A 113,671-nucleotide genomic window follows, 5' to 3' on the forward strand; every position below is an offset into this window, starting at 1 on the left:
CCCGCGCAGTCGCCGTCGCCGCGAACATGGCCAAAGCCAGATGGGCCACCGTGCGCCGCAACATCATCAACACACCAGCCCGAATCGCGGCCACCGGCCGCAGGCTCGTCCTGCACCTGCCCACCGGCTGGCCCTGGGCCGAGCACTGGCAACACCTGCACGCCACCGCGATCACCAGCAGCGGCTGACACCTCGACCTCGACCCGACGACCAGGACCACAGTGGAAGAACCGGACAGACCGGCAATCCAGCCACGCCCACACACCGGGTCCCGTCTAGCGCCACTCGAATCAGCAAGCAGAGTTTGCCGTCGGTGAATCAGGGCTGAATGGGGAAGGTCCTGCTGCTCGGTCCGCAAGAGCGCGGAACGTCAACCGCACAACTGCCGAAGTGCGGGCATGGTGTGGTCAGATCCAGATGAGCGTCGCGCTAGCGGCGATGATGGCGATGATGGCCAACACGATCGCGGCATTGCCCATGTCCCGACTGCGCTCGTGGCCGCGCGAGATCACGCCCAGCGGCAGCGCGATTACCGCGGCGAGGTAGGCCAGGGGGCTGTAGAAGTAGGTCACCGAAAGGGCGGCACTCAGTATCGCCACGCCCAGGGCCAGGGCGCCGAGCGGGCGAATGTCAGGTTCCGTGGTTTCCTCGGTCGCAGCGTAGTTCCGCACCATGCGGGCCACGTCCGCACATGCTGAGGTCAGCGCCCTTCTGACAGGCTCGCCCCGTGAACGAACGGGCCAACTACGAGCACCTGGTCCGCGCTCTGAGCGAGTGGACCTCTGCAACCGAGGTGGCGCCGGGCCGCATCGAAGTCTCGATCCCCGATGGCACGGGATTCAGGACCCTGAGCCCGGCACGCGCGGATGGTTCGCCTACAACCGCGACGGCAGTCCCGGCGAACGGTTTGCGGACTTCGTCGAACCCGCCGAAGAGGGCTGAGACGACCGCATTGTCTGAGGCTCCGCAGGACGGGGCAAGGGCCGACTGGCGGGCGCCAGCCCTACGGCCGGAACGGGAACCCGTAGCCGAAGAACACGACCGGCTCGCGCTCCTGGTCGTCGTCCCGGGTGATCGACCCGAGCCATTCGTCGAGCGTGGTGTCGAGCCGGGTGAGCAGGTCGGCGAGCTCCGCCGGCGTGGCCCGTGTGTTCACCTCGGTGGAGAACGCCGCTCGACGCCACGTCTCCGGACAGCGGTCCCGCCGGGCGGCCCAGGCCCGGAGCATCTCGCCCTGGTGACGCACCGCGAGTCGCTCGGCGCCGCGGGCCCGATGCTGGTCCGCGGGCGCGTCGAAGTCCTCCAGCGACCAGCTCCACGTCTTGTCGACGAGTCGCCACCACGAGGTCCGACCGTCCGTGGCCAGCTCCGGGGCGGGCTCGACGAAGCCCGCCTTCTCGAGCGCGCGCAGGTGGTGGCTGACGCTGCCGACGGCGGCGCCGACCTCACGCGCGAGCGTGCTGACCGTGCACGGTCCCCGGGCGGCGAGCAGGTCCACGAGGCGCCGTCGTAGGGGCTCGCGGAAGGCGATGAGCTCGCTCATGCTGGAGCTGGTGGAGTTCGTGGCTTCTGTCATGAGGCGACCGTAGGAACGACGAGCCCGAGGGGCAAGGGCTCTTGTACGTCTCGCCTCCACCTCGCCGCCTTCCACCCGTAGGGGCGAGCCGGAGATGGGTCGCGGACTCCCATACTCGAGGACATGTTGTGTGCGAGCAGGTGCCGATCGATGCTGGATGACTGAGCGCCAGGACGTCCTGCTCACCTTCCACCGCGACCCGGTCCCCGTGCTCGACCTGGTGCACGCCGTCCTCCACGCCGTCCCCGCGACCGCGGGGCCGCTCGAGCCCCTGGGTCACGGCCTGACCGACGGTGTGCCGCAGCCGGGCGCGGGGGAGACCATGGAGCGCTGGGAGGTCCTGGCCACCCTCGGCGCCCACGACCTCCAGGTGGCCCGGGCCGCGGAGCCGCACCTCGACGCGCTGGCGATCCTCGACGAGGCGGGCCGCAGCGACCTGACCGGGCCGGAGCTGCGCTGGGGTGTCTTCGCGGCCGAAGGGCCGGGCCTACGACTCACCGCGGAGCAGCACGACGACGACACCTGGACCCTCTCCGGCACCAAGCCCTGGTGCTCCTTGGGCTCCCAGCTCGAGCGGGCCCTCGTGACGGCCTGGGTCGACGAGGAGCGCCGCGGGATGTTCGCCGTCGACCTCACCGACCCCCGTGTCACCCCGGCAGGGACCGGACAGTCCTGGGCGCCGAGCGGCCTCCGCGACATTCCCAGCGGATCCCTCGCCTTCGACGCCGTCGACGCCCGGCCCGTCGGCGACCCCGGCTGGTACCTCCGCCGCGACGGCTTCGGCTGGGGCGGCATCGGCGTGGCCGCCGTCTGGTACGGCGGCGCGGTGGCCGTCCACCGACGGATGCTCCGGCAGGCCGGTGGCCGGGCTCTCGACCAGGTCGGGCTCGCGCACCTCGGGGCAGCCGACGCGTGCCTGCACGGCGCGCGTGCGGTCCTCGCGGAGTCGGCCGCCGCCGTCGACGCCGGACTCGTGACGGGTCCGGCCGGCCGGGTCGCCGCACTGCGCGTCCGCCAGGTCGTGGCGGACGCCGTCGAAGCGGTCCTGCTCCACGCCGCCCATGCCCTGGGACCGGCGCCGCTGGTGGAGGCCGAGCACGCGCGCCGGGTCGCCGACCTGCAGCTCTACGTCCGCCAGCACCACGCCGAGCGCGACGCCGCTGCCCTTGGCCGTGCCCTCACGGAGCCCACGGAGGCGACCCGATGACCGACTTCACCCACGACACCCCGGGCACCCGCGCGAAGGAGTGGCAGACCCACGACCGCTGGCAGACGCTGGAGCCCGTCGACCCGTGGCGCGACGCCCCGGATCGCGTCGTCGTCCTTGCCGCCCACCCCGACGACGAGTCGCTCGGTGCGGGCGGGCTCATGGCCGAGGCCGCCCGGCGCGGCCTCCAGGTCGACCTGCTGCTGCTCACCGACGGCGAGGGCAGCCACCCCGGCTCGCCGACCCACCCACCCGAGCTCCTCGCCCGCCGCCGCCGTACCGAGGGCGCCGCCGCCGCCCGTGCCCTCGGCGTCACCGGCGACGTCGTGCGTCTGGGCCTGCCCGACGGGGACGTCGCCACCCACCACGCCTCCGTCGTACGACGGGTGGTCGCGGTTCTCGGGGACGCGCGCCGCACGCTCCTGGTCGCGCCCTGGCGCGGCGACGGCCACCCCGACCACGAGGCCGCCGGACACGTGGCGGCCGCGGTGGCAGTGCGCACGGGTGCGCGCTTGGTGGAGTACCCCGTCTGGTTCTGGCACTGGGGCACGCCCGATGCTGCTCCGTGGGACCTCCTCGGAGCCGTGCGACTCGACGAGGACGCGAGGACCCGCAAGGAGCAGGCGATCGCGGCGCACGTCACCCAGGTGCAGCGGCTCTCCGAGCTGCCCGGCGACGAGGTGCTGCTCGGCGAGGACCTGCTGGAGCACTTCACGGGTGACGTCGAGGTCTTCGTGACCCAGCCCGCGACCGACCCCGCCCTGGACGAGCTGCACGTGCGCGACGCGGACCCGTGGGGCACCGAGGTGCGGTGGTACGAGCAGCGCAAGCGTGACCTGACGCTGGCGGCGCTGCCCCGCCCGACCTACGGCCGCGCGCTCGAGGTCGGCTGCTCGAGGGGGTCCCTCACCCGGGCCCTCGCCGCGCGCTCCGAGCACGTGCTGGCCCTCGACTCCTCTCCGCGGGCGGTGGAGCTGGCTCGGGCAGCGCTCGCCGACCTCGCGACCGTCGAGGTCCGCCAGGCGCAGGTGCCCGGTGAGTGGCCGGCGGGGGAGTTCGACCTCGTGGTCGTCTCCGAGGTCGCCTACTTCCTCAGCCCCGTGGCGCTCGAGGACCTCGTGGAGCGGATCCGCGCCTGCCTCACCCCCGACGGGACAGTGGTGCTCGCGCACTGGCGGCACCCGGTCGAGGGCTGGCCCCTGGACGGGCCGCACGCCCACGACGTCGTGCGCGCGGCCGACCTGCGTCCCGAGCTCGGCTCCTACTCCGACCGTGACGTGGAGATCGTCGTCCTCGGCGTGGAGGCCACGTTGCCGGACCCCACGGGATGAATCCCGTCACGACGGGCGCCGTCACCCAGGTCCAGGTGGTGATCCCGGCGCGCGACGAGGAGGCTCGGCTCGGGGCCTGCCTGCGCTCGGTGGAGCAGGCGGTCCAGCGGGTGCGCTCCGGCAGGCCGGGGCTCCGCGTCGGGGTCACCGTCGTGCTCGACCGGTGCACCGACGCCTCAGCGGTCGTCGCGAGCCGCTTCGCCGTGGACGTCGTCGAGTCCCACTGGGGCAACGTCGGCGCGGCGCGGCGCGCCGGGATCGAGCAGATCGACAGGCCGGGAGCCGACGCGCCCGCCAGGGTCTGGGTCGCCTGCACGGACGCCGACACCGTCGTGCCCGAAACCTGGTTGCTCGACCAGGTCCTCCAGGCGGAGGCCGGGGTCCGGCTGGTCGTCGGTGCCGTCGTGCCCGACCCGGCCGACGGCGACGCGGCCGTCGCGGGGCTGTGGCGCGATCGGCACCGCGGCTCGCACGCCGGCGACCACGTCCACGGAGCCAACCTCGGCTTCCGGCTCGACGTCTACCACGCGGTCGGTGGCTTCCGCGCGCTCGCCGAGCACGAGGACGTGGCCCTGGTGCGGGCGTTGCAGGCGCACGGCGTACGCCAGGGTGTCGCGCCCACCGTCGTCACCTCGGCCCGGCTGGCGGGACGCACACCCGGCGGTTTCGCGGGCTACCTGCGCGACCTCGACGCGGTGCTGCGCGTGGAGGCGTAAGCCTTGCCTGACTGGAGGCTGGCGCTGCTGGACGACAGGCACGTGTCGGATCCCACGTCAGGGTGATGGTGGATGATGCGTGGACAGCCGCGACCGGGGTACTGGGCCGCGGACGAATCGTCGACGAGGACGAGTCACCCCTTCCAAGCTGACTGATCATCGGAGGCACCGTGCACGACTCCTGGCCTGGCCACGCCTATCCCCTGGGAGCGACGTACGACGGCTCCGGCACCAACTTCGCCCTCTTCAGCGAAGTGGCCGACCGGGTCGAGCTGTGTCTCTTCGAGGAAGACGGCACCGAGACCCGCGTCGAGGTCAGCGAGGTCGACGCCTACGTCTGGCACTGCTACCTCCCGCACGTGCAGCCCGGCCAGCGCTACGGCTACCGCGTGCACGGTCCCTGGGATCCCGCGAAGGGCCTGCGCTGCAACCCCGCCAAGCTCCTGCTCGACCCGTACGCGAAGGCCACGACGCGCGAGATCGACTGGGACAACAGCCTCTTCGGTTACGACTTCGGCGACCCCGACTCGCGCAACGACGAGGACTCCGCGCCGCACATGACCTTCGGCGTCGTCATCAACCCGTTCTTCGACTGGGAGGGCGACCGGCGGCTCAACTATCCCCTCAACGAGACGGTCGTCTACGAAGCCCACGTCAAGGGCATGACCCAGCTGCACCCCGACCTGCCCGAGGACATCCGCGGCACCTACGCCGGACTGGCCCACCCGGCCATCACCGACCACCTCAAGCGTCTCGGCGTGACGGCGATCGAGCTGATGCCCGTCCACCAGTTCATCCAGGACAGCACGCTGCTCGAGAAGGGCCTGCGCAACTACTGGGGCTACAACACCCTCGGCTTCTTCGCCCCGCACGCCGAGTACGCCGGGACGGAGCAGGTCGGCCAGCAGGTGCAGGAGTTCAAGTCCATGGTCAAGGCCATGCACGCTGCCGGCATCGAGGTCATCCTCGACGTGGTCTACAACCACACCGCCGAGGGCAACCACATGGGCCCGACGCTGAGCTTCAAGGGCATCGACAACCCGGCCTACTACCGGCTGATGGAGGACGAGCCGCAGTACTACATGGACTACACCGGCACCGGCAACAGCCTCAATGTCCGGCACCCGCACTCGCTCCAGCTGATCATGGACTCACTGCGTTACTGGGTCAGCGAGATGCACGTCGACGGTTTCCGCTTCGACCTCGCCTCCGCGCTCGCGCGCGAGTTCTATGACGTCGACCGGCTCGCGACGTTCTTCGAGCTCGTGCAGCAGGACCCGGTCGTGAGCCAGGTCAAGCTGATCGCGGAGCCGTGGGACGTCGGCCCCGGTGGCTACCAGGTCGGCGGCTTCCCGCCGCAGTGGACCGAGTGGAACGGCGCCTACCGCGACGTCGTGCGCGACTTCTGGCGTGGCGAGCCGTCCCTGGGCGAGTTCGCCTCGCGCCTGGCCGGCTCCGCCGACCTCTACGAGCACTCCGGTCGGCGCCCGGTCGCGAGCATCAACTTCGTGACCGCCCACGACGGCTTCACGCTGGCCGACCTCGTGTCCTACAGCGAGAAGCACAACGAGGCCAACGGGGAGGACAGCAACGACGGCGAGAGCCACAACCGCTCGTGGAACCACGGCGTCGAGGGGCCGACCGACGACCCTGAGATCCGCACCTTCCGGGCCCGCGAGCAACGCAACATCCTCGCGACCCTGCTGCTGAGCCAGGGTGTGCCGATGCTGTTGCACGGCGACGAGATGGGCCGCACCCAGCACGGCAACAACAACACCTACGCCCAGGACTCCGAGATCGCCTGGATGCACTGGGACGACGCGGACAGGCCGCTCGTCGAGTTCACCGCCGCGCTGATCAAGCTGCGCATGGACCACCCGACGTTCCGCCGCAAGCGCTTCTTCACCGGCAACAGCGTCCGCACCGAGATCCCCGGCGGGGACGGCGACCGGCTCAACGACATCGTGTGGCTGCACCTCGACGGTCGCCCGATGGAGGACGACGACTGGAGCGGTGGCAACCAGGCCATCGGGATGTACCTCAACGGCCACGGCATCGCCGGCAAGGACGCCCGCGGCGGCGAGATCATCGACGACCACTTCCTGCTCTACTTCAACGCCGATGGCCAGACCGAGCTCACGCTGCCCCCGGAGGAGTACGCCGCCGCCTGGGACGTCGTGGTCGACACCGCCGGGGGAGTCGACACCAAGACGCCCTACGCCGCGGGAGCCACGTTGCCCCTCGAGCACCGCAGCCTGGTCGTGCTGCGCGAGTACGCCGAGCCCGAGGCGGAGCCGGACCACTCGGTCGCCGCGTCGCTCGCGGCCCAGGCCGACCGGGGCTGACGCGCGATGGCTGCGAGGGCTCCCCGCAACACCTACCGCTTCCAGGTCACGGCCGACTTCGACCTGCACGAGGCCGCCCGTCGGCTGCCCTACCTGCACGACCTCGGCGTCGACTGGGTCTACCTCTCGCCGCTGCTGTCGGCGGAGCCCGGCAGCGACCACGGTTACGACGTCGTCTCGCACGCGGGCATCGACCCGACCCGCGGCGGTGCCGAGGGCCTCGCCGCCTTGTCGGCCGAGGCTCGGCGCCTCGGCATGGGCGTGCTGGTCGACATCGTGCCCAACCACGTCGGGGTCGCGAGCCCGGTCGAGAACGCGTGGTGGTGGGACCTGCTCACCCACGGGCGGCAGTCGCGCTACGCCGACGCGTTCGACGTCGACTGGGACTTCGGGGGCGGCCGGGTCCGGATCCCCGTCGTGGGCGACGACGACGAGGGCTCCATCCGGGTCGTCGACGGCGAGCAGGGGCCGCTGTTGGGCTACCACGACCACCGCTTCCCGCTGGCACCCGGCACGAGCCGCCACGACGAGCAGCACTACGAGCTGGTCTCCTGGCGCAGCGCCGACGACCAGCTCAACTACCGTCGCTTCTTCGCGGTCAACACCCTCGCGGCGGTGCGGGTCGAGGACCGGGCGGTCTTCGAGGAGAGCCACGCCGAGATCCGCCGCTGGTTCGACGAGGGCCTCGTCGACGGCCTGCGCGTGGACCATCCCGACGGGTTGCGCGACCCCCGCGGCTACCTCGACGACCTGGCCGGGCTCACCGGTGGCGCCTACGTCCTGGTCGAGAAGATCCTGGAGGAGGGGGAGGACCTGCCGCGCTCCTGGGCGACGGCCGGCACCACGGGCTACGACGCGCTCGGTCTCGTGGAGCGGGTCCTGGTGGACCCCGCCGGCCAGATCGCGCTCGACGAGCTTGAGACCCGCCTGCGGGGCCACGAGGTCGACTGGGCCGGGCTGATCCACGACACCAAGCGCGCGATCGCCGACGGCATCCTGCGCTCGGAAGTACGACGGATCGTGCGCGAGCTCCCCGCCGGGACGCGGGCGGCGGCCGAGGTCGGCGAGCTCGAGGACGGTGTGGCGGAGCTGCTGGCGTGCTTCCCGGTCTACCGCTCCTACCTGCCCGACGAGCAGCACCACCTCGACCGGGCCTTCACCATCGCCCGCACGCACCGGCCCGACCTCGCCGCCGTGCTCGGCGTGCTCGCTCCGGTCCTGAAGGACGCCGACGGCGACGCCGCCCTGCGTTTCCAGCAGACCAGCGGCATGGTGATGGCCAAGGGTGTGGAGGACACCGCGTTCTACCGCTTCTCGCGGCTCACCTCCCTCAACGAGGTCGGCGGCGACCCCAGCGTCTTCTCGGTGACGACCGAGCAGTGGCACGCGCACATGGCGCAGCGGCAGACCGTGTGGCCCGACGCGATGACCACGCTGTCGACGCACGACACCAAGCGCGGAGAGGACGTCCGCGCCCGCATCACCGCCCTGGCGGAGATGCCCACGATCTGGGGGGACGCGCTCGACCGGCTGCTCGAGCTGGCGCCGGCGCCCGACGCCGGCTTCGCCTCGCTGCTCTGGCAGGCCGTGCTCGGCGCCTGGCCGGCATCGCGCGAGCGGCTTCACGCCTATGCCGAGAAGGCGATGCGCGAGGCGGGCGACCGCACGACGTGGACCGCACCCGACCAGGACTACGAGGAGGCCGTGCACCGGCTGGTCGACGCGGCGTTCGACTCCGAGGATGTCGCCGGGGTCCTCGACGAGCTGCTCGGCCACGTCGTCGCCCCGGGATGGGTCAACGCGCTGTCGGCCAAGCTGCTCGCGATCACGATGCCGGGCGTGCCCGACGTCTACCAGGGCAGCGAGCTGTGGGAGCAGAGCCTGGTCGACCCCGACAACCGTCGCCCCGTCGACTACGACCTGCGTCGCGACCTGCTCAGCGGGGTGGAGACGTCCTCGCTCCCGCCGGCCCTGTCGACCTCGGTCGACTCCGTGGGGCTCGACAAGCTGCTGGTCACCTCACGGGCGCTGGGCCTGCGCCGCGACCGACCGGACCTCTTCGGCTCCTACACGCCCGTGGCTGCCAGCGGGCCTCTCGCCGACCACGTGCTGGCCTTCGACCGCGGGGGAGCGATCACGGTCGTGACGCGCCTGCCGTTCGGCCTCGAGTCCCAGGGTGGCTGGGGCAGCACGACGCTGGCGCTGCCCGAGGGGCGGTGGCGCGACGTGCTGACCCTGCGACGCATTACCTCCGGCAGCCTGGCGAGCATGCTCTCGCCGCTGCCCGTGGCGTTGCTGGTCCGGGAGGACGCATGAGGAGCCGTTTCGACGTCTGGGCCCCACGGCCCTCGCGCGTGCGTCTGGCCGTCGCCGACGAGGTCGTCGAGATGACCCAGCGCGATAGCGGCTGGTGGACCCCCACCGAGCCCGTGCCCGACGGGGAGGTCGACTACGGCTACCTCCTCGACGACGACGAAACCCCGCGCCCCGACCCGCGCTCCCGGCGCCAGCCCTCCGGCGTACACGAACGGTCGCGCACCTACGACCCGTCCTGCTTCGCCTGGACCGACGACGCCTGGACCGGGCGCCAGCTCGCCGGGTCGGTGATCTACGAGCTCCACATCGGCACGTTCACCCCCGAGGGCACCTTTGACGCCGCGCTCGGCAAGCTCGACCACCTGCGCTCGATCGGCGTCGACCTCGTCGAGGTCATGCCCGTCAACGCCGTCAACGGCACCCACAACTGGGGCTACGACGGCGTCCTGTGGTCGGCGGTCACCGAGTCCTACGGCGGTCCCGAGGGCTACCAGCGCTTCGTCGACGGCTGTCACGCCGCCGGCCTGGGGGTCATCCAGGACGTCGTCTACAACCACCTCGGACCCTCCGGCAACTACCTCCCGCTCTTCGGCCCCTACCTCAAGACCGGTGCCAACACCTGGGGCGACCTGGTCAACCTCGACGAGGAAGGTTCTGCGGAGGTCCGGCGGCTGATCCTCGACAACGTCCGGCTGTGGCTGCACGACTACCACGTCGACGGGTTGCGCCTCGACGCCGTGCACGCGCTCGCCGACTCCTCCCCGACCCACCTGCTCGAGGAGATGGCGATCGAGGTGGCGTCCCTGTCCGCGCACCAGCGCCGCCCCCTCACCCTGATCGCGGAGTCGGACCTCAACGACCCGGTGATGGTGACCCCGCGCGAGGCCGGCGGTCTCGGTCTCGACGCCCAGTGGAGCGACGACTTCCACCATGCGGTGCACGTGGCGCTGACCGGGGAGACCGCGGGCTACTACGCCGACTTCGAGTCGCTCGACGCGCTGGCCAAGGTCTTCGAGCGCGGCTTCTTCCACGACGGCACCTACTCCTCCTTCCGCGAGCGCGACCACGGCGTGCCGATCGACACGACCGCGATGGGCACCTGGCGCCTGGTGGTCTGCACCCAGAACCACGACCAGATCGGCAACCGGGCAGTCGGCGACCGGATCAGCGAGGTCCTGGACGACGACCAGCTCGCCTGCGCGGCCCTGCTGACACTGGCCGGGCCGTTCACCCCGATGCTCTTCCAGGGCGAGGAGTGGGCGGCCGCCGAGCCGTTCCAGTTCTTCACCTCCCACCCGGAGCCCGAGCTGGCCAAGGCCACCGCCGAGGGGCGCATCAGGGAGTTCGAGAAGATGGGATGGGACCCTGCGGTGGTTCCCGACCCCCAGGACCCCGCCACCTTCGTGCGGTCCAAGCTCGACTGGTCCCAGCTCGAGATCGGTCGACACGCGCGCATCCTGGCGGTCTACCGACGCCTCGCCGAGCTGCGTCGCACGCTGCCGGAGCTGACCGACCCGTCCTTCGCCCTCACCTCCACCCGGGTCGACGAGACCGCCCGCACGTTCGTCCTCGAGCGCGGCTCGGTCACCGTCGCGGTCAACCTGGGCGAGGCACCGGCCTCGCTCGAGGTCCGGGCCGGGGAGCTGCTCTTCGAGACCGAGGCGGGTGCCTCGCTGAGTGGCACCACCCTGTTGCTGCCGGCACACGCCGGCGCCCTGGTGCGCGCAGCCTCGTCCTCCTAGTCTCACGTCCGTGGATGCCGACAGGGTCGCCGACGAGTTCGGGCTCGGGCGCGTCCGGCAGCTGTCACCGGGGCCGGTCGCCCGCGGCAAGCAGGGCGTCGTGTGGCGGCTCGAGACCTCCGAGGGCCGCTGGGCGGTCAAGGTCGCCCACGCAGCGGTCGATGAGGTCCAGGTCGCCGCGGCCGCTGCCTTCGCCGACGCCGCTGCCGCCGCCGGCGTGCCGACCCCAGCCGTTCGGCGTACGACGTGGGGAGCGGTGTGCTCCTCCGGCACCAGCGTCACCGCGTGGCTCGACCTGCTGCCGCCCGACCTGGCGCTGGACCCGGAGCTGGTGGGCGCCTTGGTGGCCGGCATCCACCGGGTCGCCCCACCGGCAAGCGGACCCGTCGACGGCTGGTACGTCGAACCGGTCGGTGCCGCTGCTTGGGGCGACGTGGTCTCACGGCTGGTCGGCGACGGCGCACCGTTCGCTCGAGAGCTGGCCGCGCTCCGCGACGAGCTGGTCGCCCTGGAGTCGTGGCTCGAGCCACCGACGGACCTCGTCACCTGCCACCGCGACCTCTGGGCCGACAACGTGCTGCCGACCATCGACGGGGGAGCCTGCGTCATCGACTGGGAGGGCTGCGGGCCGGCGAGCCGCGACCAGGAGCTGGCGTGCGTGCTCTTCGAGTTCGGCCGCAGCGACCCGGGCCGCGCGCGTGCGCTCGTCGCCGCCTACGAGGGCGCCGGCGGCCCGGGGCGGGTGACCGGGCGCGGTGACTTCTCGATGCTCGTCTCACAGCTCGGCCACATCACCGAGCTCGGTTGCCGTGACTGGCTCGTGCCCAACGACCGGTCCCCGACCCGCGCCGACGCCGAGGCCTGGGTGCGCGAGACGCTCGACGACCCGCACTCGCGGGTGGTGCTCGACGGTCTGCTCGCCGCCGTCCACCCCTGACCGGCGTACGACCTGCACCATCGCGCCGAGTCGAGAGCGATGGTGGAGATCGGCGGCTAGACCGTGCCGGCCGCAAACGTGTCGCACGCCTCGAGCGAGCCCTGCTCGAAGCCGATGCCGAACCAGGCCTGGCGCTGCGCGGCCGACCCGTGCGTCCACGACTCCCGGGTGACCTGACCCTGGGTCTGCTCCTGGATCCGGTCGTCGCCGACCGAGGCGGCCGCCTCCAGCGCCAGGTCGATGTCCTGCTGCGTCAACGACGAGAAGAGTGCCACCCCGGACGCGTCCTCGGTGTCGCTGGCGGCCCGTGCCCACATCCCGGCGTAGCAGTCGGCCTGCAGCTCGAGGCGTACGGCGTCGCTCTGCGGGCCCTGCTGGGTGCGGACCTGGCCCATGGCGCCGAGCAGGTTCTGGATGTGGTGGCCGTACTCGTGGGCGAGCACGTAGGCCTCCACGAAGCCACCGTCGGGACCGCCGAGCTGCTCCTCCAGCACCTGGTCGAAGAAGCCGGAGTCGAGATAGATCGTGGTGTCGCCGGGGCAGTAGAACGGACCGACGTCGGAGCTGGCGTCGCCACACCCCGTGCCGATGGAGCCGGTGAAGGTCACCAGGCCCTTCTCGGGCTCGAAGCGGCTGCCCAGCTCCTCGCTCCAGTAGTCGAAGAGCGAGTTCTCCACCGCCACGCGTGCGCAGTCGGCGCTGGAGTTGGCGTCCTCGCCGGTCTCGCACTGGCTGTAGCGGCCGGTGTCGGTGAACCGGCTGCTGTCCAGCCCGCCGGCGCCCGGTCCGCCGCCGCTGCCGCCCCCGCCCAGGATGTCGATCCCGGCCGCGCGGCCGATCACGAACAGGATGACCAGGAGCACCACGCCCCCGATGCCGCCACCACCGATGCCTCCCGGGATCGGCAGCCGGGAGCCGCCGGACCGGCTGCCGCTGCTGCGACCTGCGTCACGTGTGCGCGAGGTGTCCAGGCGTGCCTTGGGGTTGAAACGCATCGGGAGGCCTCTCGTGGGGGGTGCAGGCGGGGACCGTGGACAGGTACCCCGTTCAGCGGACCTACACTAGTGACCCTCATGATCACCGCCCACCAGCTCGAGGTCCGTGCCGGCGCGCGTCTGCTCATGGACGATGTCAGCTTCCGCGTCGCCGCGGGCGACAAGGTGGGGCTGGTGGGGCGCAACGGCTCCGGCAAGACCACCCTCACCAAGATCCTCTCCGGCGAGGCCCTGCCCGCCTCCGGCTCGGTCACGTCCACCGGCGACGTGGGCTACCTCCCGCAGGACCCGCGCATCGGCGACCCCGAGGTCCTCGCCCGTGACCGGATCCTGTCCGCTCGGGGCCTCGACGACGTCGTACGCCGCCTGCGCGAGTCCGAGGACCAGATGGGCAGCGACGACCCGGAGGTCGCCGACCGCGCGATGAAGCGCTGGACGCGGGCCGACTCCGAGCTGCACGCCGGGGGTGGCTATGCCGCCGAGTCGGAGGCTGCCACCATCGCGGCCAGCCTCGGCATCCAGGAGCGCATCCTCGGCCAGCAGCTCAAGACCCTCTCCGGTGGGCAGCGCCGGCGCGTCGAGCTCGCCCGCATCCTCTTCTCCGGTGCCGAGATCCTGATCCTCGACGAGCCGACCAACCACCTCGACGCCGACTCGATCGTGTGGCTGCGCGACTTCCTCAAGTCCCACAGGGGCGGGTTCATCGTGATCAGCCACGACAACGCGCTGCTCGAGGAGACCGTCAACAAGGTCCTCCACCTCGATGCCAACCGCACCACCATGGACGTCTACAACATGAGCTGGAAGAACTACCTCACCCAGCGCGAGACCGACGAGAAGCGGCGCAAGCGCGAGCGCGCCAACGCCGAGACCAAGGCCAAGACGCTCACCGACCAGGCCAACAAGATGCGCGCCAAGGCCTCCAAGGCCCAGGCTGCGCAGTCGATGCTCAAGCGCGCCGAGAAGATGATGTCGGGCCTCGAGGGGGAGCGCGCCGCCGACAAGGTCGCGCGGATCAAGTTCCCCGCGCCCGCCGCGTGCGGCAAGACCCCGCTCATGGCCGAGGAGCTGTCCAAGTCCTACGGATCGCTCGAGGTCTTCACCGATGTCGACCTCGCCATCGACAAGGGCTCCAGGGTGGTCATCCTGGGTCTCAACGGGGCCGGCAAGACCACGATGCTGCGGATCCTGGCCGGGGTCGACCAGTCCGACACCGGTCGGGTGATCCCAGGACACGGGCTCAAGGTCGGCTACTACGCCCAGGAGCACGAGACGCTCGACACCGACCGCACCGTCCTGGAGAACATGCAGTCCGCGGCCCCGCAGCTGACCGACACCGAGGCCCGCTCCGTGCTCGGGTCCTTCCTCTTCTCCGGAGACGACGCCAACAAGCCGGCCGCCGTGCTCTCCGGTGGTGAGAAGACCCGTCTGGCGTTGGCCAGCCTGGTCGTCTCCAGCGCCAACGTGCTCCTGCTCGACGAGCCCACCAACAACCTCGACCCCGCGTCACGTGAAGAGGTGCTGGCCGCGATCCGCACCTACGAGGGGGCGATCATCCTGGTCACGCACGACGAGGGCGCCGTCCGCGCGCTCGAGCCGGACCGGGTCCTCCTGCTGCCCGACGGCGACGAGGACCTCTGGAACGACGACTACGCCGACCTGGTCTCGCTGGCCTGAGTCGCCCCGGGGGTCCCTGGCGTCCCTGGGCCGCGTCGTACGACGGCTGCCGGGTGGACCGGGACCAGGGGTGCGACCAGGGCGGTGTCGGCGGTCCTTCCTAGACTCTGAGCATGACCCCTCACGACCTGGCCGCTGCCGGCCTGCGCCTCGACGTCGTCGGCACGGTGGCCACCGTCACCCTCGACCGTCCCGAGGTCCGCAACGCCCAGACCCCGGCCATGTGGCGCGCTCTCGGCTCACTCGGGTCGACGTTGCCCGACGACGTGCGCGTGGTGATCATCCGCGGTGAGGGAGCGACGTTCTCCGCCGGGCTCGACCGGACCCTGATGGACCCGGCGACCGCGCCCGAGGGCGTCGAGTCGGTCGGCGACCTGTTCGCCATGACCGACGAGGACATGGCGGCCACGATCGACGTCTACCAGCAGGGCTTCACCTGGCTGCGCGACCCGCGCTTCGTCTCGATCGCGGTCGTGCGGGGCTATGCCGTCGGCGCCGGCTTCCAGCTCGCGCTCTCCTGCGACCTGCGCGTGCTCGCCGACGACGCCCAGCTCTGCATGAAGGAGTCGGCGCTCGGACTGGTCCCCGACCTCACGGGAACAAAACCCCTCGTCGAGAGTGTTGGCTACGCACGGGCACTCGAGATCTGCGTGACCGCTCGGATGGTCGGAGCCGCCGAGGCCGTCGAGATCGGCCTCGCCCTGACCGCTGTCCCCGGCGAGGCGCTGGACGCCACGGTCGCCGATCTCGTCGCCGCCCTGACCGCCCCCATGCCGGGAGCGGTCTCCGAGACCAAGTCACTGCTCCTCGGAGCAGCCGAGCGCAGCCTCGAGGAGCAGCGTCGCCTGGAGCGAGTCGCCCAGGTCCGCCGCTTCCGCGAAGTCGCCCAGTTCCTGGCCCGCTGATGACCTCACGGCCGGGGGAGTAGGAGCCATGGTGTCCGGGATGTCCCCAGGCAACGGCGCTGTGTGGCGCAACCTCCGCACCGACAGGAGCGTCGTCAACAACCGCATCGAGGGCAAGACCGTCCGTCGGATCCTGACCTTCGCACGCCCTCACCGGCGCCTCATCACCGCATTCCTTACCCTCACGGTGATCGATGCAGCGATGGTCGCCGTGATGCCGCTGCTGGTCCAGAAGATCATCGACGACGGCATCCTGGCCGGTGACCGCGGCCTGGTCACCATGCTCGCCCTGGCCATGGCCGGCGTGGGAGTCCTCACCGCAGCGCTGGCCATCCTCGGCGGCTGGTTCTCCTCACGCATCGGTGAGAGCTTGATCTACGACCTCCGCACGCAGGTCTTCGCCCACGTCCAGCGCCAGTCGCTGGCGTTCTTCACCCGCACGCAGACCGGCGCCCTGGTCAGTCGTCTCAACAACGACGTGATCGGTGCCCAGCGTGCCTTCACCTCGACCCTGTCGAGCACCGTCTCCAACTCGATCTCCGTGGTCGTGGTCGGGGTCCTGATGCTGGTCCTGAGCTGGCAGGTCACCCTGCTGTGCCTCGCCCTCTTCCCGATCCTGTTCTTCGTCTCGCGCTGGGTCGGAGGCCGCCTCGCCGGGCTCACGCGGCGCCAGATGGACTGCAACGCCGACCTCGGCAACGTGATGACCGAGCGTTTCAACGTCGGCGGCGCGATGCTGCTCAAGCTCTTCGGCCGACGCGCCGACGAGGACATCCTCTTCGAGTCCAAGGCCGCCAACGTGCGCGACCTCGGCATCCGGATCTCCTTGATCACCCGGGTCTTCGGCGCGGCGATGCTGCTCGTGCCCGCGCTCGCGACCGCCCTGGTCTACGGCGTCGGCGGCAGCCTGGCCATCGACAAGACCCTGACGCTCGGCACCCTGCTGGCCCTGGCCACCCTGTTGCTGCGCCTGCTCGGGCCGCTCCAGGGCCTCTCCAACGTCCGCATCGACGTGATGACCGCGCTGGTCAGCTTCGAGCGGGTCTTCGAGGTCCTCGACCTGCCCTCCCAGATCCAGCAGAAGCACGGCGCCGTGGTGCTGCCTGCGAGCGCCGGCCGCCTGGAGTTCGAGCACGTCTCGTTCACCTACCCCCAGGCCTCCGAGATCTCCCTGGGTTCCCTGGAGTCGGTGGCCCGCACCGAGTCGCGTGACAACGAGCAGGTCCTCACCGACGTCGGCTTCGTGGCCGAAGCAGGGCAGATGATCGCGCTGGTCGGCCCCTCGGGTGCCGGCAAGACCACGATGACCCACCTCGTCGCCCGGCTCTACGACGTCGGCAGCGGCGCTGTGCGCGTCGGCGGGCACGACGTACGCGACGTGACGCTGGACTCCCTCGAGGACGTCGTCGGCTACGTCACCCAGGACGCCCACATGTTCCACGACACGATCCGCGCCAACCTGGTCTACGCCCGGCCCGACGCCACCGAGGAGCAGATCTGGTCGGCCCTCCAGGCGGCCCAGATCGCCGGCCTCGTGCGCAGCCTGCCCGATGGGCTCGACACGGTCGTCGGCGACCGCGGCTATCGCCTCTCCGGCGGCGAGCGTCAACGCCTGGCGATCGGCAGGCTGCTCCTCAAGGCGCCCTCGATCGTCGTCCTCGACGAGGCGACCGCCCACCTCGACAGCGAGTCGGAGGCCGCCGTGCAGCGCGCCCTCGACGCGGCGCTCGAGGGGCGCACGTCCCTGGTGATCGCCCACCGGCTCTCCACGGTCCGCAACGCCGACCAGATCCTGGTGCTCGACCGGGGCCAGATCGTCGAGTTCGGCACCCACACCGAGCTGCTGGCGCGCGGCGGGCTCTACACCGACCTCTACCGCACCCAGTTCGCCCAGGACACGTCCGCGGACCTGCCCGCCTGAGCCCAGTCGGCGCGATGTGACACCGGGGCGGGGGAGACTCTCACCACGACGGCCAGCCTCGACGACCCGCGGGTGTGCGGTCGGGTCTGGACGCGCGAGGAGACGTTGCTCGGGTTCGTCGGCTTCGTCGGTGACGTCGGGGACCAGGACTGATCCTGCGTCAGGCTCCCGACGAGCTCTCCGCGGCCTTGCGCTCGGTGGCCTCCGCGGCCTCCGCGGCCTCCGCGGCCTCCGCGGCCTCCCGGGCCTCCTGTTCCCGCCGCGCGCGCACGTAGGGGTGGTTGCTCTGGCGGACCTTCTTGGTCTTGACCTTGTGCTCCTCGACCCGCACGGGAGTGCCGCCGCGGCCGGCGGTGCGCCACTCGTCGTACATCAGGTAGAAGAACCCGAAGATCGCCAGCACGCCGAAGAACCACCACTGGAGGCCGTAGAAGAAGTGCGGTCCGTTGTCGAGCTCGGGCAGCTCCACCGGAGCCAGGGAGGTCGCGGGAGCGGGGTCCTCGGACTCCAGGTCCACGAAGCCGCCGTAGACCTCGCGTTCCAGGGCCTCGCCGATGGCGGTGCTGTTGACGGCGCGCGTCGACTGATCGGTGACCAGCGTCGAGTCACCGGTGCCGTCGACCCGCAGCCAGCCGTTGATCGTGACCTGGCCTGGCGGGGGAGACGGCACGTCGGCGGGCGTGGCTCCCTGGTTCTCCGTCTGCAGCCACCCGCGGTCGACCAGCACGGAGGTTCCCGACGAGGTCACCAGGGGGACGACGACGTCGATGCCGGCGACGCCGTCACGGGTGCGGTAGCGGACGATCACGGTGTCCTCGACGGCATAGGTGCCGGTCGCCGTCACCCGGCTCCACTCGTCGTCCTCGGAGACGCCCCTCCCGGTGCGCATCACGTCGCCGGCAGGGGTGGGTGGGCCGTCCTCGTTGGCCCGCACGATCGCGTTGCGGTCCTTGCGGTCCGCGAGCCGGTCGAACTGCCATCCGCCCAGCCACCAGGTCGCGTAGGCGACCACGACGATGGCAGCGGCGAAGAGGGCCCAGCGTCGGCTCAGCAGGAATCGGAACGAACGCACGACACCGAGAATAGGTCCCGCCCCTAGACTCGGGGTCATGCAGGTGCTGAAGCTCGGTGACAGGTACGGCCGCGTGGCCACGGATCTCCGTGTGTCCCTCACGGACCGCTGCAACCTTCGTTGCTCCTACTGCATGCCCGCGGAGGGGCTCGACTGGCTGCCCCAGGACGAGACCCTGACCGACGACGAGCTGGTCCGGTTGATCCGGATCGGAGTCGAGCGCCTCGGCATCCAGGAGCTCCGCTTCACCGGCGGCGAGCCGCTCGTCCGTCGCGGCCTCCCCGACCTCGTACGCCGAGTGCGGGAGATCGACGCGGGCATCGACATGTCGATGACGACCAACGCGCTCGGCCTGGCGCGCACTGCCCAGGCGCTGGCCGACGCGGGCCTCAACCGGGTCAACGTCAGCCTCGACACCGTGCGCGCCGACACCTTCCACGCCATCACCCGCCGCGACCGCCTCGACGACGTCATCGCCGGGCTGGCGGCGGCCGAGGCCGCAGGACTGGGCCCGGTCAAGGTCAACGCGGTGCTCATGCGCGGGCTCAACGACGACCAGGCGCCCGAGCTGCTGCGCTGGTGCCTCGACCGCGGCTACGAGCTGCGCTTCATCGAGCAGATGCCCCTCGACGCCCAGCACGGCTGGCAGCGCGACGGCATGGTCACCGCCGACGAGATCTTCGCCCATCTCGAGCGGGAGTTCACGCTCACGCCTGCCTCCGAGCCCCGCGGGTCGGCCCCGGCCGAGCTGTTCGTCGTCGACGGCGGCCCGGCCACTGTCGGCGTCATCGCTTCGGTCACACGCCCGTTCTGCGGTGACTGCGACCGCGTGCGGCTCACGGCCGACGGCCAGATCCGCAACTGCCTCTTCGCCCGGCACGAGTCAGACCTCCGCGCTGCGCTGCGTGACGGCACCTCCGACGCCGACATCGCTGAGCGCTGGGTCACCGCGGTCGCTGGCAAGGCGGCCGGTCACGGCATCGACGACGAGGGCTTCCTGCAGCCCGACCGTCCGATGTCTGCCATCGGCGGCTGACTCCGGGGCTAGGCGTGCGGCACGACGTCCTTGAGGAACCGGCGCGCGGTGAGGAAGTCCGAGAGCGACGTCTTGTGCTCGTCGCACGCGAGCCAGGTCTTGCGGCGTTCGGGGGTGTGCAGCTTCGGGTTGTTCCACAGCAGCTGCCACGTGGCAGCTGCCCGACAATCCTTGGCGGAGCAGACGTCGGGTTCCATGACCCCAGTTCTAGCGCAGGGCCACGGCCGGCTCGGGCGGCGGGTCAGTCGCGAGGACCGGCCGGCAGCTCGGCGTAGCGCCCGGGGGCGCCACGCAGCTCGAAGGAGTCGGTGCGCGTCGTCGCCGCGTTGGCCAGCACGACCGCGATGTAGGGCAGGATGATGGCCCCCGCGATGAGGAAGGGCCACAGCCAGTCGACGCCGCTGAGGGCGGCGATGACTGCCCCGACGAAGCACGCCGAGCGCAGGCTCATCGACCACAGGTAGCGCTTCTGCCGGGCCGCGATGTCCTTCTCCCGACTGGTCGAGGCGGTGGTGATGCGGATTGCCTCGCTGTCGTCCTTGCCTCGCCGTGCCATGGCTTCATCGTACGTCGGTACCGGTAGCCTCCTCCAGTCCGCAGATCACCACTGAGAGGCATTCCACATGACCAACCGCACCTACCGCGTGACCGAGATCGTCGGCACTTCTCCCGAGGGGATCGACGCCGCCGTTCGCAACGGTGTCGAGCGCGCGGCGAAGACGCTTCGCCACCTCGACTGGTTCGAGGTCACCCAGGTGCGCGGTCAGGTCAAGGACGGCCAGGTCGAGCACTTCCAGGTCGGCATCAAGGTCGGCTTCCGCCTCGAGGACGACTGAACCGCCTCGGACCGACCCCAAAGAGGTAGCCGCTCATTTGGGGCTACCCCGGGGTAATCGCTAGCGTCGATGAACGTGAGCGAAACCACCCCCCACGAGCCCCGGTCGGTGTTGGTCACCGGCGGCAACCGCGGCATCGGCCGTGCCATCGCCGAGGCATTCCTGGCCCAGGGCGACAAGGTCGCCGTGACGACGCGCAGCGGCGGGGCACCCGAGGGGGCCCTCGACGTGCGCTGCGACGTCACCGATGCGGCCGCCGTCGAGGCGGCCTTCGCTGAGGTCGAGGCCGCGCACGGCCCTGTCGAGGTCCTCGTCGCCAACGCCGGCATCACCGCCGACACGCTGGTGCTGCGGATGTCGGAGGAGCAGTGGTCCTCAGTCATCGACACCAACCTCACCGGGTCCTTCCGCCTGGCCAAGCGCGCCACCAAGGGCATGCTGCGCATGCGCAGGGGCCGCATCATCTTCATCTCCTCGGTCGTCGGGCTGCTCGGCTCGGCCGGCCAGGTCAACTACGCGGCGTCCAAGGCCGGCCTGGTCGGCATGGCGCGGTCGCTGGCTCGCGAGCTCGGCTCACGCTCGATCACGGCCAACGTGGTCTCGCCGGGCTTCGTGGAGACCGACATGACCGACGTGCTCACCGACGAGCAGCGAGCGGCGATCAAGACACAGGTGCCGTTGGGCCGCTACGCGGCGCCCGAGGAGGTCGCCGCTGCGGTGACCTGGCTCGCCGGCCCCGGCGGCGCCTACGTGACCGGCGCGGTGATCCCCGTCGACGGCGGACTAGGAATGGGGCACTGACATGAGCGACACCACGAGCATCAACCCGAACGGCATCCTCGCCGGCAAGCGGATCCTGGTCGCGGGCGTGACCATGGACTCCTCCATCGGCTTCGCGACCGCCAAGGTCGCCCAGGAGCAGGGCGCCGAGGTGCTCATCTCCAACTTCGGGCGCGCGTTGGGAATCACCCGGCGCATCGCCAAGCGGCTCCCGGTCACCCCGCCGGTCATCGAGCTCGACGTCACCGACGCCGACCACCTCGCGGCCCTGCCCGACGCCGTGCGCGAGCACGTCGACGGCCTCGACGGTGTCGTGCACTCGATCGCCTACGGCAACCCTGCGACGCTGCTCGGTGGCAAGTTCATGGGCGGCCCCTGGGAGGACGTCGCGCAGGCGGTGCAGGTCTCGGCCTACTCGCTGATGTCGCTGGCGCAGGCAGCACGGCCCCTGATGAGCCCGGGCGGCTCGGTCGTCGGCCTGACCTTCGACGCGACCGTCGCCTGGCCGGCCTACGACTGGATGGGCGTGGCCAAGGCCGGGCTCGAGTCGTGCAGCCGCTACCTCGCGCGCGACCTCGGTCCCGAGGGCATCCGGGTCAACCTCGTCTCTGCCGGACCGTTGCGGACCCTGGCCGCCAAGGCGATCCCCGGCTTCTCCGACCTCGAGGACATGTGGGCCACCCGTGCCCCCCTCGGGTGGGACAACGCCGACTACGCACCGACGGCCAAGGCGGTCTGCGCGTTGCTCTCGGACTTCTTCCCGGCGACCAGCGGCGAGATCATCCACGTCGACGGCGGCTTCCACGCGATGGGCGCCTGACCCCTCCCGACGCCTCGATGTGGCCCACGCGGGCGCCAGCGATAGCGTTCCACGGTGACTTCACTCGTCGAGCTCCGGGTCCTCGAGGGGCCCAACCTCTACTTCCCGCGGGCCGCCATCAAGCTGACCCTGGACGTCAGCGGGCTGGCAGCGGCGTCGGACGCCACGGCGCTGCGCTTCGCGACCCGCATCGGGCTCAAGAACGCCCGGCCCGGTTCGCCGGAGTCCGGCTTCCGGCAGCGCTTCGCCCTGCGTGCGGTCGCCCGACTGGTGCGCGCCGTCGCAGGTGAGGGCGGGACCCCGCGCCTCGCCGTACGGGTGCGGCCCACGAGCGACCAGCACCAGATCGTGGTCGCCTTCCCATGGGCCCACCGGGAGCGGGCCCAGGAGATGGGCCGCGCGATCGGGGACGTCCTCGACTCGCTGCTGAGCACCGACATCGAGGCCGCCGTCGGGCTGGCCGCCGAGCGCGTCGCCGCCGCCGAGCACGGCGACAAGCCCCACACGATCACTCCGAAGGTGCCGGTCGTCGCGGTAACCGGCACCAACGGCAAGACCACGACGTCGCGGATGATCGCCCACATCGGTCGCGCCGACGGCCGCCTGGTCGGCTGGTCCAACACCGACGGCATCTACATCGACGGCGAGATGGTCGAGTCGGGGGACTACTCCGGGCCGAGCGGCGCCGGACGCGTCCTCGCCCACCCGCAGGTGCAGCTCGCGGTCACCGAGACCGCCCGCGGCGGCATCCTGCTCAAGGGGATCGGCGTGACCCACAACGACGTCTCGGTCGTCACCAACGTCTCCGCCGACCACCTGGGCCAGCAGGGCATCGACACGGTCGACCAGCTCGCCGAGGTCAAGGCCGTCGTGCCGCGCATCACCCGCAAGAGCGGCTGGGCCGTCCTCAACGGCGACGACCCGCGCGTCTACGACATGCGCAACGTCATCAAGGCCAAGCCGTGGGTCTTCAGTCGCGACGCGGACTCGCCCGCGATCCGCGAGACGCTCAACGCCGGTGGTCGCGCGACGACCGTGATCGACGGCTGGGTGTCGGTGCTGACGCCCAAGTCGGACCCCGACCCGATGATCGAGCTGGTCGACGTGCCCATGACGCTCGCCGGCCTCTCACGCTTCAACGTCGAGAACACGCTGGCGGCCGTCTCCGCCTCCTTGGCGATCGGCATCTCGCGCGACGTCGTGATCGAGGGGCTGCGCACCTTCCTGCCCGACGCGGAGCACAACCCCGGGCGGATGAACTTCTTCTCGATGGGCGAGGTCTCGGTCGTCATGGACCTGGCCCACAACGAAGCCGGCCTCGAGGCCCTGATGGAGATCATGAACGGCGTACGACGCCCGGGGGCGCGCCTGCTGCTCGGCCTCGGCGTCGTGGGGGACCGCACGGACGACCTCATCGAGAAGCTCGGCGAGATCGCGGCGCGGGACAGCGACGTGGTGGCGATCGGGCACAAGGAGCACTACCTGCGCGGACGCACGACCGAGGAGCTCGAGGAGCTCATGCGTGCCGGCGCCGAGCGGGTCGGGGTGACCGGCGTGCCGGCGTACCCGACCGAGGTCGCCGTGCTCGCTGCGCTGGTCGGCCAGGCGCTGCCAGGCGACGTGGTCGGCCTGATGTGCCACGCGGAGCGCCAGGAGTGCTACGACTGGATCGCCGAGCACGGCGGAGTCCCCGACGCACCGGAGACCCTGGCAGCGAAGGTCAGGGCCGCTGCCGAGCAGGCCTGAGAGCCGAGTCGGCGCAATGTCGCAACCGTGCAACATCGCGCCGACTCGGCCCACGGATCAGGTGTCGCCGCGGTCGACCAGGTGGCCGGGCTCGCGCAGGTCCACGTCGCCCTCGACGACCAGGGCGCTGAGGCCGTCGACGGTGCGTGTCTCGTGCGGCTCGCCGCGCTCCCAGACCGCCGCCTGGCCCGGCCCGATGGAGACCGGCTCCCCGTCGGCACCGGAGACCGTCGCGTCGCCGTCGAGGACCACCATGAGCTGGGTCGCCACCGCGGGGTGAGCGCCGATCAGTCCTCCGGGCTTGAGCTCGACCATCACGAGGGCGGCATCGGCGGTGATGCCGAGCGCGGACACCGAGAAGCGCTTGCTCCCGTGGTTGTCGATCGTCTGCCGCGGCAGCGCGCCCAGCCGGATGATCCGCACCGGCTCAGGAGTCGCTGACAGGTGGGTCGTAGTCGGGGTCGGCAGCCGGTGCGTCGGGGTTGACGCCCGAGCCGGCCTGGGCCTGGTGACCGAAGCTCTCCAGCTCAGCCATCACCTGCTGGTGCTTGTCGACGCAGAGCACGAGCAGGTCGCCACGGTTGGTGCGCGCCATCGCGTGGCGGACCGCCTCGATCTCGTCGAGCACCTCCTCGACCTGCTTGCAGCGGCTGCCCTCGGCCATGGCACGTCGTACGCCCTCGATCACGAAGCCCGCCACCTCGCCGCGCTCGCGACCCCGGAGGCTGACGTCCTCGCGGACGATGAGCACGTCGAAGTGCTGCGCCGCGATCGACCCGAGCTCGCGCATGTCTTCGTCGCGACGGTCGCCGGCGGTCGCGATGATGCCGATCCGGGAGGGGCGCGCCAGGTCGTGGGTGCCGGACATCGAGTCGCCGATGCGGTCCACGAAGTCGCCGAGCATCTTCATGCCGGGCGCGTTGTGGCAGTAGTCGACGATGACGTTGACGCCGTTGACGTCGACCTCGTTGAGACGACCGGGGGAGAGGTAGTAGTTGGTGGAGAACGTGCGCAGGCCCTGACGGATGTCGTGGAGCGGCGCACCGGCCGCGAACGCCGCAGCGGCCGCCGCGAGCGTGTTCTGCACGTTCATCCGCGCCTTGCCACCGAACGTCGCGGGCAGCAGGTGGGTCCAGGCCAGCTGCATCTCGCGCGGGCCGTGCTTGACCACGATCATCTCGCCGCGTTCGGAGGGGTTGAGGACCAGCGCCTTGCCGCCGCGGCGGCAGTGGGCATCGATCATGTCGCGGGTCTCCGTGCCGGGCTCCTCCATCGAGAACCACACCACCGACCCGGAGCAGCGGCGGCGCATGTCGCGCACCAGCGGGTCGTCCGCGTTGAGCACGGCGTGCCCGTCGCGCGGGACGGCCTCGACGAGGACCGCCTTGACGTCGGCGAGCTGCTCGACGGTGTCGATGCCGCCCAGGCCGAGGTGGTCGGGCTGCACGTTGAGGACCACGGCCACGTCGTTGCGTTCGTAGCCCAGGCCCTCGCGCAGGATGCCCCCGCGGGCGACCTCGAAGACCGCGAAGTCGACGCGCGGGTTCTGCAGGACCATCCGCGCGGAGCGCGGGCCCGACGCGTCGGAGCGGATCAGCAGGCGCTCGTCGATGACGACGCCGTCGGTCGAGGTCATGCCGACCTTGCGGCCCATGCCCTTGAAGATGTGGCTGATCATCCGCGACGTGGTGGTCTTGCCGTTGGTGCCGGTCACGGCGACGATCGGGATGCGGCTGGTCGCACCCGGCGGGAAGAGCATGTCGACGACCGGCTTGGCGATGAACTGCGGCTCACCGATGGTCGGGTGCGTGTGCATCCGGAATCCGGGGGCGGCGTTGATCTCGCAGATCGCGCCTCCGGTCTCGCGCACGGGCTCGGTGATGTCGGGGCAGATGAAGTCGATGCCGGCGATGTCGAGGCCGACCATGCGGGCGGCCTCCTCGGCGATCTCGACGTTCTCAGGGTGCGCCTCGAAGGTGCGGTCGATGGAGATGCCACCGGTCGACATGTTGCCGGTCAGCGCGAGCTTGACCATCTGGCCGTCGGGCGGGACATCGGTCATCGCGAAGCCCTGCTCACGCACGAGCTCGATCGCCGCGTCGTCGACCTTGATCCGGGTGAGGACCTTCTCGTGGCCGACACCACGGCGCGGGTCGGCGTTGGCGGTGTCGACGAGCTGCTCGACGGTGCGGGTGCCGTCACCGGTGACCGACGCGGGCACGCGCTCGGCGATCGCGGCGACCTTGCCGTCGATGATCAGGCAGCGGTAGTCCTTGCCGATGATCAGCGACTCCACCACGATGACGCCGCGGCGCGACTGCTCCTCGGCGATCGGGAACGCCTCGCGCACCTCCTGCTCGTTCTGCAGGTCGAGGCACACTCCGCGGCCGTGGTTGCCGTCGAGCGGCTTGATCACGACGGGATAGCCGATGCGCTCGGCGGCTCGCACGGCCTGGTCCGCGGAGCGCACGGTGTCCTGCTTGGGGACCGGGAGGCCGGCGGCGCCGAGGAGCCGCGTGGTGAGGTCCTTGTCGGAGGCGATGTCGACGGCGATGGCCGAGGTGTTGGACGTCATCGTCGCGCGGATGCGCTTGGCGTGGACACCCTGGCCGAGCTGGACCAGGGAGTGCTGGTTGAGCCGGATCCACGGGATGTCGCGAGAGACGGCCTCGTCCAGGATCGCCTGGGTGGAGGGACCGAACGCCGTGCGCTCGGCGCGCAGGATGAAGCGTTCCAGCTCGTCGTCCCAGTCGAATTCCGGGTCGGCCTGCACGAGGTGGTTGACCAGGCGTACGGCGAGGCGCGCGGCCGCCAGCCCGACCTGCTCGTCGGCGTAGCCGAAGATGACGTTGTAGTGCCCCTTCTGACCTCTGACCTGGCGGGTCTTTCCGCGGCGGATGTCGTGGCCGACGACCTGCTGGAGCGCCAATGCGGCGTGCTCGGCGACGTGTCCGAGCCAGGTGCCCTCGTTGAGGCGCTCGACGAAGCCGCCACGTTTGCCGCGCGAGCAGGAGTGCTCCCGCAGGCCCGGCAGCATCTGCAGGATGTTGTCGGTGAACCCGGGGATCGTGTTGGTCGGGAAGTCCTCGAGCGAGCCGAGGTCGACCACCAGGTGGATCGCCTTGTCGTAGGACCAGATGTTGGCGCCGCGATAGACCCGCGTGTCGAGGATCGCGAGGTCGGGCGTGGGGCGTTCGGTCATGAGGTGACTCCGTCCGGGGCTGCAGCGGGCGTGCTCTTCTTGCGGGTGCGGGCCAGTCGTCGCCTCAGCACCGTTGGTGAGGCGTCGGCCGCCGCGATGTCGCGTGCCATCTGACGCAGGTCGTGGCTGGCCTCGGCGAACGACGCGGCCTCCTCGATGGCCACCCGACGGTCGGGCGGCACCAGGGTGCGGGTCGTCAGGTCGAACACCGCGCCCTCGGGCAGCGTGTGGAGCACGATGCCGGAGGCGAGGATCGGGTTGGAGCGCTTGGCCTCGTAGGCGTTGGTCGTGATCCGGGCCGGGTCGAAGATCGTCACCGATCCGCGACCGACCACGCGCAGGAGGGCGTGGGGCGCGCCGTCGTAGCCCTCGGCGACATCGGGGTCGTCGGGCGCGTGCACGACGCGCTGCTCGACGATCGCGGCGGTGTCCTCGTCGACACCGATCCCCAGGAGCTGGGGCGACTGGGAGACGATCATCAACAGCCGACCGTAGCGGTTGCGCTGGTCGAAGTGCTGGTCGATGACCGACGAGTCGAGCAGCCCGAGCCCGGCGGCGACCTGCGTCATCCGCTGCTTGGGCGTCGAGCCAGGTCCACCGAACGCGACCATGTGGCTGGACTGGATGCTCGCACCGGCCGACGTGCCGGCGACGACGACCCCGCGCTCGTGGGCGTCGAGGATCGCGTCGCCGAGCGGCGTGCCGCAGATGATCGCCGAGAGCTTGAGCTGGTTGCCGCCGGTCATGAAGATGCCGGTTGCCGCGCGCAGGGAAGCGACGAGGGTCTGGTCGTGGGCGTCGTCGCGCGTCTCCGGACGGATGGCGATCACGTCACCGGCACCCTCGCGGCGGAAGAGCGCGTCGTAGACCTCGATGACCTCGATGCCGAGCGACGACGCGGTCGGGACCACCGCGATCCGGGCATCCTCACCGCCCGCGGCGGCCACGAACTCCCTCAGGATCGTCCGCTTGCGGAGCTTGTCCTCGGCGCCGCCGATGATCATGAGGGGTCCCTTGGGCATGGCGATCACCCTAGGGTGTGATCATGGTTGCAGACATGCCCGGATCCCCCCGGACCCTCGTCGTGATGCGTCACGCCAAGGCGGAACAGGCCGGTCCAACCGACTTCGAGCGCGAGCTCGCCGAGCGTGGCCGACAAGACGGCGCTGCGGCCGGCGGGTGGCTCGCGGCGCGCGGGATCCTCCCCGACGTGGCGCTCGTCTCGGCCGCCACGCGCGCCCGGCAGACCTTCACCTCGGTCGCCCAGGGCGCGCAGTGGACCCTCGAGCCGACCCTGGACCGCGGTCTCTACGCCGCCGACCCCGACACCGCCCTCGACCTGGTGCGCTCGCTCGGCGACGACGTGTCCACCGTGGTCGTCATCGGCCACAACCCCACGATGGCCTACCTCGCCACCATTCTCGACGACGGCGAGGGGGACGCCGCGGTCGGCATGACCGGCGCGTTCCCCACCAGCGCCGTCGCGGTCTTCACCTACGACGGCACCTGGGGCGACCTCGCCGGCGGCGGCGCCCGCGTCACGGCCTACCACGTCGGCCGTGCCTGACCGGACGTCGTAGGCCTCAGACGGGGGGAGCGGGGGTGACGATGCCGGCCTCGGCGTCGGCCATCTCGATCTCCTCACGCGAGATGCCGAGGAGGTAGACGATCGCGTCGAGGTAGGGCACGTTGACCGAGGTGTCGGCCGCCTCCTGCACGATCGGTCGTGCGTTGTAGGCGATGCCGAGACCGGCAGCGTTGAGCATGTCGACGTCGTTGGCCCCGTCGCCGATCGCGATGACGGCGGACTCGGGCACGCCCACCTTCGCAGCAAACTCGCGCAGCGCCTGGGCCTTGCCGGCCCGGTCGACGACGGACCCCACGATCTCGCCGGTGATAGTGCCGTCGACGATCTCGAGCACGTTGGCGCGGGCGTAGTGGATGCCCAGGTCCTCGGCCAGGCGGTCGGTGATCTGGCTGAAGCCACCCGAGACGATCGCGAAGCGGTAGCCGAGGCGGCGCAGCGTGCGCACCATGGTGCGAGCGCCCGGGGTGATGACGATGTCGCCGTAGACCGTGTCGAGGGCGGCAGCGTCGAGCCCGGCGAGCAGCCGGACGCGCTGGCGCAGCGACTCCTCGAAGTCGATCTCGCCGCGCATGGCCGACTCGGTGATGCGGGCGACCTCAGGCTCGCAGCCCGCGTGGGCGGCGAGCATCTCGATCACCTCGCCCTGGATCAGGGTGGAGTCGACATCGAGGACGATCAGCCGCATCCCGCGGCGCAGCAGGTTGGCGGGCTGCACGGCGACATCGACGGACTGGGCGGCCGCCTCCAGCGCGAGCAGGGCCCGCAGCTGCACGGGGTCGGCGCCGGAGACGTGCAGGTCGATGGCGGTGACCGGATAGCGCGCCATCCGCTCGATGCGGTCGATGTTGCCGCCGCAGTCGGCGATCCGACCGGCGATCGCGGCCATCGCCGAGGCCTTCAGGGGGGTGCCGATGATCGTGACGTGCGACCGGCCCTCACGCCGCGCCTTGTTGTCCCCGGAGCCGCGGTCGATCTCGACGGTCATGTCGAGGGCGGCAGCGGTCTCCTCGACTGCGGACTTCAGCTTCTTCCAGTCACGGGGAGCTGTGACGAGCACCCCGAGGATCAGGCGGCGGCGAAGGAGGATCTGCTCGATGTCGACGACCTCGACCCCGGCGAGGGCCAGGGTGGCGAAGATCGAGGAGGTCACCCCGGGCCGGTCCTTGCCGGTGAGGGTGATCAGCAGCGTCTCGGGCTTCGACTTCGGCACGCTCATGGTGCTGGTGAGGTTATCGCCCGCAGGTGGATGGTCGCAGGCCCCGTCCATGCCGGCGCCTGAGCCGCCCGGCTACGCCCGGCGGACAGGTGCGCATCTGGTCCCGCAGCTCGGCCCGCAGCTCAGCCCGGAGGCCAGCCCTCGGGCGAGAACGCCGCGACCAGCGCCCGTCGCCCGGCTCGCTCGAGCGGCACGAGGGCCGCCCGGCGCTGCTCGATCTCCACGACGCTCAGTGCCCCGCCGTCGTCCTCGAGCGCTATCTCCACGATCTCCAGCGCCTGCTGACCTCGCGCGGCCAGGTCGATGCACCGGTCCGGCACGCCCGGGGGAGCGACGTACGTCGTGCGGTGCCGCAGGTTCAGCAGCCGATCGGCCACCTCGGGGCGCCACTTCGCGACCTCGAGTGCGGCCAAGTCCTCGGAGGCGTGGAGCAGTGCCGCGCGCAGTGCGCGGTCGGCCTCGCCGACGTCGGGCACCTGGCGAGGTGCGGCCAGGTGCGCCACCCACTCGTACGCCGGCCCGACGGCGCGCGGGGTCAGGCCGATGCCCGCTCCCACGGCGACCACCCCCTCACCGACCTCCAGGGCAGCCCGGTTGAACTCTGCCGGTCCGCCGAGGCCCACCAGGTCGCCCTCCGCGGGGAAGGTCGCGCCGAACGCGTGGGCACCGAGTGCCCGCAGCCGGGCCAGCGCGCCGAGGATCGAGTCGCCGTCGACGCCGTCGATCCCGGAGACGACGTGGGCGACGCTGTCCTCCAGGACGGCATCGAGGAGCTGGTCGGCGACCACGTGCCCCCGCAGCCACGCGGTGCCCCACCAGGCGACGCGGGCCGACACGGCGAGAGGAGTGGTCACGACGGTCGAGGATAGCCGCGGGACCGGCAACGGCCCTGGATAGGGTGAGCGGCATGGGAGCAGTGCTGGAGTTCGCGGACGTCACGGTTCGTCGGGGCGAGGCCACCCTGCTGGATGAGGTCTCCTGGACCGTCGAGGAGGACGAGCGCTGGGTCGTGCTCGGCCCCAACGGAGCGGGCAAGACGACCCTGCTGCAGGTCGCGTCCGCGCAGGTGCACCCGACGTCCGGGGTGGCTGGCATCCTCGACGAGGTGCTCGGCACGGTCGACGTCTTCGAGCTGCGCCCCCGCATCGGCCTCACCAGCGCGGCCCTCGCCGAGCGGATCCCGCGCGGCGAGCGCGTCCACGACGTCGTCGTGTCGGCCTCCTACGGCGTCGTCGGACGCTGGCGTGAGGACTACGACACCCTCGACCACGACCGTGCGGCGAGCCTGCTGACCGAGCTCGGCGTCAGCAGCCTCACCGATCGCACCTTCGGCACCCTGAGCGAGGGCGAGCGCAAGCGCGTGCAGATCGCCCGGGCTCTCATGGCCGACCCCGAGCTGCTGCTGCTCGACGAGCCGGCCGCCGGGCTGGACCTCGGCGGTCGCGAGGACCTCGTCTCGACGCTCTCGGTGCTGGCCATGGACGCCGACTCCCCGGCCACCGTGCTGGTCTCCCACCACGTCGAGGAGATCCCGCCCGGCTTCAGCCACGCGCTGCTGCTGCGCCAAGGGGCCGTCGTCGCCGCGGGCCTGCTCGACGACGTCCTCACCGAGGCCAACCTCGCCGCGACGTTCGGCATGCCGTTGACCATCCGCCAGGAGGACGGCCGCTGGTCGGCGCGTCGACAGACGCGTCACCGATAGGGTTCCACCATGGACTGGATCTTGGACAACCTGTGGCAGGCCTGGCTGGGCCTGGCCATCGTCCTGGGTGTGGCCGAGATGTTCAGCCTCGACCTGGTGCTGATCATGGTCGCCGTCGGTGCCGTGGCCGGCATGACGACCGCGCTCCTGGGGGCACCGTTCGTGCTCCAGGCCGTGGTGGCAGCCGGTGCCTCCGTCGCCATGCTGGCCCTGGTGCGACCGCCGATCGCCAAGCGCTTCCACGGCGGCCCCGAGCTCAGCCTCGGCCACGGCAAGCTGGTCGGCCAGCGTGCGATCGTCACCCAGACCATCACCGGTCTCGAGGTCGGGCGCATCAAGATCGGCGGCGAGATCTGGACCGCGGCGCCCTACGACGAGCACCTCACGCTGGTGCCGGGCCAGAGCGTCGAGGTCCTCGCGATCAAGGGCGCCACCGCCTACGTCCACCCGGTCGGCGTCATCGAGTCCTAGCCCGTAGGCTCGCCGGACCTCCCACCCTCAGAGGAGACAGTCGTGATCTACCTGATCCTGCTCGGTCTGCTGTTCCTGTTCGTCATCGTGCTGCTCGCCAAGACGGTGCGGATCGTGCCCCAGGCACGCGCCGGCATCGTGGAGCGCTTCGGCAAATACAAGGAGACCCTGTCCGCGGGCCTCAACGTCGTGGTGCCGTTCATCGACAAGGTGCGCTACCTCATCGACCTGCGCGAGCAGGTCGTGAGCTTCCCGCCGCAGCCGGTGATCACCCAGGACAACCTGGTGGTCTCCATCGACACCGTCATCTACTTCCAGGTCACCGACCCGATCGCGGCGACCTACGAGATCGCCAACTACATCCAGGCCGTCGAGCAGCTCACCATGACCACGCTGCGCAACATCGTCGGTGGCATGGACCTCGAAGGCACCCTGACCAGCCGCGACGAGATCAACACCCGGCTGCGCGGAGTGCTGGACGAGGCGACCGGCAAGTGGGGCATCCGCGTCAACCGTGTCGAGCTCAAGGGCATCGACCCGCCGCCCTCCATCAAGGACTCGATGGAGAAGCAGATGCGCGCCGACCGTGACAAGCGTGCGCAGATCCTGACCGCCGAAGGTGGTCGCCAGGCGGCGATCCTCACGGCCGAGGGTGAGAAGCAGGCCTCCATCCTCTCCGCCGAGGGTGACCGCGAGTCGCTGATCCTGCGCGCCCAGGCCGACCGGGAGTCGTCCATCCTGCGGGCCCAGGGTGAGGGCCAGGCCATCCAGACCGTCTTCCAGGCGATCCACGACGGCAACCCCGACCAGTCGCTGCTGGCCTACCAATACCTCACGATGATGCCCAAGCTCGCCGAGGGCAGCTCCAACAAACTGTGGATCGTGCCCAGCGAGATCGGCAAGGCGCTCGAGGGTCTCGGCTCCACGATGTCGGAGATGGCCGGCATCCCCAAGGAGAACGCGGGCCCCCGCAACCGGGTCGACATGGGCAGCATGGAGCCGGCCAAGCTCGCCGGCAGCGGTGCGCTCGCCGAGTCCGAGCGGGGGAAGACCAGCAAGGCCGTCGAGGACGCCATCGCGGAGGCCAAGGCGGCTGCCAACCCGGGCAAACCCGTCGTGCCACCGACGCCTGCTGCGCCCACCGCTCCACCCGTTCCACCCGCTGGGCCGCCCGCCGACATCGCGGACGAGCCGGGCACACCACCCGCTCAACCCTGACCTGACGGGTGTCGTTCTTCGAGGCGGCCGCGATCCTGCTCGCCGGGATCGCGGCCGGTGGCATCAACACGATCGTCGGGTCCGGGACCCTGATCACCTTCCCGACGCTGCTCGCCTTCGGCATCCCACCGGTGACGGCCAACGTCTCCAACAACATCGGGCTGGTGCCGGGTTCCGTCACGGGAGCCATCGGCTACCGCCGGGAGCTGGCGGGCCAGCGCAGCCGCATCCTGCGACTGGTCTCGGCCTCGCTCGTGGGCGGTCTCACCGGGGCGATGCTCCTGCTGGTCCTGCCCGACGGGGCGTTCGCGGCGATCGTGCCGGTGCTCATCCTGCTCGGCGTCGCGCTGGTGATCTTCCAGCCGCGCCTCTCGCGATGGGTGGCCGGGCGCGCGCTGGAGCGTGGCACGCACGAGCGTGACGCGGCCTGGTGGGTCTGGCCCGCCGTCTTGTTGACCGGGGTCTACGGCGGCTACTTCGGCGCCGCCCAGGGCGTGCTGCTCATGGCGGTGCTGGGCATCGGCATCGACGACTCCCTCCAACGCCTCAACGGCGCCAAGAACGTCCTCGCGGCCGTCGTCAACGGCGTCGCCGGGTTGCTGTTCGTCTTCGTCGCCGACGTCGACTGGCGCGTCGTCGGCCTGATCGGCGTCGGCGCCGTCATCGGTGGCGTCCTCGGCGCCCGCGTCGGTCGCCGCCTGCCGCAGCCGGTGCTGCGGGCCTTCATCGTCGTGGTCGGACTGGCCGCTCTCGCGGTCTTCGTGCTCGACTGATCACGCGGCCGCTCACCGAACCCCCAATGCCGAGTGCCGAGTCGGCGCGATGTCGCAATGCCTGCAACATCGCGCCGACTCGGCGTACGACGTCGGGTCAGGAGGTGAGTGCGAGCTTCTTCTTGGCGCGTCGGCGTCCGTCCCTGAGGCCGAGGAACCCGGCGATGACTGCACCGGAGGCCACGGCGACCAGACCGAAGCCGATCTCCTTGGGGATCTGGCCCGCCTGGATCCCGGCGTACGCCGTGCCGGCGTCGGTGCCGTCGACGAGCGCGCCGACGAGCACCAGGTTGCGCCGGGCGCTGCCGGTGGCGAGCAGGGTGACCGCGCCCAACGCGATCTCCCGGGAGCCGAACCACTGCGTCAGCAGCGGTGAGGGGGTCTGGCCCATCGTCATGGCGACGAGGTCGGGCTTGGCGAGCGAGGCGACGCCCACGGCGATGCGGCCCAGGGCGAGTCCGGTCACAGGGTTCATGGGGGTCAACCTAGCGTCTGCCCGGTGATGCCGGGGCGAGGACCGGGTCGTGTGTCGTGCACCGCGCCCGGACAAGCTCGGCGGCACACGACCTGCAGCAGGGAGACCAGATCGTCACAGCAGCGTGCGCGACGGCGGAGCGACGTACGTCGTGAGCCAACGCCCGATCTCGTCGTAGACGCGGGCGCGGGGCCCGGGCCGCGACAGCACGACGTCGTGCCGGGCGCCGGGGATCGCGATGTAGGTGACGTGGCGACCGAGCGCGGTCGACCAGCGCCGGATCTGCTCCACGTCGAGCACGATGTCGGTGGTGTGGACATCCTCGCCCATCACCATCGGTTGCGAGGATCGGTCGGAGGAGAGCACGAGCACGGGGCAGCGCACGTCGAGACCCTTCTGCAGCTCGGCATGCCCGTGGCGCACCGCGCGCAGCCAGCCGGCGTAGACGGCGAAGGACATCAGCGGCTTCCACTGCAGGTCGAAGTCCCACTCGCCCTCGTGGTGGTGGTGCAGGCTGCGACCGTAGAGGCCGGTGACGTTGCGCCGGATCTGGCGCATCGGTTGCCGGGCGCCGACCTGCTTGATCAGCGGCGTGCCGATCACCCGCGTGGCAGCCCCACCCTGCAGGTCCAGCCACGGCGAGTTGAGCACCAGCGCCGCGAGGCCTCGCGGTCGCACCCGGTTGAGCCACAGCGGCAGGACCAGTCCGCCGGTCGAGTGTGCGGAGGCCACGACCTGGCTGTGACCGTCACGCTCGGTGATCCGTTGCCACGCCTCGGCCAGCTCGTCGTCGTACTCGCGAAGGTCCGCGACGTAGTTGGGGGTCTGGTGGGGCAGGATCGAGCGGCCGTACTTGCGCAGGTCGAGGGCGTAGAAGTCGTAGCCGCGCTCGATCCACCACTGGGCGTACTCGGTGTGGAAGAAGTAGTCGGCGAAGCCGTGCACGTGTAGCACCGCGCCGCGGTTGCCGACCGTGGACCGGTGACTGACCATGGTCGCGACGACGGCGCCCTCGGCGTCGGGACTCAGCGCGAAGGTCTCGGAGACCCAGGGGTCGCCCAGGATGTCAGGGATCTGCTCCAGCGCCATGGCCCGCAGTGTGTCAGGAGGCGGTCCTCACCCGCGGCCCTGCCCGTACGACGCCGCGGCGCGCACGAGCCCGGCCAGCAGGCCGACGTCGGTCGCGGTCTCGGGGTGCCACTGGACAGCCACGCAGAACCGCCCACCCTCTCGCTCCATCGCCTCGAGCGTGCCGTCCTCGGCGCGGGCGGTCGCGACGAACCCCGGGTGCTCCCGCACCGACTGATGGTGGTGGCAGCTGACGTCGAGGGCATCGCCGACCAGCCCCGCCAGCCTCGTGCCGGCACTCACCCGCACGGCGACGGAGCCGAAGGCCGCTCCGCCCGGGCTGTGCTGCTCGTGCTCGACCAGGTCCGGCGTGTGCTGGTCGAGCGAGCCACCGGCGTGCACGGCCATCAGCTGCATGCCACGACACACGCCCAGCACCGGTAGGCCCACCGCGTCGGCGGCATCGAGCAGCGCGCTCTCCCACGCGTCGCGCTCGGGTCGCCAGGCGGCCGTGCGCGGGTGTGGCTCGGCGCCGTAGCGGGCAGGGTCCACGTCGGCGCCGCCCGTGACGACCAGCCCGTCGAGGCGGGCCACGACAGCGTCGGCCGCCCCGGGCACGTCGACCGGGGGCAGCAGGACCGACAGGCCCCCCGTGGCGCTCACCGCGTCGGCGTACGCCGAGGGCAGCAGGTCGGCCTGCTGGTCCCAGACGCCCCAGCGTGCCTGCTCGCGGTAGACGCTGAGGCCGATGAGGGGGATCACCTCATGCTCAGATCGGGGTGACGTAGGCGCCGGAGATGCCTCCGTCGACCAGGAACGTGCTGGCCGTCATGAAGGAGGAGTCGTCCGAGGCGAGGAACAGCACTGCGGACGCCATCTCCTCGGGCTCCCCGAAGCGGCCCATCGGGACGTGCACGAGGCGGCGGGCCGCCCGCTCCTCGTCCTTGGCGAAGAGCTCCTGGAGCAGGGGCGTGTTGACCGGCCCGGGGCAGAGCGCGTTGACGCGCACGCCTTGGCGGGCGAACTGCACGCCGAGCTCACGGGTCATCGACAGCACGCCGCCCTTGGAGGCGGAGTAGGAGATCTGCGAGGTCGCCGCGCCCATGACCGCGACGAACGAGGCCGTGTTGATGATCGAGCCCCGCCCCTGCTCGAGCATGTGGGGGAGCGCGGCCTTGCAGCACAGGTAGACGCTCGTCAGGTTGACCTCTTGCACCTTGCGCCAGGCGGCGAGGTCGGTGTCGAGGATCGAGTCGTCCTCGGGCGGCGAGATGCCGGCGTTGTTGAACGCGATGTCCACCGCGCCGTAGGTGTCCTTGGCCGTCTGGAACAGCGCGTCGACCTGGTCCTTGTCGGTGACGTCGACGTGCACGTAGGTGACGACGTCGACACCCCCGAGCTCCTCGACGATCGCGGCGCCACGGGCGTCGTCGATGTCACCGATGACGACCTTCGCGCCCTCGGCGACGAAGCGCCGCACGGTGGCCAGGCCGATGCCCGAGCAACCGCCGGTGACGACCGCGACGCGGTCCTGGATCCGTCCTGCCATGAGTTCCTCCGTTGGTCGAGCAGCGAGCGGAGCGAGCGTGTCGAGACCCGCTGGGTTGCGGGGCGTCGTCGCGGCGCTCCTCAGTGGGCGATGAAAACGTTCTTCTCCTCGGTGAACGCCATCGGGGCGTCCGGTCCGAGCTCGCGTCCGAGGCCGGACTGCTTGTAGCCGCCGAACGGCGTCCAGTAGCGGACCGCGGAGTGCGAGTTGACGCTGAGGTTGCCGGCCTCGACCGCGCGGGCGACCCGCAGGCCCCGACCCAGGTCGGTGGTGAAGATCGAGCCGGACAGGCCGTACTCGGTGTCGTTGGCCAGCTCGACGGCATGGGCGTCGTCGTCGAAGGGCATCACGGCGACGACCGGTCCGAAGACCTCCTCGCGCCAGATCCGCGCGCTCGGGTCGTCGAGGGTCACCACGCTCGGCGGGATCCAGAAACCGTCGCCGCCGGGGGTCGAGCCGGCGAACGCGACGTCGACCTCGTCGAGGTAGCCCCGCACGGTGTCGCGCTGGGCCGCTGAGATCAGCGGTCCCATCTCGGAGGACTCGTCGCTCGGGTCGAGCACCCGCATGCCGGTGACGGCCGGCTCGAGGTGCGTCAGGAACTCGTCGTACGCCGACCGCTCGACCAGGATGCGCGAGCGCGCACAGCAGTCCTGGCCGGCGTTGTCGAAGACCGACCCGGGGGCGGCGGCTGCCGCGGCGGCGATGTCGGCGTCCGCGAAGACGATGTTGGAGCTCTTGCCGCCGAGCTCGAGGGTCACCCGCTTCACCTGGTCTGCACAGCCGGCCATGATCTTCTTGCCGACCGCGGTGGAGCCGGTGAACACCACCTTGCGGACGAGCTCGTGGGTCACGAAGCGCTCGCCGACGACCGAGCCCTTGCCGGGGACCACGGTGAGCACGTGCTCGGGCAGCCCGGCCTCGAGCGCCAGCTCGCCGAGCCGGATCGCGGTCAACGGCGTCAGCTCCGCCGGCTTCAGCACGACCGTGTTGCCGGCCGCCAGCGCGGGGGCGAATCCCCAACCTGCGATGGGCATCGGGAAGTTCCACGGCACGATGATCCCCACCACGCCGAGCGGCTCGTGGAAGGTGATGTCGGTGCCGCCCGCCACCGGGATCTGCCGGCCGAACATCCGCTCCGGGGCGCCGGCGTAGTAGTTGAGGCAGTCCCGGACGTTGCCGGCCTCCCAGCGGGCGTTGCCCCACGTGTGGCCGGCGTTGCGCACCTCGATCCCGGCAAGCTCCTCGACGTGCTCGTCGACCACGGCCGCGAAGCGCCGCAGCAACCGGGCGCGTTCGCCGGGTGCCACGTCGCGCCACGCTGGGAAAGCCTCGTGGGCGCGGCCGATGGCGGCGTCGGCCTCCGCCACGGAGGCCAGCGACACGTCGACGACCGGGGTCGCGGTCGCCGGGTTGATCACGGTGAAGGTGTTGGACATCAGAGCCTCTCGAAGCCGCGACGCAGCTCCCAGTCGGTGACGGTGGCGTTGTAGGAGGCAAGCTCCACGTCGGCCATGTTGGTGTAGTGGTCGACGACCGCGTCACCGAGGGCCGCGCGGGCGATCGCGGACGAGGCGAAGATCTCACGCGCCTCGGTCATCGTCGTCGGGACCTTGGGGCGGCCCGACGTGTAGGCGTTGCCGACCAGCTCCGGCTCGAGCTCGAGCTGCTGCTCGATCCCGTGCAGGCCGCCCGCGATCATCGCGGCCTGCGCGAGGTAGGGGTTGACGTCGGCACCCGGCACGCGATTCTCCATGCGCGCTCCGGCCCCGCGCCCGACCAGTCGCACGGCGCAGGTGCGGTTGTCGTGTCCCCACGCGATGGTGGTGGGCGCGAACGAGCCGTCGGCGAACCGCTTGTAGGAGTTGATGTTGGGCGCGTAGAGCAGCGTGAAGTCACGCACCGTCGCGAGCACGCCGGCGACGAAGTGGTCGTAGAGCGGTGTGCGCTGCCCGGTCTCGGCGTCCCAGAAGACGAGCGACCCGTCAGTGCCACGCAGCGACAGGTGGATGTGGCAGGAGCTGCCCTCGCGCTGGTCGTACTTCGCCATGAACGTGAGTGCCTTGCCCTGCTGGGCGGCGATCTCCTTCGCGGCGTTCTTGTAGACGACGTGGTTGTCGGCGGTCGTGAGGGCATCGGCGTAGAGGAAGCCGATCTCGTGCTGGCCGAAGTTGCACTCACCCTTGGCGCCCTCGACGTCGAGTCCGGCGGCGTACATGTGGTTGCGGATCGAGCGCAGCAGGGGCTCGACGCGGGTGGTGCCGAGGATGGAGTAGTCGACGTTGTACTGGTTGACCGGTCGCAGGCCGCGGTAGCCGGCGTCCCAGGCGGCCTCGTAGGTGTCCTCGAAGGCGATGAACTCGAGCTCGGTGCCCGACAGCGCTGTCCAGCCCTGCTCGGCGCAACGGTCCAGCTGCTGCTGGAGGATCGTGCGCGGTGACTGCACGACCGGATCGTGCTCGCTGCCGTCGGCGGAGGGCCACACCAGGTCGCACTGCACCATCGCCGTGGCGGGCAGGTGGGTCAGCAACCGGACCGTGCGCTCGTCGAGGACGAACTCCATGTCGCCGTAGCCGCGCTCCCACGAGGAGATCGCGTAGCCGTCCACGGTGTTCATGTCGACGTCGACCGCGAGCAGGTAGTTGCAGCCCTCGGTGCCGTGGCCGACGACGTGCTCGGCGAAGTAGGCACCGTGCAGGCGCTTGCCCTGCAGGCGTCCCTGCATGTCGGTGAACGCCACGATCACGGTGTCGATCGCCCCGTTGCCGATCTGGTCGAGCAGGTGCTGCATGCTCAGGTGGCGTTGGTTGCGCAGTTCGGTCGTGCCAGTCGTACCAGTCGTAGCCATGGGGGTCTCCTATCCCAGGAGGCCGCGCAGCAGCGCGGCCGTGTCGTCGCAGTGGTTCTCCATGGCCTTCCGGGCCCGATCGGGACGGCCGGCAAGGATCGCGCGGACGACGGTGGCGTGCTGACGGTCGGAGTGGGCGATGTTGGTGTCCAGCACCGGGATCGCCAGCAGCATCTCGTGCAGGGTGGACTGGACCGATGTGACGGCCTCGATGAGGCGCGGTGACTCGCTCATCGCCGCGATGGTCAGGTGGAACCGGCTGTCGGCCTGCCGGTGCGGGGCAGGTCGGCCCGCGTGGGCGACCTCCTCGTGGGCACGCTCCAGCTGCTCCCGTCGTACGTCGGTCAGCTCCAGCTGGGCGGCGAGCGCGGCCGCGCCGGGCTCGACCACGCGCCGGTACTCCAGCGCGTCCAGCCAGTCCTGGCGCTTGACCGCCGTGACCCGCAGCGCGGCGCGAGCCGACGGGGTCCGTGGCTTGAGCGTGACGACCGTGCCGCCACCGCGACCCCGGGTGGTCTCGACTAGTCCGGCCTGGCGCAACGCGGCCATCGCCTCGCGCAGCGTCGCCCTCGAGACGTGCAGCCGGGCGGCGAGCTCGCGCTCGGCCGGCAGTGCTGAGCCGAGGGGGAAGACGCCCAGGCGGATCGCGGTCCCGAGCTGCTCCACGCAGGCCTCGAAGGCGTGGTGACCTCGGACGGGTCGGAGCAGCGCCTCGGGCAGGTGCTGCGCGGCGGACCCGGTCATGCGCCACATCTTCGATTCGGTGGAGCGCCCTGTCAAACACCGTGACCACGAATGGTCTGAGTTCAGACCAATTTACGCCGGGGCATTTACACCCCCGAACGGACAGGTCTAGGTTCCCCCCAACCCGCCACTGCCTGAGAGGTGCGCATGCCCGAAGCACACGAGCCCATCCGCGAACACCACGCACCCCAGCTGAGCGCCGACGAGGAGCACCTCGCCAAGCTCGGCTACAAGCAGGAGCTGAGCCGCACCTGGTCCAGCTTCTCCAACTTCGCGATCTCGTTCTCCATCATCTCGATCCTCGCCGGGTGCTTCACCACCTTCGGCCAGGGTTTCAACAACGGTGGCCCGGTCGCGATCTCGTGGGGCTGGCCGATCGTCTCCGTCTTCATCCTGATCATCGGCTTCACGATGTCCGAGCTGGTCTCCGCCTATCCGACCTCGGGCGGCATCTACTGGTGGGCGGCCAAGATGGGTGGGCCCAAGGCCGGCTTCTTCGCGGGCTGGCTCAACCTCATCGGGCTCATCGCCGTCACGGCCTCCGTGGCCTACGGGTGCGCGACCTTCATCGACCTGACCCTGAGCGTCTTCTCCGAGTCCTACGCGGGCGGCTACTCGCTCAATCGGGTGTTCATCATCTTCCTGACCGTGCTCGTGCTCGCCTCGCTGCTCAACATCTTCAGCGGTCACCTGATGGCCGTGATGAACAACGTCTCGGTCTGGTGGCACGTCGTGGGTGCGCTTGCGATCATCCTGATCTTGGTGTTCCTGCCCGACAACCACCAGAGCTTCAGCTATGTCTTCACCGAGCGCTTCAACAACTCCGGCTACGACGGTGGCTCCAGCAGCGGCATGACCTACTGGCTGCTCGTCATGCCCTTCGGCCTCCTGCTCACCCAGTACACGATCACCGGTTTCGACGCCTCCGCCCACCTGTCCGAGGAGACCCAGGCGGCGTCCGAGGGTGCTGCCAAGGGGATCTGGCGCTCGATCCTCTACTCAGCGATCGGTGGCTGGCTGCTGCTGCTGGCCTTCCTCTTCGCCATCCCCGACGATGCCACGGGCAGCCCGGACAACGCCGGTGTCGGCGCTGGGGGAGTCGCCTACATCTTCACCTCGGCGCTCGACACCAACGTGGCGGGGACGGTCCTGCTGATCTCGGCGGTCGGGCAGTTCTTCTGCCTCACGGCCTGCATGACCAGCTCCTCCCGCATGACCTTCGCGTTCAGCCGGGACAAGGCGATCCCGGGCTCCTCGCTGTGGGCCAAGGTCAACAGCAACAAGGTGCCCGCCAACGCGGTCATGCTCGTCGCGGTCGTCGCGGCGCTGATCACGCTGCCAGCGCTGGTCGAGGTCAACATCGGCACCGAGGCTGAGCCGCTCATCGTGCCCACCGCGTTCTACGCCGTCGTCTCGGTGGCGGTCATCGGGCTCTACCTCGCCTTCCTGATCCCGATCTGGTTGCGTTGGCGGATGGGGGACGCCTTCGAGGCCGGGTCGTGGACCAACGGCTCGAAGTACAAGTGGATGAACCTGGTCGCCGTGGCCGAGATCGCGATCATCAGCGTCTACTTCGTGCTCCCGTTCGTCCCGGCAGGCAATCCTTTCAACGAGGACTTCTCCTGGAAGTTCGTGAACTACGCACCCGTGCTGACACTCGGAGCGCTGGCGGTCCTGGCGATCTGGTGGAGCGTGTCGGCCAAGCACTGGTTCACCGGGCCGCAGGTCACCTTCGACAAGGCAGTCGTCGAGGCCTTCGACGACTGATCGACCGGACGCGTGAGCCAGCTCGACTCTGACCTGGACCGCCTCGCCTGCCTGGCGGGGCGGTCCCGGCACGTCACCGACCTGCCTGGGGGGCTGACCAACCACAACGTGCGGGTCCGCACTGACGACGGCGGCGACTACGTGGTGCGCTGCTCCCACGGTGACGCCGGGCTGCTCGGCATCGACCGCGACGCCGAGCACCACAACACCGTGCGTGCCGCGCGGGCCGGGGTCGGGGCGCAGGTCGTGGAATATCGCCCGGACCTGCAGATGCTGGTCATCGAGTTCCTGCCCGGCGACGTGCTCACCGATGACTCCTTCGCCGACCCGGACGTGCTCGCGCGCGCCGCGGGCGCCGTACGACGTCTGCACGGAGGGCCGCGCTTCGACGGCGACTTCGACATGTTCGCGCGCCGCGCCTCATACCTCGCGACCGTGGTCTCCCGGGGCCTGCCGCTGCCCCGCGGCTACGACGACTTCGAGGACGCCTGGTCCGACGTACGCCGGGCCCTCGAGGCCGCGCCCCGACCCACCGTCCCGTGCAACAACGACCTGCTGGCCGCCAACTTCATCGACGACGGCGGGCGCACGTGGCTCATCGACTACGAGTACTCCGGCAACAACGACGCGGCCTTCGAGCTCGGCAACACCGCCACCGAGTGCGGCTTCGACGTCGCCCGGACCGAGGCGTGGGCCGAGGCCTACTTCGACGACGTGACCCGGGCCGACGTGGCGCGGGTTCGGGTGCAGGCGCTCTGCTCGGCCTATGGCTGGTCGCTCTGGGGCTTCATCCAGGCGGCGGTCAGTCCCTTCGAGTTCGACTTCTACGACTGGGGTCTCGTGCGCTTCGAGAAGGCGGCCGCGGTGTTCCGCGGCCCGGACCTCGCCAACCTGCTGACGGAGGTGGCACGTGGTTGACCTCCCCGAGCGCGCCCGGGTCGTCATCGTCGGCGGGGGCGTCATCGGCGCCTCGGTGGCCTACCACCTCACCAAGCTGGGGTGGACCGACGTGCTGCTCCTCGAGCAGGGCCGGCTCTCAAGCGGCACGACGTGGCACGCCGCCGGGCTCGTCGGACCGCTGCGCGCCTCGGAGGGCGGCACCCGGCTGGTGCAGTACTCCGCCGAGCTCTACGCCGCGCTCGAGGCGGAGACCGGACTCGCCACCGGCTATGCCGGTGTCGGCGGGGTCATCGTGGCCCGCACCGAGGACCGGATGACTCAGCTGCGGCGCACGGCCGCCAGCGCCACGGCCTACGACATGGAGTGCGAGCTGATCTCGCCCGCGCGCGCCCAGGAGCTGTGGCCCGTCATGCAGGTCGACGACGTCCTGGGCGCCGTCTGGCTGCCGGGTGACGGCAAGGTCAACCCGACCGACCTCACCCAGTCGCTGGCCAAGGGAGCGCGGTCCCGCGGTGCGCGGATCGTCGAGGGCTGCCGGGTCACCGGCTTCCAGGTCGTCACGACCGGGGGAGAGCGCCGCTCGGTGGCCGGCGTCGTCACCGACCACGGGACGGTCGGTGCCGAGGTCGTGGTCAACTGCGCCGGCCAGTGGGCCAAGGCGCTCGGCGACATGGTCGGCGCGACGGTGCCGCTGCACTCCGCCGAGCACTTCTACGTCGTCACCGAGCCGATCGAGGGGGTGCGTCCGGACCTGCCGATCATGCGTGACCCCGACGGATGGACCTACTTCAAGGAGGAGACCGGCGGGCTCGTGGTCGGCGGCTTCGAGCCCGAGGCCAAGCCCTGGCGCTCGCCCGACGACCTGCCCTACCCCTTCGAGTTCCAGCTGCTCGAGGAGGACTGGGAGCACTTCTCGGTCCTGATGGAGCAGGCGGTCCACCGGATCCCGGTGCTCGGCGAGACCGGGATCCGCAAGTTCTACAACGGCCCCGAGTCGTTCACGCCCGACAACCAGTTCCTCCTCGGCGAGGTGCCGGGGCTCCACGGCTATTTCGTGGGCGCGGGCTTCAACTCCGTGGGCATCGCCTCGGCCGGTGGCGCCGGCCACGCGTTGGCCGAGTGGATCGTGGCCGGGGAGCCGACCACGGACCTCGTAGGCGTCGACGTACGCCGTTTCGCGCCGTTCAACGCCAACAACCGGTGGCTGCGCTCGCGGGTGGCCGAGGTGCTCGGGCTGCACTACGCCGTGCCGTGGCCCAACCGCGAGCTCACCTCCGCGCGACCATTCCGGATGTCGCCGTTGCACGACCGGTTGGCCGCGCGGGGGGCGGTCTTCGGCTCCCGGATGGGCTGGGAGCGGCCCAACGTCTTCGCGCCGTCACCGGCGCACGCGCGGTTGGACTACACCTGGGGCAAGCCGTCCTGGCTCCCGTGGTCGGTCGAGGAGCAGCGCGCCACCCGTGAGGCCGTCGCGGTCTTCGACCAGACGTCGTTCAGCAAGTACGTCGTCGAGGGCCTCGACGCGCTCGACGCCCTGCAGTGGGTGTGCGCCGCCGACGTCGACGTGCCGGTCGGCCGCTGCGTCTACACCCCGCTGCTCAACGCGCGCGGCACCTACGAGGCCGACCTGACCGTCACGCGCACGGGGCAGCACTCCTTCCTGCTGGTCTCCAGCTCAGCGACGACCGTCCGCGACCTCGACTGGCTCTCGCGCCACGCGCGTGGCGCCCGGGTGCGCGACGTGACGACTGCGTTCACGGTGCTGGGCGTGATGGGGCCGTCGTCGCGCGCGTTGCTGTCCCGGGTCGCCGACGCCGACCTCTCGGAGGAGGCCTTCGGTTTCGCGACCAGCCGCGAGCTGGCGCTGGGGCACGCCGTCTGCCGGGCCACGCGGATGACGTACGTCGGGGAGCTGGGCTGGGAGCTCATGGTCCCGGTCGAGCTCGCGGCCGGGGTCCACGACCTGCTCCACGAGGTCGGTGCCGACCTCGGGCTGCGCGACGCGGGCTACTACACGATCGAGTCGCTGCGCCTCGAGAAGGGCTACCGGGCCTTCGGCCGCGAGCTCACCCCCGACGTCACCCCCGTCGAGGCCGGCCTGGTCTTCGCCACCGCGCTCTCGGGGTCGAAGGACTTCCTGGGGCGTGATGCTCTGGCTGCCCACCGATCGGCGCTCGCGGCCGGCGGGCCGCGGCGGCGCGTCGTCTCCTTCACCGTCGACGACCCCGACGCGATGCTCTGGGGCGGGGAGCTGGTGCTCCACCACGGCGCGCCGGTGGGGCAGGTCACCAGCGGCGCCTGGGGTGCCACGGTCGGTCGCAGCGTCGGCCTCGCCCAGCTTCGCCACGACGGCCCGGTCACCGCCGACCACCTCGCCGGCGGCGGGTTCCAGGTCGACGTCGCCGGGCTGCTCTTGGACATCTCCGTCACCCTGCGCTCGCCCTTGGGGTGACGAGGCGGCCGGGGTGCTGCCAGGTCGTGGCTGTTGCTGCGCGATGTTGCTGTCTACATGTTGGAGCACGATCGGGGTGCCGGCTGAGGAGATCACGCCTCGCGGTATGCGTCAGGGCGCTGGACCCTGTTGAGGAGCTTGTCCACGGGTGTCCGCACGGCGGGCTCCGATTCGATTTCGTTGGTTGTCGCCGGACGTTGTGAAGCCTCGGCCCGGGTCAGGCGAGAAGGCTGCCTCACGGTCACGACGAGCGCGGTTCTTGGGGGACTACTACCACTGTGGCGTGGGCGCGCTCGATGACCGAGGTGGCGATGGAGCCAGTGAGCAGTCGCGAGAGCGACGTCATGGGGTGACGCCCCACGACGATCATGTCCCATCCGACGTGGCGCGGGCTGAGTGCTTCATCGGCGAAGCCGTGCTTGAGCGTGAGGGTGACAGGCACGTCGGGGTACTTCTCGGCGAGGCCCGCCACAGACTCGGAGAGGCTGGCGCGCAGATCCTCGAGTTCTGGCCAGGCGGCCTGCTTGCCTCGGGCCTCATGGTACTGGGCCACAGCAGCCGCGGCGTCCCAAAAGGAGTGCAAGACCGTGAGGGAGTAGTCGCGCAGAGACGCCTGACGGTACGCGAACTCAATGACCGGTAGCGACTCAAGCGTTGCGTCGGCGCCCACCACCACCCCGGCGTGGGCGTCGCCGACGGTCGAGGGGCGGCAGACGACCACCGGGCAGGCCGCGTGGGCGCTGACCGTGGCGCTGACCGATCCAAGCAGCATGCTCCGCACGGCTCCGCGACCTCGCGACCCGACGACCAGCATGTATGCCTGCGTCGAGGCATCGATCAGCACCTGGCGAGGATCCCCGGACAGGGCCGCACCAGTCACAGAGAGGTCAGGATGCAGGAGCCGCGCTGCTGCGACGGCTTCATCTGCCAGCTTGCTTGCCTTGTCGCCCACAGAGACAACGGCCAGCCCGCGGTGCTCCAGCGACGCTTGCTCGGCCGCCCATCGGACCGCACGGTCGGCGTGGTCGGAACCGTCGTCGGCAACGACGATCCTGCCGCGGATGCTGGCGGGATCCAGTGATCGGCTCATAGGGTGAGGCTCGCGCGTCCCAGCTTGGGTCGACATGGCCCAAGGGCACTCTTGCGGGGGACCATGGTCCCTGCCTCGTCCTGGCTGCCACCGCGGTAGAAGTCGTCGCTGCGGCGTGCTGTGGGAGGTGTCATAGACCCGGCCATGTCCTGGGCGGTGCACCAGGAGTGCCTCGGGCGGGTGTTGGTAACTCACGAGGCACCGAAGCACCTGACGGCGATAGGCAACCTCGTCGGGCGTTGAACGACTCCGCGAGCGCGTTGGCAGTGGACGTGCCGACCGCACGCATCGACTGCCTCACGTCAAGATCGACACAGAGCCCGGCGTGTCCTTCAAGGTGTTGACCGACCCGTGGCGGAGTGAGAGACCGCACGGGCGAGACGGCCGCGGATCGTGGCGGCGGCCTTGGGGGCATCGCTCGACGAGCTCGGTGCGCATGTGGTCCGCGAGTGCCCGCCGGACGAGCCGAGGGCTGTAGCGGTCGATCTCGGTCGCCAGATACCGGTTGCTCCCTCAGTGTGAGGGAGGCAGGTGATGTTGCCGAGCTGACGCCGGTTCGGCGCCCCGGCGGTGAAGTCCCCGCTTTGAAGTTCGGGAACCTTCTGCCCCGACGGCTCGGGATCGTCGTGCGAACCCGTCGCCGTTTCTGGTAGCCCCGGATGCCGTGCACGCGCATCACCCGCGCGACCCCTTTCACACGCTCCCCGGCAGGGATGCCGTCGTTGAGCTCGGCGGTGGCACGCGGTGCGCCGATGGTGTCGTCGTCGACGTTGATCTTGCGGACCTTCTAGGCGAGTTCGGCATCCGGCGACCCGTGCCACACGCCCTAGCGACGCCGAAGAACCTGCAACAAGAGGTCGTTCGGCCCTGCCCGGAGCTGGATCGAGCGCCTACCGTTGCATCATGAGGTTGCCGGTGCTGGTCGGAACCGACGGCTCGCTGATCGCCGATGCTGCAGTGCGGTGGGCGGCGACCGAGGCGGGCCGGCGAGTCGCGCCCACCGCGGAAGCGGCCGGCCCTGGGCCGACCGTAGAAACATCTCTGGCTGTCGGCGCCGCCAACACCCGGCTTGTCGCAGCTACGCAGGAAGCTCAGTTGCTGGTCGTCGGCAACCGTGGACTTGGCGGGTTCGGCAGCTTGCTCTTGGGCTCGGTCAGTAGTTCAGTGGTCACGCATGCCGCGTGCCCGACCGTCGTGGTCCGCGGTGAGACGCAATCACAGGGGCCTGTTGTCGTCGGTGTCGACGAAGTGGGGGCCTCACGGCCCGCGATTGAAGCGGCGTTCGCAGCGGCCCAGCGGGTCGGGGTCGGTGTGCTAGCGGTGCACGCCTACCGAAGCCCGGGCCCTTTGGCGATCCGGGAGGAGATGGCCAGCGACGTCATGACCGGCGAGGTCAGTGTGGCACGCGAGAACTACCCTGAGGAGCAGGTCAGGACCCACCTCGCTAGGCGGTCCCCCGTCCACGAACTGGTCGAGGCATCTCAGGGCGCACAAGTCGTCGTGACCGGGGCGAGCGGTTCCGGCGGTTTCGCATCACACGGGATCGGCTCAACCAGTGTCACAGTGATCCGCCACGCCCACTGTCCCGTGCTGGTCCAACGGTGAGCGGTGCCGGGCCTCGCCCACTGGTGACTGAAGAGCGGATTCATCCTCGTTTCCAGTTCACCTGTTTCTCGTCAACTCCACCGTAGCCAGGAGCCTGTCATGCCGATCTTCGTTGCAGCACCTGTCAGCGCCGTGAGCGCGGAAGCTGTCGTTGCGCCTGACCCGCACTTGCGCACAACCCTTGAGGTTGTCCAGACGCTGGCCGTAGACCCTCGGGCCGGCCTCGACGACGCTGAAGTGGCGAGACGGCGCGAGATGTACGGCGAGAACCGGCTCGCCGAGCACGCACGCCGGCCAGCCTGGGCTCGCTTCCTGGACCAGTTTCGTAGCCTGCTGATCCTCATCCTCATCGCTGCAGCGCTGCTCGCTGGACTGATCGGCGACCTCAAGGACACTGTCGTCATCGGCGTCGTGCTCCTGATCAACGCCACCCTCGGCTTCGTCCAGGAGAACCGGGCCGAGCGGAGTCTGGAAGCCTTGCGCGACATGCTCGCCCCGACCGCCCGGGTGCGCCGCAACGGAAGCGAGGGTGTCCAGGACGCCACAGCGCTGGTTCCCGGCGACATCGTCATCCTCGAGGCCGGAGACCGGGTACCCGCAGACGGTCGCCTGCTGGTCGCCGTATCTGTCGAGGTCGACGAGTCGGCGTTGACCGGTGAGTCCTTGCCCGTCCGCAAGGGAACGGCTGCGCTCCCCACTCGGGAGGACAAGGTGCCGCTCGCCGAGCGGACGTGTATGGCCTACGTCAACACCGCACTGACCCGGGGCCGAGCCGAACTGGTAGTCACCGCGATCGGGATGCGCACCGAGGTAGGGGCCATTGCCCTGATGCTTGAACAGGGCGAGGTGCCCAAGACACCGTTGCAGGTGCAGCTCGACGCGGTCGGCAAACGCATCGCGCTCATCGGCGGGATCGCGGTCACCGTCTATGCGGCCCTTGCCTTCGCCCGCGGTGAGTCCCTGGCCGAGGTCGCGCTCAGCGCGGTCGCCCTTGTGGTCGCTACCGTGCCGGAAGGCCTGCCCGCGGTGCTCGCGCTGACTCTGGCTCTCGGTGTCGGCCGGATGGCCCGCCACGGTGCCATCGTGAAACGCCTCGTCTCGGTCGAGACACTCGGGTCGGCGACCGTGGTGTGCAGCGACAAGACCGGCACCTTGACCCTCAACCAGATGACCGCCCGTGCGCTCGTGCACGCCGGCAGACACATACGAATCACCGGCGAGGGGGACTTCCCTCCAGGCGCGCTGGTCGACGATTCCACAGGTGCCCCCGTCGACGGGGTCAAGACACTGCTCGAGCCGCTAGTGCTGTGCAGCGACGCCATCCTTCTCGACCAGGGTGCCCAGCCGGCTGGTGTTCCTACCAGCGCGGGCATTGTCGGTGATCCCACCGAGGGGGCGCTGGTGGTTGCCGCCGCACGGGCAGGCATCGACGTGGCGGCGCTACGTGCGGATCGGCCCCGGATCGCCGAACTGCCCTTCGACAGCTCACGTAAATTCATGGCCACGGTCCACGACGAGGACGGCAGCGCCAAGGCCTACCTCAAGGGCGCCCCCGACGTACTACTGGCACGTAGCACATCCGTGCTCACAGCCCAAGGAGTGCGCCCGCTCGAGAAAGCACAGCACGACCTGTTCGCTTCAGAAGTCTCCCGGTTGGCCTCCCAAGGACTTCGGGTGCTTGCCGCCGCCACGGTCATCCTTCACGACGCGCCGGACGCATCCGCCGACCCGGCCAAGGCACTGGCCGATCGACTGACCGGCCTAACCCTCCTAGGTCTCGTCGGCATCGCCGACCCGCCACGCCCCCAGGCCCGCGACGCGATCGCCCTTGCGCACAACGCCGGAGTCGACGTCAAGATGATCACCGGTGACCACCGGGACACCGCCAACGCGATCGCCCGCGAGCTCGGCATCCGCGGAGACGTCGTCACCGGCACGGACATAGACAAGATGACATCCCAGGAACTGTCGGAGCGGATCGAGGGAATCGGCATCTTCGCCCGCGTCGCCCCCGAGCACAAGGTCGCCATCGTCCGCGCCCTCACCCAGCGGGGGCACGTCGTGGCCATGACCGGCGACGGGGTCAACGATGCGGCGGCCCTGCGCGCGGCCCATATGGGGGTCGCCATGGGCATCACCGGAACAGAGGTGACCAAGCAAGCCGGAGACATGGTTCTCACCGACGACAACTTCGCGACCATCATCCAAGCCATAGGCGAGGGCCGCTCAATCTACGACAACGTCGTGACCTTCGTCCGCTTCCAGCTCTCCACCAACATCGGCGCGATCCTGACTTTCGTCGGCGCGGTCACGCTCGGCATGCCTGCACCGCTGAACGCAATCCAGGTGCTGTGGGTCAACATCATCATGGATGGGCCACCCGCGATTGCCCTCGGTGTCGATGCCCCCCGACCCGGACTCATGGACGAACCGCCCCGTCGATCGACGGAACGTATCCTCAACAGGACCCGACTACTACAGATGCTTCGAGCCGGCCTGGTGATGGCAATCGGCACCCTGGGCGTGCTCGCTGTCGCGCGCGAACAGGCAACCGAAGCAGTCGCGCTGACAATGGCCTTCACGACCTTCGTGCTCTTCCAGTTCTTCAACGCGCTCAACGCCCGCGTCGAACGCCGCAGCGTCTTTACCCGCCACACCTTCACCAACCGCTGGCTCTGGGCCTCGCTCGGGGCGATTGTCCTGCTCCAAGTGCTCGTGGTGCAGGCGGCGCCACTGCAGGCCGTCTTTGGCACGTCGCCACTGAGCCCACTCCAGTGGCTGATCTGCGCAGCAGTCGCCTCCTCCGCCCTCGCGGTCGAGGAAGTGATCAAGTCACTCAGTCGCACCTACGGGCGTCGGGACGACGCCCGAGCAGTTATCGACCCGGTGCCAGCGACCTCGATCGCCTGACCCACGGTCAACGACGAGCACACTGCGGTGCCTCACTCAAGTTTGACAGAAAGGGCGCTCGTGCTCGCCGCGGCAGTTGCCCGACGGCCATCAACGGGTGTCCGCGCGGCAACTCCCGTGGCCGCGCTACGACCGCTGAGTCGCGACCACCCTTGTTCCCACACTTGTGAGAGCCGGGAGAACTGTGCATCGTGCGGTTCTCGACCAGCGGCTTTCGCGTCGGGGGCGCCGGCCTCCCGGCGCTTCCTGCCCCTCTGGACCGGATCAGCGCCGACCTGGCATCGCTTCGTGAGACCAGTTGGTTCGCCTCCCGCGCCTGGCCGACGACTGCCCAGCTCGGGCATGTGGTCGAAGTTCATGGCGTAGATCGTGCCCACCACGTCGGCACGAACAGGATTGCTGCCCAGCCCGAGATCTTCTTCAAGTCCTCGTTCTGGCGATAACTGGCCCAGGTCAACTCCGGGACGTCGCACTGCCCGACTGCCCGACTGGCGACCACTCGCCCTGACCTTGCGGATGGACCCCTCGACCTGACCCGTCCTCTGCCCGACGCATGCTCCGGCCACACCCGCATCGGGTGCCTCCTGACCTGGGTAACAGCGACACCCCGATTGGTCCACCACGAAGGCGGCCGAGCAGGGCAGGGAGCCGGAGAGTCAGGCGCTGGTCGGGTCGTCGATAACACCTTCGGGCTCGGTGTCGTGGGGAGCCGGCAGCGTCGCCTGGCCCTCCTGGACGGCCACCTCGATCCGCTTGCCGATCGCCTCGTCGACGTTCTTCCAGTACTCGATGACGCGCGGCAGGACCTTCTCGGAGACACCGCCGAGGATGTGGCCGGCGACGTTGCCGACGAAGCGCTCGCGCTGCGCGTCGTCCCACACCTCGTTGATCATCGTCGCGGCCTGGCCGAAGTCGTCGTCCTGCTCGCGCAGCGCATAGGCCTCGCGGGTCATCTCGCCGTCGGTCTCCCAGCTGTCCTCCGGCGGACCGGTGAGGTCGCTGAAGCCGCGCCCATAGCTGTTGGAGGCGTAGACCGGCTGGTCGCCGGTGTGGTCGTAGGCCATCGGACCGTCGAACGTGTAGGTGTTGGCACCCTCCACGCGGTGCCGGTTGACCGGCAGCTGGTGGTAGTTGGGGCCGATCCGGTAGCGGTGGGTGTCGGCGTAGGCGAACACACGACCCAGCAGCATCTTGTCGGGGCTGAAGCCGATCCCCGGCACGGTGGCGGACGGCTCGAAGGCCGCCTGCTCGACCTGGGCGAAGAAGTTGTCAGGGTTCTTGTCGAGCGTCATCGTCCCGACCTTGATCAGCGGGTAGTCGCCGTGCGGCCACACCTTGGTCAGGTCGAAGGGGTTGAAGCGGTAGGTCTTCGCGTCCTCGTAGGGCATCACCTGCACGTGCAGCGTCCAGGAGGGGAAGTCGCCGCGCTCGATCGCCTCGGAGAGGTCGCGACGGTGGAAGTCGGCGTCCTCGCCGGCGATCTTGTTGGCAGCCTCCTGGGTGAGGTTCTTGACGCCCTGGTCGGACTTGAAGTGGTATTTCACCCAGGACTTCTCGCCCGCGGCGTTGATCCACATGAACGTGTGAGAGCCGTAGCCCTGCATGGTGCGCAGCGACGCGGGGATGCCGCGGTCGCCCATCAGGTAGGTGACCTGGTGGGCCGACTCGGGGTTGAGGGTCCAGAAGTCCCACTGCATGTCGTTGTCGCGCAGACCCGAGCCGCCGCGGCGCTTCTGCGAGCGGATGAAGTGGGGGAACTTGATCGTGTCGCGCACGAAGAAGACCGGCGTGTTGTTGCCGACGAGGTCGTAGTTGCCCTCGGTCGTGTAGAACTTCAGCGAGAAGCCGCGCGGGTCGCGCCAGGTGTCGGGGGAGCCCTGCTCGCCGGCGACGGTCGAGAAGCGCGCGAGCATGTCGGTCCTCACCCCGGGCTGGAAGAGCGCCGCCTTCGTGTACGCCGACACGTCCTCGGTCGTCTCGAAGGTCCCGAACGCCCCGGTGCCCTTGGCATGCACGTTGCGCTCGGGCACCCGCTCGCGGTTGAAGTGGGCCATCTGCTCGATGAGGTGGTGGTCGTGCAGCAGCAGCGGACCGGTGTCGCCCAGCGTCAGGGAGTTGCGGTCCGAGGGTGCGGGGGAGCCGGTCTGGGTGGTGGAGCCCCCTGGGGGCCGCGTGTCGCTCATGATGTCTGCTCCTGAGGTCGAGGGGTCGCTGGGGTGCGTGATCATCATCCTGCCGGTACCCGATCGCGAGGTCGACAGCATCGGGACCTTCCGGGCACTAGCCTTCGGATGTGCACTCGGGTCCCGGCTCCTCAGGAGCGCTGTCGCGGCACGTCCGCGACCGCGTCCGCCGGTGGCGCTCCGGCTCCACGGAGGGGCAGCGGGAGGTGTTGCTGCTGCTCATGGTCGCGGTGGCCTGCTCGTTCGTGGTCTCGGTCATCGACTACCAGGTCGTGCCCCTGACGACGTACTTCGTGTGGCTGATCATCGGCATGCTGATGCTGCGCTTCCGCCCGCTCGCGGTCATGACGGCCTGGACGGCCCTGCTCGCCGTGGCGGCGATGGTCATCGACGGACCCCTGGTCGGAGTCCGCGTCGCCGCGCTCACGGCCTTCGCCCTCGCGGTCCTGCTCATCCTCTTCCAGTCCAGCCGCCAACGCAGCGGCCTGCCGTCACCGCTGAGCGAGATCGTGCTCGCCGAGCTCAAGGACCGGCTCCAGGCTCAGAGCACCATCCCGCCGCTCCCGGGCTCGTGGCACGTCGAGAGCGCGATGATCGCCGCGGACGGTGTCGGCTTCGCCGGCGACTTCCTCGTGGCCGACCTCGACGAGGAGGAGCGCCATCTCGAGCTGATCCTGGTCGACGTCGTCGGCAAGGGCCTCGGGGCCGGCCCGCACGCGCTCCAGTTCGCGGGGGCACTGGGGGGACTGGTGGGTGCGCTGGAGCCCGGCGAGCTGATGGCTGCCGCCAACCGCTTCCTGCTGCGCCGGCACCTCGACGAGTCCTTCGCGACCGCCGTCCACGTGCGCCTGGACCTCACCGACGGGCGCTACACGATCGCCTCCGCCGGCCACCCGCCCGCGCTGCGCTGGCACCAGGCCGGCGGCGGCTGGGTCGTCGACAACGCCCGGGGCATGGCGCTCGGCATCTCCGCGACCCCCGACCTCGACCTCAGCGAGGGCGTCCTCGGCCCCGGCGACGCGCTGCTCTTCTACACCGACGGCGTGGTGGAGTCGCGCACGAGTGACCTCGACGTCGGCATCGACTGGCTGCGCGACATCGCCGGTGAGGCGATCCGCGAGGGGGCCGTCGGCTCCACCCGACGGATGATCAAGCAGGTCACCCGCGGCGACGACGACCGCGCCGTGCTGCTGCTCACCCGGCTGGAGGACGCGAGTACAGCTCGCGGATGACGTCCTCGATGTCCGGCTCCTGGATGGAGAGGTCCGCGACGTCGTACGACGAGGCGAGGGCCGCCACGAGCGGCGCGGCGCTGGCATCGGCCGGGAAGCTCAGCCACTGTCGCGGCCCCTCGACCCGCCGGGTCTCGGCGCCGGCGATCAGGATCGGGGCAACCTCGTCGACCAGGTCCACCACCAGGGTGCGGGTCGACCCGCCGCGCTCGTGCAGCCCAGCCAGCGTGCCGTCGTAGACCTGGGTGCCGTGGTCGATCACGATGACGCGGTCACACAGCGCCTCGATGTCCTGGAGGTCGTGGGTGGTGAGCATCAGCGTCGTGTCGCGCTCCCGGTTGAGGGATCGCAGGAACTCGCGCAACCGCCCCTTGCTGATGACGTCGAGGCCGATCGTCGGCTCGTCGAGGTAGAGGATCTCGGGATCGTGCAGCAGCGCCGCCGCGATGTCGCCGCGCATCCGCTGGCCCAGGCTGAGCTGGCGCACGGGGGTGTCGAGCAGCTCGCCGAGGTCGAGCAGCTCGAGGAATTCCGCGAGGTTGGCACGGTGCCGCGCCGGGTCGGTGCGGTAGATCTTCTGCAGCAGGTCGAAGGAGTCGCGCAGCGGCAGGTCCCACCACAGCGAGGTGCGCTGCCCGAACACCACCCCGATCCGTCGGGCCAGGGCCGTGCGGTTGCGACTGGGGTCCACTCCGGCCACCCGGATGTGTCCGCTGGTCGGCACCAGGATGCCGGTGAGCATCTTGATCGTCGTGGACTTCCCGGCCCCGTTGGGCCCGATGTAGCCGACCATCTCCCCGGCCGCGATCTCGAAGGTCAGGTCGCGCACCGCCTCCACCTCGACCCGGTGCCGACGACGGCTGCCCTCCTCCTTGCGCCGCACCTCGAAGGTGCGTCGGAGGTCGGTGACCTGGATGAGAGTCATGCTCAGCTCCCGGTGGATCGGTAGTGACGGACGCCCGTGCGCCAGACCAGGGCGCTGACGGCGAGCATCACCGCAGCGGCGACGGGGGAGGCGAGCTGCAGGGCGGACGGCAGGCCGAAGGGGTCCTCGCGGCCGAGGATGAAGAGGGCGGGATACCAGTTGACGAAGGCGATCGGCACCACGAACGTCAGGGCCTTGACGATCTCCGAAGGGAAGACCGTCAGGGGGAACTGGGTGACCGTGTTGCCGCCGTAGGTGAAGGCGTTGGCCGCCTCGGAGGAGTCGGCGGTCCAGAACTGGATGCACGCCAGGGAGATGAAGAGGGAGAAGAAGATGAGCGACCCGCTCACGACCATCTCGACGGCGACCAGGGCTCGCGGCAGCGTCCAGTCGACGTACGTCGCCGCCCAGGTGAAGACGATCGTGGCCTGGAAGACGCGGGCGAAGCGGCGCAGCGCGAACTCGTCGGCGCAGACCTGCACGAGCAGCGGGACCGGCTTGGTCATCATCGTGTCGAGGCGTCCGAAGCGGATCATCTGCCCGAGGCGTTCGACCCGTCCCACGAAGAGGTCGGCGAAGGCGATGCCGAGCCCCGTGGCGCCGTACAGGAACCCGATCTCGGTGAGGCTGAAGCCACCGAGATCGTCGACGTTGCCGAAAAGGATCCAGATGCCGACGAAGTCGAGGCCGGTCATCAGGAAGCTCCCGACCGCCATCATCCAGAAGGAGGCGGGATAGGCCATGGACGCGCGGACCCAGAGGCTGCCGATCCGGTAGTAGGCGACCGCGGCGTCAACCACCCTGCACCACCACCCGGCGCTCGGCGCGCTGGAGGACCAGGGCGCAGGCGCCGAGCAGGACCACGGCCCACGCCACGATGAACGCGTAGGCACCGAGGACCTCGAGGCCGGTGGTCTTGCCGAGCCAGATGTCGGCGGGGACCTGGAGGAAGGTGGCCCACGGCAGCGCCAGCGCGACGTCGCGCAGCAGGCTTGGCAGCAGGACCAACGGCACGGTGAGCCCGCTGAAGAACAGCGCGGCGAAGCCCAGCAGCGTGCGAGGACCCACGTCGTCGAGCAGCCAGAAGGCGGTGAGCGAGGCCAGCATCCTCAGCGCGAAGCTCACCACGACAGCCAGGGGGACCGCGATCGCGAAGAGCAGCCAGGTGAGCGCGTCGGCGGGGTAGCGCAGGTCGAAGAGCAGCCCGCCGACCAAGGTGGGCGCGAGACCGCGGGTGAGCAGGTGGTAGGCCGCACGGCCGAGATCGGCGGCGAGGTACCAGCCGAGGATCCCCACCGGGCGGTAGAAGTCGATCACGACGTCGCCGGACTTGATCCGCGCAGCGAGGTCGTCGGGGGAGCCGCCGCCCCAGACCGCGACCGTCATGATCATCGCCTGACCGAGCCAGACGTAGGTCACGGCGTCGGTGACGTCATAGCCGCCGGCGTCGGGGTTGGCCGCCCACACCTCGATGTAGACGAAGCACATGATGGCGCCGAAGACGCTGTTGGTGAAGATCCCGGCCAGCGTCGCACCGACGTAGGTGGAGTAGCGGCGAAACGACCTCGAGGCGACGGCCGTGTGCAACATGGCTCCACTCTCGTCGACACCGGGCTGTCGGGAGGTCGCGACGCGCGACCGATGTGGCTAGGTGTGACCTGAACCATTCAACTAAATCCGATACCTAAGTTTAAGGCAGTGGACTTTGGGTCATATATAGGCAGATCGCTCGCTCGGAGCGGCACATCGCTCGGTCGTCACCCGACCGCGTCCCAGGGGGAACCACCACTATGAACCGCTCATCCGTCACGACCATGCTTGCTGCCAGCGCTGTCAGCACCCTGCTCACCGTCGGCGCCGCCGCTGCGCCCGCCTTCGCTGCCGATGACACCGGCAAGGGCACCGGCCCGGGCTCGTCCCAGGGCCCGAAGGGCGATCAGGGCCCCAAGGGGAACAACGGAAACGGTCCCAAGAGTGACCAGGGTCCGAAGGGCAACAACGGCAACGGTCCCAAGGGTGACCAGGGCCCGAAGGGCAACAACGGCAACGGTCCCAAGGGTGACCAGGGCCCCAAGGGCAACAACGGAAACGGTCCCAAGGGTGACCAGGGCCCCAAGGGCAACAACGGAAACGGTCCCAAGGGTGACGGTGGTCCGAAGGGCGACCCGGCCGGCAACAACGGCACGGTGAAGATCACGCCGATCGGCCAGGACGACGGCATCCCGCAGAACAACCCGCACGTCACGTGCGGCTTCGACATCGAGTGGTACGGCTTCGACGAGGGTGCCGACATCGTCTCGTCGGTCACGCTGGCGATGCACGCGCCGACCAAGGACGTCGTGCTGACGCCGGGCGGACCGAGCACCAAGTTCGTCGGCGGCGACTCCGCCGGCGGCGGCACCGACTTCGACGGGGAAGCCACCTACTACCCCACGTTCGACGGCGAGCCCCACCCGAAGCAGGGCTACCACATCAAGCTGACGGTCAACACGCCCGGCTCGCAGGGCGCCGACACCAAGCACAAGGTCTTCTGGGTCCAGCCGTGCGACTCCACGACTCCCCTCCCGGGCGGCGAGACCCCCGGCGAGGAGCCCACGCCTGGTGAGGAGACCCCGGGCGGCGAGACCCCCGCGGGCGAGACCCCGGACCAGGGCGTCCAGGGCGAGACGGCCACCAGCGGCGACTCCTCCTCCGACTCCGACTCCGACCAGGGCGTGCTGGGCACGCAGGCCGAGGCCGACAGCTCCGCCGCAGCGGCGCAGGGCAGCGACGCCTCGGCCGTCCCCACCAACATCGACGCCGGTGAGGAGGGCACGCTCAGCCGCCTCGTGACCTCGCCGGTCGGCCTCGTCATCACCGCGCTCGGCGTGGCGCTCGCCGCTGCGGGCCTGCTGGCTCGTCGTCGTCGTGTCACGCCGACCCACTGATCGAGCACCGCGCCGGCTGCTGCCCGCGATCGTCACCCTGCTCGGGGTGGCGCTCGTGGGCGGTGGCCTGGCGGTGTTCCTGACCCAGACCCCGCAGGTCGTGGACCAGGAGCCTGCCTCCGGCGCGGCGACGCGACCGGCGGCGCAGGCCGCAGCCGCTGCGACGACACCGGAGGCCACGCCGGCCCCGTGGAAGCCGGGAGCACCCCGGACCCTGAGGATCCCCTCGCTCGGCGTGGACGCGCCCGTCGTACCCGTCAAGGCACCGGGGGGCACCCTGACCCCGCCGTCGGACCCGCAGCAGCTCGGCTGGTGGGCCGACGGTGCTCGACCGGGGCAGCGCCAGGGCAGCGTGCTGGTGGCCGGCCACACCGTCCACAACGGTGGCGGGGCTCTGGATGACCTCGAGCAGGTCGAGGTCGGTGACCCGATCTCGGTCGCGACCCGGGGCTCCGACGCGGCCGACCTGCCCTACGTCGTGACCTCGGTCCGCATCTACGGCAAGGGCAAGCTGGCCCGTCAGGCTGCGACGATCTTCGCCCAGGACGTCCCCGGGCGGCTGGTCGTGGTGACGTGCGAGGACTGGAACGGCTCGGAATACCTCAGCAACGTCGTCGTCGTCGCCCGTCCGCGGGCCTAGGAGCGGCCTAGGAGCCTGGCTGCGACCGGCTCAGTGCCGGTAGGTGCCGTGCAGGATCGCGCGGCCGGCGGTCTTGAAGGCCAGGTTGAACGACACCACGGCGGGCGAGGCATCGGAGTCGACGCCCAGGGTCTCCTCCTGGACGGCGTGTACGACGAAGAAGTAGCGGTGCACCTGGTCGCCCGGGGGCGGGGCAGCGCCCATGAAGCCCTTCGCGCCGCCGTCGTTGCGGCAGTGGAAGGCCTGGCCGGGCAGCTGGCCCGCTGCCGCGCCGGTGTCGAGCGAGGTCACGTCGGCGGGGATGTCGACGAGCACCCAGTGCCAGAAGCCGCTGGGAGTCGGGGCATCGGGATCGAAGCAGGTGACGGTGTAGCTCTTGGTCCCCTCGGGTGCCCCCTCCCAGGACAGCTGGGGTGAGGTGTTGCCGGCGTCGGCCACCTGGTCGGCCCCGAGCGGCTGACCGTCGCTCACGTCCGCGCTGGTGACGGTGAAGGCCGGGGCGGCGGGGAGCAGGACATAGGGGTCGGGGCTTACGGGCCGTTCGAGACTCATGGCCCTCAACGTAGTCCGCGCCAGACCCCCACAAAAGGACGGAGCGGCGGCACGGGCGAGAATGGTCCGGTGGACGACATCGCGACCTATCCGGCTGGCCTGCGACTGACCGGACGGCGCGTGGTCGTCACCGGTGGCGGGCACGTCGCCCAGCGTCGCATCCCCCAGCTGATCGCCGCTGGCGCCGACGTCCACGTCGTCTCTCCCACGGTCTCGCCCGCGATCGAGGGCCTGGTCGGTGCCGGCGAGGTCACCTGGCACGAGCGCGGCTTCGAGGACGGCGATCTCGACGACACCTGGTACGTCGTCGCAGCCACCGACGTCACCGAGGTCAACCAGCGCGTGTCAGCGGCGGCCGAGTCGCGCCGCATCTTCTGCGTCCGCGCTGACGACGCGCAGGAGGCCACCGCCTGGACGCCGGCCGTGGGTCGCGCGGCCGGCTTCACCATCGCCGTCCTGGGCAGCCGCGAGCCGCGCCGTTCGGCGGCCGTCCGCGACGAGATCCTCACCGGTCTGCGCGACGGCACCATCCTGGCCCACGACCAGCGCCGCCACACCGCGGGCGTCACGCTCGTCGGGGGTGGGCCCGGGGACCCCGACCTGATCTCGGTGGCCGGTCGCAAGGCGCTGATGGAGGCCGACGTGGTCGTTGCCGACCGACTCGCGCCACGCGAGCTCCTCGGCGAGCTGCCCTCCGACGTCGAGCTGATCGACGTGGCCAAGCTGCCTCGGGGCCGTTCGGCGATGCAGGAGGAGATCAATCGCGTCATCGTCGAGCGCGCCCTCGAGGGCAAGCGGGTGGTGCGCTTCAAGGGTGGTGACAACTTCGTGTTCGGCCGGGGCTACGAGGAGGTCCTTGCCTGCCGTGAGGCGGGTGTGCCCGTCACGGTGATCCCTGGGCTGACCAGCCCCGTCGCCGTGCCCGCCGTCGCCGGGATCCCCGTCACCCACCGCGGTGTCGCCCACGAGTTCACCGTGATCTCCGGCCACCTGCCCCCGGGCCACGAAGAGTCGCTGACCAACTGGGACGCCGTGGCCGCCCTGCGGGGGACCCTGGTGCTGATGATGGCCGTGCACAACGCGCCGGTGATCGCCGCGACGCTGGTGGTCGGCGGCCGCTCGGCCGACACCCCGGTGGCCGTGCTCTGCGACGGCACCATGCCGGGGGAGCGGACCGTGCTCGCCACGCTCGGCACCCTCGAGGCCGAGCTCGCCGCCCAGCAGGTGCTGCCGCCCGCGATCATCGTTGTCGGCGAGGTCGTGCGCGTGGCCCACCCCGAGCATTTCGCCTGATGGCTGCCTGCTGATGGTGAGCTGCTGATGGCCCAGATCGTCGAGATCACCGACACTGACGATCCCCGGCTGGCCGACTACCGCGACCTGCGCGACGTACAGCTGCGCAAGAACCTCGAGGCCGAGCACGGCCTGTTCCTGGCCGAGGGGGAGAAGGTCGTACGCCGTGCGGTCGAGGCCGGCTTCACCGCGCGGTCCTTCCTCATGGCACCGCGCTGGTTGGACGGGCTGGCCGACGTGCTCGATCGCTCCGAGGCGCCGTGCTTCGTGCTGGCGGAGAAGCTCGCGGAGGAGGTGACCGGCTTTCACGTGCACCGCGGCTCGTTGGCCTCGCTCGAGCGCCGGCCCCTGCCCACCGTCGAGTCGGTGCTGGCCGGCGCGCGCTCCGTGCTCGTGCTCGAGGACATCGTCGACCACACCAACGTCGGCGCCATCTTCCGCAGCGGTGCGGCGCTCGGCTTCGACGCGGTGCTGCTGGCGCCGCGGTGCGCCGACCCGCTCTACCGACGCTCCATCAAGGTCGGCATGGGGGCGGTCTTCACCATGCCCTGGACGCGGCTGCCCGACTGGACGAACGCGCTGCCCGACCTGACCGCGGCCGGCTTCACCACTGTCGCCCTCACCCTCGCCGACGACGCCGTGGCGATCGAGGAGGCCGTGGCCGGCCTCGACCGGGTCGCCCTGGTCCTCGGCTCGGAGGGGCACGGCCTCTCGAAGCGCTGGGAGGAGGCCGCCGACCGGCGTGCCGTCATCCCCATGCGTGAGGGAATCGACTCCCTCAACGTCGCCGCCGCCACCGCTGTCGCCTGCTACATCACCGCGCGGCGCTGAGTCGTCCGGAGCGAGGATGGCGGGCATGACTCTCCTGCACGTGTGCAGGCGACGACTCGGATCGGCTGAACGACTCGTCCGTGGCTCCCGCAGGCCCTAGGCCGGCCAGCCCGCGGGATAGGCCTCGGCAGCCTTGTCGTGCTCCTTCTGCAGCTTCTTGCGCTGCTTGGTCGGCAGCCGGTCGCCGAAGACCGTGCCGAGGGTGTGGTCGGTCTCGTGCTGGAGGCAGCGCGCCAGCAGCCCGTCCCCGGCGAACGTGACGGGGGAGCCGTCCAGGCCCGTGCCCGTGACGCTGGCCTGGTCCGGTCGCGCGCACTCGACGAACGCCCCCGGGAAGGACAGACAGCCCTCCTCGCCGTCATCGAGGAGGCGGTCCTTGCCCTCGGGCAGCGTCAGGACGGGGTTGCACACGACGCCGACGGTGCGCTGGCCCGACTCGTCCGGGCAGTCGAAGACGAACAACGCCACGTCCTGACCGATCTGGCAGGCGGCTAGGCCGACCCCGTCGGCGGCGTACATGGTCGCGACCATGTCGGCCGCCAGCGTGGCCAGCGCGTCGTCGTAGGACGTCACCCGCTGCTGCGGTCGGTGCATGACCGGGGTGCCCCAGCGGGTCAGGGGATGGATGGTCCCCCCGGTCGGGAGGGGGCCGTGGGGAGTGAGGGGAGGCTGCTCGGACACGGCGCCGATCCTAGAACCAGAGCGGGATCAGGAGCGAAGCGACCACTCCCAGGGGAGCGACCCAGTCGAGTCACCCCAGTCGAGCAACCCCGTCGCGCCACGTGACCCGGGCCACTCGGTCATCCGTAGCGGAAGATGTAACTCCGAGTTACATTATTTCCATGTCCCTGATCAACAGCCTCAAGCCTGGCGGCAAGCACGGTGTCCCCAGCAGCGAGTCCCGCGACCCCATCGGCTTCCTCGTGGCCGGCCTCAGCAAGCTCGCGCAGAGCGACCTGATCGACACCCTGCGCCTGCGCAAGTCCACCGAGCAGGCGGTCTTCACCGTCACCCGCAACGGCTTCAAGACGATGACCACCGCGAGCCGGACGTTCGCCAGGGCCGGCAGCAGGGGAGTCGACGGCGTGCGCCTCCCGGCCGCCCGGCCCCGGGGCGTCTTCGACCTCACGCCGACCGAGGACCAGCAGATGCTGGTCGACGTCGTCACCGAGTTTGCCGACGAGGTCGTGCGTCCGGCGGCCACCGAGGCCAACGAGACCTGCGAGGCACCCGAGGCGCTGCTCAAGGCCAGCCTCGAGATCGGGCTGCCGATCCTCGGGGTCCCCGAGTCGCTCGGTGGCATCTCCGAGGAGCGCTCGGCCATGGCCGGGACCCTCGTCGCCGAAGCGCTCTCGCGCGGCGACCTCGGCCTCGCCGTCGCGACGCTGGCGCCCGGCTCGGTCGCGACCGCGCTGGGATTGTGGGGAACCGACGCCCAGCAGCAGACCTACCTCCCGGCCTTCACCGGCGACGACGTGCCCGCCGCGGCGCTCGCGCTCAACGAGGCCACCGTCCTCTTCGACGTGCTGAGTCCGTCGACCACGGCCACGAGGACGGCGGACGGCTTCGTGCTCTCCGGCGTCAAGACCCTCGTGCCGCGGGGCGCGCAGGCAGAGCTCTTCGTCGTCGGCGCCCTGCTCGACGACAAGCCGGTGCTCTTCCTGGTGGAGTCCTCCTCCACCGGCCTGAGCGTCGAGGCCGACCCGGCGATGGGCGTCCGCGCTGCGTCCCTCACCCGGCTCCACCTCGACCAGGTCACGGTCCCCGCCGACGCCGTCCTCGGCGCCACCGACGGCACGACGTACGTCGAGTGCGTGCGCCTCTCGCGCCTCGCGTGGTGCGCGCTGGCCATCGGGACAGGTCAGGCCGTCCTCGACTACGTGACGCCCTACGTCAAGCAGCGTCAGGCCTTCGGCGAGCCGATCGCGCACCGTCAGTCGGTCGCGTTCATGGTCGCCGACATCGCCATCGAGCTCCAGGCCATGCGCCTGGTCACCTACAAGGCGGCCGCCCGTGCCGCCGCCGGCAAGAACTTCACCCGCGAGGTCGCCCTGGCTCGCAAGATCTGCGCCGACAAGGGCATGCGGATCGGCCTCGACGGCGTCCAGCTGCTCGGTGGTCACGGCTTCGTCAAGGAACACCCCGTCGAGCGCTGGTATCGCGACCTCCGCGCGATCGGCATCATGGAAGGAAGCGTGCTGGTCTAGATGCCCCCCGAGATCGTTACTTCCTCCCGCTTCGCTCCGTCCATCCACCATCCCGAGGGGACCCCGAAAAGCCGATGATCAACCTCGATGACCCCCAGAAGTTCCGTCCACTCGTGGGCCAGGCCCACCAGGTCGCGATGAACATGCTGCGCCCGATCTCGCGCAAGTACGACCAGGCCGAGCACGAGTATCCCCAGGAGCTCGACATGCTGGCCGCGATGATCGACGGCCTCTCCGACTCCGGCGCCTCCGAGGGTGCGGGTGCCGCCGGCGTACGCCGCGAGGAGAGCGACGGTGACACGACGATCAAGAACGGCGCCAACCTCGCCTCCGTGATGTCGATCGCCGAGATGTGCTGGGGCGACGTGGGCCTGCTGCTCTCGATGCCCCGCCAGGGCCTCGGCAACTCCGCCATCGCCTCGGTCGCCAACCCCGAGCAGCTCGAGCGCTTCGAGGGCGTCTGGGCCGGCATGGCGATCACCGAGCCCGGTGTCGGGTCCGACTCGGCGAACATCCGGACCACGGCCACGCTCGACGGCGATCACTACGTGATCAACGGGGAGAAGATCTACGTGACGGCGGGTGACCGCGCCGACGCCATCGTCGTGTGGGCCACCCTCGACCGTGACCTGGGCCGGGCTGCCATCAAGTCGTTCGTCGTGCCGAAGGGCACGCCCGGTATGCGCGTCGACCGCCTCGAGCACAAGCTCGGGATCCGCGCCTCCGACACCGCGACGATCACCTTCGAGAACTGCCGCGTGCCCGCCGAGAACCTCCTCGGCTCGGCCGAGGTCGACGTGAAGCAGGGTTTCGCCGGCGCGATGGCGACCTTCGACAACACGCGCCCGCTGGTGGCGGCGATGGCGATCGGGTGCGCCCGGGCCTCGCTCGATCTGACCCGCGACCTGCTGGAGCAGTCGGGCGTCGTCGTCGACTACGACCGCCCCGCGATCGTGCAGTCCGCGGCGGCCGCGAAGTTCCTCCAGATGGAGGCCGACTGGGAGGGCGCTTACCTGCTCACCCTGCAGGCGGCGTGGATGGCCGACAACCGCGAGCCCAACTCCCTCGAGGCCTCCATGGCCAAGGCGAAGGCGGGCCGCGTGGGCTCCGACATCACGCTCAGCTGTGTCGAGCTGGCCGGCTCCATCGGTTACAGCGAGACCGAGCTGCTCGAGAAGTGGAGCCGAGACTCCAAGATCCTCGACATCTTCGAGGGCACCCAGCAGATCCAGCAGCTCATCGTGGCCCGCCGGGTCCTCGGGCTGTCCAGCGCCGAGCTGAAGTAGCGGACGAGGTGGCCCCGTCCCGCATCCGGGGGAAGCGGCACCAGGACGACAAGAGCGGCGGTAGGCCTCAGGGCGTACCGCCGCTCTCGTCACACAGGCCGATTCCTTCAGCCGCTTCGCCAGGCTGTCAGGCCTGGTCGGTCCCCGTGGCCGTGTCGCTCTTCGCCCGTGGCGGGAGCCTGTCCCCCGCGCCGCTGGCAGCAGCCTTGGTCGCAGCCGGGGTCTTCTTCGGCGGGGTCTTCTTGGCCGGGGCCTTCGTGGCAGCGGGACCCTTCGCCACCGAGGACGCGATGTCGGCGGGCGTGACGGCGACCTCGCTGGCGTCAGCGCCGGCGTCGATCGTGGTGACCGGGGCCGGCGGAGCTGCCGGCGACGTCGCGGCGACCGGAGACGGGTCGAGACCGAGTGCCTCGACGGGGTTGACGGCCGTCGGCTCACCGGCGCCGGAGGACGCGGGCTTGGTCCTTGCCTTGGCGGGGGCCTTCTTGGCAGCCGGTGCCTTCTTCGCCGGTGCCTTCGCCACCGCGGGGGCCTTCTTCGCGGTCGGAGCAGGCGTGACGGCGTCCGGCTTCTTGCCCGAGGCCTTGATGGGGTCGCCACCGGTCTTGGCAGATCCGGCCACGGGCTTCGGCTTCGCCGCGCGGGACTGGGGAGCAGCGGAGGCCATGGGAGCAGCAGCGGGCGCAGCCTTGACCGGTGCCGCCGCGGCCGGCTCGACGATCGGCGCGGGAGCAGCCGACTTGGACTTCTTCCCGGGGATCAGACCCGTGACGGCGTCGCCGGCCAAGCTGGCGACCTGACCGACCGCGGCCTTGCCGAGTGCGACGCCGCTTGTGGCGCCACCGACGACCGACGAGACGGCCTTCTCTGCCGCGGTGAACGGCAGCTTGGCGGTGCCGATCGCGGTGTCCTTGATCTTGCCGAGCGGGTTCTTGCAGGCCACAGTGGCTCCTTCGGGTCGTGGTCGGTGGGCGGCGGCAGCGACACCGCGTCTCCCGGGCAGTACCCGAGTGCAGCGCTCGCATGCCGTGGCGAGACATCCCTCACGCTGTCATGGGGGCCAAGCGACTGACGTCCCCAGGTCCCTCGAGATCGACCACGCCGACGAAGACGGTGTCCACACCGAGGTCCGCGAGGGCGACGTAGCGGTCGCGCTGCTCAGCCCCGGTGCCCGCGCGGCGATCCGGAGCGCACGCCGCTCCCGCCGACTGGCCTCGAGGTCGTGCGGTCCACCGCCGACCACACCGCGCAGGGCGTCGGAAAAGACGACCTCGTCGTCCCGGTAGCGCGACCGTGCCCGGTGGACTTTCCGGAACCAGCCGCCCCCACGAGCACGACGAGCGCGGGATCCGGCAGCCGGGGCGTGTCAGGCCCCAGGCCTCGAGGCGAGGGGTGGTTTGCGGACGGGCAGCTTGGCGCCGGGGGTGGGCTTCTTCTTGGAGGCGCCGCTCGGCGGTGCGGGCGGGTGCGGTGCGATGTTCTTGGCGACCGTCCGGGGCGTCGGAGCGGAGGCCGGAGCCGTCGCCGGGGCTGCCGCGGGGGGAGCCGTCGACGCGGCTGGGTCCGGCGCGACCGGCGCGACCGGGGAAGCCGGCGGCTCGACCCGTGTGCGCACCGCGCCCACGGCGCGCGCGAGGAGCGGCTGGGCCGCTCTGGCGGCCTTGATGCCAAGGCTCCGGCCGAGGGCCAAGGCCCCGGTGGCGACGATGACGATGCGGTCGGTGGGTCGTGCTGCCACGGGATGCTCCCTCGTCATGGGCGACCGCACCTGGTCGACCGGTCGTGGGTCGATTCAACCAGCCCCGAGCACATGACGAGGGCGGGCGCGCCATCGGGGGAGACGGCGCGCCCGCCCGGGGGACGGTGCAGGGGGAGCGATCAGGAGACGGCGCGGAAGGGGTCGTGCTCGGCCAGGATCTTGTCGACGCGAGCCTGGTCGAGGCGGGAGACGACGTACTGGTTCTCCTGGGAGTCGCGCACGCACTTGGCGAGGGTGAACGCGGAGGTCGTGAGGTACATCGTGCCGAGGCCGAGGAACGCCCGGATCCACGGGTCGACCGGCAGGTAGAGGACCGCCACGACCATGGTCAGGAGGGCGACGCCGAAGGAGATGGCGGCCTGGGCGAAGAAGGCGTTGGTGTTCTTGGAGGGGGTCGGTGTGCTCATGGCCCCAGCCTGGTCGGGGCCGCCGCCCGAGGGACCTGTCCGGCTGCCCGGCCGCTCCTGAGTACGCGGTCTCAACCGGTCCCGTGACAGGGTCGGAGCCATGACCGCCACCGACGAGCGTGCCGACCAGATCGTCTCCGTCCTCACCGACGCCTTCGCGCCGCTGATGGAGGCCGACCCCGCCGCCTTCCGCGTGAAGTTCCGCAAGATGGCCGCCGACCCGCACGCGTTCTACCGCGGCAGTGCCTGCCTGTTCTACGCCGACGTGACCGAGCAGGAAGACCCCTACAGCGACGAGCGCAGCGGTCGGATCTGGGTCCACGGCGACCTGCACGTCGAGAACTTCGGCACCTACCTCAACTCCGACGGACGCCTGGTCTTCGACATCAACGACTTCGACGAGGCCTACCTGGGCCGCTTCGTCTGGGACCTCCAGCGCTTCGCCGCCTCGTTGGCCCTGGTCGGGTGGCAGAAGGCGCTGCCGACCGACGACGTGGAGAAGCTGATCGGACGCTACGTGCGCTCCTACCTCTCCCAGGTCGACGAGTACGTCGACAGCGAGGAGGACGACTTCGCCCTCAACCTGGCCAACACGGAGGGACCGATCCACCAGGCGCTGCTGCTGGCGCGCCACCAGCGTCGCTCCGACCTGCTGGCGGACAACACCATCGAGATCGACGGGGTGCGGATGTTCGCCGCCGGCGGTGGCGTGCGTCGGCTGGGCAAGCGCGAGCGAGCCAAGGTCGTCCAGGCCTTCGAGGCCTACCTGGAGACGATCCCCGAGCGTCGGCGTTCCGACCGAGACCTCTTCTACGAGCTGCGTGACGTCGTGGGCAAGTCCGGCTTCGGCATCGGCAGCGCCGGCCTCCCGGCGTACAACGTGCTCGTGGAGGGCTACAGCCAGGCGCTCGACAACGACGTGGTGCTCTCCATGAAGCAGGCCAACGTGCCCGCCCTGAGCCGGTTCATCGACTCCGCCGAGGTCGAACGCTACTTCGACCACGAGGGTCACCGCACGGTCGTGAGCCAGCGGGCCCTGCAGGTGCACACCGACCCGATGCTGGGCTACACCGAGCTCGACGGCGTGGGCTACGTGGTCGCGGAGGTCTCGCCCTACGAGGTCGACCTCGACTGGTCCAACCTGATCGAGCCCGACGAGATCGCCAAGGTCGTCGACCTGCTCGGCCGGGCCACCGCCAAGATCCACTGCGCCTCCGACGAGGACAGCGACCAGGACCTCGTCGACTTCCAGGTCGAGGAGGTGATCGCGGCGAGCGTGCAGGGTCGGCGCCGGGAGTTCGTCCGGTGGGTCACCGACTTCGGGATGTCCTACGCGACCCAGGTGCGCGAGGACCACGCGTCCTTCGTCGCGTCCTTCCGCGAGGGCCGCATCGGGATCACGTCGACCTGAGCAGGTCGAGCAGGCGCGCCGCCTGGCGCTCCAGGCTCCCCGCCGGGTTGCGGTCGTGCCCGGGGTTGCCGGGCAGCAGCATCAGCAGCCAGAACGTCGCGAACAGCCGGCGCGAGACCAGGACGCGACGCAGCTGCGCGTGGCTCAGGTCCAGGCGCGCCACCAGGTCCTCGGGCCGCACGATCCCGCGCAGCCAGACCGAGACGTGCTCGAGCAGGTCGGCGACCTCGTAGGCGGGGTCGCTGAGGCCGGCGTCCTCGAAGTCCACCACGTGGCATCGCTGCCCGTCCCACAGCAGGTTGGCGATGTTGCCGTCGCCGTGGGTGAAGACCCGGTCGACGGGTCCCGCCGCCAGCAGGTCGGCCTCGGGCCCGCCCAGCCAGGCCCTGCCCGCGACCAGGGCCCTCTCGACGGCCGCCGGGACGGCCGGCAGGTCCTCGGCGATCCAGGTGCGCAGCTCGGCAACGAAGCTCGCCTGGTCGGCCCGGCGCACCGGCACCGCCGCGAGCTCGTCGGCCGGGAGCGCGTCGTGCAACCTGCGCAGCGCCACGGCCAGGGCGTCGAGCTGGTGCCCCGTCAGCGGAACGGCCCCCAGGGGCTCGCCCGCGACCCGCGTCATCACCACCACCGGTCTGCCTGCGTCGTCGTGACGCCCGACGGGCTCCGGTGCCAGCCCCGACGCGTGCCGCGCGAGGGCGGTCAGCGCGGTCCACTCGCGCTCCGCCTCGTCACCGTGGCGCGATCGGAAGGTCTTCGTCACCCGCTCGGGCCTGAGGTCGAGGTCGTGCGTCGTCTGTACCACTGCTCAGGCCTCCAGGGCCGCGGCCGGAGCATCGAGCCGGAAGCCTGACCAGCGTCGTCCACAGACCAGGTCGGTCAACGTGTAGCGCGTGAGCGCGTCGTCGGTCATCGCCGGGGGACCGACGAGGAGGACTGCCGCACACTCCTGGCGCAGTGCGGGGTCGCCGTCGCCGTCCCGCGACGGCATGCCGGTCGCCGAGTCGTGGACCACCGACCCGGACAACCACGCCTGGCGTGCGTCGGGGAAGCGGCCCGCGACGAGCGAGCGGGCGGTGTCGAGCGCTGCGGGACACCTCACGCGACGATCCCCGCGGGCCCGCTGGGGACGGCGTCGAGGTGGTGCACCGCACCCAGCCCCGCGGCCACGAAGGCGAGGTCGACCGCGCGGGCCACCGCGTCCGCGCGCTCGGCCGGCACCAGGGCGATCGCCGAGCCACCGAAGCCGCCACCCGTCATGCGGGCCCCCAGGGCACCGGCCTGCAGCGCGGTGTCGACGACCAGGTCCAGCTCGTGGCAGGACACCTCGAAGTCGTCGCGCAGCGAGACGTGCGAGGCCGTCATGAGCGTGCCGAGGCGGGTCCAGTCGAGCTCACCGATCGCGACGACCGCCTCCTCGACCCGGGCGTTCTCCGTGACGACGTGGCGCGCCCGGCCGCGCTCGCGCGGGTGCTCGACGCGGTCGAGGTCCGCGAGCGTCGCCTCGCGCAGGGACGGGAGACCCAGGGCCGCTGTGGCGGCCTCGCAGTCCGCTCGGCGGGCGGCGTAGCCACCGTCGACGAGGGCGTGCGAGACCCGCGTGTCGACGACGAGCAGCCGCAGCCCGGCGTCGTCCCAGCCGAGCGGCACGTCACGGGTGGAGCCGTCGCGGAAGTCGATGAGGAGCGCTGAGCCCGGGCTCGCGAGGAGCGACACGGTCTGGTCGAGCCCACCGGTGGGGGCGCCGGCGACCTCGCTCTCGGCGCGTCGGCAGGCCTCGACCAGGGTGCGGCGCAGCTCAGGCGTGAGGTCGTGGTCGAGCAGGTCGGCGACGGCCACGGCCACGGCGCACTCCAACGCGGCCGAGCTCGACAGGCCGGCCCCCATCGGGACGGTGCTGTCCACCTCGAGGTCGACGCCGGGAACCTCCCAGCCGGACTCCCGCAGCGCCCACAGCACGCCCACGGCGTACGACGCCCATCCCTCGACCTGCCCGGGCCCGACGTCGTCGAGGGTCCCGGTCCAGGGCTCGTCCACCTGTGCGCTGCGCACGCTGACCGCGCGGTCAACGCGGACGGTCGCGCGCACCGTCGTGGCGTAGGAGAGGGCCAGCGGCAGGCACAGGCCGGCGTTGTAGTCGGTGTGTTCACCGATCAGGTTCACGCGGCCCGGTGCCCTGCCCACGGTGGTCCTGGCGGGAGACGTCCTGCTCCGGGCGGTCATCGGGCAACCCTAGAGGAGGCTTGCCATGATGAGGGGATGGATCCGGAGCTCGTCGACCTCGCGCACCAGATGTTCGCGCTCGCCCGCCAGGGAGAGAGCGAGCGGCTCGTCGCCTATGTCGAGGCCGGGGTGCCGGTGGACCTCACGGACGCGTCGGGCAACACGCTGCTGATGCTCGGCGCCTATCACGGGCACGTCGAGGTGGTCACCGCGCTGGCGGCCCGGGGAGCCGACGTCGACCGGCTCAACGACCGCGGTCAGTCGCCCCTCGCAGGAGCGCTCTTCAAGGGTGAGGAGGCCGTCGTGGCAGCGCTCCGCGCGGTGGGCGCAGACCTCGATGCCGGGTCCCCGAGCGCGCGCGAGACGGCGGCCTACTTCGAGCGGGAGCCGGCGAGGCCTGACCCGGCATAGGCTCGGCCCGTGCGCTTCCTCCACGACCAGATCCCCGACCACGACCTGACCTACGACGACGTCTTCATGGTGCCGCGTCACAGCGCGATCGCGAGCCGCTACGACGTCGACCTCGCGACGTCCGACGGAACCGGCGCGACGCTGCCGCTCGTGGTCGCCAACATGACCGCCATCGCCGGGAAGCGGATGGCCGAGACCGTCGCGCGGCGCGGCGGCATCGTGGTGATTCCTCAGGACATCCCGATCCCCGTGGTCGCCAAGGTCATCGCCGACGTCAAGACGCGGCACCTGGTCTTCGACACCCCGATCGAGCTGACCCGCCACCAGACCGTGGCCGAGGCGCTCTCGCTGATCCCGAAGCGCTCGCACCGGGCGGCCGTCGTGGTCGACCAGGGACGGCCCGTGGGCGTGGTGTCGGAGGCCGACTGCGCCGACGTCGACCGCTTCGCGCAGGTCGAGCACGTGATGAACCCCCGCCCGGTCCTCATCAGCGCCGACACCGACCCGCGCGACGCCTTCGACGCGATCGACCAGTCCCGCTCGGCCCTCGCGGTGGCGGTCCACGCCGACGGCACGCTCGCCGGGGTGCTGACCCGCACCGGTGCGCTGCGGGCGACGCTCTACACGCCCGCCGTGGACGAGTCGGGTGGGCTGCGGGTCGCGGCCGCCGTGGGCGTCAACGGCGATGTCGCGCAGAGGGCCGCGGCCCTCCTGGCCGCCGGGGCGGACTGTCTGGTCGTGGACACCGCGCACGGTCACCAGGACCGGATGGTCGACGCACTGCGCGCCGTACGCTCCCTGGACCCGAGGGTGCCCGTCGCGGCCGGAAACGTCGTCTCGGCAGAGGGCACGCGGGCCTTGGTCGAGGCCGGTGCCGACATCGTCAAGGTGGGCGTCGGCCCGGGCGCCATGTGCACCACGCGGATGATGACCGGGGTCGGACGACCGCAGTTCTCCGCTGTCCTCGAGTGCGCCGCGGCCGCTCGTGACCTCGGCAAGCACGTCTGGGCCGACGGTGGGGTGCGTCACCCGCGCGACGTCGCGCTCGCGCTCGCCGCGGGAGCCTCGTCGGTGATGGTCGGGTCGTGGTTCGCCGGCACCCACGAGTCACCGGGTGACTTGCTGACCGACTCGAAGGGCCGCTCCTACAAGGTCTCCTTCGGCATGGCGTCGGCGCGCGCGGTCGCCAACCGCACCTTGACCGAGTCGGCCTACGACCGGGCGCGCAAGGGTCTCTACGAAGAGGGCATCTCGTCGTCGCGGATGTATCTCGACCGCGACCGGCCCGGCGTCGAGGACCTCATCGACCACATCTGCTCCGGCGTCCGCTCCGCTGCGACCTACGCCGGCGCGACGACCCTCGCCGAGCTGCACGAGCGTGCGGTGGTCGGGGTCCAGTCGGCGGCCGGCTACCAGGAGGGCCGCCCGCTCGCCACGTCCTGGTGAGGTGCGATCAGCGCGAGGAGCGCGCCGTGCGGCCACGGACGATGCCGATGAAGGTCTGCACCCGCTCGTCGTCGTCGTCCACGCGCCACGAGAGCCCGACCTTGGTCGGGGGCAGGTCGATGACAGGGCGTGAGACGACGTCCTTGCGCTGGTGCAGGCGGGCCACGGACATGGGCACCAGCAGCACCCCGGTGCCGGAGGCCACGACGTCCACGGCGTCCTTGACCGACATCGGTGGCCACTCGAGCTGATCAGCGGTCGGCACCCACCCGGAGGCGTGGGGAAGCACCAGCTGCTCGTCGGTGAGGTCGTCCAACGACACTTCGTCGGCGGCCGAGACGAGGTGCTCGTGCCCGGCGACGACGACGGGGACCTCGTCGTACAGCGGGATGCAGTGCAGGCCGTCGCGGTTGATCGGCAGCCGGACCAGGCAGACGTCGAGGTCACCGTTGCGCAGGCCCTCCTCCTGCTCGTCCTCCGTGACGGGGACTAGCTGGAGCGGCAGGCGGCGGTGGCGCTCGCGCCAGGTGCCGGCCCACTTGTCGGGGGTGGCGCCGGTGACGAAGCCGACGCGGAAGGCAGGAGAGTCCACGGCCCGAGTATGGAGCAGTAGGTCGCGCTGGCTACCGTCGAGCCCGACAGAGCGCGGGGCGCTGCGTGAGGAGACGGACGAGGGTGACGACATGCGGGTGCTCGTGACGGGCGCGACCGGCTACGTCGGGTCGCGGTTGGTGCCGGCCCTGCTGGCGGCCGGTCACGACGTGGTGGTCGGTGCGCGCGACCTCGACGCCGTCGACCGCTTCACCTGGGCCGACCAGGTCGAGCGCCGGCTCTTCGACGTCGAGGACACCGTGTCGGTCCACCTGGCCGTGCGTGACCTCGACGCCGTGATCTACCTGGTGCACTCCATGGGTGCGGGAGAGTTCCTCAAACGTGACCGGGAGGCGGCCCACTACGTCGCGGCGGCGTGCGAGTACGCCGGGGTGGGACGCATCGTCTACCTCTCCGGACTGGTTCCTCCCGGACGCCTCTCCGACCACCTGCGCTCGCGCCAGGAGGTGGAGCAGGTCCTCCTCGACTCGACGGTCCCGTCGACGGTGCTGCGTGCCGCGATGGTGATCGGCGCCGGTTCGACGTCGTTCGAGCTGATGCGCCGGGTCAGCGAGCGTCTGCCCGTCACGCCGGTCCCGGTGTGGATGCAGCGCGCCATCCAGCCGGTCGCCGTCGAGGACGTGGTGCAGCTGCTGGTGCGTTGTCTCCAGGGTGAGCCGCGCAACCGCGCCTACGACGTCGGCGGCGACGAGGTGTTGACCTACCGCGAGCTGCTCGACCGCTTCGCCGCCGTCGCGGGGCTGGAGCGGGTGCAGCTGCTCGTCCCGATGGCCCCCACGAGCCTGGTCGGCGAGGCCGTGGCATTCATCTCCGGCGTGCCGCGCACGACCGTCCGGGCCCTGGTGCACAGCCTGTCGCACGACATGGTCTGCACCGAGGACGACGTCAAGGACGACCTCGCGGCCGGGCACGTCTTCCTCGGCATCGACGAGGCGATACGTCGCTCGCTCGCCGGTCAGACCCGGGCGACCGACGTCGACGGTGACATCCAGGGCCAGGCCGTCAGCGATCCCGCATGGGTCGGGACGACCTTCGGCTGATCGGCTCCGACCAGCTCCGAAGGCCGCCCCGTCGTCGGTGCTGCTGGGGTGTTGCTGGGGTGGTGCTGGGTGGCTCAGTTGAGCTTGCGCATGTCCTCGGGGACACCGCCGCCGGCGTGGACCGCCTCGACCAGCTTGGCGAGCGCGGTCAGCGCGACGTTCTGCGACATCGGGCCGTAGGACACGCGGGCGACACCGAGCTCCTGCAGGCGGGCCAGCGAGGGGATGCCGGGGATGCCGATCAGGGTGAGCTTCTGCGGACCGAGGGCATCGACGAGTGCGGTGACCTGCTCCTCGTTGAGCCGGCCCGGCACGAACACGACGGGCGCCCCGGCGTCGAGGTAGGCCTTGCTGCGCTCGATCGCGTCGGCGAGCACCTCGGCGGGGTCACGGTCGCCGGCCTTGACGAAGGCGTCGGTGCGGGCGTTGAGGACGAAATCGGGCACGCCGGCCTCGGCAGCGGCCTTCATCACGGCCCCGACCTGGGCGGCGGCCTCGGCCAGCGGCTTCATCTGGTCCTCGAGGTTGGCACCGACCACGCCGACGCCGATCGCCTTGCGGATGATCTCGGGGGCGTCGCCGTAGCCGCCCTCGAGGTCCGCGGACAGCGGCAGTGAGGTGGCCTTCGCGATGCGCGCAACCTCGGCGATCATCTCGTCGACGGGGATCTTCTCGCCGTCCTCGTAGCCGCGCGACGCGGCGATCGAGTGGCTGGCGGTGGCCAGCGCCTTGGTCCCGGCGATGTCGCTGACGACGGTCGCGGTGATGGTGTCCCACACATTGACCACGGTCAGCAGCTCAGCGGACTGGTGGAGGCGGAGCAGCTCGGTGGCCTGGGCGGCGAGGTCGGTGTCGGTGTCAGTCACGGGATGCCTCTCGTCGTGATGGTGCGGACGGGACGCACCCGACCGCGTCCGGCGTCGGTGCCGGACTCCTGGCCAACCTACGAGGGGGGCGGGAACTTCCCGGCCGTCTCACGACTCGGGCGCGAGGTCCCCCCGACGGCGTGCGGCGAGCGCGGAACGGCCGGCCTCCAACCGTGCGACCGGCACCCGGAACGGCGAGCAGGAGACGTAGTCGAGCCCGATCTCGTCGAAGAAGTGGATCGATGCCGGATCGCCACCGTGCTCTCCGCAGACGCCGAGCCCGAGGTCCGGGCGCGTCTTCCTGCCCAGGCGCACGGCGGTGCGCATGAGCCCCCCGACCCCCTCGACGTCGATCGTCTCGAACGGCGAGGAGTCGAAGATCCGGTGCTCGAGGTAGCTGGAGAAGAACGCGGCCTCGACGTCGTCGCGGGAGAAGCCCCAGGTCATCTGGGTGAGGTCGTTGGTGCCGAAGGAGAAGAACTCTGCGGCGGTGGCGATCCGGTCGGCCGTCACGGCGGCGCGCGGCAGCTCGATCATGGTGCCGATGGTGTGGGGCACCACGAGCCCCCGTGCCAGCTGTACCTCGGCGGCAACGGTCTCGATCGTGGCGCGCACCAGCGTGAGCTCACGCTCGCTGGCCACCAGCGGCACCATGATCTCCGGTCGGGGGTCACCGCCGGCCTCGATCAGGTCGGCGGCCGCCTCGAGGACCGCGCGGACCTGCATCGCGACGAGCCCGGGGATCACGATGCCGAGCCTCACCCCGCGCAGGCCGAGCATCGGGTTCTGCTCGTGGAGCCGGCGCACGGCGGCCAGCAGCTGGTGGTGCCGCTCGACCTCGGGCCCGCGCAGGTCCTCGAGCGCGACACTGACCGACAGGTCCGTGAGGTCGGGGAGGAACTCGTGGAGCGGCGGGTCGATCAGCCGGATCGTCACCGGCAGGCCGTCCATCGCCTGGAGGACACCTGCGAAGTCCTCGCGCTGCAGCGGGAAGAGCCGGTCCAGGGCCGCAGTCCGAGCGGCGTCGTCGTCGGCCAGGATGAGGTCCTCTACGAGGATGCGGCGCTCGCCGAGGAACATGTGCTCCGTGCGGCACAGGCCGACGCCCTGGGCGCCGAAGCGACGTGCCCGGGCTGCATCCGCGGGAGTGTCCGCGTTGGCGTGCACCTCGAGGCGTCGTACGTCGTCCGCGTGCGCGAGCAGGCGGCTCACCGCCCGCACGAGGTCGTCGTCGACGTCCTCGCCCTCGAGGTGGCGGACCAGGGTCGAGTCGACGACGGGCACGTCACCGAGGAACACCTCGCCGGTCGTGCCGTCGAGCGAGATGGTGTCGCCCTCGGCGATGGTCCTACCGCCGCGCAGGTGCAGGACCCGCTGGTCCAGGTCGACCCGGACGGACTCGGCTCCGCACACGCAGGTGCGGCCCATGCCGCGCGCCACCACGGCCGCGTGGGAGGTCTTGCCGCCTCGACTGGTCAGGATCCCAGAGGCTGCGACCATGCCGCGCAAGTCGTCGGGAGTCGTCTCCGACCGCACGAGGACCACGCGCTCACCGCGTGCCGCCCAGGCGACAGCGGTGTCGGAGTCCAGGACGACGCGGCCCACGGCTGCGCCGGGGGAAGCGTTCATGCCCGTCGCCACGAGCGTCCGCTCCGCGTTGGGGTCGAAGCGGGGGAAGAGCAGCTGGGCCAGCTGGGCGCCGGAGACGCGACGCAACGCCTCGTCGGCATCGATGAGGCCTTCGTCGAGCATGGTCGCTGCGATCCGGAAGGCGGCCTCGGGGGTGCGCTTCCCCACGCGGGTCTGGAGCATCCACAGGGTGTTCTCCTCGATCGTGAACTCGACGTCGCAGAGGTCGGCGTAGTGATGCTCGAGGGTGGCCAGGTGCCCCAGCAGGGCCGCGTACGCCGGCGGGTCGATCGCGGCGAGGTCGGCCAGGGGCACCGTGTTGCGGATGCCCGCCACCACGTCCTCGCCCTGGGCGTTCTGGAGGTAGTCGCCGTAGGCTCCTCGTCGCCCGGAGGCCGGGTCACGGGTGAAGCAGACTCCGGAGCCAGAGGTCATTCCACGGTTGCCGAAGACCATCGCCTGCACGTTGACGGCGGTGCCGAGGTTCTCGGGGATGCCCTCCTGGCGGCGGTAGAGCGCGGCACGGTCGGTGTGCCAGGACCCGAAGACGGCGCGGACGGCCAGACGCAGCTGCTCACGGGGGTCCTGCGGGAAGTCGCGTCCCGTGTGCTCGCGGATGAGCCCATGGAACAGGGCGACGAGCTCATGCAGGTCGTCGACCTCCAGCTCCAGGTCGAGTGCGGCGCCGCGGCGGGCCTTGACCGCGTCGAGGGCAGCGGCGAAGAGGGCGCCGTCCATGCCCAGCACGGTGGCGCCGAACATCTGGAGCAGGCGGCGGTAGGAGTCGAAGGCGAAGCGCTCGTCCCCGTGCCGGCGGGCGAGGCCGAGCACGGAGACGTCGGTGAGGCCGATGTCGAGGACCGTCTCCATCATCCCGGGCATGGAGAACTTGGCGCCGGACCGGACCGAGACGAGGAGCGGGTCGTGGGGGTCGCCGAGGGTGCGTCCCATGGCCTCCTCCAGCCGGCCGAGGTGCCGGCTGATCTCGGCGTCGAGCTCCGCGGGCTCCTGCCCGTCGGTCAGGTAGGAGCGGCAGGCCTCGGTGGTGATCGTGAACCCGGGGGGCACCGGCAGGCCGAGCCGCGTCATCTCGGCGAGGTTGGCCCCCTTGCCGCCCAGGAGGTCCTTGAGGTCCCGGTTGCCCTCGGCGAAGCCGAAGACGTAGGTGCCGGCCACCTCAGTGAGCTGTGACATCGGTCCGGGTCCCGTCGAACTGGGGCACCACGGCGACCGAGCACGCGGCGTGCTCGACGATCACCGGGGCGACCGAGCCGTAGATCACCTCGTCGAGAAACGGCTTGGCCTGGTGACCGACGACGATCAGGTCGGCGGTGGCGGAGGCGGTGATCAGGCGGGCGTCGACGAAGCCGCGGGTGAGCTGCAGGTGGACGGGAACGTTGGGGTACTTCTCGCGCAGCGGAGCCACAGCAGCGGCGAGGAGCTGACGCTCCGTCTCGACCCCTGGCTCGTCGTCGGGCACGTCGACGGCGCCTTGGGACACCTTCACCACGTCCCAGAAGCAGTGCAGCACGGTCAGGGGCAGCGAGCGGGCGTCGGCGACCTCGAAGGCGAGCTCCAGCACGCCGGCGTCACCCTTCTCGAGCGCCACGAGCACGCCTCCCGGGGCCGGCGCCTCCTCACGCTGACGGACGACGACCACCGGGCATGAGGAGTGCTTCGACAGCGCGAGGCTCACCGAGCCGAGGAGGAAGCTGCGCATCGGGCCGAGGCCGCGCGACCCCACCACGATGAGGTGGGCCTCGGCGGTGTGGTCGAGCAGGGCCTGGCGCGGGTCGGCCAGGCGCATGGAGGCGTGCACGACGAGGTCGGGGTGGGCCGCGGTGACCCGCTCGGTGGCGGTGTCGAGCAGGGCCCTCGACTCGGCACGGAGCTGCTCGTGGACGAGCGCCGGGTCGATGCCCATCGTGCCGAGCCAGGCGCTCCCGGAAGCGGCCGGGAAGGGTGCCGCGTGGGCGATGACGAGCGGACGCCGGGACAGGGCTGCCTCCGAGGCGGCCCAGTCGAGGGCTGCCTCCGAGGGTGCCGACCCGTCGATGCCGACGACGATGCTGCCTACGGGGACGTGCTCGGTGCTCATGGGGACTCCTGGGTGCCAGCGGTTCGACCTGTCGGTCCCAGCCTCGCGGCGTGCCCGCGTGGCGATCAGGGGCGTTGGTCCCGGGGCCCGGGGCCGATGGTCCTGCCGCTCCGGATCCCCGGCAGGTCCTCAACCGATGCGTACGTCCACGACGCCGGAAACCGCGCGAGCTGCCAGGGACGCGAGGGCCTCCTCGCTGGTGCCGGAGGGGCCGTCGACGCGGACGACGCCGGCCTCGACCTCGACGAGCCAGCTGTCGTGCCCGAGGTCGCGCATCATCGTGAGGACCTCGGTCTCGATCGCGCTGTCGGCCCGCGCCAGGATCCGCACGACGTCGCTGCGGCTGACGACACCGACGACGCGTCCGCGATCGTCGACGACCGGCAGGCTCTTGATGCTCGTGGACGTCATCAGCTCGACCGCGTCGGCCAGGTCGTCGTCCGGGCGCACGCTGATCGCATGGGGCGTGTAGACCTCGTGGACGATCCTCGGCAAGGCGGACCTCTCGTTGCCGTCCGGGATCTCGTGGAGCCGGGGGTCGCGGGTCAGGGTCTCCCGGATCAGGTCGGCCTCGCTCACCATCCCGTGCAGGTGACCGTGCTCGTCGACCACGGGGAGGGCGGTCAGGCGGTGCTCGGCGAGCAGCGCCAGTGCGGCCTTGATCCGGGTGTCGGGGGTGACGGTCGTGGGGGTGCTGCTCATGGCCTCTCGGACGAGCATGGCGCGGCCTCTTCTCTCGTTCAGGGGTGGGTGGCGGCGCCGAGGCGGCGACCGGTCAGCTGGGTGGGGGAGACCCGCACGTAGGCGACGTGCGGGCCCGAGGGCCAGACGTCGAGGACGTGCAGGTGCTCGGGCACGTCCTCGCTCATCACGAGCTCGGCGGTGCCGAGGACCAGGACGCTCCAACCGGATCGCGTCGCCACGTCGACCTCGTCCACCTCGATCGAGATCGGCCGGTCGAGGGCCTCGCGCACCAGCTCCGATCCCGGGCTCGTGCGCAGCCACAGGGCACCGTCCAGCAGGGTCAGGTTGACCGGCACGACGGCTGGCCCCTGAGGACGCGACCACGCGACACGGCCGACCTGCACGCCCTTGAGGAGGGCCCAGCAGTCGTACGGCATGAGCGCGGCCAGGCGGCCGCCCTGCTCTCGGATGGTGGTCATGGTCGCGTGCCTCTCGTGGTGGGTGGGCTCAGATGAAGAGCAGTTGCGCGCCGTCGGTCTTCTCGATGAAGTCGCTGGCGCTGATGATGTCCTCGACCCCGTCATAGAGGTCGTCGGCACTCAGGTGCTGCATGTCGGCCGACATGCGACAGGCCCACAGGTGGCCACCGGAGTCGACGATCTGCTCGAGGAACTCCGGCACCTCGGGGATGTCCAGCTCGGCGATCGTCTTGCGCATCTGGTGGGTCGCCATGGCGGTCATGCCGGGCATCCCGCTGATCGCGGTCGGCAGATGGGTCGCCGGGTTGCCGACCGGGGTGAACTTCAGGTCAGCCATCGTGCGCTTGTTGATCATGTCGAAGCCCCAGAAGGTGAAGAACAGGTGCACGGTCGCACCTTCGCCCAGAGCGGCGTTGGCGAGGATCAGCCCCGGGTAGGCCATGTCCAGGCTGCCCTTGGAGCAGATGATGGCGAGCGTGCGGTCGGTGGTCGGTGCCCCGAAGTCGGGCATGGTGGGTGTGGTGGCGGTGGTGGTCGGCGTGGTGTCGGTGGTGGTCATCTCGGGCTCCTAGACGCAGCCGCGGGGCTTCGGCAGCCCGGCGACGTAGGCCATCTTCTTGGCAGGCTTGGTGGGGAAGAGCTGGAACAGCTCCTTCATGGGGACCTGCAGCGAGGTGCTGACGCGACGCAGGGTCGGGGTTTCGCCGGTCGAGGCGTGGTCGGCCCGCAGGAAGCGCAGAATCTTCCAGTGCCGCTCGTCGAGCTCGATGCCCAGGAGGGCCGAGAGGGAGCGGGCCATGTCCTCGTCCCACTCCGCAGGCTCGGTCAGGAAGCCTTCCTGGTCGACGTGGATGGTGCGTCCGTCGATGGTCGTGGTGCTCATGGCAGCTGCTCCTTCTCCGGGAACGTGGTGCCCGGCTCGGTGTGGTTCATGGGGGTGGGGACGTGCTTGCCGGCCATCGACATGTCGGTGGGCATCGGCAGCCGGCCGGGGAGTAGGAGGTTCCAGTAGACCCACGAGAAGGCGGTCTTGCCGGCGTGGTTGGCCCGGGTCTCCTCCAGCAGGGTCATCGGCCCGAGGACGGGGATGGGGAACTTCCCGGGGAGCGGCTCGACGTCGTAGTTGAAGTCGATCAGCAGCGCCTTGCCGTCGCCGCTCTCGACGAAGCAGTTGGCGTGCCCGTCGAAGTGGTGCGTCAGCGGCCTGCCCTCGACGTGGTCGAGGAAGTTGTCGACGAACACGTCGACCGAGTAGTGGGCCACGGAGCCGGCCTTGGAGGTGGGGATGTCACCAGCGTCGCCGACGGCGAAGATGTTGTCGTGGCCCGTGGCGAGCAGGGTCCCCCGGTCGACGGGCACGTAGTTGAGCTCGTCACCGAGCCCCGAGCGGGCCACGAAGTCGGCGCCCATGTTGAGCGGGACGGTCACCAACAGGTCGAAAGGGACCTCGCGTTCGTCGTATGACACCAGGCACTGCCGCTCGTTGTCGATGGACTCGAGCATGAAGTCGGTCTCGACGAGGATTTTGCGATCCTCCAGCAGGTGTCCGAGCCGAGCCGACGCGACCGGCTTGGTGAAGGCTCCCGGCAGCGGGGTGGCGTAGACGATTTCGACCCGGTCGCGCTGGCCCCGGCCGCGGAACATCGCCTCGGCGAGCAGCGTGAACTCGAGGGGAGCCACCGGGCACTTGATCGGCATCTCGGTGACGTGCACGACGAGCCGGCCGTGGGTGAAGTGCTCGAGGGCCTCGCGCAGGGCGACAGCGCCCTCCAGCGTGTAGAACTCGTGGACCTTGTCGCGCCAGAGAGGCCCGGTCGTGCCGGGGGTCTGGTCGGGTCGGGGAGTCGTGCCCGAGGCGATCACGAGCTGGTCGTAGGGCAGTCTGGTGCCGTCGGTGAGGACCACCGCGTCGTGGGCATGGTCGACGAGGTCGACCTCACCGGTGACGAAGCGGACCCCGTCGTGCAGCTGGGCGTGGCGAGAGCGCACGACGTCGTGGGGCGACATCATCGCGAAGGGCACGAAGAGGTAGCCGGGCTGGTAGTGGTGGTCGTCGTCGCGGTCGACGACGGTGACCTGCCACTGGTGCGGGTCAAGCAGACGCCGCATCCGGTTGGCGATCATGGTGCCGGCGGTGCCGGCTCCCAGGACGAGCAGCTGACGCATGACGATGTCCTCTCAGGCAGTCGGGACGGGAACGAGACGGTGACGGGTCTCGAGGGCCAGCGACCGGCCCCAGGCCAGGGCACGCTGGGTCTCGCCGTCGACGAGGCCCCCCTGGAGAGTCGTCACGAGGAAGCCGGTCGGCCGGGAGACCAGGATGAAGCCGCGTCGGGTGATGAGCCGGGCAGCGCTCCTGGAGGCCGCCTTGGGCAGGTGGCGCACCTGGGTGGCCCGGGTGTCGAAGGTCGCCAGGAGGTGGTCGTGTCCGGGCGGCAGGGTCGCGATCCACTCGCGCAGACCGTCGCCCTCGGCGGCGGTGGCAGGTGCTCCTTGGCGCACGGCATCCTGACGCGTCGCCGGCCGACTGAGAGAGAAGGCGTGGGTGGGGCCCCCGACGACCAGCAGGTCGAAGCCCGACGGGTCGAGGCTGTCGACGTCGTGGACGTCGTGGACGTCGAGGATCGTGACGGCGAAGCCGCCCTCCTCCAGGCCCTCGGTGACGGCCCGGGCAATCGTGGCGGTGTTGCCGAACATCGACTCGTAGACCACGAGCGCTCGCAGCTCGACCTGGTGGTTCATGTCGACCCCTCCTCGTGGGGGGCACCCTCCTGGGTGCCCTCACTCGTCACCTTCGTCCTTCCCGGGCCCGCCGTCTGGGGTCCGGGGTCAGCACCCTGGGGGCCGAAGGTCCCGACCCGCTGGGCACATCGGCACCTCCGGATCGGATCGCTCGGATGGTTCCGTGGGATCGTCGGATTCCCGGACCGCACTCACGCCACCAGGAGGCACGTCATGCTCGAGCTCACGACCCGCAAGGTCCTCGTCGGTGTCGCTGGTGACGAGGACGCGACCGGAGCCATCGCCTACGCGGCGCAGGAGGCGCGCCGACGCGGGTGCGGCGTGCACCTCGTCAGCATCGTCCACCCGGTGGCGACCAGCGCCGAGGCTGCGTCTTTCAACGTCCTGGAGGGCATGCTGCACAGTGCCAGCGCCTCTGCCCTGCACCAGGCGCAGCGGCAGCTGACCCACGAGCTCGGGGACGAGGTGGCCGTGACCACCGAGGTGATCCACGGGGCCGTCGTGCCGACGCTGGTCGCGCTCAGCGCCCACGCCGCCGTGGTCGTGCTCCAGCGCCAGCCGCGCGACGGTGCACGGATCCCGACCCTCTCGGTCACGAGCGGTGTCGCTGGGCGCTCCCACGTGCCTGTGGTCGCCGTGCCCGTCGGCTGGCTGGCCACCGCCACCGCCACCACTGACACGGACGGCGCCGTGCTGCCGGTGCTCGTGGGACTGAGCGACCCGATCGCCGGCGAGCGTGTGGTGCGGCTGGCCCTCGAGGAGGCACGCGCCCGCCAGGCACCACTGCGGGTGCTGCACACCTGGCACTTCACCGACCACTACGACGACCTCGTCTTCGAGGGCGAGGCCGGCACCCGCCACGAGACCCAGCTGCTGGCCGACGTGACCGAGCGGCTCGCCCCCCTGCTGGAGGAGTTCCCCGACGTTGCGACGCTGGTCCGCACGCAGCACGCCCACGTGGCCGACGCCCTGCAGGCGGCGTCCGGCCAGGCCCAGCTGCTCGTCGTGGGTCGGCACCGCTCCCGGATCCCCCTGGGCCGGCACCTGGGTTCGACCACCCGCGCGGTCCTGCGCGAGGCACGGTGCCCGGTGATGGTGGTGGACCCGGTCCCCGCTGTGGTCCGTCCCGACCGCGCGCCCGAGCTCCAGCAGGTCGGAGGACCAGCGACGTGAGCTTGACGGTGTCGTCACTCGGGGGACTCACCGGCGCCGAGGCGGCGCGCCTGCTCGACCTGCATGGGCCCAACCTGGCGCCGCGCGCCCGACCCGCGAGCATGCTGTCGCGGGTCGTGAACCAGTTGCGCGACCCGATGATTCTGCTCCTGCTCGGGGCGCTGGTCATCGTCATCGCCCTGGGGGACCTCAGCGACGGCATCATCATCTCGGCCGTGATCGTGCTCAACACCGTCATCGGCGTGGTCCAGGAGCTGCGCGCGGCGACAGCCATCGCGGCGCTCGACCGGCTCTCGGCCCCCCGCGCGACGGTGCTGCGCGACGGTGTCCCCGTCACCGTCGACGGCTCCGAGGTCGTGCCCGGTGACGTCGTGCGCCTCGAGGCCGGGGACGTCGTCCCCGCAGACGGCGCCGTGGTCGAAGCAGCCGGGCTGCAGATCGACGAGGCGGCAATGACGGGGGAGTCCGTCCCCGTCGGCCGAGGACCCGGTGACGACGTGCAGTCCGGGACCGTCGTCGTGCGGGGACGGGCGCTGGTCACCATCACGCGTACCGGGGCCGACAGCGGCCTCGGTCGCATCGCGGCGGCTCTCGCCAGCACCACGAACCGGGCCACCCCCCTCCAGCAGCGCCTCGCCCGTCTCTCGCGCCAGCTGGTCGTCCTGACCCTGGCCCTGACCGCCGTCGTCTTCGTCCTGGGGCTGCTGCGCGGCGAGGACGCCGCCGACATGCTGATCCTCGCCGTCAGCCTCGCCGTCGCGGCGATCCCCGAGTCCCTGCCTGCCGTGGTGTCGGTCTCCCTCGCGATGGGGGCCTACCGGATGGCCCAGCAGCACGCCCTGGTCCGGTGGCTGCCGGCGGTGGAGACACTCGGCTCGGTCTCGGTGCTTGCCTCGGACAAGACCGGCACCCTCACCGAGGGGCGGATGCTCCTCCAGCACCTGTGGACCCCTGAGAGCAGCTGGGAGGTGTCGGGGCACGGCTACGACGCCGCCGGCACGGTGACCCTCTCGGACGGCGCCCCTGACGCTCCGGGGTCGCTCGACCTGCTGATGCGGGACCTGGTCCTGTGCAACGACGCCGAGGTGCACGGCCCCGAGGCCGGGACCTGGCGGGTCGTCGGTGATCCGATGGAAGCCGCGCTGCTGATCGCCGCGCTCAAGAGAGACCCGGCGGCCCTGACAGCCTCGGCCCGCTGGAGCCGGGTCGAGGAGATCACCTTCGACAGCAGCACGCAGCGGATGACCACCGTGCACCACGACGACGGGCACCACGACGACGGGCGCCACGACGACGGCGCGTGGTGGACGGTCTGCAAGGGCGCCCCCGAGGCGGTGCTGGACCTGGTCGGCAGCCGACCGGGCGTGGACGAGGCCCGGGTCGTAGCCGAGAGACTGGCGCGTGACGGCTTCCGGGTCCTGGCGTTCGCAGACGCCCTCTCCACCACCCGACCCGCGAGCGACCGGCTGGAGGACGGGCTGGCCCTCCGCGGGCTGGTCGCGATCTCCGACCCGGCCAGCCCGCACGCGGCGGGCGTCGTGCGGGCGTGTCGGGAGGCAGGGATCCGCACGATCCTGATCACCGGGGACCATCCGGCCACGGCCCGCGCGATCGCGGACCAGATCGGGCTCCTCGGCCCCGGTGTCGAGCTGGTCGAGGGTGACCTCGTCGCGGCCGGTGGTCACGTGGACCGGGTCGAGCAGATCGGGGTCTACGCACGCACGCGCCCCGAGCAGAAGGTCGACATCGTCGCGGCGTGGCAGCGCCGGGGTGCGGTCGTCGCCATGACGGGGGACGGCGTCAACGACGCCCCGGCCCTCCGACAGGCAGACATCGGGGTGGCCATGGGTGACCGGGGCACCGAGGTGGCGCGACAGGCGGCCGACCTGGTGCTCGCCGACGACGATCTCCGCACCGTCGTGACAGCGGTGGCAGAGGGTCGGCGGATCTATGCCAACATCCGGATGTTCCTGCGCTACGGGTTGTCGGGCGGCATGGCCGAGATCCTCGTCATCCTGCTCGCCCCGTTCCTGGGCATGGTCGTCCCCCTGGCGCCGGGCCAGATCCTGTGGATCAACATGCTCACCCACGGCGTGCCCGGCGTGGCCTTCGGTGGGGAGCCGCTGGACCCCCAGGACATGGCCCGACCGTCACCGTCGCCCGAGCGCTCGGTCCTCGGCGGGGAGCTGTTGGGCCAGATCCTGGTGGCGGGAAGCCTGATCACCGCTATCTCGCTGGCCGCAGGGCTGCTCGCGCCGGCGGGTGCGGTCCAGACCTGGGTGTTCCTGGCCCTGGGCCTGGCGCAGCTAGGGGTCGGCCTGGCGATCCGCTCGCCCCGTCGGGGCCTCGCCCTGCGCTCCAGGTCGCTGGAGGCCGCGCTGCTCCTGGCAGCACTGCTCCAGGTGGCGGCCGTGACCTGGTCGCCCCTCCAGGACCTGCTGGGGACGACGGCGGTGTCGTGGTCGGAGGGTGGTCTGCTCCTGGGCCTGGCAGCCCTGCCGGGGCTGGCGGTCGCGGGCCTCAGGTTGCTGCGCCGGTCGCGTCCGGGGTCCGGGACCTCGGTCCCTGGTGCCGTCGAGGTGCCGGGGGCGATGATCGGGTCATGAGCTGGCTGGAGATCGATGGACACCACCTCCGGGTGCGCTTTACCCGGGCCGAGCACGTGCTCGGACTCGTGCGTGACCAGAGCGTGCCCCTCACCTCGATCGAGTCGGTCGCGCTGGTGCGCTCGTGGCGGGAGGCCAGGGGAGTGCGGGTCGGGCTGGACCTGCTCGGCCTGCGTCGGATCGGCACGTGGCGACGCAAGGGTCACCGGCAGCTCGTCTCGCTCGCGCGGGGCGTGCCGGCGCTCCGGATCGGGCTGCGTGGCGAGAAGTACGACGAGCTGCTGATCAGCACCCCCGAGGTCGAGCTGCTCGAGTCGTGCCTGAGCTGGCGTCCCTCGGCGAGCGCCGCGGAGAGCTGACCAGCAGCCTCGTCGTACGACGCCTCAGCGCAGGGTGTCCTTCCGGGCATCCTTCCGGGCATCACTGTCGGCTTCGGGGTGCCGCTCGACCGTGAGGACGAAGTCGTCCCCGTGCTCGGTGACACCGGTGACGACGGCCGCCTCGACGGCCTCCTGGGCGTACTGCTGACGCACCATGAGGGGGTCGGAGCGCAGGTCCTTCACGAGGGCGACTGCCAGGCCGACCATCACCAGGACGAACGGCAGAGCAGCGACGATCGTGATCGTCTGGAGCCCGGTCAGGGCGTCCGAGCCTCCGACCAGCAGCATCACCGCCGCGACGGCACCGGTGGCGACGCCCCAGAAGATCACGGTCGGCTTGCTCGGGTGCAGCGTGCCGCGCTCCGAGAGGGTGCCCATGACGATGGAGGCTGCGTCGGCGCCGGACACGAAGAAGATGGCCACGAGCACCATGACCACGATGCTCGAGACCGTCGCCAGCGGATAGGCCGCGAGGGTGGTGAAGAGCTGCGTCTCGATGCCGCCCGCCCCGGCGATGTCGGCGCCGCTCTTCTGCTGGTCGATGGCCGCACCACCGAAGATGGCGAACCAGACCAGGCTCACGAGGCTGGGCACCAGCAGGACGCCGGTGACGAACTGGCGGATGGTGCGACCGCGCGAGATGCGCGCGATGAACATGCCGACGAACGGTGTCCAGGAGAGCCACCAGGCCCAGTAGAAGACGGTCCAGGTCTGCAGCCAGGCGTTGGCCTCGTTGCCCTCGGCCCCGGTGCGCGCCGCCATCATCGAGAGGTCCTGCACGTAGGAGCCGAGCGAGGTCGGGACCAGGTTGAGGATGAAGACCGTCGGGCCGACGATGAAGACGAACAAGGCCAGCGAGATGGCCAACACCATGTTGATGTTGGAGAGGTACTGGATGCCCTTGGAGATGCCCGAGACGGCCGAGAGCACGAAGGCTGCGGTGAGCACCGCGATGATCCCCACGAGCACCGCGTTGCCCGTTGCACCCCACCCGGTCACGATCGTGAGGCCGGAGCGGATCTGGAGCGCACCGAGGCCGAGGGAGGCCGCCGAGCCGAAGAGCGTGGCGAAGATCGCCAGCATGTCGATGACCTTGCCGGCGGGGCCGTGCGCGCGGTCGCCCAGCAGCGGCTCGAAGGCCGCGGAGATGAGCTGCAGGCGGCCCTTGCGATAGACACCGTACGCGATGGCGAGACCGACGACCGCGTAGATCGCCCAGGGATGCAGGGTCCAGTGGAAGAGCGTGGTGGCCATGGCGTTCTGCGTCGCCTCGGGGTTGCCGGCCGCGCCGGTGCCCGGCGGCGGCGTCACGAAGTGGGTGATGGGCTCGCTGACGCCGTAGAACATGAGGCCGATGCCCATCCCGGCGCTGAACATCATCGCCACCCAGGAGACGGTCCTGAACTCCGGCTCCTCACCATCGCGGCCGAGGGTGATGTTGCCGAAGCGCGACATGGCCAGCCAGATCACGAAGACCACGAAGGCGCTCGAGGTGAGCACGAACAGCCATCCGGTGTTGGCCATGGTCCAGCCGAGCGTGTCGCCCGAGGTCGTGGCCAGCGAGTCCGTGCTGACGAAGCCCCAGACCAGGAAGGCGACGGCGATCGCGGCCGTGACACCGAAGACGATGCGGTCGAGACCTGAGCGTGGCGGCTGGGACCCGTTGAGGTGATTGTCGAGTGCGGGGTGCGTCTCTTCCGTGTGGGCGTCGTTCGGGTCGTCGTTCCGGTCGTCGTCAGGACTGGTGATGCGTGCTTGCTGTGTCGTCACGTGTGTCGGCGCCGTGAGGCGCCGCCTCCTTCGAGTGTCGATGGCAAAACGCGGCCCGTCCTGAGGTGCTGGACGAAAAGACCGCACTTGTCCATCTTCACCACTCGCCGGAGATGCAAACACCGACCCCACGTGAGACGGAACACCCCGCCTGCCGGTGGACCGGCGGGCGGGGTGCGTCGTTCGTGCGGGTCAGGCCAGGTCGAAGCGGTCCAGCTCCATGACCTTGGTCCACGCGGCGACGAAGTCGCGGACGAACTTCTCGCGCGCGTCGTTGCTGGCGTAGACCTCGGCGATCGCGCGAAGCTCGGAGTTGGAGCCGAACACCAGGTCGGCCCGGGTGCCGGTCCAGACGACCTCGCCGGAGCCGTTGCGCGCCTCGAACGTCTCCTGCGCCTCCGACGTGGGGCTCCACGTCACGCCCATGTCGAGCAGGTTGACGAAGAAGTCGTTGGTGAGCGACCCCGGGGTGTGGGTGAGCACGCCCCGCGAGGACCGGTCGTAGGTCGCGCCGAGCACGCGCAGACCGCCGACAAGCACGGTCATCTCCGGGGCACTGAGGTCGAGCAGGTTGGCGCGGTCGACCATCAGGTACTCCGCCGGGAGGCGGTGGCCCTTGCCGACGTAGTTGCGGAACCCGTCGGAGGTGGGCTCGAGCGCGGCGAACGAGTCGGCGTCGGTCATCTCCTCGGTGGCGTCGGTGCGGCCCGGGGTGAACGGCACCGTCACGTCGTGGCCGGCCGTGCGAGCGGCCTGCTCGACGCCGGCGGCACCGGCCAGCACGATCAGGTCGGCCAGCGAGATCGTCGCTGCCCCGTCCTGGGCGTGGAAGTCGGCCTGGATGCCCTCGAGGGTGCGCAGCACCTGGGCGAGGTCGTCGGGGGTGTTGACCTCCCACCCGCTCTGGGGCTGGAGACGGACGCGTGCCCCGTTGGCGCCGCCGCGCTTGTCGCTCGCGCGGAACGTGGAGGCCGAAGCCCAGGCGGCCGAGACCAGCTGGGTCACGCCGAGGCCCGAGGCGAGCACCTTCTCCTTGAGGGCAGCCACGTCGGCTGCCGAGACGAGCTCGTGGTCGACGGCCGGGACCGGGTCCTGCCAGATGAGCGTCTCCTGGGGGACCAGGGGGCCGAGGTAGCGCTGGATCGGGCCCATGTCGCGGTGGGTGAGCTTGAACCAGGCGCGGGCGAAGGCGTCGGCGAACTCCTCGGGGTGCTCGAGGAAGCGACGCGAGATCTCCTCGTAGACCGGGTCGACGCGCAGTGACAGGTCGGTGGTCAGCATCGTCGGCGGGCGGTTGAGCGTGCCGTCCTCGGGGTCGGGAACCGTGTTGGCGCCGCCACCGTCCTTGGGCTGCCACTGGTGTGCGCCTGCGGGGCTCTTGGTGAGCTCCCAGTCGTAGTTGAAGAGGTTCTCGAAGTACTGGTTGCTCCACCGGGTCGGCGTGGAGGTCCAGGTGACCTCGAGGCCGCTGGTGATCGCGTCGCGACCCTTGCCGCTGCCGAAGCTGTTCTTCCAGCCGAGGCCCTGCTCCTCGAGGGAGGCGCCCTCGGGCTCGGCGCCGACGTGCTGCTCGGGGTCGGCCGCGCCGTGGGTCTTGCCGAAGGTGTGGCCACCGGCGATGAGGGCAACGGTCTCGACGTCGTTCATCGCCATGCGGGCGAAGGTCTCGCGGATGTCGCGGGCCGCCGCCAGGGGGTCGGGCACACCGTTGGGGCCCTCGGGGTTGACGTAGATGAGGCCCATCTGGACGGCGGCGAGCGGGTTCTCCAGCTCGCGGTTGCCGGAGTAGCGCTCGTCGCCCAGCCAGGTCTGCTCGGGGCCCCAGTAGACGTCCTCGTCGGGCTCCCAGACGTCGGCGCGGCCAGCGGCGAAGCCGAACGTGGGGAAGCCCATGGTCTCGAGGGCGCGGTTGCCGGTGAACACCATCAGGTCGGCCCAGGAGATCGTGGCGCCGTACTTCTGCTTGATCGGCCACAGCAGGCGGCGGGCCTTGTCCAGGTTGCCGTTGTCGGGCCAGCTGTTGAGCGGGGCGAAGCGCTGCATGCCCGCGCCGGCGCCGCCGCGGCCGTCGCTGATCCGGTAGGTGCCGGCGCTGTGCCACGCCATGCGGATGAAGAACCCGCCGTAGTGGCCGAAGTCAGCGGGCCACCACTCCTGGGAATCGGTCATCAGGGCGTCGACGTCGCGGGTCAGCTCGTCCAGGTCGAGGCTCGCGAACGCCGTGGCGTAGTCGAAGTCCTCACCCATCGGGTTGGCCACGACGGGGTGCTTGCGCAGGATCTTGAGGTTGAGCTGGTTGGGCCACCAGTCGCGGTTTCCGACACCCTCGGTGGGGTGCGAGGGGACGCGAGCGACGGGGCAACGTGCCTCGCTCTCCTCCGAGTTCATGTCGCCGACGACGGCGTCGTGCTTGGTGGTGTCAGACACGGGGATCCTTCCGGGACCAGCTGGTGCGGTGGGTGGGTTCAGGAGCTGCGTGCGGGTGCGGGTGTGGTGGAGCAGGCGGGGCACTGGCCCCAGTAGGTGACCTCGGCCTCGTCGATGGCGAAGCCGTGGTCATCGGACGCGGTGAGGCACGGCGTGCTCGCCACGGCGCAGTCGACGTCGGCGATCGCGCCGCAGGAGCGGCACACGACGTGGTGGTGGTTGTCACCGACGCGTGACTCGTAGCGCGCGACCGAGCCGGAGGGCTGGATGCGGCGCACGAGCCCGGCGGCTGTGAGTGCCCGGAGCACGTCGTAGACGGCCTGGTGCGAGACCTCGCCCAGGCTTGCCCGGACCGCGCCGATGATGGAGTCGGTGTCGGCGTGCGGGTGGTCGTAGACCGCGGCGAGGACCGCTGCCCGGGGTCGGGTCACGCGGAGCGAGGCTCCGCGCAAGGCGGTCTCGACGTCCGGGGAGGTGTGCACGGCTGCAGTCTGTCGGACTTTCTTGAATGATTCAAGAACGCGGTTCCCAAGGCAGACGAACCGGCAGCCAGAACGGGGCCTCCGATGGGTCGGTGACCGATTCAGGACCTTGGGCCCTGCCGTGGTCTGCCACGTGGCGCCATCCTGTGCAGAGAGTCGATGACGAGCGGGTCCACATGGGCGGGCGGCTCGAGGACCAGGCCCGTCAGGCTCCGGTTGGACGGCCGGGTCGGGGCGACCCTCACGCAGGGCCTCGTCCCGGCCGGGCCGGGCGCCGGTGCCGAACGTCGCTCGGGCCACCCCGGGCTGCGCTCCTCGGGCACCACCTGGATCGCTCCGGCCGCGCACCCAGCGGCTGGGCAGTGCGCGTCGCTCCCATGGCGGTGTTCGGGCAACGTGGACCGAAATGAACAAAAGGCCCCGTGGAGCCGGGGCCTTCTGAGTGTCCGAGGGGGGACTTGAACCCCCACAACCGTTAAAGGTCACTAGCACCTCAAGCTAGCGCGTCTGCCAATTCCGCCACCCGGACGAGTGCGGTGGAACAGTAGCAAAGGAGGGGCCCATGGGCCGCATCGGGGGTCGGCCTGGGCGGTGCTTTGATGGGGGCATGACTGCCGACGTCGACACACCGTCCTACGACCCCGCGGCGGAGGTCGTCGAGCTCTGCCGCGACCTGATCCGGATCGACACGAGCAACTACGGCGACCAGGACGGGCCGGGGGAGCGCAAGGCGGCCGAGCACGTGGCCAGCCTGCTCGACGAGGTCGGCATCGCGTCGCGTCTCTACGAGTCGACACCGGGTCGCACGTCGGTGGTGGCGCACTGGGGCGGTGACGGTGACGGGGGCGGCGTGCCTGACCGGGGCGCGCTGCTGCTCCACGCACACCTCGACGTGGTGCCTGCCGCGGCCGATGACTGGCAGGTCCACCCGTTCTCCGGGGAGGTCCAGGACGGCTACGTCTGGGGTCGGGGAGCCGTCGACATGAAGGACTTCGACGCGATGCTGCTCTCCGTCGTACGAGCGCGGGCCAGGGCCGGGCAGGTCCCCTCACGGCCGATGGTGCTGGCCTTCACCGCCGACGAGGAGGCGGGTGGGCACCACGGCGCCCAGGTGCTGGTCGAGAAGCACGCCGAGGAGTTCGAGGGCTGCACCGAGGCGGTGGGCGAGGTGGGGGGCTTCAGCACGACCATCCGCGGGCGCCGGCTCTACCTGATTGAGGCGGCCGAGAAGGGCATGGCCTGGATGAAGCTGACCGCGCGCGGTCGCGCCGGCCACGGGTCGATGATCAACCGCGACAACGCCGTGACCGAGCTGGCGGCCGCGGTCGCGCGGATCGGGGCCTACGAGTGGCCGGTGCGTCTGACGCCGACGATGCAGACGCTGCTGGCGGCCGTCGCCGAGATGGCGGGCACCGAGGCCACCCCGGAGAACGCCGAGAGCCTGATCGAGGAGTTCGGCAGCGCGGCGCGGATGCTGGGCGCGGTCATCCGCAACACCACCAACCCGACAATGCTCAGCGCGGGCTACAAGGTCAACGTCATCCCGACCGAAGCGACGGCCCACATCGACGGACGCTTCCTGCCGGGCTATGAGGACGAGTTCTTCGCGACGCTGGCCGAGCTGTGCGGCGAGAACGTGTCGATCGACTACGTGTCCAAGCAGCAGCCGTGGCAGATGCCCTACGAGGGCGCCCTGGTGGAGGCGATGACCCGCTCGCTCCTTGCGGAGGACCCCGGGGCGGTCGTGGCTCCCTACCTCATGAGCGGCGGCACGGACGCCAAGCACTTCACCCGGTTGGGCATGCGCTCCTACGGCTTCGCGCCGCTGAGGCTGCCCGCCGACCTGGACTTCACCGCGCTCTTCCACGGCGTGGACGAGCGGGTGCCCGTGGACTCGCTGGAGTTCGGTGCCCGGGTCTTCGACCGGTTCCTGGGGCAGGTGTAGCGCGTCAGGAGGTGGGTCGTAGCTGGCGGATGATCTTGCGGCGCAGCACCACCCGACGGGTGCCGTCGGGAGTCATGTTCACGCGGTCGAGCTCCCAGCCGCCGTGCTCGGCGCGTTCGACGAGCAGCCGCGTCACCACGTTGCGGGAGAACTCGCGGTCGAAGGTGACGCGGTCGAACTCCCACTCGACACCGGGCCGCGGCGCGCGCCGGTCGTGCCGACTCATCGAGCCTCCGAGACGTCGTCGAGGGCGGCGATGATCTCGGAGGGCAGCTCCTTGTCCTCGAGGTCGAGTGCTCCTTGGAGCTGGGCGGCGGTGCGGGCACCGACGATGGGAGCGGTGACGCCGGGTCGGTCGCGCACCCAGACGAGGGCGACCTCCAGCGCTGTCCAGCCCAGGCCCTCGGCGGCGCGGACCACGGACTCGACGATGCCGCCGCTGCGGTCGTCGAGGTAGGTGCCGACGAAGGACGAGAAGACCGAGGAGGCGCCTCGCGAGTCCGAGGGCGTGCCGCCGCGGTACTTGCCGGTGAGCACGCCCCGGCCCAGCGGGGACCAGGGCAGGACGCCCAGGCCGAGAGCGGCAGCGGCGGGGAGGACCTCGCGCTCGATGGCACGGTTGAGCAGTGAGTACTCCACCTGGGTGGACGCCAGGGGAGCACGGCCGGGCACCGCGCGCTGCCAGGTGGCGGCGTGGGCGGTCTGCCAGCCGGAATAGTTCGAGATGCCGACGTACGACGTGCGGCCGGAGGCGACCGCGTGGTCGAGGGCGCCCAGGGTCTCCTCCACCGGGGTCTCGTCGGACCAGACGTGGACCTGCCAGAGGTCGACGTGGTCGACGGCGAGCCGCTTGAGCGAGGCGTCGAGGCTCGAGAGCAGGTGGCCGCGCGAGGTGTTGGTGACACGCTCGCCCGAGCGCCGCGAGATGCCGGCCTTGGTCGCCAGGACGATCTCGTCGCGGGCCACGACGTCGCCGATGAGGGTGCCGATGAGGCTCTCGGAGGCGCCGTCGGTGTAGCCAGCGGCGGTGTCGACCAGCGTCCCGCCCGCCTCGGCGAACGCGATGAGCTGGTCGCGCGCCTCGTGCTGGTCGGTGTCCCTGCCCCAGGTCATCGTCCCGAGGCCGAGGCGCGACACCTTGAGGCCGGTTCTGCCCAGTGACCGCTGCTGCATGGCAGCAAGGTAGTCGGCGGAGGGCCCGATCGGCGCGGCGGCTCGCCCTGAGGACGCTGAAGTGCTGCGCTGGCCCTACGCTTGCCTCTCGTGTGGGACTACCTCCAGGCCGTCGTTCTCGGGACCATCCAGGGTCTGACCGAGTTCCTCCCGATCTCGAGCAGCGCCCACCTGCGCATCTATCCGGAGATCTTCGGGTGGGGCGACCCCGGCGCGGCGTTCACGGCGGTGATCCAGATCGGCACCGAGCTGGCGGTGCTCATCTACTTCCGCCACGACATCTGGCGGATCGCGACGATGTGGCTCAAGTCGCTGGTGAAGCCGGAGTACCGCGGGCACCTCGACGCCCGGATGGGCTGGTTCATCATCATCGGCTCGTTGCCGATCGTGGTGCTCGGCATCCTGCTCAAGGACCTCATCGAGAGCGACTTCCGCAGCCTCTGGATCATCGGCACGACCCTGATCGTCCTCGGCATCGTCCTCGGCCTGGCCGACCGGTTCGGCCGCAACGACAAGGCGCTTAAGGAGATCTCCCTGCGCGACGCCGTCCTCATGGGCGGTGCGCAGGCGATGGCCCTGATCCCCGGCGTCTCCCGCTCCGGTGCGACGTTGTCGATGGGCCGGATCCTCGGTTACGAGCGCGAGGCGGCCACCCGCTACGCGTTCCTGCTGGCCATCCCGGCCGTCGTGGGCGCCGGCCTCTTCGAGCTCAAGGAGATCCCCGGCGGAGACAACCCCTACGGCTGGGGTCCCACCATCGTGGCGACGGTCGTGTCGTTCGTCGTGGGCTACGCCGCGATCGCCTGGTTGCTGCGCTACGTCTCCACGCATTCCTACACGCCGTTCGTGCTCTACCGGGTCGCGCTCGGCGCCGCCACGTTGCTCCTCGTGGCGACCGGCGTCATCGCTGCGTGAGCCCGGTCGGCTGCCGGCTCGGGGGACGCGTGGCGGCCGAACCTCAGAGCCAGCCGGACTTCTTGAAGAACACCCACAGCCCCGTCGAGGTCAACGCCATCAGGACCAGCGCGAACGGGTAGCCCAAGACCCAGTGCAGCTCGGGCATATGGTCGAAGTTCATGCCGTAGACGCCGGCGATCAGCGTCGGTGCGGCCACCAGGCCGACACCGGCCGAGATCTTGCGCATGTCGTTGTTCTGCTGCACCGAGATGCCGGCCAGGTGTGCCTCGAAGGCCGACGACAGCAGCATGTCGAGGTTGTCGACCAGCTCGGCAGCCCGGGTGAGGTGGTCGGCGACGTCACGGAAGAACGGCGAGGCCTCCTCGTCCATGCCGGGCACGAGCCCTGAGGCGAAGCGGCGCATGGGCTCGCGCAGCGGCATGACGGCCCGGCGTACCTCTGCGATCTCGCGCTTGAGCGTGTAGATCCGGGCGGAGTCGTTGGTGCGGGCGGTGGAGAAGACGGACTCCTCGACCTCGTCGACGTCCTCCTCCAGCGCGTCGACGACCTCGGAGTAGGCGTCCACGACCGAGTCGCACACGGCGTAGACGACGGCGGACGGGCCGTGGGTGAGCACCTGCTCGCGCTCCTCGAGATAGGCCCGTGCGGACTGGAGCGCCCCGCCCTGGCCGTGGCGGACCGTCACCACGAAGTCCTCTCCGACGAACATGCTGATCTCGCCGGTCTCGACGGCGTCCTCCTCATCGACGTACCAGAGGGTCTTGATGATGAGGAAGAGGTGGTCGTCGTAGCGCTCGAGCTTGGGGCGCTGGTGGGCCTTGACCGCGTCCTCGACCGCAAGGTGGTGCAGCCCGAAGGCCGCCGCGACCTTCCCGAGCTCGTCGTGGCCGGGCTGGTGGAGGCCGACCCACACGAAGTCGCCCTTGGCGCTCGCGCGCGCCCGCATGGCGACGTAGTCGTGGGGGTGGCAGTCGACGGCGACGCGCACTCCCTGGCAGTAGACGGCGCTGTCGACGATCACGGGGCTCACGGTAGCCCCACTACAGTCCCCGTCATGGCAACTGTGATCCTCGTGCGCCACGGTCGGACCAGCGCCAACGCCAGCGGCATGCTCGCCGGCCGCCTGGCAGGTGTGAAGCTGGACGACCACGGACGTGAGCAGGCCGAACGGGCAGGAGAGCGGATCGCGCCGGTGCCGTTGGCCGCGATCGTGAGCAGCCCCCTGGAGCGGTGCCGTCAGACGGCCAAGATCCTGGGTGCCGCGCACCATGCTGCGCCGCCCGTCACCACAGAGCGCGGGATCATCGAGTGCGACTACGGCGACTGGCAGGGACGGCCGCTCCGGGACCTCGCCAAGGAGAAGCTCTGGTCGGTCGTGCAGACCCAGCCGTCCGCGGCGGCGTTCCCTGGTGGTGAGTCGCTGCCGACGATGCAGGCCCGCGCCGTCGAGGCCGTACGACGCCACGACGCGGCCGTCGAGGCGGCCCACGGTGCCTCCGCGGTCTGGGTGGCGGTCAGCCACGGCGACATCATCAAGTCGATCCTGGCCGACGCCCTCGGCATGCACCTCGACCTCTTCCAGCGCCTCCACGTCGACCCGGCCTCGATCTCGATCATCCGCTACACCGGGACGCGGCCCTACGTCCTGGCCTGCAACACCCACGCGGGCGACCTCTCCTGGCTGGTCCCGCCGCCGGCCAAGAAGACGCGGCGCCGCAAGGGTGCCGACACCGTGACGGACGATGCCGCCGTCGGCGGTGGCGCGGGCCCACCGGCTCGGTCATAGGGTGGTCGACATGCCTCCGATCATCCACGGCTTCGACCCGCCGGAGCGCTTCGTCGCCGGCACCGTCGGGCCCCCGGGGTCGCGCACGTTCTTCCTGCAGGCGCGCACCGGGATCCGCATCACGAGCATCTCGCTAGAGAAGCAGCAGGTCGCTGCGTTGGCCGAGCGGATCGACGAGCTGCTCGACGAGGTGATGGCCAGCGACGAGGTGTCCGCGGTGATCCCGGCGGTCGCCCCCCTCGGCCTGGACGACCCCCACCCGCTGGAGCAGCCGATCGAGGAGGAGTTCCGCGCCGGCACCATGACGCTCTCGTGGGACCCCGCCGACCACCGGATCGTCATCGAGGTCTTCCCCTTCACCGAGGCGGCCGTCGTCAGCCCCGAGCAGCTCGACCAGGACTTCGAGGAGCCCGAGCCCGACGAGGTCTTCCTGGTGCGCATCGACGCCGGGCACGCTCGAGCGTTCGTCCAGCGCGCCGCGCAGGTGCTCGACGCCGGCCGGCCGAGCTGCCCCTTCTGCGGCAACCCGATCGACCCCGACGGCCACCTGTGCGTCCGCGCCAACGGCTTCCGCCGACGCGAGCCGTGAGCCCACCGCACCTGCCGCCCGACGGCGAGCTGGAGCTCCACGGCCGCATCATGCCCGCGTCCAACGCCACCTTCCTTGGCACGATCGACGAGGTGTCGGTCGTCTACAAGCCGGTCGCCGGCGAGCGCCCCCTGTGGGACTTCCCCGACGGCAACCTTGCCGGGCGCGAGGTGTCGGCCTACCTCGTCTCCGAGGTCTTCGGCTGTGACGTCGTCCCCCTGACCTGGCTCCGCGACGGGCCCCACGGCCCCGGGATGGTGCAGCTGTGGAAGGAGCCCGACGAGGAGCAGGACGCCGTGACGCTCGTCGAGGAGGGCCAGGTCCCCGAGGGGTGGCGTCACGTCTTCGACGGGATCGACGGCCGCGACGTCGCCGTCTCGCTCGTCCACGAGGACTCGACGTCGCTGCGCCGGATGGCGCTCTTCGACGTGATCGTCAACAACGCCGACCGCAAGGGCGGTCACGTCCTCGCGATGAGCGACGGCCACCGCTACGGCGTCGACCACGGCATCTCACTCCACCACGAGCACAAGCTGCGCACCGTCCTCTGGGGCTGGCAGGGCGAGCCGCTGACCGACGAGGAGTCCGAGACCGTACGACGGGTCCGCGCGGCCATCGGCGACGGGCTGGGGGAGCGGCTGTCCGAGCACCTGACGGACCTGGAGATCGACGCCCTCGACCGTCGGTGCCGTCGTCTGCTCGACGCGGGTGCGCTGCCGACCTCGAGCGGCGACTGGCCTGCCATCCCCTGGCCTCCCTTCTGAGTCCTCTGGTTAGGCTTCGCCTCATGCGAGCCTGGAGTGCCCCGGAGATCCCGAGCCTGACCGTGAAGGGACCCGCCGTGGCTCTCCACGACACGGCGACCGGCGCGGCCGTCACGACCACCCCCGACGGAGCCGCGCGGCTCTACGTCTGCGGCATCACGCCCTACGACGCCACCCACATGGGCCACGCCGCGACGTACGTCGCCTTCGACCTGCTCAACCGTGCCTGGCGCAACGCCGGGCACGACGTCACCTTCGTGGAGAACGTGACCGACGTCGACGACCCGCTCCTGGAGCGCGCGACCAAGGTCAACGTCGGCTGGGTGGAGCTCGCCGAGCGCGAGACCGAGCTGTTCCGCCACGACATGACCGCGTTGCGGGTGATCCCGCCCGACCACTACATCGGTGCGGTCGAGTCGATCCCGATCGCGATCGAGCTCATTGAGGTCCTCGAGGCCGCGGGGGCGACGTACACGGTCGACACGGACGTCTACTTCTCCGTCACCGCGGACCCGGCGTTCGGCCAGGAGTGCGGCTACGACCGCGAGACGATGCTGACGCTCTTCAGGGAGCGCGGCGGCGACCCGGAGCGCCCCGGGAAGCGGGACCCGCTCGACTGCGTCGTGTGGCGCGGCGAGCGCGAGGGCGAGCCCAGCTGGGACAGCCCCTACGGCCCCGGGCGCCCGGGCTGGCACATCGAGTGCTCCGCGATCGCGATGCGCCACCTCGGTGGCAACTTCGACGTCCAGGCCGGCGGGTCCGACCTGGTCTTCCCCCACCACGAGATGTGTGCCGGCCACGCGCAGGTGGCGGTGCCCGGCACCCCCTTCGCGCAGGTCTACTCCCATGCCGGGATGGTGGCCTACGACGGCGAGAAGATGTCGAAGTCGCTGGGCAACCTGGTCTTCGTCTCGGCGCTGCGCAACTCAGACGTCGACCCGATGGGCATCCGGCTGGCGTTGCTGCGCCACCACTACCGCTCCGACTGGGAGTGGACCGACGCCGAGCTCTGGGACTCCGTCGACACGATCGCGACCTGGCGCAAGGCGATCTCGCTCGGCGCCGGTGCGCCGGCCGGACCGGTCGTCCAGGAGGTCCTCGCCGCCATGGCGCACGACCTCGACGCCCCTCGCGCCACCGCAGCCGTCGACGCGTGGGTGGCCGCGACCCTCGGCACCGACGGCCTGGCCGACACCAGCGACCGCGACGCTGCGGTCCAGGTGCTCGCCGTCATCGACGCGTCGCTCGGCCTCTCGCTCTGAGGGACGCCACCCGGTGACCGGCTCGCCAGTCAGGAGGGCCAGTCAGGAGGGCCCGGTCAGGAAGGTCCGGGATCCTCGTCGGAGCGCCGCTTGAGGTAGCGCTCGAACTCGCGGGCGATCGCCTCGCCGGACGCCTCGGGCAGGTCGGCGGTGTCGCGGGTCTCCTCAAGGCTGCGCACGTAGTCGGCGATGTCCTCGTCCTCCTCGGCGAGCTCGTCGACACCGCGCTCCCAGGCGCGGGCGTCCTCGGCGAGGTCACCGAGCGGGATGCTGACTTCGAGCAGGTCCTCGAGCTGGCCGATCAGCGCCAGGGTGGCCTTGGGGCACGGCGGCTGCGCGACGTAGTGGGGGACGGCGGCCCAGTAGGACACCGCTGGCACGTCGAGCTTCACGCAGGCGTCCTGGAAGACACCGACGATGCCGGTCGGGCCCTCGTAGGTCGACTGCTCCAGCTTCAACCGGTCCACCAGCTCGGGCTCGGTCGCGGTGCCCGTCACCGGGATCGGTCGCGTGTGGGGGGTGTCGGCCAGGAGCGCACCCAGCGTCACCACGAGCTCGCCGCCCAGCTCGTCGACGGCCGCGAGCAGCTCGGCGCAGAACTGACGCCACCGCATCGATGGCTCGATGCCGCGGATCAGGATGACGTCGCGGTCCAGGTCCGGGGGAGAGGCGATCGCGATCTGGGTGCTGGGCCAGGTGAGTCGGCGGTAGCCGTTCTCGTCGGTGCCCACGACGGGTCGGTTGACCTGGAAGTCGTAGAAGTCCTCGGGGTCCACGGCCCCGACGACGCGTGCGTTCCACACGTCCATCAGGTGGTCGACGACCCCGGATGCGGCGTCGGCGGCGTCGTTCCAGCCTTCGAACGCCGCGATCACCAGGGGATCCACCAGGTCGGGCGCGTCCTCGATCTCGATCACCCGGGAAGCCTAGTCGGGCTGTCACGGACGGGAGTCGACGACCGCCGAGGATTTCACCCGGCGATTCGCCCGGTGTCACCATTCGGGAAACAAGTCCACGTCCTGGGACGTGGTTCCTACGCTGGAGGGCCGGCGGCCACAGCGGCGCCGGACCGTCCGAAAGGAGTCCCGTTGTCCCGATCGCGAGACCTACGCCCCGACGCCACTGCCGCGCTCACTGCCACCTTGCAGGAGCGGATCATGGTGATCGACGGAGCCATGGGGACGGCGATCCAGCGGGACCGCCCCGACGAGGCCGGCTACCGCGGCGATCGCTTCGCCGACTGGCCCAGCGACCTCCAGGGCAACAACGACCTGCTCACGCTGACCCAGCCCGAGATCATCGCCGAGATCCACCGCGAGTACCTCGAGGCCGGCGCCGACATCGTCGAGACCAACACGTTCAACGCCAACTCCATCTCCTTGGCCGACTACGGCCTGGAGGAGCTGTCCTACGAGCTGAACTTCGAGTCCGCCCGGCTGGCGCGCCGTGAGGTCGACGCCATGAACGAGCGCACGCCCGAGCGTCCGCGTTACGTCGCCGGCGCCTTCGGCCCGACCACCCGTACGGCCTCGATCTCGCCCGACGTCAACGACCCGGCGGCCCGCAACGTCAGCTACGACCAGCTGGTCACGGCCTACCTGGAGGCCGGCCGCGGTCTCCTCGACGGCGGCTCTGACCTGCTCTTCATCGAGACGATCTTCGACACGCTCAACGCCAAGGCCGCGATCTTCGCCGTCGAGACGCTCTTCGAGGACTACGGCCGCCGCTGGCCCGTCATCATCTCCGGCACGATCACCGACGCGTCGGGCCGCACACTGTCCGGCCAGGTCACCGAGGCGTTCTGGGACTCCATCCGCCACGCGCGCCCGCTCGCGGTCGGTCTCAACTGCGCGCTCGGCGCGAAGGAGATGCGCCCCTACATCGCCGAGATGTCCCGCCTGGCCGACAGCTTCGTGTCGTGCTACCCCAACGCCGGCCTGCCCAACGCGTTCGGCGAGTACGACGAGGTGCCCGAGGAGACCGCGGCGATCATCGAGGAGTTCGCCGACAGCGGCTTCGTCAACCTCGTGGGCGGCTGCTGCGGCACCACCCCTGCCCACATCGCCGCGATCGCGCAGGCCGTCGCGGGCAAGCCCCGCCGCGAGCCGGTCGTCGTACCCCCGGCCATGCGGCTCTCTGGCCTCGAGCCGTTCACGGTCACCGAGGACAGCCTGTTCGTCAACGTCGGCGAGCGCACCAACATCACCGGCTCCGCAAAGTTCCGCAACCTGATCAAGGACGGAAACTACGACGCCGCCCTGGCGGTCGCGCTCCAGCAGGTGGAGAACGGCGCGCAGGTCATCGACGTCAACATGGACGAAGGCATGATCGACGGCGTCGCCGCGATGGACCGCTTCCTCAAGCTGGTCGCCTCCGAGCCCGACATCAGTCGGGTGCCGGTGATGGTCGACTCCTCCAAGTGGGAGGTGATCGAGGCCGGCCTGAAGTGTGTCCAGGGCAAGCCGATCGTCAACTCGATCTCCATGAAGGAGGGCGAGGACGCCTTCCGGGCGCAGGCCCGCCTGTGCAAGAAGTACGGCGCCGCCGCGGTCGTGATGGCGTTCGACGAGGACGGCCAGGCCGACAACCTCGAGCGGCGCAAGGCGATCTGCGAGCGCGCCTACCGGATCCTGGTGGACGAGGTGGAGTTCCCTGCCGAGGACATCATCTTCGACCCCAACGTGTTCGCGGTGGCCACCGGCATCGAGGAGCACGCGTCCTACGGCCGGGACTTCATCGAGGCCACCCGCTGGATCAAGCAGAACCTCCCGGGCGCCAAGGTCTCAGGTGGCATCTCCAACGTGTCGTTCTCGTTCCGGGGCAACAACCCGGTGCGCGAGGCGATCCACGCAGTGTTCCTCTTCCACGCCATCGAGGCCGGCCTCGACATGGGCATCGTCAACGCCGGTGCGCTCGTGGTCTACGACCAGGTCGAGCCGGAGCTGCGCGAGCGGATCGAGGACGTCGTCCTCAACCGCCGCCCCGACGCCGCCGAGCGGCTGCTGGAGATCGCCGAGGCGCACAACCAGGAGGGCGAGAAGGTCGAGGCGGCCGCCGAGGAGTGGCGCGAGCTGCCCGTGGGCGAGCGCATCACCCACGCCCTCGTGAAGGGCATCGACGCCTACGCCGAGTCCGACACCGAGGAGCTTCGCGCCGAGATCGCCGAGCGCGGCGGCCGGCCGATCGAGGTGATCGAGGGGCCGCTGATGGACGGCATGAACGTCGTCGGCGACCTGTTCGGCGCCGGCAAGATGTTCCTGCCGCAGGTCGTGAAGTCGGCCCGCGTGATGAAGAAGGCCGTCGCCTACCTGATCCCTTACATCGAGCAGGAGAAGCTCGACAACCCCGAGTACGCCACCGCCAAGGACACCAACGGCACGATCGTGATGGCCACCGTCAAGGGCGACGTCCACGACATCGGCAAGAACATCGTGGGCGTGGTCCTGCAGTGCAACAACTTCGAGGTCATCGACCTCGGCGTGATGGTGCCTGCCCAGAAGATCCTCGATACCGCCCGCGAGATCGGCGCCGACGCGATCGGCCTGTCCGGGCTGATCACTCCGTCCCTTGACGAGATGGTCAACGTGGCCGCGGAGATGCAGCGCCAGGACTTCACGATCCCGCTGATGATCGGCGGCGCCACCACCTCGCGCGCCCACACAGCGGTCAAGGTCGACGGCAAGTACGACGGCCCGGTGGTGTGGGTGAAGGACGCCTCGCGCTCGGTCCCGACGCTGGCGGCCCTGCTCAGCGACGCGCAGCGACCCAAGCTGATGGTCGACGTCAAGGAGGACTACGACGCCCTGCGACGGCGGCACGCCACCAAGCACGACCGGCCGATGGTCCCGCTCGAGAAGGCACGCGCCAACCGGACCCCGATCGACTGGGAGGGCTACCAGCCGCCGGCGCCGCAGCAGCCGGGCGTCCACGTGCTCGAGGGCTACGACCTGGCCGAGCTGCGCGACTACATCGACTGGCAGCCGTTCTTCAACGCCTGGGAGATGAAGGGCAAGTTCCCCGACATCCTCAACAACCCGGCGACGGGGGAGACCGCGCGGTCCCTGTACGACGACGCCCAGAAGATGCTCGACCGGCTCATCGAGGAGGAGTGGCTGACCGCCAACGCCGTGCTCGGCCTCTTCCCGGCCAACGCCGTCGGCGACGACATCGAGATCTATACCGACGACTCGCGCACCGAGGTGCTCACCCGGCTGCACAACCTGCGCCAGCAGGGCGACCACCGCGACGGCGTGCCCAACCGGTCCCTGGGCGACTTCGTGGCACCCGCCGAGACCGGGCTCCCCGACCACGTCGGGGCGTTCGCCGTGACCGCCGGCCTGGGTGCCGGCGACCGCATCCTCGCGTTCAAGGCCGAGCAAGACGACTACTCGGCGATCCTCCTCGAGTCGCTCGCCGACCGCCTGGCCGAGGCGTTCGCCGAGCGCCTGCACGAGCGGGTCCGCAAGGAGTTCTGGGGACACGCGCCGGAGGAGAGCCTCGACAACGAGGCCCTGATCTCGGAGAAGTACGACGGCATCCGGCCCGCGCCCGGCTACCCGGCCTGTCCCGAGCACACCGAGAAGGTCACGCTCTGGGAGCTCCTCGACGTCCACGAGAGGACCGGCATCGAGCTCACCGAGGGGATGGCGATGTGGCCCGGCGCCGCAGTCTCGGGCTGGTACCTCTCGCACCCGCAGTCGCAGTACTTCGTCGTCGGGCGCATCGGACGAGAGCAGGTCGCCGACTACGCCGAGCGCAAGGGCTGGACGCTCACGGAGGCCGAGCGCTGGCTCTCGCCGAACCTCGGCTACGACCCGGAGGACTGAGTGAGCCTGACCGTTCCTGCCGTCGCTCCCGCCGCGGTCCTGTGGGACATGGACGGGACCCTGGTCGACACCGAGCCCTACTGGATCGAGACCGAGTTCGAGCTCGCGGCGACCTACGGCGGCACCTGGACCCAGGAGCACGCCCTCGCCCTGGTCGGCAACGACCTGCTCACCTCCGGTCGCTACATCCGCGAGCACATGGGGATCGCGCTGAAGCCCGAGAAGATCGTCGATCTCCTCCTTGACGGTGTGGTCGCCAAGGTCGAGCAGCACGTGCCGTGGTGCCCCGGCGCCCGGGAGCTGCTGCTCACGCTGCATGCTGCGGGTGTGCCTCTCGCGCTGGTGACGATGTCCTACGAGCGTTTCGTGGCCCCGATCCTGCTCGAGCTCCCGCCGTCGACGTTCTCCGTGGTGGTCACCGGTGACCAGGTCACCCACGGCAAGCCGCACCCGGAGCCCTACCTCACCGCAGCGGCTGCCTTGGGCGTCGACCCGGGGGACTGCGTCGCGATCGAGGACTCCAACACCGGCACGACCTCCGCCGAAGCCGCCGGCTGCCAGGTCCTGGTGGTGCCCAACCACGTGCCTGTGGCTCCCGGCGTGCGCCGTCACGTCCGCGCCGACCTCACCGAGGTCACCCTCGCCGACCTCGGAAGCCTCGTGTCCTGACCTGTCCAAGACCGCGCTCATGACCGCGCTCATGACCCGGATGGGGGACGCGGGCTGGTCATGGTCCTAGTACTCCTGGACAATGTCGCTTGAGCCTTCCCTGCGTCACACTAAGCGCACTCCGGGGATCGCGTCCTCGCGAGATCCCAGTAGGAGTAAGTCACCATGTCGCCCCGGTCCACCCTCGTCGTCATGCTCAGCTTCGTGCTGGGTGTAGCGGCCCTCGTCACTGCTCCTTTCGCAGCGGCGAGAGACGACGACGGTGTGGACCGGGAGACATGTTCAGTCTCGAGCAGCACCCGGTTGCGGGTCGACTCTGACGGTGATGGCCGCCTTGTCGTCATCGGAGTCGTTTGGAGTGATGACGAGGACGTGTGGGAGTGGCGCATGCTTCATGATGGTGAGTTCTCAGCGCGTGGCGAGACTCGTGCCAAGGATGCCGATCGATCACTCCGGATCAGGCGCCTCATGATCGATTTTACTGGAAGTGACGTTGTCGTCTTTCGCGCTGAGAACATGCGCACGCGCGAAGTATGCCGAGTGGACGTCGTCACCTGATCCGCTCATTGGTCAAGAGCCCCATCGCGCGGTTCCTTGCCATCGGTTTCGTGACGCTGGTCATCCTGACCCTCGGGACGAACATCTTGGCAACTCAAGCGGCGAATCGCGAGGCGTTGGCTGAGGCCCAGACCATCAACGAGGTGCTCGCCACCTCCGTAGTCAACCCTGCGCTGCCGTCCGGCATGGCGATGGGTCTGGTCAAGGGCAACGCCGGTTCACTCGACCGGTTCGACCGCATCATTGCCGGCCGCCTCGACCTCGACTCGCTCAAGCGCACATACATCTGGTCCGAGCAGGGAGTGGTCGTCTACTCGGACCGCACTGAGCTCATCGGTCGCGACTTTGGCCTGACGCCCGAGCAACAACGTGTTTTCGATGAGGGTGGCACAGGGCAACTTGTGGAGGGCGACCCCTCTACAACTGCTCCGGCTCTCACTGCGGGCACGGACAACATCGTGCAGATCTTTACCCGCATCGAGGCGCCGAACGGCACCAAGCTGCTCTTCGAGGGGTACTACTCGCTAGACGGGATCGAGCAACGGCGCCAACAGATCTACGAACCCTTCAACTTCATCACGGTAGGTGCACTCGTCCTGCTCCTCCTGCTCGTCGCACCCATCTTGGTAGTGCTCACGCGGCAGGTGAAAGTCGCTGCTTTCGAGCGCGAGAGACTGCTCCGCGGAGGACTGGAAGCGTCTGACGCAGAGCGCCGACGTATTGCCCGTGACCTGCACGACGGTGTGGTCCAGGACCTGGCCGGGACGTCGTTCTCGATCGCTGCTGCCGCCCGTGAACCCGACCTCTCACCTAACGTGAAGACATCCTTGATGTCCGCGAACCAGGCAATCCGAGACACCTTGAAGTCCCTGCGCGCCTTGCTCGCGGAGATCCACCCCCCGGAGATCCACGCCGACAGACTGGCGGCGGCGCTCGCCGACCTGACGGCTCCCGCGAGTGCGCTCGGGATCCAGGCATCCATCAGCGTCGAGGGAGCCGAGACCGCGACCGACCAACAGGCCGCACTCGTGTGGCGGGTCGCCCAGGAGGCCGTGCGCAACGCGTTGCGCCACGCCCAGGCGTCGACCATCGCCGTGACCGTCCGGAGCGACGGCAAGGTGCTGGTGCTCGAGGTCGTCGATGACGGCATCGGCTTCGCTGCCGACGCCGCACCTGCCTCGGACCGCTACGGTCTCAGGGGCATGACCAGCCTGGTCAAGGACAGTGGGGGGAGGCTCCGGGTGGATTCGGCAGCAGGCGAGGGGACCGCCGTACGGCTCGAGGTGGCCGTCGATGAGTGACCCCGCCACCCCCATCCGTGTCGTCCTGGTCGACGACCACGCCGTGATCCGGCTCGGGATGGGCCAGCTGCTGGCCGCCACGGACGACATGGTGGTCGTGGGGGAGGCTGGTGACGGCGCCGAGGCCATCGCGGTGGTCGAGCGCACACGGCCCGACGTGGTCCTCATGGACCTGCAGATGCCCGGGATGGACGGGGTGAAGGCGACGCGTCACATCGTGAGCGCCAAGCTCGCCGACGTCCTGGTGCTGACCTCCTTCTCCGACAGCGAACGCATCTTCGGTGCCCTCGACGCCGGTGCGGTGGGCTACCTGCTCAAGGACGCCGACCCCGACGACGTCCTCAACGGCATCCGCGCGGTGAGCCGCGGGGAGTCCCCGATCCACCCCCGCGCCGCCCGTGCCCTGATCGGCACGAGGGCCGGCTCCGCCAACGTGCAGCTCACCGGTCGCGAGTCCGAGGTGCTCGGCCTGGTCAAGGAGGGCCTGGCCAACAAGCAGATCGCCCGCCGTCTCGGCATCAGCGAGCGCACCGTCAAGGCCCACCTGACCTCGGCGTTCGCCCGGATCGGCGTGAGTGACCGCACCCAGGCCGCCTTGTGGGTCGAGCGCAACGGCCTCTGACGGCTGGTGACCTCACGGGTCTGGCGCACCGTGCGGTGGGTGAGCGATCCTCAGGTCCTGCACCACCGGCAGCGGCGGCGGGGTGCCACCCCATGCGGGACAGAGCGCCCGGTGCGCACACCAGTCGCACAGCCGGCTGCGTCGGGGGCGCCAGTCGCCGGACTCGCGGGCCAGTCCGATCGCCGCCCAGATGGCCTCGATCTTGCGCTCCGTGGCGAGCAGGTCCTGCTCGTCGGGGACGTAGCGCAGGATCTCGCCGTTGCCGAGGTAGACCAGCTGCAGCATCGCGGGCACCACGCCCCGGGTGCGCCAGAGGACCAGCGCGTAGAACTTCATCTGGAACAGCGCCTTGCCCTCGAAGCCCTCGGCAGGGGAGCGACCGGTCTTGTAGTCCACGACCCGGATGGCGCCGTCCGGGGCGACGTCGATGCGGTCGACGAAGCCGCGGAGCAGGAGCCGGGAGTCGAGCAGCGCCTCGACGTAGAGCTCGCGCTCGGCCGGCTCGAGGCGCTGCGGGTCCTCGAGCCCGAAGTAGCGGTCGATCACCGTCCGGCACGACGCCAGCCACGACACCACGTCCGGCCCCTCGGTCCCGAACATCTCCGCCACGCCGGGCTCGGCCTCGAGGAGCGCGTCCCAGGCCGGCATCAGCAGGTCGCGGGCCCGCGCCGGCGTGCGGTCGAGGGCCGGCAGGTCGAAGAGGTTCTCCAGGACCTTGTGCACCACCGTGCCCCTGACCGCGTCGGGCGAGGGAGGCTCGGGCAGGCGGTCGATCGTGCGGAAGCGGTAGAGCAGTGGGCAGGTCAGGAAGTCTCCGGCCCGGCTGGGGGACAGAGCGCCGAGCACCGCGACACCGTCGACCGGGGTGGAGACGCGCTCGGCGGGGGAGGAGCGCGGCTCCACCCCGGCCACCGGACCCGGGCCTGAGCCTGAGCCATCGGTCTCACTCATCCTCGCCTCACGTCGGCGAGCCTAGGGGAGGGCGCCGACAAGCAGGTGCGACCAGGCCCGGCGGGGTCCGGTCGGCTAGATTCGACACGTGTCCGAGCCTGCGCAACGCCGAGAGCCCCGTCCCGCGGGGACCTTCAAGCTCGGCACCATCGCGGGCAGCGACGTGCTCGTCTCGTCCTCGTGGTTCCTCATCGCCGCGCTCATCGCCTTCCTGATGGCTCCACGCGTGGAGCAGGTCCAGCCGGGCCTCGGGCCGTGGAAGTACGTCGCCGGGCTGACCTTCGCGGTCGTCCTCTACGGCTCGGTGCTCCTGCACGAGGCATCCCACGCGGTCGTCGCCCGGCGCTACGGGTTCCAGGTCACCTCGATCACCCTGCACTTCCTCGGCGGGATGACCGCCATCCAGGGGGAGTCGCGCACCCCGCGCCAGGAGTTCTGGATCGCGGTGGTGGGGCCCCTCACGTCGATCGCCGTGGGCCTGGCGGCCCTGGGGCTCTGGTTCATCACCCCCGACGGACTGCTGCTCATGGCGGTCGAGGGACTGGCCGGGGCCAACCTGCTGGTCGGCGTGCTCAACCTCGTCCCAGGGCTGCCCCTCGACGGCGGACGGGTGCTGAAGTCCGCGGTCTGGCGGGTCACCGGCGACGTCCACCGCGGCACGATCGCGGCGGCGTGGGGCGGACGCGTGACGGCGTTCGTCGTCCTGCTCTGGCCGCTGGTCCAGGAGCAGGTCTTCGGACGGCCACCCGACATCTTCGACTTCGTGCTCTCGTTCGTGATCGCCACGTTCTTGTGGGCAGGCGCCACCCAGGCCATGACGTCTGCCCGGGTGCGTTCGCGCCTCCCGTTGCTGCGGGCCCGCGACCTCGCGCGGCGTACTCTCTCGGTCCCCGGCGACCTGCCCCTTGCCGAGGCCGTACGACGAGCCCAGGTCGCCGAGGCCGGCAGCATCGTGACGGTCACCGGCAGCGGGAAGCCTGTCGGCGTCGTCAATGAGGCGGCGCTGCTCGCGACCCCCGAGGAGCGCCGTCCCTGGGTCGCCGTGTCCACCGTGGCACGCACCCTCGAGGACGGACTCAGCATCCCGGTGGGACTCTCGGGCGAGGAGCTGATCCAGGCCATCCAGCGAGCGCCCGCCGCCGAGTACGTCCTCGTCGAGGAGGACGGCACGGTCTACGGCGTGCTCGCGACCGCCGACGTCGACCGAGCGGTGCGGCTCTAGACGAGCAATTCCAACCGCTGACATCCGGCCCGTCATGCTCCACCGCACGGGCAGTAGGGTTCCGCGGTGTCCTCGACTACTCCAGATCCCGCTCCTGCCGCTGCCGACGTCGCCCCCCAGGCCTGGTCGGGCGTCCACCGTGGCCCTCTCCGGGCGGGGGAGTGGGTGCGCCTGCTCGACACCAAGGGCCGCAAGCACAACATCTGCCTCGAGGCCGGCAAGAGCTTCCACACCAACCGGGGCGGGATGTCCCACGACGACCTGATCGGCCGCGAGGAGGGGTTCACGGTCACCTCGACGTCGGGCGGGCAGTACCTCGTCTTCCGTCCCCTCCTCTCCGAGTTCGTGGTCTCGATGCCGCGCGGTGCTGCGGTGGTCTACCCCAAGGACGCCGCCCAGATCGTCGCGATGGCCGACATCTTCCCGGGCGCCGACGTGGTCGAGGCCGGGGTCGGCTCCGGTGCGCTGACCTGCTCGCTGCTGCGTGCCGTCGGCCCGTTCGGGCGCGTGACTTCCTACGAGCGGCGCGAGGAGTTCGCCGACGTCGCCCGCAAGAACGTCCACCAGTTCTTCGGTGCCCCCGACGGCGAGACGCACCCGGCGTGGTCGCTGGAGCTCGGTGACCTCGCCGAGGAGCTGCCCCGCTCGGGCAAGCGCGCCGACCGGGTCATCCTCGACATGCTGGCCCCGTGGGAGTGCCTCGAGGCCACCGCCGACGCCCTGCGCCCCGGCGGGATCGTGTGCGCCTACGTCGCCACGACCACCCAGCTCTCCCGCTTCATGGAGACCGTCCGGCTCCACGGCGGCTTCACCGAGCCGCAGGCCTGGGAGTCGCTGGTGCGTGACTGGCACGTCGAGGGCCTCGCCGTGCGCCCTGGGCACAAGATGATCGGGCACACCGCCTTCCTCGTCACCGCGCGCCGCATGGCCCCGGGGGAGAAGGCGCCCCGCAAGACCAGGCGCCCCGCACCCGGCGCCTATGGCCCCGACTACACCGGTCCGCGGCCCGCCGACGTGCCCGAGGTCGAGGCACCGGAGACACCCGAGTCGTGAAGCCCTTCCTCCTGCTGTCCATCCGGGCCGAGGCGGATGCGGCGGAGGAGGAGCACGACGCGTTCACCCGGTTCCTCGAGGTCGGCTCTGCCGATCTCGAGCGACGCCAGCTCGGGCAGGCCGGGCTGGGCTGGATCGACCTGGACCAGTGGTCCGGCATCGTCCTGGGCGGTGGCGCCTTCTGCGTCTCCGACCCGGAGCCTGAGAAGTCGGCCGAGCAGCGACGCACGGAGGAGGACCTGGAGCTGGTGCTCGACCGGGTCGTCGCGGCCGACTTCCCGTTCCTCGGCGCCTGCTACGGGATCGGAACCCTGGGTCGCCACCAGGGCGGCCTGGTGGACCGGTCCCACCCCGAGCCGGTCGGGCCGTTGTCCGTGTCGGTGACCGCCGACGGCGTCCAGGACGCGCTCTTCGCGGGTCTGCCGCGCAGCTTCGCGGCCTACGGCGGCCACAAGGAGGCGCTCTCGGTCGTCCCCGACGGCGCGACGGTGCTGGCGACCTCGGCCGCCTGCCCGGTCCAGGCTTTCCGGGTGGGGGCGAACGTCTACGCCACCCAGTTCCACCCCGAGCTGGACCTGGCCGGGATCAGGACGCGTATCGCGGTCTACGCGGGGCACGGGTACTTCGATCCCGCCGAGGTCGCCAGCCTGCAGGCGGCCGCCTCCGAGGTCCGGGTCGACCAGCCTGGGTTGCTGTTGCGCAACTTCTCGCACCTGCACGCCCGCTGACCTGTTGCCGGGGCGAGGGCAAAACGTGACCAACACCGGCGAATATCCACGTCGGTTGTGTGGCCACCCCGGTAGTGTCACAAGAACAGGAGGTGGACCTCATGTCGTCGACAGATGGTGTGTCCAGCGGTAGCGGTCGGAACAGCGCTGAGCTCGAGAGCCAGGTGCGCTTCCTCGAGTCCGAGGTGACCGAGCTGCGCCGGCGTCTCGACGAAGCGCCCACGCAGTCTCGCGGTGTGGAGCTTCGTCTCGCCGATGCCCAACGGTCCTTGGCAGCGGTGACCTCGCAGAACGAGCGCCTCGCGGACACGCTGCGCGAGGCCCGCGACCAGATCATGAAGCTCAAGGACGAGGTCGACCGGCTCGCCCAGCCGCCGGCCGGTTTCGGCACCTTCCTGGCGCGCAACGGGGACGACTCCGTGGACGTCTTCACGGGCGGACGCAAGCTGCGCGTCAACGTCAGCCCCGGTGTCGAGCTCGACGAGCTCCGCCGCGGCCAGGAAGTGATGCTCAACGAGGCGCTCAACGTCGTCGCCGCGTTCGACTACGAGCAGGTCGGCGAGGTGGTGATGTTCAAGGAGCTGCTCGCCGACGGCGAGCGAGCGCTCGTGATCGCCAACGCCGACGAGGAGCGCGTCGTACGCCTCGCGGAGCCGCTCCTGCAGGAGAAGATCCGGGCCGGGGACTCGCTGTTGCTCGACTCGCGAGCCGGCTACGTCTACGAGAAGGTGCCCAAGTCCGAGGTGGAGGAGCTCGTCCTCGAAGAGGTCCCCGACATCGACTACGAGTCGATCGGCGGTCTCGGCAGGCAGATCGAGCAGATCCGCGACGCCGTGGAGCTGCCCTACCTGCACCCCGAGCTCTTCAAGGAGCACCAGCTCAAGCCGCCCAAGGGCGTGCTGCTCTACGGGCCCCCGGGATGCGGCAAGACGCTGATCGCGAAGGCCGTCGCCAACTCGCTGGCCAAGAAGGTCGCGGCCAAGACCGGGCAGGAGGGGAAGTCCTACTTCCTCAACATCAAGGGTCCCGAGCTGCTCAACAAATATGTCG

General features: G+C 70.5%; 103 protein-coding genes, 1 tRNA gene and 2 pseudogenes (1 of these 106 cut by a window edge). 55 read left to right on the forward strand and 51 right to left on the reverse strand.

The annotated features are described in order from the left end of the window. Positions 1-188, forward strand: a pseudogene (locus BM204_RS13645) (IS1380 family transposase); the annotation flags it as partial. 219 nt (positions 189-407) lie between these two features. Here BM204_RS13645 and BM204_RS13650 read toward each other — a convergent pair. After that, a complete protein-coding gene (locus tag BM204_RS13650) occupies positions 408-683 on the reverse strand; it encodes a hypothetical protein (RefSeq protein WP_091114329.1) in 276 nt (91 codons plus the stop codon). A 320-nt stretch (positions 684-1,003) separates the two neighbouring features. After that, entirely contained in the window at positions 1,004-1,576 is a 573-nt protein-coding gene (locus BM204_RS13655) for an ArsR/SmtB family transcription factor (protein WP_091114332.1), read from the reverse strand. A 157-nt stretch (positions 1,577-1,733) separates the two neighbouring features. Here BM204_RS13655 and BM204_RS13660 point away from each other — a divergent pair, with 157 nt between their 5' ends. The 7 genes from BM204_RS13660 to BM204_RS13690 all read left to right on the forward strand — a co-directional run bounded on the left by BM204_RS13660 (position 1,734) and on the right by BM204_RS13690 (position 12,170). Continuing rightward, positions 1,734-2,783, forward strand: coding sequence for an acyl-CoA dehydrogenase family protein (locus BM204_RS13660; protein WP_091114335.1), 1,050 nt, complete (start codon positions 1,734-1,736; stop codon positions 2,781-2,783). Beyond that, entirely contained in the window at positions 2,780-4,114 is a 1,335-nt protein-coding gene (locus tag BM204_RS13665; protein WP_091114338.1) for a bifunctional PIG-L family deacetylase/class I SAM-dependent methyltransferase, read from the forward strand. The genes BM204_RS13660 and BM204_RS13665 overlap by 4 nt, the downstream gene beginning before the upstream one ends. After that, positions 4,111-4,830, forward strand: a complete 720-nt coding sequence (locus BM204_RS13670) for a glycosyltransferase family 2 protein (RefSeq protein ID WP_091114341.1) — start codon at positions 4,111-4,113, stop codon at positions 4,828-4,830. The genes BM204_RS13665 and BM204_RS13670 overlap by 4 nt, the downstream gene beginning before the upstream one ends. Before the next feature lie 170 nt (positions 4,831-5,000). After that, positions 5,001-7,175, forward strand: coding sequence for a glycogen debranching protein GlgX (glgX, locus tag BM204_RS13675; protein WP_091114343.1), 2,175 nt, complete (start codon positions 5,001-5,003; stop codon positions 7,173-7,175). A gap of 6 nt (positions 7,176-7,181) precedes the next feature. After that, positions 7,182-9,491 carry a malto-oligosyltrehalose synthase gene (gene treY / locus BM204_RS13680; RefSeq protein ID WP_091114345.1) on the forward strand — a complete coding sequence of 770 codons (2,310 nt, stop codon included), beginning with the start codon at positions 7,182-7,184 and terminating at the stop codon, positions 9,489-9,491. Further along, entirely contained in the window at positions 9,488-11,233 is a 1,746-nt protein-coding gene (gene treZ, locus BM204_RS13685; protein WP_091114347.1) for a malto-oligosyltrehalose trehalohydrolase, read from the forward strand. The genes treY and treZ overlap by 4 nt, the downstream gene beginning before the upstream one ends. 10 nt (positions 11,234-11,243) lie before the next feature. Beyond that, positions 11,244-12,170 carry an aminoglycoside phosphotransferase family protein gene (locus tag BM204_RS13690; RefSeq protein ID WP_170259151.1) on the forward strand — a complete coding sequence of 309 codons (927 nt, stop codon included), beginning with the start codon at positions 11,244-11,246 and terminating at the stop codon, positions 12,168-12,170. Positions 12,171-12,226: 56 nt separating this feature from the next. On the opposite strand, the gene ypfJ is transcribed toward BM204_RS13690, so the two are convergent. Next, positions 12,227-13,165 carry a KPN_02809 family neutral zinc metallopeptidase gene (ypfJ, locus tag BM204_RS13695; protein WP_091114353.1) on the reverse strand — a complete coding sequence of 313 codons (939 nt, stop codon included), beginning with the start codon at positions 13,163-13,165 and terminating at the stop codon, positions 12,227-12,229. 78 nt (positions 13,166-13,243) lie between these two features. On the opposite strand from ypfJ, the gene BM204_RS13700 reads away from it, so the two are divergent. From BM204_RS13700 to BM204_RS13710, 3 genes are all read left to right on the forward strand, one after another. Further along, positions 13,244-14,842 (forward strand): ABC-F family ATP-binding cassette domain-containing protein, encoded by a 1,599-nt coding sequence (locus BM204_RS13700; protein ID WP_091114636.1) that lies wholly within the window; start codon positions 13,244-13,246, stop codon positions 14,840-14,842. A 113-nt stretch (positions 14,843-14,955) separates the two neighbouring features. Further along, entirely contained in the window at positions 14,956-15,747 is a 792-nt protein-coding gene (locus tag BM204_RS13705) for an enoyl-CoA hydratase/isomerase family protein (RefSeq protein ID WP_091114355.1), read from the forward strand. Positions 15,748-15,787: 40 nt separating this feature from the next. Beyond that, positions 15,788-17,668 (forward strand): ABC transporter ATP-binding protein, encoded by a 1,881-nt coding sequence (locus BM204_RS13710; protein ID WP_246166237.1) that lies wholly within the window; start codon positions 15,788-15,790, stop codon positions 17,666-17,668. A gap of 160 nt (positions 17,669-17,828) precedes the next feature. On the opposite strand, the gene BM204_RS13715 is transcribed toward BM204_RS13710, so the two are convergent. After that, positions 17,829-18,740, reverse strand: coding sequence for an SURF1 family cytochrome oxidase biogenesis protein (locus tag BM204_RS13715; protein WP_091114360.1), 912 nt, complete (start codon positions 18,738-18,740; stop codon positions 17,829-17,831). 37 nt (positions 18,741-18,777) lie between these two features. Between BM204_RS13715 and moaA the strand changes: the two genes are divergently transcribed. Then, positions 18,778-19,776, forward strand: coding sequence for a GTP 3',8-cyclase MoaA (gene moaA, locus BM204_RS13720; RefSeq protein ID WP_091114362.1), 999 nt, complete (start codon positions 18,778-18,780; stop codon positions 19,774-19,776). A gap of 8 nt (positions 19,777-19,784) precedes the next feature. Here moaA and BM204_RS13725 read toward each other — a convergent pair whose 3' ends face one another. Both BM204_RS13725 and BM204_RS13730 read right to left on the reverse strand, forming a co-directional pair. Continuing rightward, entirely contained in the window at positions 19,785-19,973 is a 189-nt protein-coding gene (locus BM204_RS13725; RefSeq protein ID WP_091114365.1) for an acetone carboxylase, read from the reverse strand. 44 nt (positions 19,974-20,017) lie between these two features. Continuing rightward, positions 20,018-20,332, reverse strand: a complete 315-nt coding sequence (locus tag BM204_RS13730) for a DUF3099 domain-containing protein (RefSeq protein WP_091114366.1) — start codon at positions 20,330-20,332, stop codon at positions 20,018-20,020. A gap of 67 nt (positions 20,333-20,399) precedes the next feature. On the opposite strand from BM204_RS13730, the gene BM204_RS13735 reads away from it, so the two are divergent. The 4 genes from BM204_RS13735 (at position 20,400) to BM204_RS13750 (ending at position 23,958) form a co-directional block, all read left to right on the forward strand. Beyond that, entirely contained in the window at positions 20,400-20,612 is a 213-nt protein-coding gene (locus BM204_RS13735; protein WP_091114369.1) for a dodecin, read from the forward strand. Between the two features lie 75 nt (positions 20,613-20,687). Then, the gene (gene fabG, locus BM204_RS13740) at positions 20,688-21,413 is read left to right on the forward strand and encodes a 3-oxoacyl-ACP reductase FabG (protein ID WP_246166238.1); all 726 of its coding nucleotides are present in this window, start codon (positions 20,688-20,690) and stop codon (positions 21,411-21,413) included. A 1-nt stretch (position 21,414) separates the two neighbouring features. Then, positions 21,415-22,212 carry an enoyl-ACP reductase FabI gene (gene fabI / locus BM204_RS13745; RefSeq protein ID WP_091114373.1) on the forward strand — a complete coding sequence of 266 codons (798 nt, stop codon included), beginning with the start codon at positions 21,415-21,417 and terminating at the stop codon, positions 22,210-22,212. A 54-nt stretch (positions 22,213-22,266) separates the two neighbouring features. After that, positions 22,267-23,958, forward strand: coding sequence for a Mur ligase family protein (locus BM204_RS13750; RefSeq protein WP_091114376.1), 1,692 nt, complete (start codon positions 22,267-22,269; stop codon positions 23,956-23,958). Between the two features lie 57 nt (positions 23,959-24,015). On the opposite strand, the gene BM204_RS13755 is transcribed toward BM204_RS13750, so the two are convergent. From BM204_RS13755 to BM204_RS13765, 3 genes are read right to left on the reverse strand one after another with little or no spacing between them, the layout of a single operon-like run. Beyond that, positions 24,016-24,381: a cupin domain-containing protein gene (locus tag BM204_RS13755; protein ID WP_091114379.1), complete on the reverse strand. Its 366-nt coding sequence runs from the start codon at positions 24,379-24,381 to the stop codon at positions 24,016-24,018. Between the two features lie 4 nt (positions 24,382-24,385). Continuing rightward, the gene (gene cphA / locus BM204_RS13760) at positions 24,386-27,160 is read right to left on the reverse strand and encodes a cyanophycin synthetase (RefSeq protein WP_091114381.1); all 2,775 of its coding nucleotides are present in this window, start codon (positions 27,158-27,160) and stop codon (positions 24,386-24,388) included. Next, positions 27,157-28,182 carry a cyanophycinase gene (locus BM204_RS13765; RefSeq protein WP_091114639.1) on the reverse strand — a complete coding sequence of 342 codons (1,026 nt, stop codon included), beginning with the start codon at positions 28,180-28,182 and terminating at the stop codon, positions 27,157-27,159. Before BM204_RS13765 ends, cphA begins: the two co-directional genes overlap by 4 nt. A gap of 35 nt (positions 28,183-28,217) precedes the next feature. On the opposite strand from BM204_RS13765, the gene BM204_RS13770 reads away from it, so the two are divergent. Beyond that, a complete protein-coding gene (locus tag BM204_RS13770; RefSeq protein ID WP_170259152.1) occupies positions 28,218-28,727 on the forward strand; it encodes a SixA phosphatase family protein in 510 nt (169 codons plus the stop codon). 16 nt (positions 28,728-28,743) lie between these two features. On the opposite strand, the gene serB is transcribed toward BM204_RS13770, so the two are convergent. Both serB and BM204_RS13780 read right to left on the reverse strand, forming a co-directional pair. Beyond that, the gene (gene serB / locus BM204_RS13775; protein WP_091114384.1) at positions 28,744-29,964 is read right to left on the reverse strand and encodes a phosphoserine phosphatase SerB; all 1,221 of its coding nucleotides are present in this window, start codon (positions 29,962-29,964) and stop codon (positions 28,744-28,746) included. 122 nt (positions 29,965-30,086) lie between these two features. Continuing rightward, positions 30,087-30,818 (reverse strand): Rv1486c family protein, encoded by a 732-nt coding sequence (locus tag BM204_RS13780; RefSeq protein ID WP_091114386.1) that lies wholly within the window; start codon positions 30,816-30,818, stop codon positions 30,087-30,089. Between the two features lie 53 nt (positions 30,819-30,871). On the opposite strand from BM204_RS13780, the gene BM204_RS13785 reads away from it, so the two are divergent. From BM204_RS13785 to BM204_RS13800, 4 genes are read left to right on the forward strand one after another with little or no spacing between them, the layout of a single operon-like run. Next, positions 30,872-31,666 (forward strand): ABC transporter ATP-binding protein, encoded by a 795-nt coding sequence (locus BM204_RS13785; protein WP_091114387.1) that lies wholly within the window; start codon positions 30,872-30,874, stop codon positions 31,664-31,666. Between the two features lie 9 nt (positions 31,667-31,675). After that, on the forward strand, positions 31,676-32,137 hold the full coding sequence (locus BM204_RS13790; RefSeq protein ID WP_091114389.1) for an NfeD family protein: 462 nt from the start codon (positions 31,676-31,678) through the stop codon (positions 32,135-32,137). A gap of 42 nt (positions 32,138-32,179) precedes the next feature. Then, complete coding sequence (locus tag BM204_RS13795; RefSeq protein ID WP_091114391.1) at positions 32,180-33,355, forward strand: SPFH domain-containing protein; 1,176 nt, start codon at positions 32,180-32,182, stop codon at positions 33,353-33,355. Between the two features lie 8 nt (positions 33,356-33,363). Then, positions 33,364-34,128, forward strand: a complete 765-nt coding sequence (locus BM204_RS13800) for a sulfite exporter TauE/SafE family protein (protein ID WP_091114393.1) — start codon at positions 33,364-33,366, stop codon at positions 34,126-34,128. A 97-nt stretch (positions 34,129-34,225) separates the two neighbouring features. Here BM204_RS13800 and BM204_RS13805 read toward each other — a convergent pair whose 3' ends face one another. From BM204_RS13805 to BM204_RS13835, 7 genes are all read right to left on the reverse strand, one after another. After that, complete coding sequence (locus BM204_RS13805) at positions 34,226-34,603, reverse strand: hypothetical protein (protein WP_091114396.1); 378 nt, start codon at positions 34,601-34,603, stop codon at positions 34,226-34,228. 114 nt (positions 34,604-34,717) lie between these two features. Further along, the gene (locus tag BM204_RS13810) at positions 34,718-35,692 is read right to left on the reverse strand and encodes an alpha/beta hydrolase (RefSeq protein ID WP_091114398.1); all 975 of its coding nucleotides are present in this window, start codon (positions 35,690-35,692) and stop codon (positions 34,718-34,720) included. Positions 35,693-35,719: 27 nt separating this feature from the next. Then, the gene (locus BM204_RS13815) at positions 35,720-36,433 is read right to left on the reverse strand and encodes a gamma-glutamyl-gamma-aminobutyrate hydrolase family protein (RefSeq protein ID WP_091114400.1); all 714 of its coding nucleotides are present in this window, start codon (positions 36,431-36,433) and stop codon (positions 35,720-35,722) included. A gap of 7 nt (positions 36,434-36,440) precedes the next feature. Beyond that, entirely contained in the window at positions 36,441-37,220 is a 780-nt protein-coding gene (locus BM204_RS13820; protein ID WP_091114405.1) for a 3-oxoacyl-ACP reductase, read from the reverse strand. Between the two features lie 80 nt (positions 37,221-37,300). Continuing rightward, positions 37,301-38,659, reverse strand: a complete 1,359-nt coding sequence (locus BM204_RS13825; RefSeq protein ID WP_091114407.1) for an aldehyde dehydrogenase family protein — start codon at positions 38,657-38,659, stop codon at positions 37,301-37,303. Further along, the gene (locus BM204_RS13830; RefSeq protein ID WP_091114409.1) at positions 38,659-40,068 is read right to left on the reverse strand and encodes a glutamine synthetase family protein; all 1,410 of its coding nucleotides are present in this window, start codon (positions 40,066-40,068) and stop codon (positions 38,659-38,661) included. The genes BM204_RS13825 and BM204_RS13830 overlap by 1 nt, the downstream gene beginning before the upstream one ends. Positions 40,069-40,077: 9 nt before the next feature. Next, positions 40,078-40,812 carry a FadR/GntR family transcriptional regulator gene (locus BM204_RS13835; protein ID WP_170259153.1) on the reverse strand — a complete coding sequence of 245 codons (735 nt, stop codon included), beginning with the start codon at positions 40,810-40,812 and terminating at the stop codon, positions 40,078-40,080. A gap of 147 nt (positions 40,813-40,959) precedes the next feature. On the opposite strand from BM204_RS13835, the gene BM204_RS13840 reads away from it, so the two are divergent. From BM204_RS13840 to BM204_RS13850, 3 genes are read left to right on the forward strand one after another with little or no spacing between them, the layout of a single operon-like run. Next, complete coding sequence (locus tag BM204_RS13840; RefSeq protein ID WP_091114414.1) at positions 40,960-42,579, forward strand: amino acid permease; 1,620 nt, start codon at positions 40,960-40,962, stop codon at positions 42,577-42,579. A 12-nt stretch (positions 42,580-42,591) separates the two neighbouring features. Continuing rightward, positions 42,592-43,497 (forward strand): choline/ethanolamine kinase family protein, encoded by a 906-nt coding sequence (locus BM204_RS13845; protein WP_091114415.1) that lies wholly within the window; start codon positions 42,592-42,594, stop codon positions 43,495-43,497. Next, on the forward strand, positions 43,490-45,931 hold the full coding sequence (locus tag BM204_RS13850; protein WP_091114418.1) for a GcvT family protein: 2,442 nt from the start codon (positions 43,490-43,492) through the stop codon (positions 45,929-45,931). The genes BM204_RS13845 and BM204_RS13850 overlap by 8 nt, the downstream gene beginning before the upstream one ends. A gap of 241 nt (positions 45,932-46,172) precedes the next feature. On the opposite strand, the gene BM204_RS13855 is transcribed toward BM204_RS13850, so the two are convergent. Together BM204_RS13855 and BM204_RS23280 are read right to left on the reverse strand one after the other, a co-directional pair. Next, the gene (locus BM204_RS13855) at positions 46,173-47,021 is read right to left on the reverse strand and encodes a universal stress protein (protein WP_170259154.1); all 849 of its coding nucleotides are present in this window, start codon (positions 47,019-47,021) and stop codon (positions 46,173-46,175) included. 158 nt (positions 47,022-47,179) lie between these two features. Further along, a pseudogene (locus BM204_RS23280) lies at positions 47,180-47,808 on the reverse strand (DDE-type integrase/transposase/recombinase); the annotation flags it as partial. A 116-nt stretch (positions 47,809-47,924) separates the two neighbouring features. Here BM204_RS23280 and BM204_RS23285 point away from each other — a divergent pair. Both BM204_RS23285 and BM204_RS13865 read left to right on the forward strand, forming a co-directional pair. Next, entirely contained in the window at positions 47,925-48,626 is a 702-nt protein-coding gene (locus tag BM204_RS23285) for a universal stress protein (protein ID WP_091114422.1), read from the forward strand. 99 nt (positions 48,627-48,725) lie between these two features. Then, positions 48,726-51,536 carry a cation-translocating P-type ATPase gene (locus tag BM204_RS13865; RefSeq protein WP_091114425.1) on the forward strand — a complete coding sequence of 937 codons (2,811 nt, stop codon included), beginning with the start codon at positions 48,726-48,728 and terminating at the stop codon, positions 51,534-51,536. A gap of 656 nt (positions 51,537-52,192) precedes the next feature. On the opposite strand, the gene BM204_RS13875 is transcribed toward BM204_RS13865, so the two are convergent. Beyond that, complete coding sequence (locus BM204_RS13875) at positions 52,193-53,719, reverse strand: catalase (protein WP_091114644.1); 1,527 nt, start codon at positions 53,717-53,719, stop codon at positions 52,193-52,195. Between the two features lie 110 nt (positions 53,720-53,829). On the opposite strand from BM204_RS13875, the gene BM204_RS13880 reads away from it, so the two are divergent. Then, positions 53,830-54,951, forward strand: coding sequence for a PP2C family protein-serine/threonine phosphatase (locus BM204_RS13880; protein ID WP_091114429.1), 1,122 nt, complete (start codon positions 53,830-53,832; stop codon positions 54,949-54,951). On the opposite strand, the gene BM204_RS13885 is transcribed toward BM204_RS13880, so the two are convergent. Genes BM204_RS13885 through BM204_RS13895 form a run of 3 tightly spaced genes read right to left on the reverse strand, consistent with a single transcriptional unit; the run spans position 54,914 to position 57,466 of the window. Then, a complete protein-coding gene (locus BM204_RS13885; protein ID WP_091114431.1) occupies positions 54,914-55,876 on the reverse strand; it encodes an ABC transporter ATP-binding protein in 963 nt (320 codons plus the stop codon). The two genes, BM204_RS13880 and BM204_RS13885, sit on opposite strands and share 38 nt — an antisense overlap. A 2-nt stretch (positions 55,877-55,878) precedes the next feature. Continuing rightward, positions 55,879-56,676, reverse strand: coding sequence for an ABC transporter permease (locus BM204_RS13890; RefSeq protein ID WP_246166239.1), 798 nt, complete (start codon positions 56,674-56,676; stop codon positions 55,879-55,881). Continuing rightward, positions 56,669-57,466 carry an ABC transporter permease gene (locus BM204_RS13895; RefSeq protein WP_091114434.1) on the reverse strand — a complete coding sequence of 266 codons (798 nt, stop codon included), beginning with the start codon at positions 57,464-57,466 and terminating at the stop codon, positions 56,669-56,671. The genes BM204_RS13890 and BM204_RS13895 overlap by 8 nt, the downstream gene beginning before the upstream one ends. 200 nt (positions 57,467-57,666) lie before the next feature. Here BM204_RS13895 and BM204_RS22255 point away from each other — a divergent pair, with 200 nt between their 5' ends. Next, positions 57,667-58,803: a collagen-like domain-containing protein gene (locus BM204_RS22255; protein ID WP_143099773.1), complete on the forward strand. Its 1,137-nt coding sequence runs from the start codon at positions 57,667-57,669 to the stop codon at positions 58,801-58,803. Beyond that, positions 58,784-59,443 (forward strand): class F sortase, encoded by a 660-nt coding sequence (locus tag BM204_RS13905; protein WP_246166240.1) that lies wholly within the window; start codon positions 58,784-58,786, stop codon positions 59,441-59,443. The genes BM204_RS22255 and BM204_RS13905 overlap by 20 nt, the downstream gene beginning before the upstream one ends. A gap of 30 nt (positions 59,444-59,473) precedes the next feature. Here BM204_RS13905 and BM204_RS13910 read toward each other — a convergent pair whose 3' ends face one another. Continuing rightward, positions 59,474-59,995 (reverse strand): YbhB/YbcL family Raf kinase inhibitor-like protein, encoded by a 522-nt coding sequence (locus BM204_RS13910; RefSeq protein WP_091114437.1) that lies wholly within the window; start codon positions 59,993-59,995, stop codon positions 59,474-59,476. 69 nt (positions 59,996-60,064) lie between these two features. Here BM204_RS13910 and cobA point away from each other — a divergent pair, with 69 nt between their 5' ends. Together cobA and BM204_RS13920 are read left to right on the forward strand one after the other, a co-directional pair. Next, a complete protein-coding gene (cobA, locus tag BM204_RS13915) occupies positions 60,065-61,288 on the forward strand; it encodes a uroporphyrinogen-III C-methyltransferase (RefSeq protein WP_091114440.1) in 1,224 nt (407 codons plus the stop codon). A 27-nt stretch (positions 61,289-61,315) separates the two neighbouring features. Further along, positions 61,316-62,119: a TrmH family RNA methyltransferase gene (locus BM204_RS13920; protein WP_091114443.1), complete on the forward strand. Its 804-nt coding sequence runs from the start codon at positions 61,316-61,318 to the stop codon at positions 62,117-62,119. A gap of 96 nt (positions 62,120-62,215) precedes the next feature. Here the strand turns inward: BM204_RS13920 and def are convergent, their stop codons facing one another. Further along, the gene (gene def, locus BM204_RS13925) at positions 62,216-62,800 is read right to left on the reverse strand and encodes a peptide deformylase (protein WP_371863255.1); all 585 of its coding nucleotides are present in this window, start codon (positions 62,798-62,800) and stop codon (positions 62,216-62,218) included. A gap of 161 nt (positions 62,801-62,961) precedes the next feature. Here def and BM204_RS13930 point away from each other — a divergent pair, with 161 nt between their 5' ends. Beyond that, entirely contained in the window at positions 62,962-64,326 is a 1,365-nt protein-coding gene (locus tag BM204_RS13930) for an acyl-CoA dehydrogenase family protein (protein WP_091114449.1), read from the forward strand. A gap of 74 nt (positions 64,327-64,400) precedes the next feature. Then, entirely contained in the window at positions 64,401-65,612 is a 1,212-nt protein-coding gene (locus BM204_RS13935) for an acyl-CoA dehydrogenase family protein (RefSeq protein WP_091114451.1), read from the forward strand. Positions 65,613-65,739: 127 nt separating this feature from the next. Here the strand turns inward: BM204_RS13935 and BM204_RS13940 are convergent, their stop codons facing one another. The 3 genes from BM204_RS13940 to BM204_RS13950 all read right to left on the reverse strand — a co-directional run bounded on the left by BM204_RS13940 (position 65,740) and on the right by BM204_RS13950 (position 67,778). Further along, entirely contained in the window at positions 65,740-66,555 is an 816-nt protein-coding gene (locus tag BM204_RS13940) for a hypothetical protein (RefSeq protein WP_091114454.1), read from the reverse strand. A gap of 423 nt (positions 66,556-66,978) precedes the next feature. Continuing rightward, the gene (locus BM204_RS22680) at positions 66,979-67,350 is read right to left on the reverse strand and encodes a hypothetical protein (RefSeq protein ID WP_170259155.1); all 372 of its coding nucleotides are present in this window, start codon (positions 67,348-67,350) and stop codon (positions 66,979-66,981) included. 140 nt (positions 67,351-67,490) lie between these two features. Beyond that, entirely contained in the window at positions 67,491-67,778 is a 288-nt protein-coding gene (locus tag BM204_RS13950; RefSeq protein WP_091114458.1) for a YiaA/YiaB family inner membrane protein, read from the reverse strand. 100 nt (positions 67,779-67,878) lie between these two features. Here BM204_RS13950 and BM204_RS13955 point away from each other — a divergent pair, with 100 nt between their 5' ends. Further along, positions 67,879-69,189, forward strand: coding sequence for a DUF2252 domain-containing protein (locus BM204_RS13955; RefSeq protein ID WP_091114459.1), 1,311 nt, complete (start codon positions 67,879-67,881; stop codon positions 69,187-69,189). Here BM204_RS13955 and BM204_RS13960 read toward each other — a convergent pair. The 3 genes from BM204_RS13960 to galK are packed head-to-tail and all read right to left on the reverse strand — an operon-like array spanning position 69,176 to position 71,409. After that, entirely contained in the window at positions 69,176-69,991 is an 816-nt protein-coding gene (locus tag BM204_RS13960) for an aminoglycoside phosphotransferase family protein (protein WP_091114462.1), read from the reverse strand. The genes BM204_RS13955 and BM204_RS13960 overlap by 14 nt on opposite strands. A 3-nt stretch (positions 69,992-69,994) precedes the next feature. Beyond that, complete coding sequence (locus BM204_RS13965) at positions 69,995-70,288, reverse strand: hypothetical protein (RefSeq protein ID WP_091114464.1); 294 nt, start codon at positions 70,286-70,288, stop codon at positions 69,995-69,997. Then, positions 70,285-71,409, reverse strand: a complete 1,125-nt coding sequence (gene galK / locus BM204_RS13970; protein ID WP_091114467.1) for a galactokinase — start codon at positions 71,407-71,409, stop codon at positions 70,285-70,287. Before galK ends, BM204_RS13965 begins: the two co-directional genes overlap by 4 nt. Positions 71,410-71,445: 36 nt before the next feature. Here galK and BM204_RS13975 point away from each other — a divergent pair, with 36 nt between their 5' ends. Both BM204_RS13975 and BM204_RS13980 read left to right on the forward strand, forming a co-directional pair. Beyond that, positions 71,446-71,820: an ankyrin repeat domain-containing protein gene (locus BM204_RS13975; protein WP_091114468.1), complete on the forward strand. Its 375-nt coding sequence runs from the start codon at positions 71,446-71,448 to the stop codon at positions 71,818-71,820. Positions 71,821-71,829: 9 nt separating this feature from the next. Beyond that, positions 71,830-73,266, forward strand: a complete 1,437-nt coding sequence (locus BM204_RS13980) for a GuaB1 family IMP dehydrogenase-related protein (RefSeq protein ID WP_091114471.1) — start codon at positions 71,830-71,832, stop codon at positions 73,264-73,266. 7 nt (positions 73,267-73,273) lie between these two features. On the opposite strand, the gene BM204_RS13985 is transcribed toward BM204_RS13980, so the two are convergent. After that, entirely contained in the window at positions 73,274-73,858 is a 585-nt protein-coding gene (locus BM204_RS13985) for a LysR family substrate-binding domain-containing protein (protein ID WP_246166241.1), read from the reverse strand. Positions 73,859-73,949: 91 nt separating this feature from the next. Here BM204_RS13985 and BM204_RS13990 point away from each other — a divergent pair, with 91 nt between their 5' ends. Continuing rightward, the gene (locus BM204_RS13990) at positions 73,950-74,918 is read left to right on the forward strand and encodes an NAD(P)H-binding protein (protein ID WP_091114475.1); all 969 of its coding nucleotides are present in this window, start codon (positions 73,950-73,952) and stop codon (positions 74,916-74,918) included. A 74-nt stretch (positions 74,919-74,992) separates the two neighbouring features. Here BM204_RS13990 and BM204_RS13995 read toward each other — a convergent pair whose 3' ends face one another. From BM204_RS13995 to BM204_RS14035, 9 genes are all read right to left on the reverse strand, one after another. Further along, a complete protein-coding gene (locus BM204_RS13995) occupies positions 74,993-75,784 on the reverse strand; it encodes an isocitrate lyase/PEP mutase family protein (protein WP_091114476.1) in 792 nt (263 codons plus the stop codon). A gap of 108 nt (positions 75,785-75,892) precedes the next feature. Further along, complete coding sequence (gene ppdK / locus BM204_RS14000; RefSeq protein ID WP_218031225.1) at positions 75,893-78,589, reverse strand: pyruvate, phosphate dikinase; 2,697 nt, start codon at positions 78,587-78,589, stop codon at positions 75,893-75,895. Between the two features lies 1 nt (position 78,590). After that, positions 78,591-79,511, reverse strand: coding sequence for a universal stress protein (locus tag BM204_RS14005; RefSeq protein WP_091114482.1), 921 nt, complete (start codon positions 79,509-79,511; stop codon positions 78,591-78,593). A 129-nt stretch (positions 79,512-79,640) separates the two neighbouring features. Continuing rightward, complete coding sequence (locus BM204_RS14010) at positions 79,641-80,213, reverse strand: CBS domain-containing protein (protein WP_170259156.1); 573 nt, start codon at positions 80,211-80,213, stop codon at positions 79,641-79,643. 38 nt (positions 80,214-80,251) lie between these two features. Continuing rightward, positions 80,252-80,674 (reverse strand): pyridoxamine 5'-phosphate oxidase family protein, encoded by a 423-nt coding sequence (locus BM204_RS14015; protein ID WP_170259157.1) that lies wholly within the window; start codon positions 80,672-80,674, stop codon positions 80,252-80,254. Between the two features lie 28 nt (positions 80,675-80,702). After that, complete coding sequence (locus BM204_RS14020) at positions 80,703-81,233, reverse strand: DsrE/DsrF/DrsH-like family protein (RefSeq protein ID WP_218031219.1); 531 nt, start codon at positions 81,231-81,233, stop codon at positions 80,703-80,705. Positions 81,234-81,242: 9 nt separating this feature from the next. Then, positions 81,243-81,557 (reverse strand): TusE/DsrC/DsvC family sulfur relay protein, encoded by a 315-nt coding sequence (locus BM204_RS14025; RefSeq protein ID WP_091114489.1) that lies wholly within the window; start codon positions 81,555-81,557, stop codon positions 81,243-81,245. Continuing rightward, the gene (gene sqr, locus BM204_RS14030) at positions 81,554-82,840 is read right to left on the reverse strand and encodes a type III sulfide quinone reductase, selenoprotein subtype (RefSeq protein ID WP_091114490.1); all 1,287 of its coding nucleotides are present in this window, start codon (positions 82,838-82,840) and stop codon (positions 81,554-81,556) included. Before sqr ends, BM204_RS14025 begins: the two co-directional genes overlap by 4 nt. Before the next feature lie 12 nt (positions 82,841-82,852). After that, the gene (locus BM204_RS14035) at positions 82,853-83,416 is read right to left on the reverse strand and encodes a flavodoxin domain-containing protein (RefSeq protein WP_218031220.1); all 564 of its coding nucleotides are present in this window, start codon (positions 83,414-83,416) and stop codon (positions 82,853-82,855) included. A gap of 213 nt (positions 83,417-83,629) precedes the next feature. Between BM204_RS14035 and BM204_RS14040 the strand changes: the two genes are divergently transcribed. Genes BM204_RS14040 through BM204_RS14050 form a run of 3 tightly spaced genes read left to right on the forward strand, consistent with a single transcriptional unit; the run spans position 83,630 to position 87,554 of the window. Further along, positions 83,630-84,589, forward strand: a complete 960-nt coding sequence (locus BM204_RS14040; protein ID WP_091114493.1) for a universal stress protein — start codon at positions 83,630-83,632, stop codon at positions 84,587-84,589. Beyond that, complete coding sequence (locus BM204_RS14045) at positions 84,586-87,195, forward strand: cation-translocating P-type ATPase (RefSeq protein WP_091114496.1); 2,610 nt, start codon at positions 84,586-84,588, stop codon at positions 87,193-87,195. Before BM204_RS14040 ends, BM204_RS14045 begins: the two co-directional genes overlap by 4 nt. Further along, the gene (locus tag BM204_RS14050) at positions 87,192-87,554 is read left to right on the forward strand and encodes a hypothetical protein (protein WP_174813013.1); all 363 of its coding nucleotides are present in this window, start codon (positions 87,192-87,194) and stop codon (positions 87,552-87,554) included. The genes BM204_RS14045 and BM204_RS14050 overlap by 4 nt, the downstream gene beginning before the upstream one ends. A gap of 24 nt (positions 87,555-87,578) precedes the next feature. Here BM204_RS14050 and BM204_RS14055 read toward each other — a convergent pair whose 3' ends face one another. From BM204_RS14055 to BM204_RS14070, 4 genes are all read right to left on the reverse strand, one after another. Then, positions 87,579-89,345 carry a BCCT family transporter gene (locus BM204_RS14055; RefSeq protein WP_091114498.1) on the reverse strand — a complete coding sequence of 589 codons (1,767 nt, stop codon included), beginning with the start codon at positions 89,343-89,345 and terminating at the stop codon, positions 87,579-87,581. A 192-nt stretch (positions 89,346-89,537) separates the two neighbouring features. Then, a complete protein-coding gene (gene katG / locus BM204_RS14060; RefSeq protein WP_174813015.1) occupies positions 89,538-91,733 on the reverse strand; it encodes a catalase/peroxidase HPI in 2,196 nt (731 codons plus the stop codon). A gap of 77 nt (positions 91,734-91,810) precedes the next feature. Continuing rightward, complete coding sequence (locus BM204_RS14065; protein WP_091114503.1) at positions 91,811-92,254, reverse strand: Fur family transcriptional regulator; 444 nt, start codon at positions 92,252-92,254, stop codon at positions 91,811-91,813. 443 nt (positions 92,255-92,697) lie between these two features. Next, positions 92,698-92,783, reverse strand: a tRNA-Leu gene (locus tag BM204_RS14070). 78 nt (positions 92,784-92,861) lie between these two features. Between BM204_RS14070 and BM204_RS14075 the strand changes: the two genes are divergently transcribed. Beyond that, positions 92,862-94,199: a M20/M25/M40 family metallo-hydrolase gene (locus BM204_RS14075; RefSeq protein ID WP_091114506.1), complete on the forward strand. Its 1,338-nt coding sequence runs from the start codon at positions 92,862-92,864 to the stop codon at positions 94,197-94,199. A gap of 4 nt (positions 94,200-94,203) precedes the next feature. Here the strand turns inward: BM204_RS14075 and BM204_RS14080 are convergent, their stop codons facing one another. Continuing rightward, positions 94,204-94,425 (reverse strand): DUF5703 family protein, encoded by a 222-nt coding sequence (locus tag BM204_RS14080; RefSeq protein WP_091114507.1) that lies wholly within the window; start codon positions 94,423-94,425, stop codon positions 94,204-94,206. Next, entirely contained in the window at positions 94,422-95,372 is a 951-nt protein-coding gene (locus tag BM204_RS14085; RefSeq protein WP_091114510.1) for an aldo/keto reductase, read from the reverse strand. Before BM204_RS14085 ends, BM204_RS14080 begins: the two co-directional genes overlap by 4 nt. 90 nt (positions 95,373-95,462) lie before the next feature. On the opposite strand from BM204_RS14085, the gene BM204_RS14090 reads away from it, so the two are divergent. Continuing rightward, on the forward strand, positions 95,463-96,287 hold the full coding sequence (locus BM204_RS14090) for an undecaprenyl-diphosphate phosphatase (protein ID WP_091114654.1): 825 nt from the start codon (positions 95,463-95,465) through the stop codon (positions 96,285-96,287). A gap of 43 nt (positions 96,288-96,330) precedes the next feature. Here BM204_RS14090 and corA read toward each other — a convergent pair whose 3' ends face one another. Then, positions 96,331-97,311 (reverse strand): magnesium/cobalt transporter CorA, encoded by a 981-nt coding sequence (corA, locus tag BM204_RS14095; protein WP_091114511.1) that lies wholly within the window; start codon positions 97,309-97,311, stop codon positions 96,331-96,333. 33 nt (positions 97,312-97,344) lie between these two features. Here corA and BM204_RS14100 point away from each other — a divergent pair, with 33 nt between their 5' ends. From BM204_RS14100 to mshC, 4 genes are read left to right on the forward strand one after another with little or no spacing between them, the layout of a single operon-like run. After that, positions 97,345-98,076, forward strand: a complete 732-nt coding sequence (locus BM204_RS14100; RefSeq protein WP_091114514.1) for a histidine phosphatase family protein — start codon at positions 97,345-97,347, stop codon at positions 98,074-98,076. Positions 98,077-98,086: 10 nt separating this feature from the next. Beyond that, positions 98,087-98,665 carry a DUF3090 domain-containing protein gene (locus tag BM204_RS14105; protein ID WP_091114657.1) on the forward strand — a complete coding sequence of 193 codons (579 nt, stop codon included), beginning with the start codon at positions 98,087-98,089 and terminating at the stop codon, positions 98,663-98,665. Next, positions 98,662-99,429, forward strand: a complete 768-nt coding sequence (locus BM204_RS14110; protein WP_091114516.1) for an SCO1664 family protein — start codon at positions 98,662-98,664, stop codon at positions 99,427-99,429. Before BM204_RS14105 ends, BM204_RS14110 begins: the two co-directional genes overlap by 4 nt. A gap of 23 nt (positions 99,430-99,452) precedes the next feature. Next, on the forward strand, positions 99,453-100,691 hold the full coding sequence (mshC, locus tag BM204_RS14115) for a cysteine--1-D-myo-inosityl 2-amino-2-deoxy-alpha-D-glucopyranoside ligase (protein ID WP_091114519.1): 1,239 nt from the start codon (positions 99,453-99,455) through the stop codon (positions 100,689-100,691). Between the two features lie 56 nt (positions 100,692-100,747). Here the strand turns inward: mshC and BM204_RS14120 are convergent, their stop codons facing one another. Then, positions 100,748-101,608 carry a PAC2 family protein gene (locus tag BM204_RS14120; RefSeq protein WP_091114522.1) on the reverse strand — a complete coding sequence of 287 codons (861 nt, stop codon included), beginning with the start codon at positions 101,606-101,608 and terminating at the stop codon, positions 100,748-100,750. Between the two features lie 240 nt (positions 101,609-101,848). On the opposite strand from BM204_RS14120, the gene metH reads away from it, so the two are divergent. The 5 genes from metH to BM204_RS14145 all read left to right on the forward strand — a co-directional run bounded on the left by metH (position 101,849) and on the right by BM204_RS14145 (position 108,667). Beyond that, positions 101,849-105,517 carry a methionine synthase gene (metH, locus tag BM204_RS14125; RefSeq protein WP_218031221.1) on the forward strand — a complete coding sequence of 1,223 codons (3,669 nt, stop codon included), beginning with the start codon at positions 101,849-101,851 and terminating at the stop codon, positions 105,515-105,517. Then, positions 105,518-106,186 (forward strand): HAD family hydrolase, encoded by a 669-nt coding sequence (locus tag BM204_RS14130; protein WP_246166242.1) that lies wholly within the window; start codon positions 105,518-105,520, stop codon positions 106,184-106,186. Positions 106,187-106,378: 192 nt separating this feature from the next. After that, positions 106,379-106,744, forward strand: a complete 366-nt coding sequence (locus BM204_RS14135; protein ID WP_143099774.1) for a hypothetical protein — start codon at positions 106,379-106,381, stop codon at positions 106,742-106,744. Positions 106,745-106,794: 50 nt separating this feature from the next. Then, positions 106,795-108,045: a sensor histidine kinase gene (locus BM204_RS14140; RefSeq protein WP_170259158.1), complete on the forward strand. Its 1,251-nt coding sequence runs from the start codon at positions 106,795-106,797 to the stop codon at positions 108,043-108,045. After that, a complete protein-coding gene (locus tag BM204_RS14145) occupies positions 108,038-108,667 on the forward strand; it encodes a response regulator (RefSeq protein ID WP_091114533.1) in 630 nt (209 codons plus the stop codon). The genes BM204_RS14140 and BM204_RS14145 overlap by 8 nt, the downstream gene beginning before the upstream one ends. 12 nt (positions 108,668-108,679) lie before the next feature. Here BM204_RS14145 and BM204_RS14150 read toward each other — a convergent pair whose 3' ends face one another. Then, a complete protein-coding gene (locus BM204_RS14150) occupies positions 108,680-109,618 on the reverse strand; it encodes a RecB family exonuclease (RefSeq protein WP_091114536.1) in 939 nt (312 codons plus the stop codon). Positions 109,619-109,706: 88 nt separating this feature from the next. Here BM204_RS14150 and BM204_RS14155 point away from each other — a divergent pair, with 88 nt between their 5' ends. From BM204_RS14155 to arc, 4 genes are all read left to right on the forward strand, one after another. Continuing rightward, positions 109,707-110,840: a site-2 protease family protein gene (locus BM204_RS14155; protein WP_091114537.1), complete on the forward strand. Its 1,134-nt coding sequence runs from the start codon at positions 109,707-109,709 to the stop codon at positions 110,838-110,840. Between the two features lie 66 nt (positions 110,841-110,906). Further along, entirely contained in the window at positions 110,907-111,893 is a 987-nt protein-coding gene (locus BM204_RS14160) for a tRNA (adenine-N1)-methyltransferase (protein WP_091114540.1), read from the forward strand. Further along, positions 111,890-112,621, forward strand: a complete 732-nt coding sequence (locus BM204_RS14165; RefSeq protein WP_091114542.1) for a glutamine amidotransferase — start codon at positions 111,890-111,892, stop codon at positions 112,619-112,621. The genes BM204_RS14160 and BM204_RS14165 overlap by 4 nt, the downstream gene beginning before the upstream one ends. Positions 112,622-112,722: 101 nt before the next feature. Continuing rightward, positions 112,723-113,671, forward strand: partial view of a proteasome ATPase gene (arc, locus tag BM204_RS14170; protein ID WP_091114662.1) — the 5' portion only. It continues 806 nt past the right edge of the window; 949 of the gene's 1,755 nt are visible here — the first part of the coding sequence; it begins with the start codon at positions 112,723-112,725; its stop codon lies off the right edge, out of view.

This window comes from Nocardioides psychrotolerans (genome assembly GCF_900113685.1).
In the GTDB taxonomy this organism is placed as follows: Bacteria; Actinomycetota; Actinomycetes; order Propionibacteriales; family Nocardioidaceae; genus Nocardioides; species Nocardioides psychrotolerans.

Bases quoted from the DNA above. Each gene is read 5' to 3' on its own strand.
- BM204_RS13950 (WP_091114458.1), bottom strand. From the start codon at position 67,778: ATGAGCACACCGACCCCCTCCAAGAACACCAACGCCTTCTTCGCCCAG.
- BM204_RS14015 (WP_170259157.1), bottom strand. From the start codon at position 80,674: ATGACCACCATCCGAGAGCAGGGCGGCCGCCTGGCCGCGCTCATGCCG.
- BM204_RS14100 (WP_091114514.1), top strand. From the start codon at position 97,345: ATGGCAACTGTGATCCTCGTGCGCCACGGTCGGACCAGCGCCAACGCC.
- BM204_RS14035 (WP_218031220.1), bottom strand. From the start codon at position 83,416: ATGAACCACCAGGTCGAGCTGCGAGCGCTCGTGGTCTACGAGTCGATG.
- BM204_RS13885 (WP_091114431.1), bottom strand. From the start codon at position 55,876: ATGACTCTCATCCAGGTCACCGACCTCCGACGCACCTTCGAGGTGCGG.
- cphA (WP_091114381.1), bottom strand. From the start codon at position 27,160: ATGACCGAACGCCCCACGCCCGACCTCGCGATCCTCGACACGCGGGTC.
- BM204_RS13670 (WP_091114341.1), top strand. From the start codon at position 4,111: ATGAATCCCGTCACGACGGGCGCCGTCACCCAGGTCCAGGTGGTGATC.
- BM204_RS14075 (WP_091114506.1), top strand. From the start codon at position 92,862: ATGACTGCCGACGTCGACACACCGTCCTACGACCCCGCGGCGGAGGTC.
- BM204_RS13705 (WP_091114355.1), top strand. From the start codon at position 14,956: ATGACCCCTCACGACCTGGCCGCTGCCGGCCTGCGCCTCGACGTCGTC.
- BM204_RS13700 (WP_091114636.1), top strand. From the start codon at position 13,244: ATGATCACCGCCCACCAGCTCGAGGTCCGTGCCGGCGCGCGTCTGCTC.
- BM204_RS13835 (WP_170259153.1), bottom strand. From the start codon at position 40,812: ATGACCGGGTCCGCCGCGCAGCACCTGCCCGAGGCGCTGCTCCGACCC.
- metH (WP_218031221.1), top strand. From the start codon at position 101,849: ATGGTGATCGACGGAGCCATGGGGACGGCGATCCAGCGGGACCGCCCC.
- fabI (WP_091114373.1), top strand. From the start codon at position 21,415: ATGAGCGACACCACGAGCATCAACCCGAACGGCATCCTCGCCGGCAAG.
- moaA (WP_091114362.1), top strand. From the start codon at position 18,778: ATGCAGGTGCTGAAGCTCGGTGACAGGTACGGCCGCGTGGCCACGGAT.
- BM204_RS14145 (WP_091114533.1), top strand. From the start codon at position 108,038: ATGAGTGACCCCGCCACCCCCATCCGTGTCGTCCTGGTCGACGACCAC.
- galK (WP_091114467.1), bottom strand. From the start codon at position 71,409: ATGACCGCCCGGAGCAGGACGTCTCCCGCCAGGACCACCGTGGGCAGG.
- BM204_RS13710 (WP_246166237.1), top strand. From the start codon at position 15,788: ATGTCCCCAGGCAACGGCGCTGTGTGGCGCAACCTCCGCACCGACAGG.
- BM204_RS14050 (WP_174813013.1), top strand. From the start codon at position 87,192: ATGAGCTGGCTGGAGATCGATGGACACCACCTCCGGGTGCGCTTTACC.
- BM204_RS14025 (WP_091114489.1), bottom strand. From the start codon at position 81,557: ATGAGCACCACGACCATCGACGGACGCACCATCCACGTCGACCAGGAA.
- BM204_RS13810 (WP_091114398.1), bottom strand. From the start codon at position 35,692: ATGGCGCTGGAGCAGATCCCTGACATCCTGGGCGACCCCTGGGTCTCC.
- BM204_RS13790 (WP_091114389.1), top strand. From the start codon at position 31,676: ATGGACTGGATCTTGGACAACCTGTGGCAGGCCTGGCTGGGCCTGGCC.
- ypfJ (WP_091114353.1), bottom strand. From the start codon at position 13,165: ATGCGTTTCAACCCCAAGGCACGCCTGGACACCTCGCGCACACGTGAC.
- BM204_RS13875 (WP_091114644.1), bottom strand. From the start codon at position 53,719: ATGAGCGACACGCGGCCCCCAGGGGGCTCCACCACCCAGACCGGCTCC.
- mshC (WP_091114519.1), top strand. From the start codon at position 99,453: ATGCGAGCCTGGAGTGCCCCGGAGATCCCGAGCCTGACCGTGAAGGGA.
- BM204_RS14085 (WP_091114510.1), bottom strand. From the start codon at position 95,372: ATGCAGCAGCGGTCACTGGGCAGAACCGGCCTCAAGGTGTCGCGCCTC.
- BM204_RS14105 (WP_091114657.1), top strand. From the start codon at position 98,087: ATGCCTCCGATCATCCACGGCTTCGACCCGCCGGAGCGCTTCGTCGCC.
- BM204_RS13805 (WP_091114396.1), bottom strand. From the start codon at position 34,603: ATGAACCCTGTGACCGGACTCGCCCTGGGCCGCATCGCCGTGGGCGTC.
- treZ (WP_091114347.1), top strand. From the start codon at position 9,488: ATGAGGAGCCGTTTCGACGTCTGGGCCCCACGGCCCTCGCGCGTGCGT.
- treY (WP_091114345.1), top strand. From the start codon at position 7,182: ATGGCTGCGAGGGCTCCCCGCAACACCTACCGCTTCCAGGTCACGGCC.
- BM204_RS14010 (WP_170259156.1), bottom strand. From the start codon at position 80,213: ATGAGCAGCACCCCCACGACCGTCACCCCCGACACCCGGATCAAGGCC.
- BM204_RS22255 (WP_143099773.1), top strand. From the start codon at position 57,667: ATGAACCGCTCATCCGTCACGACCATGCTTGCTGCCAGCGCTGTCAGC.
- BM204_RS13930 (WP_091114449.1), top strand. From the start codon at position 62,962: ATGTCCCTGATCAACAGCCTCAAGCCTGGCGGCAAGCACGGTGTCCCC.
- BM204_RS13660 (WP_091114335.1), top strand. From the start codon at position 1,734: ATGACTGAGCGCCAGGACGTCCTGCTCACCTTCCACCGCGACCCGGTC.
- BM204_RS14040 (WP_091114493.1), top strand. From the start codon at position 83,630: ATGCTCGAGCTCACGACCCGCAAGGTCCTCGTCGGTGTCGCTGGTGAC.
- BM204_RS13935 (WP_091114451.1), top strand. From the start codon at position 64,401: ATGATCAACCTCGATGACCCCCAGAAGTTCCGTCCACTCGTGGGCCAG.
- BM204_RS13665 (WP_091114338.1), top strand. From the start codon at position 2,780: ATGACCGACTTCACCCACGACACCCCGGGCACCCGCGCGAAGGAGTGG.
- katG (WP_174813015.1), bottom strand. From the start codon at position 91,733: ATGAACTCGGAGGAGAGCGAGGCACGTTGCCCCGTCGCTCGCGTCCCC.
- BM204_RS14080 (WP_091114507.1), bottom strand. From the start codon at position 94,425: ATGAGTCGGCACGACCGGCGCGCGCCGCGGCCCGGTGTCGAGTGGGAG.
- BM204_RS13730 (WP_091114366.1), bottom strand. From the start codon at position 20,332: ATGGCACGGCGAGGCAAGGACGACAGCGAGGCAATCCGCATCACCACC.
- BM204_RS14020 (WP_218031219.1), bottom strand. From the start codon at position 81,233: ATGACCACCACCGACACCACGCCGACCACCACCGCCACCACACCCACC.
- BM204_RS13865 (WP_091114425.1), top strand. From the start codon at position 48,726: ATGCCGATCTTCGTTGCAGCACCTGTCAGCGCCGTGAGCGCGGAAGCT.
- BM204_RS14135 (WP_143099774.1), top strand. From the start codon at position 106,379: ATGCTCAGCTTCGTGCTGGGTGTAGCGGCCCTCGTCACTGCTCCTTTC.
- BM204_RS13955 (WP_091114459.1), top strand. From the start codon at position 67,879: ATGACCGCCACCGACGAGCGTGCCGACCAGATCGTCTCCGTCCTCACC.
- BM204_RS13975 (WP_091114468.1), top strand. From the start codon at position 71,446: ATGGATCCGGAGCTCGTCGACCTCGCGCACCAGATGTTCGCGCTCGCC.
- BM204_RS13830 (WP_091114409.1), bottom strand. From the start codon at position 40,068: ATGGCTACGACTGGTACGACTGGCACGACCGAACTGCGCAACCAACGC.
- BM204_RS13820 (WP_091114405.1), bottom strand. From the start codon at position 37,220: ATGGCAGGACGGATCCAGGACCGCGTCGCGGTCGTCACCGGCGGTTGC.
- BM204_RS13725 (WP_091114365.1), bottom strand. From the start codon at position 19,973: ATGGAACCCGACGTCTGCTCCGCCAAGGATTGTCGGGCAGCTGCCACG.
- BM204_RS13825 (WP_091114407.1), bottom strand. From the start codon at position 38,659: ATGTCCAACACCTTCACCGTGATCAACCCGGCGACCGCGACCCCGGTC.
- BM204_RS23285 (WP_091114422.1), top strand. From the start codon at position 47,925: ATGAGGTTGCCGGTGCTGGTCGGAACCGACGGCTCGCTGATCGCCGAT.
- BM204_RS14005 (WP_091114482.1), bottom strand. From the start codon at position 79,511: ATGAGCACCGAGCACGTCCCCGTAGGCAGCATCGTCGTCGGCATCGAC.
- BM204_RS13990 (WP_091114475.1), top strand. From the start codon at position 73,950: ATGCGGGTGCTCGTGACGGGCGCGACCGGCTACGTCGGGTCGCGGTTG.
- BM204_RS13895 (WP_091114434.1), bottom strand. From the start codon at position 57,466: ATGTTGCACACGGCCGTCGCCTCGAGGTCGTTTCGCCGCTACTCCACC.
- BM204_RS13920 (WP_091114443.1), top strand. From the start codon at position 61,316: ATGGCCCAGATCGTCGAGATCACCGACACTGACGATCCCCGGCTGGCC.
- BM204_RS14150 (WP_091114536.1), bottom strand. From the start codon at position 109,618: ATGAGTGAGACCGATGGCTCAGGCTCAGGCCCGGGTCCGGTGGCCGGG.
- BM204_RS13770 (WP_170259152.1), top strand. From the start codon at position 28,218: ATGCCCGGATCCCCCCGGACCCTCGTCGTGATGCGTCACGCCAAGGCG.
- BM204_RS13785 (WP_091114387.1), top strand. From the start codon at position 30,872: ATGGGAGCAGTGCTGGAGTTCGCGGACGTCACGGTTCGTCGGGGCGAG.
- BM204_RS13655 (WP_091114332.1), bottom strand. From the start codon at position 1,576: ATGACAGAAGCCACGAACTCCACCAGCTCCAGCATGAGCGAGCTCATC.
- serB (WP_091114384.1), bottom strand. From the start codon at position 29,964: ATGAGCGTGCCGAAGTCGAAGCCCGAGACGCTGCTGATCACCCTCACC.
- BM204_RS13855 (WP_170259154.1), bottom strand. From the start codon at position 47,021: ATGAGCCGATCACTGGATCCCGCCAGCATCCGCGGCAGGATCGTCGTT.
- BM204_RS13910 (WP_091114437.1), bottom strand. From the start codon at position 59,995: ATGAGTCTCGAACGGCCCGTAAGCCCCGACCCCTATGTCCTGCTCCCC.
- BM204_RS13765 (WP_091114639.1), bottom strand. From the start codon at position 28,182: ATGCCCAAGGGACCCCTCATGATCATCGGCGGCGCCGAGGACAAGCTC.
- sqr (WP_091114490.1), bottom strand. From the start codon at position 82,840: ATGCGTCAGCTGCTCGTCCTGGGAGCCGGCACCGCCGGCACCATGATC.
- BM204_RS13840 (WP_091114414.1), top strand. From the start codon at position 40,960: ATGCCCGAAGCACACGAGCCCATCCGCGAACACCACGCACCCCAGCTG.
- BM204_RS13735 (WP_091114369.1), top strand. From the start codon at position 20,400: ATGACCAACCGCACCTACCGCGTGACCGAGATCGTCGGCACTTCTCCC.